The sequence below is a fragment of the Bradyrhizobium sp. LA6.1 genome, assembly GCF_040547805.1.
Taxonomy (GTDB): domain Bacteria; phylum Pseudomonadota; class Alphaproteobacteria; order Rhizobiales; family Xanthobacteraceae; genus Bradyrhizobium; species Bradyrhizobium barranii.
This window is the reverse complement of record NZ_JBEPQK010000012.1, coordinates 55,676-168,771: the sequence shown is the minus strand read 5'-3', so window position 1 is coordinate 168,771 and position 113,096 is coordinate 55,676. Positions and strand designations below refer to the sequence as shown.

At 64.8% G+C, this 113,096-nt stretch carries 100 protein-coding genes and 1 other RNA gene (2 of these 101 running past the window's edge); 47 read left to right on the top strand and 54 right to left on the bottom strand.

The window, feature by feature from the left end; translation table 11 throughout:
- From ABIB99_RS27220 to ABIB99_RS27190, 7 genes are all read right to left on the bottom strand, one after another.
- On the bottom strand, positions 1-432 hold the 5' portion of the coding sequence (locus ABIB99_RS27220; RefSeq protein WP_063981618.1) for a GNAT family N-acetyltransferase. The gene continues 54 nt to the left of window position 1, outside the view; only the first 432 of its 486 coding nucleotides appear in the window; it begins with the start codon at positions 430-432; the stop codon falls past the left edge of the window.
- Between the two features lie 5 nt (positions 433-437).
- Positions 438-1,232, bottom strand: coding sequence for a thymidylate synthase (locus tag ABIB99_RS27215; RefSeq protein ID WP_063981617.1), 795 nt, complete (start codon positions 1,230-1,232; stop codon positions 438-440).
- A 170-nt stretch (positions 1,233-1,402) separates the two neighbouring features.
- Complete coding sequence (locus ABIB99_RS27210) at positions 1,403-2,383, bottom strand: tripartite tricarboxylate transporter substrate binding protein BugD (protein ID WP_063981616.1); 981 nt, start codon at positions 2,381-2,383, stop codon at positions 1,403-1,405.
- Positions 2,384-2,518: 135 nt separating this feature from the next.
- A complete protein-coding gene (locus ABIB99_RS27205; RefSeq protein WP_028147708.1) occupies positions 2,519-4,033 on the bottom strand; it encodes a tripartite tricarboxylate transporter permease in 1,515 nt (504 codons plus the stop codon).
- A gap of 7 nt (positions 4,034-4,040) precedes the next feature.
- Entirely contained in the window at positions 4,041-4,802 is a 762-nt protein-coding gene (locus ABIB99_RS27200) for a tripartite tricarboxylate transporter TctB family protein (RefSeq protein ID WP_063981615.1), read from the bottom strand.
- A 94-nt stretch (positions 4,803-4,896) separates the two neighbouring features.
- Positions 4,897-5,427: a chromate transporter gene (locus ABIB99_RS27195; protein ID WP_063981614.1), complete on the bottom strand. Its 531-nt coding sequence runs from the start codon at positions 5,425-5,427 to the stop codon at positions 4,897-4,899.
- Entirely contained in the window at positions 5,424-6,029 is a 606-nt protein-coding gene (locus ABIB99_RS27190) for a chromate transporter (protein WP_063981613.1), read from the bottom strand. Before ABIB99_RS27190 ends, ABIB99_RS27195 begins: the two co-directional genes overlap by 4 nt.
- A gap of 96 nt (positions 6,030-6,125) precedes the next feature.
- On the opposite strand from ABIB99_RS27190, the gene ssrA reads away from it, so the two are divergent.
- The 9 genes from ssrA (at position 6,126) to ABIB99_RS27145 (ending at position 14,404) form a co-directional block, all read left to right on the top strand.
- Positions 6,126-6,491, top strand: a transfer-messenger RNA (tmRNA) gene (gene ssrA / locus ABIB99_RS27185).
- A 120-nt stretch (positions 6,492-6,611) separates the two neighbouring features.
- Positions 6,612-7,130, top strand: coding sequence for an SspB family protein (locus tag ABIB99_RS27180; protein WP_063981612.1), 519 nt, complete (start codon positions 6,612-6,614; stop codon positions 7,128-7,130).
- Between the two features lie 89 nt (positions 7,131-7,219).
- A complete protein-coding gene (gene fumC / locus ABIB99_RS27175; RefSeq protein WP_028156440.1) occupies positions 7,220-8,668 on the top strand; it encodes a class II fumarate hydratase in 1,449 nt (482 codons plus the stop codon).
- A 278-nt stretch (positions 8,669-8,946) separates the two neighbouring features.
- The gene (locus tag ABIB99_RS27170; RefSeq protein WP_354178297.1) at positions 8,947-9,135 is read left to right on the top strand and encodes a DUF4169 family protein; all 189 of its coding nucleotides are present in this window, start codon (positions 8,947-8,949) and stop codon (positions 9,133-9,135) included.
- On the top strand, positions 9,132-9,386 hold the full coding sequence (locus ABIB99_RS27165) for a ribbon-helix-helix domain-containing protein (protein WP_014493044.1): 255 nt from the start codon (positions 9,132-9,134) through the stop codon (positions 9,384-9,386). The genes ABIB99_RS27170 and ABIB99_RS27165 overlap by 4 nt, the downstream gene beginning before the upstream one ends.
- A gap of 116 nt (positions 9,387-9,502) precedes the next feature.
- Entirely contained in the window at positions 9,503-9,778 is a 276-nt protein-coding gene (locus tag ABIB99_RS27160; protein ID WP_014493043.1) for a FeoA family protein, read from the top strand.
- Positions 9,779-9,801: 23 nt separating this feature from the next.
- Positions 9,802-11,673, top strand: coding sequence for a ferrous iron transporter B (feoB, locus tag ABIB99_RS27155; protein WP_354178294.1), 1,872 nt, complete (start codon positions 9,802-9,804; stop codon positions 11,671-11,673).
- 432 nt (positions 11,674-12,105) lie between these two features.
- Entirely contained in the window at positions 12,106-14,088 is a 1,983-nt protein-coding gene (locus ABIB99_RS27150) for a hypothetical protein (RefSeq protein ID WP_354178292.1), read from the top strand.
- Positions 14,089-14,191: 103 nt separating this feature from the next.
- Positions 14,192-14,404, top strand: a complete 213-nt coding sequence (locus ABIB99_RS27145) for a hypothetical protein (RefSeq protein ID WP_354178290.1) — start codon at positions 14,192-14,194, stop codon at positions 14,402-14,404.
- A gap of 87 nt (positions 14,405-14,491) precedes the next feature.
- Here ABIB99_RS27145 and ABIB99_RS27140 read toward each other — a convergent pair whose 3' ends face one another.
- Both ABIB99_RS27140 and ABIB99_RS27135 read right to left on the bottom strand, forming a co-directional pair.
- Entirely contained in the window at positions 14,492-15,238 is a 747-nt protein-coding gene (locus tag ABIB99_RS27140) for an outer membrane protein (RefSeq protein ID WP_354178288.1), read from the bottom strand.
- Positions 15,239-15,400: 162 nt separating this feature from the next.
- Positions 15,401-15,667 (bottom strand): hypothetical protein, encoded by a 267-nt coding sequence (locus ABIB99_RS27135; RefSeq protein ID WP_063981607.1) that lies wholly within the window; start codon positions 15,665-15,667, stop codon positions 15,401-15,403.
- 398 nt (positions 15,668-16,065) lie between these two features.
- On the opposite strand from ABIB99_RS27135, the gene ABIB99_RS27130 reads away from it, so the two are divergent.
- From ABIB99_RS27130 to ABIB99_RS27120, 3 genes are all read left to right on the top strand, one after another.
- Positions 16,066-17,580 (top strand): ATPase domain-containing protein, encoded by a 1,515-nt coding sequence (locus tag ABIB99_RS27130; protein ID WP_247303963.1) that lies wholly within the window; start codon positions 16,066-16,068, stop codon positions 17,578-17,580.
- The gene (locus ABIB99_RS27125) at positions 17,577-19,283 is read left to right on the top strand and encodes an ATP-binding protein (protein ID WP_354178285.1); all 1,707 of its coding nucleotides are present in this window, start codon (positions 17,577-17,579) and stop codon (positions 19,281-19,283) included. Before ABIB99_RS27130 ends, ABIB99_RS27125 begins: the two co-directional genes overlap by 4 nt.
- A gap of 65 nt (positions 19,284-19,348) precedes the next feature.
- Entirely contained in the window at positions 19,349-19,846 is a 498-nt protein-coding gene (locus ABIB99_RS27120) for a GNAT family N-acetyltransferase (protein WP_085399738.1), read from the top strand.
- Positions 19,847-19,962: 116 nt separating this feature from the next.
- Here the strand turns inward: ABIB99_RS27120 and ABIB99_RS27115 are convergent, their stop codons facing one another.
- From ABIB99_RS27115 to ABIB99_RS27105, 3 genes are all read right to left on the bottom strand, one after another.
- The gene (locus ABIB99_RS27115; protein ID WP_354178282.1) at positions 19,963-20,454 is read right to left on the bottom strand and encodes a YkgB family protein; all 492 of its coding nucleotides are present in this window, start codon (positions 20,452-20,454) and stop codon (positions 19,963-19,965) included.
- 399 nt (positions 20,455-20,853) lie between these two features.
- Positions 20,854-21,282: a universal stress protein gene (locus ABIB99_RS27110; RefSeq protein WP_071910488.1), complete on the bottom strand. Its 429-nt coding sequence runs from the start codon at positions 21,280-21,282 to the stop codon at positions 20,854-20,856.
- A 191-nt stretch (positions 21,283-21,473) separates the two neighbouring features.
- The gene (locus tag ABIB99_RS27105) at positions 21,474-22,016 is read right to left on the bottom strand and encodes a TetR/AcrR family transcriptional regulator (protein ID WP_248577196.1); all 543 of its coding nucleotides are present in this window, start codon (positions 22,014-22,016) and stop codon (positions 21,474-21,476) included.
- Positions 22,017-22,166: 150 nt separating this feature from the next.
- Between ABIB99_RS27105 and ABIB99_RS27100 the strand changes: the two genes are divergently transcribed.
- Together ABIB99_RS27100 and ABIB99_RS27095 are read left to right on the top strand one after the other, a co-directional pair.
- Positions 22,167-22,904 carry a 3-oxoacyl-ACP reductase family protein gene (locus tag ABIB99_RS27100; RefSeq protein ID WP_354178279.1) on the top strand — a complete coding sequence of 246 codons (738 nt, stop codon included), beginning with the start codon at positions 22,167-22,169 and terminating at the stop codon, positions 22,902-22,904.
- 381 nt (positions 22,905-23,285) lie between these two features.
- Complete coding sequence (locus ABIB99_RS27095; protein ID WP_063981599.1) at positions 23,286-24,611, top strand: MFS transporter; 1,326 nt, start codon at positions 23,286-23,288, stop codon at positions 24,609-24,611.
- Between the two features lie 16 nt (positions 24,612-24,627).
- On the opposite strand, the gene ABIB99_RS27090 is transcribed toward ABIB99_RS27095, so the two are convergent.
- From ABIB99_RS27090 to ABIB99_RS27075, 4 genes are all read right to left on the bottom strand, one after another.
- Entirely contained in the window at positions 24,628-24,861 is a 234-nt protein-coding gene (locus ABIB99_RS27090) for a hypothetical protein (RefSeq protein ID WP_063981598.1), read from the bottom strand.
- Between the two features lie 20 nt (positions 24,862-24,881).
- On the bottom strand, positions 24,882-26,000 hold the full coding sequence (locus ABIB99_RS27085) for a DUF2336 domain-containing protein (protein WP_354178276.1): 1,119 nt from the start codon (positions 25,998-26,000) through the stop codon (positions 24,882-24,884).
- 199 nt (positions 26,001-26,199) lie between these two features.
- Positions 26,200-29,844 carry an AsmA family protein gene (locus ABIB99_RS27080; protein WP_354178274.1) on the bottom strand — a complete coding sequence of 1,215 codons (3,645 nt, stop codon included), beginning with the start codon at positions 29,842-29,844 and terminating at the stop codon, positions 26,200-26,202.
- 132 nt (positions 29,845-29,976) lie between these two features.
- Positions 29,977-31,206: a cytochrome P450 gene (locus ABIB99_RS27075; RefSeq protein ID WP_166343639.1), complete on the bottom strand. Its 1,230-nt coding sequence runs from the start codon at positions 31,204-31,206 to the stop codon at positions 29,977-29,979.
- 130 nt (positions 31,207-31,336) lie between these two features.
- Between ABIB99_RS27075 and ABIB99_RS27070 the strand changes: the two genes are divergently transcribed.
- From ABIB99_RS27070 to ABIB99_RS27055, 4 genes are all read left to right on the top strand, one after another.
- Positions 31,337-31,948, top strand: a complete 612-nt coding sequence (locus tag ABIB99_RS27070) for a TetR/AcrR family transcriptional regulator (RefSeq protein WP_028156424.1) — start codon at positions 31,337-31,339, stop codon at positions 31,946-31,948.
- Positions 31,949-32,260: 312 nt separating this feature from the next.
- Complete coding sequence (locus ABIB99_RS27065; RefSeq protein ID WP_354178272.1) at positions 32,261-32,551, top strand: hypothetical protein; 291 nt, start codon at positions 32,261-32,263, stop codon at positions 32,549-32,551.
- Between the two features lie 129 nt (positions 32,552-32,680).
- Positions 32,681-33,886: an NAD(P)/FAD-dependent oxidoreductase gene (locus tag ABIB99_RS27060; RefSeq protein ID WP_354178270.1), complete on the top strand. Its 1,206-nt coding sequence runs from the start codon at positions 32,681-32,683 to the stop codon at positions 33,884-33,886.
- A 92-nt stretch (positions 33,887-33,978) separates the two neighbouring features.
- A complete protein-coding gene (locus tag ABIB99_RS27055; protein ID WP_354178268.1) occupies positions 33,979-34,896 on the top strand; it encodes an MBL fold metallo-hydrolase in 918 nt (305 codons plus the stop codon).
- A 94-nt stretch (positions 34,897-34,990) separates the two neighbouring features.
- Here ABIB99_RS27055 and ABIB99_RS27050 read toward each other — a convergent pair whose 3' ends face one another.
- From ABIB99_RS27050 to ABIB99_RS27035, 4 genes are all read right to left on the bottom strand, one after another.
- Positions 34,991-35,740, bottom strand: a complete 750-nt coding sequence (locus tag ABIB99_RS27050) for a hypothetical protein (protein WP_354178266.1) — start codon at positions 35,738-35,740, stop codon at positions 34,991-34,993.
- An 88-nt stretch (positions 35,741-35,828) separates the two neighbouring features.
- Entirely contained in the window at positions 35,829-38,414 is a 2,586-nt protein-coding gene (locus ABIB99_RS27045) for an EAL domain-containing protein (RefSeq protein WP_354178264.1), read from the bottom strand.
- A gap of 156 nt (positions 38,415-38,570) precedes the next feature.
- Positions 38,571-39,872 carry an MFS transporter gene (locus tag ABIB99_RS27040; RefSeq protein ID WP_208088148.1) on the bottom strand — a complete coding sequence of 434 codons (1,302 nt, stop codon included), beginning with the start codon at positions 39,870-39,872 and terminating at the stop codon, positions 38,571-38,573.
- A gap of 230 nt (positions 39,873-40,102) precedes the next feature.
- Complete coding sequence (locus ABIB99_RS27035; protein WP_354178261.1) at positions 40,103-42,532, bottom strand: bifunctional diguanylate cyclase/phosphodiesterase; 2,430 nt, start codon at positions 42,530-42,532, stop codon at positions 40,103-40,105.
- A 287-nt stretch (positions 42,533-42,819) separates the two neighbouring features.
- Between ABIB99_RS27035 and ABIB99_RS27030 the strand changes: the two genes are divergently transcribed.
- Positions 42,820-43,986 (top strand): ABC transporter substrate-binding protein, encoded by a 1,167-nt coding sequence (locus ABIB99_RS27030; protein WP_354178259.1) that lies wholly within the window; start codon positions 42,820-42,822, stop codon positions 43,984-43,986.
- Positions 43,987-44,141: 155 nt separating this feature from the next.
- On the opposite strand, the gene ABIB99_RS27025 is transcribed toward ABIB99_RS27030, so the two are convergent.
- The 3 genes from ABIB99_RS27025 to ABIB99_RS27015 are packed head-to-tail and all read right to left on the bottom strand — an operon-like array spanning position 44,142 to position 48,039.
- A complete protein-coding gene (locus ABIB99_RS27025) occupies positions 44,142-45,119 on the bottom strand; it encodes a hydroxyacid dehydrogenase (RefSeq protein ID WP_354178257.1) in 978 nt (325 codons plus the stop codon).
- A 12-nt stretch (positions 45,120-45,131) separates the two neighbouring features.
- Positions 45,132-47,006 carry a TRAP transporter large permease gene (locus ABIB99_RS27020; protein WP_354178255.1) on the bottom strand — a complete coding sequence of 625 codons (1,875 nt, stop codon included), beginning with the start codon at positions 47,004-47,006 and terminating at the stop codon, positions 45,132-45,134.
- A gap of 1 nt (position 47,007) precedes the next feature.
- Positions 47,008-48,039 carry a TRAP transporter substrate-binding protein gene (locus ABIB99_RS27015; protein WP_028147675.1) on the bottom strand — a complete coding sequence of 344 codons (1,032 nt, stop codon included), beginning with the start codon at positions 48,037-48,039 and terminating at the stop codon, positions 47,008-47,010.
- A gap of 428 nt (positions 48,040-48,467) precedes the next feature.
- Here ABIB99_RS27015 and ABIB99_RS27010 point away from each other — a divergent pair, with 428 nt between their 5' ends.
- Entirely contained in the window at positions 48,468-49,958 is a 1,491-nt protein-coding gene (locus ABIB99_RS27010) for a caspase family protein (RefSeq protein ID WP_354178252.1), read from the top strand.
- 302 nt (positions 49,959-50,260) lie between these two features.
- Positions 50,261-51,928 (top strand): SulP family inorganic anion transporter, encoded by a 1,668-nt coding sequence (locus tag ABIB99_RS27005; RefSeq protein ID WP_354178250.1) that lies wholly within the window; start codon positions 50,261-50,263, stop codon positions 51,926-51,928.
- A 234-nt stretch (positions 51,929-52,162) separates the two neighbouring features.
- Here ABIB99_RS27005 and ABIB99_RS27000 read toward each other — a convergent pair whose 3' ends face one another.
- Complete coding sequence (locus ABIB99_RS27000; RefSeq protein ID WP_354178248.1) at positions 52,163-52,336, bottom strand: hypothetical protein; 174 nt, start codon at positions 52,334-52,336, stop codon at positions 52,163-52,165.
- A 120-nt stretch (positions 52,337-52,456) separates the two neighbouring features.
- Here ABIB99_RS27000 and ABIB99_RS26995 point away from each other — a divergent pair, with 120 nt between their 5' ends.
- From ABIB99_RS26995 to ABIB99_RS26980, 4 genes are all read left to right on the top strand, one after another.
- A complete protein-coding gene (locus ABIB99_RS26995; protein ID WP_354178246.1) occupies positions 52,457-53,770 on the top strand; it encodes an ABC transporter substrate-binding protein in 1,314 nt (437 codons plus the stop codon).
- Between the two features lie 149 nt (positions 53,771-53,919).
- On the top strand, positions 53,920-54,849 hold the full coding sequence (locus ABIB99_RS26990; protein ID WP_063981581.1) for a carbohydrate ABC transporter permease: 930 nt from the start codon (positions 53,920-53,922) through the stop codon (positions 54,847-54,849).
- Positions 54,850-54,852: 3 nt separating this feature from the next.
- Positions 54,853-55,704, top strand: coding sequence for a carbohydrate ABC transporter permease (locus ABIB99_RS26985; protein ID WP_085399493.1), 852 nt, complete (start codon positions 54,853-54,855; stop codon positions 55,702-55,704).
- 51 nt (positions 55,705-55,755) lie between these two features.
- The gene (locus tag ABIB99_RS26980; RefSeq protein ID WP_063981580.1) at positions 55,756-56,847 is read left to right on the top strand and encodes an ABC transporter ATP-binding protein; all 1,092 of its coding nucleotides are present in this window, start codon (positions 55,756-55,758) and stop codon (positions 56,845-56,847) included.
- A 128-nt stretch (positions 56,848-56,975) separates the two neighbouring features.
- Here ABIB99_RS26980 and ABIB99_RS26975 read toward each other — a convergent pair whose 3' ends face one another.
- From ABIB99_RS26975 to ABIB99_RS26965, 3 genes are all read right to left on the bottom strand, one after another.
- On the bottom strand, positions 56,976-57,335 hold the full coding sequence (locus ABIB99_RS26975) for a hypothetical protein (RefSeq protein ID WP_354178391.1): 360 nt from the start codon (positions 57,333-57,335) through the stop codon (positions 56,976-56,978).
- A 118-nt stretch (positions 57,336-57,453) separates the two neighbouring features.
- Positions 57,454-58,788 (bottom strand): Spy/CpxP family protein refolding chaperone, encoded by a 1,335-nt coding sequence (locus ABIB99_RS26970; protein ID WP_354178243.1) that lies wholly within the window; start codon positions 58,786-58,788, stop codon positions 57,454-57,456.
- Positions 58,789-58,892: 104 nt separating this feature from the next.
- Entirely contained in the window at positions 58,893-60,317 is a 1,425-nt protein-coding gene (locus ABIB99_RS26965; RefSeq protein ID WP_085399524.1) for an FAD-binding oxidoreductase, read from the bottom strand.
- An 84-nt stretch (positions 60,318-60,401) separates the two neighbouring features.
- Here ABIB99_RS26965 and ABIB99_RS26960 point away from each other — a divergent pair, with 84 nt between their 5' ends.
- Positions 60,402-60,896: a thioesterase family protein gene (locus ABIB99_RS26960; protein ID WP_063981578.1), complete on the top strand. Its 495-nt coding sequence runs from the start codon at positions 60,402-60,404 to the stop codon at positions 60,894-60,896.
- Positions 60,897-61,025: 129 nt separating this feature from the next.
- Here ABIB99_RS26960 and ABIB99_RS26955 read toward each other — a convergent pair whose 3' ends face one another.
- A complete protein-coding gene (locus tag ABIB99_RS26955; RefSeq protein ID WP_014493008.1) occupies positions 61,026-61,196 on the bottom strand; it encodes a DUF1328 domain-containing protein in 171 nt (56 codons plus the stop codon).
- 237 nt (positions 61,197-61,433) lie between these two features.
- Between ABIB99_RS26955 and ABIB99_RS26950 the strand changes: the two genes are divergently transcribed.
- Complete coding sequence (locus ABIB99_RS26950; RefSeq protein ID WP_071910453.1) at positions 61,434-64,046, top strand: ATP-dependent helicase; 2,613 nt, start codon at positions 61,434-61,436, stop codon at positions 64,044-64,046.
- A 13-nt stretch (positions 64,047-64,059) separates the two neighbouring features.
- Here ABIB99_RS26950 and ABIB99_RS26945 read toward each other — a convergent pair whose 3' ends face one another.
- Positions 64,060-64,884, bottom strand: a complete 825-nt coding sequence (locus tag ABIB99_RS26945; protein ID WP_354178239.1) for a hypothetical protein — start codon at positions 64,882-64,884, stop codon at positions 64,060-64,062.
- Positions 64,885-64,961: 77 nt separating this feature from the next.
- Here ABIB99_RS26945 and ABIB99_RS26940 point away from each other — a divergent pair, with 77 nt between their 5' ends.
- The 6 genes from ABIB99_RS26940 to ABIB99_RS26915 all read left to right on the top strand — a co-directional run bounded on the left by ABIB99_RS26940 (position 64,962) and on the right by ABIB99_RS26915 (position 68,829).
- Entirely contained in the window at positions 64,962-65,252 is a 291-nt protein-coding gene (locus tag ABIB99_RS26940; protein WP_354178237.1) for a type II toxin-antitoxin system HicB family antitoxin, read from the top strand.
- Between the two features lie 88 nt (positions 65,253-65,340).
- Positions 65,341-65,757, top strand: coding sequence for a hypothetical protein (locus ABIB99_RS26935; protein WP_085399497.1), 417 nt, complete (start codon positions 65,341-65,343; stop codon positions 65,755-65,757).
- Entirely contained in the window at positions 65,757-66,425 is a 669-nt protein-coding gene (locus ABIB99_RS26930) for an OmpA family protein (RefSeq protein ID WP_354178235.1), read from the top strand. Before ABIB99_RS26935 ends, ABIB99_RS26930 begins: the two co-directional genes overlap by 1 nt.
- Positions 66,426-66,576: 151 nt before the next feature.
- Complete coding sequence (locus tag ABIB99_RS26925) at positions 66,577-67,113, top strand: Mpo1 family 2-hydroxy fatty acid dioxygenase (RefSeq protein WP_354178233.1); 537 nt, start codon at positions 66,577-66,579, stop codon at positions 67,111-67,113.
- A 29-nt stretch (positions 67,114-67,142) separates the two neighbouring features.
- A complete protein-coding gene (locus tag ABIB99_RS26920) occupies positions 67,143-68,174 on the top strand; it encodes an NAD-dependent epimerase/dehydratase family protein (RefSeq protein WP_085399500.1) in 1,032 nt (343 codons plus the stop codon).
- 28 nt (positions 68,175-68,202) lie between these two features.
- A complete protein-coding gene (locus ABIB99_RS26915; RefSeq protein ID WP_354178230.1) occupies positions 68,203-68,829 on the top strand; it encodes a methyltransferase family protein in 627 nt (208 codons plus the stop codon).
- A 1,127-nt stretch (positions 68,830-69,956) separates the two neighbouring features.
- Here ABIB99_RS26915 and ABIB99_RS26910 read toward each other — a convergent pair.
- The 3 genes from ABIB99_RS26910 to ABIB99_RS26900 all read right to left on the bottom strand — a co-directional run bounded on the left by ABIB99_RS26910 (position 69,957) and on the right by ABIB99_RS26900 (position 71,551).
- Positions 69,957-70,163, bottom strand: coding sequence for a DUF2934 domain-containing protein (locus tag ABIB99_RS26910; protein WP_071910441.1), 207 nt, complete (start codon positions 70,161-70,163; stop codon positions 69,957-69,959).
- Positions 70,164-70,457: 294 nt separating this feature from the next.
- Positions 70,458-70,664, bottom strand: a complete 207-nt coding sequence (locus ABIB99_RS26905; RefSeq protein ID WP_063981569.1) for a hypothetical protein — start codon at positions 70,662-70,664, stop codon at positions 70,458-70,460.
- A gap of 323 nt (positions 70,665-70,987) precedes the next feature.
- Positions 70,988-71,551 carry a hypothetical protein gene (locus ABIB99_RS26900; RefSeq protein WP_245328559.1) on the bottom strand — a complete coding sequence of 188 codons (564 nt, stop codon included), beginning with the start codon at positions 71,549-71,551 and terminating at the stop codon, positions 70,988-70,990.
- Positions 71,552-71,900: 349 nt separating this feature from the next.
- On the opposite strand from ABIB99_RS26900, the gene ABIB99_RS26895 reads away from it, so the two are divergent.
- Entirely contained in the window at positions 71,901-73,205 is a 1,305-nt protein-coding gene (locus tag ABIB99_RS26895; RefSeq protein ID WP_063981567.1) for a PQQ-dependent sugar dehydrogenase, read from the top strand.
- 3 nt (positions 73,206-73,208) lie between these two features.
- Here the strand turns inward: ABIB99_RS26895 and ABIB99_RS26890 are convergent, their stop codons facing one another.
- Entirely contained in the window at positions 73,209-74,033 is an 825-nt protein-coding gene (locus ABIB99_RS26890) for an aspartate dehydrogenase (protein ID WP_063981566.1), read from the bottom strand.
- 38 nt (positions 74,034-74,071) lie between these two features.
- A complete protein-coding gene (locus ABIB99_RS26885; RefSeq protein ID WP_063981565.1) occupies positions 74,072-74,989 on the bottom strand; it encodes a LysR family transcriptional regulator in 918 nt (305 codons plus the stop codon).
- A 156-nt stretch (positions 74,990-75,145) separates the two neighbouring features.
- Here ABIB99_RS26885 and ABIB99_RS26880 point away from each other — a divergent pair, with 156 nt between their 5' ends.
- Both ABIB99_RS26880 and ABIB99_RS26875 read left to right on the top strand, forming a co-directional pair.
- The gene (locus ABIB99_RS26880; RefSeq protein ID WP_063986148.1) at positions 75,146-76,444 is read left to right on the top strand and encodes an MFS transporter; all 1,299 of its coding nucleotides are present in this window, start codon (positions 75,146-75,148) and stop codon (positions 76,442-76,444) included.
- A gap of 21 nt (positions 76,445-76,465) precedes the next feature.
- Entirely contained in the window at positions 76,466-77,539 is a 1,074-nt protein-coding gene (locus ABIB99_RS26875; RefSeq protein ID WP_063981564.1) for a tartrate dehydrogenase, read from the top strand.
- A gap of 55 nt (positions 77,540-77,594) precedes the next feature.
- On the opposite strand, the gene ABIB99_RS26870 is transcribed toward ABIB99_RS26875, so the two are convergent.
- From ABIB99_RS26870 to ABIB99_RS26855, 4 genes are all read right to left on the bottom strand, one after another.
- On the bottom strand, positions 77,595-78,542 hold the full coding sequence (locus ABIB99_RS26870; RefSeq protein WP_063981563.1) for a LysM peptidoglycan-binding domain-containing protein: 948 nt from the start codon (positions 78,540-78,542) through the stop codon (positions 77,595-77,597).
- Between the two features lie 141 nt (positions 78,543-78,683).
- Complete coding sequence (locus tag ABIB99_RS26865) at positions 78,684-78,971, bottom strand: hypothetical protein (protein ID WP_063986147.1); 288 nt, start codon at positions 78,969-78,971, stop codon at positions 78,684-78,686.
- Positions 78,972-79,127: 156 nt separating this feature from the next.
- Positions 79,128-79,382: a hypothetical protein gene (locus tag ABIB99_RS26860; RefSeq protein WP_063981562.1), complete on the bottom strand. Its 255-nt coding sequence runs from the start codon at positions 79,380-79,382 to the stop codon at positions 79,128-79,130.
- Between the two features lie 62 nt (positions 79,383-79,444).
- A complete protein-coding gene (locus ABIB99_RS26855; RefSeq protein ID WP_354178390.1) occupies positions 79,445-80,308 on the bottom strand; it encodes a DUF3313 domain-containing protein in 864 nt (287 codons plus the stop codon).
- A gap of 172 nt (positions 80,309-80,480) precedes the next feature.
- Here ABIB99_RS26855 and ABIB99_RS26850 point away from each other — a divergent pair, with 172 nt between their 5' ends.
- On the top strand, positions 80,481-81,158 hold the full coding sequence (locus ABIB99_RS26850; RefSeq protein WP_063981560.1) for a TetR/AcrR family transcriptional regulator: 678 nt from the start codon (positions 80,481-80,483) through the stop codon (positions 81,156-81,158).
- 9 nt (positions 81,159-81,167) lie between these two features.
- Here ABIB99_RS26850 and ABIB99_RS26845 read toward each other — a convergent pair whose 3' ends face one another.
- Positions 81,168-81,647 (bottom strand): MarR family winged helix-turn-helix transcriptional regulator, encoded by a 480-nt coding sequence (locus tag ABIB99_RS26845; protein ID WP_063986146.1) that lies wholly within the window; start codon positions 81,645-81,647, stop codon positions 81,168-81,170.
- Positions 81,648-81,750: 103 nt separating this feature from the next.
- Between ABIB99_RS26845 and ABIB99_RS26840 the strand changes: the two genes are divergently transcribed.
- Positions 81,751-82,959, top strand: a complete 1,209-nt coding sequence (locus ABIB99_RS26840; protein WP_354178223.1) for an ABC transporter substrate-binding protein — start codon at positions 81,751-81,753, stop codon at positions 82,957-82,959.
- Positions 82,960-82,975: 16 nt separating this feature from the next.
- Positions 82,976-84,154 (top strand): cytochrome P450, encoded by a 1,179-nt coding sequence (locus tag ABIB99_RS26835; RefSeq protein ID WP_354178221.1) that lies wholly within the window; start codon positions 82,976-82,978, stop codon positions 84,152-84,154.
- A 35-nt stretch (positions 84,155-84,189) separates the two neighbouring features.
- On the opposite strand, the gene ABIB99_RS26830 is transcribed toward ABIB99_RS26835, so the two are convergent.
- Positions 84,190-84,918 (bottom strand): hypothetical protein, encoded by a 729-nt coding sequence (locus tag ABIB99_RS26830; RefSeq protein ID WP_166101856.1) that lies wholly within the window; start codon positions 84,916-84,918, stop codon positions 84,190-84,192.
- Positions 84,919-85,208: 290 nt separating this feature from the next.
- Between ABIB99_RS26830 and ABIB99_RS26825 the strand changes: the two genes are divergently transcribed.
- Positions 85,209-86,132, top strand: coding sequence for an ABC transporter ATP-binding protein (locus tag ABIB99_RS26825; protein ID WP_028147643.1), 924 nt, complete (start codon positions 85,209-85,211; stop codon positions 86,130-86,132).
- Positions 86,129-86,890 carry an ABC transporter permease gene (locus ABIB99_RS26820; protein ID WP_028147642.1) on the top strand — a complete coding sequence of 254 codons (762 nt, stop codon included), beginning with the start codon at positions 86,129-86,131 and terminating at the stop codon, positions 86,888-86,890. The genes ABIB99_RS26825 and ABIB99_RS26820 overlap by 4 nt, the downstream gene beginning before the upstream one ends.
- Before the next feature lie 116 nt (positions 86,891-87,006).
- Here ABIB99_RS26820 and ABIB99_RS26815 read toward each other — a convergent pair whose 3' ends face one another.
- Positions 87,007-87,330, bottom strand: a complete 324-nt coding sequence (locus ABIB99_RS26815; RefSeq protein ID WP_063981556.1) for a hypothetical protein — start codon at positions 87,328-87,330, stop codon at positions 87,007-87,009.
- A gap of 327 nt (positions 87,331-87,657) precedes the next feature.
- Between ABIB99_RS26815 and ABIB99_RS26810 the strand changes: the two genes are divergently transcribed.
- Positions 87,658-88,440, top strand: a complete 783-nt coding sequence (locus ABIB99_RS26810) for a L,D-transpeptidase (RefSeq protein ID WP_063981555.1) — start codon at positions 87,658-87,660, stop codon at positions 88,438-88,440.
- Positions 88,441-88,442: 2 nt separating this feature from the next.
- Here ABIB99_RS26810 and ABIB99_RS26805 read toward each other — a convergent pair whose 3' ends face one another.
- Entirely contained in the window at positions 88,443-89,705 is a 1,263-nt protein-coding gene (locus ABIB99_RS26805; RefSeq protein WP_063981554.1) for a hypothetical protein, read from the bottom strand.
- A 142-nt stretch (positions 89,706-89,847) separates the two neighbouring features.
- On the opposite strand from ABIB99_RS26805, the gene ABIB99_RS26800 reads away from it, so the two are divergent.
- Positions 89,848-90,831, top strand: a complete 984-nt coding sequence (locus ABIB99_RS26800; protein ID WP_063986145.1) for a glycerophosphodiester phosphodiesterase — start codon at positions 89,848-89,850, stop codon at positions 90,829-90,831.
- Positions 90,832-90,972: 141 nt separating this feature from the next.
- On the opposite strand, the gene ABIB99_RS26795 is transcribed toward ABIB99_RS26800, so the two are convergent.
- Positions 90,973-93,252: a fused MFS/spermidine synthase gene (locus ABIB99_RS26795; RefSeq protein WP_063981553.1), complete on the bottom strand. Its 2,280-nt coding sequence runs from the start codon at positions 93,250-93,252 to the stop codon at positions 90,973-90,975.
- Positions 93,253-93,429: 177 nt separating this feature from the next.
- Here ABIB99_RS26795 and ABIB99_RS26790 point away from each other — a divergent pair, with 177 nt between their 5' ends.
- On the top strand, positions 93,430-95,040 hold the full coding sequence (locus ABIB99_RS26790) for a phytoene desaturase family protein (protein WP_063981552.1): 1,611 nt from the start codon (positions 93,430-93,432) through the stop codon (positions 95,038-95,040).
- Positions 95,041-95,324: 284 nt separating this feature from the next.
- Here the strand turns inward: ABIB99_RS26790 and ABIB99_RS26785 are convergent, their stop codons facing one another.
- Positions 95,325-95,480: a Flp family type IVb pilin gene (locus tag ABIB99_RS26785; RefSeq protein WP_094183922.1), complete on the bottom strand. Its 156-nt coding sequence runs from the start codon at positions 95,478-95,480 to the stop codon at positions 95,325-95,327.
- Between the two features lie 163 nt (positions 95,481-95,643).
- Between ABIB99_RS26785 and ABIB99_RS26780 the strand changes: the two genes are divergently transcribed.
- Entirely contained in the window at positions 95,644-96,531 is an 888-nt protein-coding gene (locus ABIB99_RS26780; protein WP_354178214.1) for a 50S ribosomal protein L11 methyltransferase, read from the top strand.
- A gap of 84 nt (positions 96,532-96,615) precedes the next feature.
- On the opposite strand, the gene ABIB99_RS26775 is transcribed toward ABIB99_RS26780, so the two are convergent.
- Positions 96,616-96,795: a hypothetical protein gene (locus ABIB99_RS26775; RefSeq protein ID WP_028147633.1), complete on the bottom strand. Its 180-nt coding sequence runs from the start codon at positions 96,793-96,795 to the stop codon at positions 96,616-96,618.
- A gap of 185 nt (positions 96,796-96,980) precedes the next feature.
- Between ABIB99_RS26775 and ABIB99_RS26770 the strand changes: the two genes are divergently transcribed.
- Together ABIB99_RS26770 and ABIB99_RS26765 are read left to right on the top strand one after the other, a co-directional pair.
- Positions 96,981-98,810, top strand: coding sequence for an aminopeptidase P family protein (locus ABIB99_RS26770; protein WP_063981549.1), 1,830 nt, complete (start codon positions 96,981-96,983; stop codon positions 98,808-98,810).
- A 335-nt stretch (positions 98,811-99,145) separates the two neighbouring features.
- Positions 99,146-100,426 carry a multidrug effflux MFS transporter gene (locus tag ABIB99_RS26765; protein WP_063981548.1) on the top strand — a complete coding sequence of 427 codons (1,281 nt, stop codon included), beginning with the start codon at positions 99,146-99,148 and terminating at the stop codon, positions 100,424-100,426.
- Positions 100,427-100,588: 162 nt separating this feature from the next.
- Here the strand turns inward: ABIB99_RS26765 and ligA are convergent, their stop codons facing one another.
- The 9 genes from ligA to murB all read right to left on the bottom strand — a co-directional run.
- Complete coding sequence (ligA, locus tag ABIB99_RS26760) at positions 100,589-102,742, bottom strand: NAD-dependent DNA ligase LigA (RefSeq protein ID WP_354178210.1); 2,154 nt, start codon at positions 102,740-102,742, stop codon at positions 100,589-100,591.
- A gap of 154 nt (positions 102,743-102,896) precedes the next feature.
- On the bottom strand, positions 102,897-104,567 hold the full coding sequence (recN, locus tag ABIB99_RS26755; RefSeq protein WP_247304062.1) for a DNA repair protein RecN: 1,671 nt from the start codon (positions 104,565-104,567) through the stop codon (positions 102,897-102,899).
- A gap of 23 nt (positions 104,568-104,590) precedes the next feature.
- Complete coding sequence (locus ABIB99_RS26750; protein WP_028147628.1) at positions 104,591-105,478, bottom strand: outer membrane protein assembly factor BamD; 888 nt, start codon at positions 105,476-105,478, stop codon at positions 104,591-104,593.
- Positions 105,479-105,740: 262 nt separating this feature from the next.
- Complete coding sequence (lpxC, locus tag ABIB99_RS26745) at positions 105,741-106,703, bottom strand: UDP-3-O-acyl-N-acetylglucosamine deacetylase (RefSeq protein WP_208088185.1); 963 nt, start codon at positions 106,701-106,703, stop codon at positions 105,741-105,743.
- A 364-nt stretch (positions 106,704-107,067) separates the two neighbouring features.
- The gene (gene ftsZ / locus ABIB99_RS26740) at positions 107,068-108,864 is read right to left on the bottom strand and encodes a cell division protein FtsZ (protein WP_071910402.1); all 1,797 of its coding nucleotides are present in this window, start codon (positions 108,862-108,864) and stop codon (positions 107,068-107,070) included.
- A gap of 87 nt (positions 108,865-108,951) precedes the next feature.
- Entirely contained in the window at positions 108,952-110,274 is a 1,323-nt protein-coding gene (gene ftsA, locus ABIB99_RS26735) for a cell division protein FtsA (protein WP_071910400.1), read from the bottom strand.
- Positions 110,271-111,299: a cell division protein FtsQ/DivIB gene (locus tag ABIB99_RS26730; RefSeq protein ID WP_354178206.1), complete on the bottom strand. Its 1,029-nt coding sequence runs from the start codon at positions 111,297-111,299 to the stop codon at positions 110,271-110,273. The genes ftsA and ABIB99_RS26730 overlap by 4 nt, the downstream gene beginning before the upstream one ends.
- A gap of 350 nt (positions 111,300-111,649) precedes the next feature.
- Complete coding sequence (locus ABIB99_RS26725; protein WP_354178389.1) at positions 111,650-112,636, bottom strand: D-alanine--D-alanine ligase family protein; 987 nt, start codon at positions 112,634-112,636, stop codon at positions 111,650-111,652.
- A gap of 132 nt (positions 112,637-112,768) precedes the next feature.
- Positions 112,769-113,096, bottom strand: the final stretch of a protein-coding gene (murB, locus tag ABIB99_RS26720; RefSeq protein ID WP_354178204.1) for a UDP-N-acetylmuramate dehydrogenase. Its footprint extends 590 nt past the window's final position; only the last 328 of its 918 coding nucleotides appear in the window; its start codon lies beyond the right edge, outside the window; it ends in the stop codon at positions 112,769-112,771.

Here is a 113,096-nt window from a genome sequence, read left to right as displayed (position 1 = left end):
CGTCCAGTCGTCCATCATGACGGCGCCGAGCGATTTGTAGAACGCGATCGACGGCGCGTTCCAGTCGAGCACCGCCCATTGCAGCCGCGACCAGCCGTTGTCGACGCACTCCCTGGCGAGATAGACCAGCAGCGCCTTGCCGAGGCCCTTGCCCCGATGCGACGGCCGCACATAGAGATCTTCGAGATAGATGCCGTGACGGCCGCTGAAAGTAGAGAAATTGACGAACCAGACCGCAAAGCCGACGGGCTCGCCGTTCCACTCGGCAATGGCGCAATAGAGCTGCGGACGCTCGCCGAACAGCGCTTCCGCAATCATCGCCTCGGTCGCCTCGACTTCGTGCGAAAGCTTTTCGTATTCGGCAAGCTCGCGGATGAGAGCAAGAACCAGCCCGGCTTCACCGGCGCGCACGCGGCGGATGGTCAACGACATCTGCGTTAGACCGCGACTTCCGCCTTGATGTGCGGATGCGGGTCGTAGCCGACGAGCTCGAAATCCTCGTAGCGGAAGGAGAAGATGTCCTTCACATCGGGATTGATCCGCATCACCGGCAGCGTCCGCGGCGCGCGCGTGAGCTGGAGCCGCGCCTGCTCCAGGTGATTGGAATAGAGATGGGTGTCGCCGAGCGAGTGGACGAAGTCGCCGGGCTTCAATCCCGTGACCTGCGCCACCATCATGGTGAGCAGCGCGTAGGAAGCGATGTTGAAGGGCACGCCGAGGAAGACGTCGGCCGAGCGCTGATAGAGCTGGCACGACAATTTGCCGTTGGCGACATAGAACTGGAACAGCAGGTGGCAGGGCGGCAGCGCCATCTTCTCGACGTCGGCGGGATTCCAGGCGGTGACGATCAGCCGGCGCGAGTCCGGGGTGCGCTTGATCATGTCGATGACATTGGCGATCTGGTCGATGCTGCGCCCGTCGGCCGTGGGCCAGGAACGCCATTGACGGCCGTAGACCGGCCCGAGATCGCCATTGGCATCGGCCCACTCGTCCCAGATGGTGACGCCGTTGTCGCGCAGATATTTGATGTTGGTGTCGCCCTTCAGGAACCACAACAGCTCATGCACGATCGCCTTCAGCGGCAGCCGCTTGGTGGTCAGCATCGGGAAGCCGGCAGACAGGTTGAAGCGCATCTGATGGCCGAACACCGACAGCGTGCCGGTGCCGGTCCGGTCGGTCTTCTCGGCGCCGTCTGAAAGAATCCGCTCGAGCAGGTCCTGATACTGGTGCATGTGCCATTGAGCCTTTGGGGAGGCGGCGAACTTAACGGCGCGCCCCGCGCTACGACAGCAGCGATTCGCTGTTTAAGCCCATTATACCCCGAAAAGTGACTGTTCCCGGTGCAAACAACAAGAGGCGGAACTTGCGTCCCGCCCCTCGCCTATCGGCTTGAAAGTGCTCGTTAAGTTGCCGGCTTGAGCACCGGGGTCCACTTCGCGATCTCGTTCTTGACGAGGGTCGCCAGCGCCTCCGGCGTCCGGTCCTTGGGCCCCGGAATGACGCTGCCGAGCTCGAGCAGGCGCTTCTTCACCGTCTCGTCGTCGAGCGCCTTGATGGCGGCGGCATTCAGGCTCGCGATGATCGCGGGCGAGGTTCCCTTCGGCGCGAACATCGCGTTCCAGGCCTGGGCCTGGAAGGCAGGCAGGCCAGCCTCCGCCGTCGTCGGCACGTTCGGCAGCGACGGATTGCGCTCGGCCGTCGCGATCGCATAGGCCTTGATGGTGCCGGCATTGATCTGCGGCACCGCATTGACGATCTGGTCGCACATGTAATCGACCTGTCCGGCCACCAGCGCATTCATCGCGGGGCCCGTGCCGTTGAAGGGCACGCCGACCGGCTTGACGTCGAGGATCGAGTGCAGGAGCTCGCAGGAGACGTGCGAGACCGAGCCGACGCCGGCATGCGCGGCGTTGACCTTCTCGGCGTTCGCTTTCAAGTAGGCGACGAACTCCTTGAGGTCTTTCGGCGGAAAGTCCTTGCGCGCCAGGATCAGGATCGGCGTGCCCGCGAGCAGCGCGACCGGCTCAAAATCCTTTTCCGGGTGGTAGGCGAGTTTCGGATAGAGCGGCACGGAGGCGGCATGCGTGCCCATATGCCCGGTAATGAGCGTATAGCCGTCATTGGCCGCGCGCGCAGCGCGCGTGGTCGCGGTGGTGCCGCCGGCGCCGACCACGTTCTCGATGATGATGCTCTGTCCGAGCGTCTGCGCCATGTGCCCGGTGACGATGCGCGAAATCACGTCGGTCGGTCCGCCGGCCGCGAACGGCACGATCATGGTGATGCTGCGCGTCGGATAGGTCTGCGCCTCCGCCGGTGCGACAAAGCCGCACAACGATGCGAACGCCGCAGCACATGCGCCCGCAAGCGCGCGAATGGAAGTCATCTCGATCCCCTCGGACGTAAAACAAAAATGCCGGCCACAGGGCCGGCATTTTCATTTCACGAAGCGGTCACACAAGTCGATTGGACTTCCGAATGCGGCGTGCGGACGCAGGGCGCCGCGACGACGCAGGCGCGGTCAGTTCTCGGATTCGGTGAACACCTCATCGCGCTTGGCGCGCAGCACGGGCAGGACCGTGAGGATCAGCAGAAACGCCGCGATCGCCAGCAGCACCGCCGACAACGGACGCGTCAGGAACACGCTCCAGTCGCCGCGCGAGATCAGCAGCGCACGACGCAGGTTCTCTTCCATCAGCGGTCCGAGCACCATGCCGAGCAGCAGCGGCGCCGGCTCGAAATCGTGCTTGATCAGCCAGTAGCCGACCAGACCGAAGACGCCCGCGAGGATGACGTCGACCGGTGCGTTGTTCACCGAGTAGATGCCGATCGCGCAGAAGATCACGATCGAGGGGAACATCAGCCGGTAAGGCACGCGCAGCAGCCGCACCCAGATTCCGACGAGCGGCAGGTTGATGATGATCAGCATCAGATTGCCGATCCACATCGAGGCGATCATGCCCCAGACCAGATCCGGCTGCTTCTGCATGACCTGCGGGCCCGGCACGATGCCATGGATGGTCATCGCGCCGACCATCAACGCCATCACCGCGTTCGGCGGGATGCCGAGCGTCAGCAGCGGAATGAACGATGTCTGCGCCGCAGCGTTGTTGGCGCTTTCCGGCCCCGCCACGCCCTCGATCGCGCCGCGGCCGAACCGCGACGGGTTCTTGGCGAGCTTCTTCTCGAGTGTATAGGCGGCAAACGACGCGATGACCGCGCCGCCGCCCGGCAGAATGCCGAGGATCGAGCCGAGCACCGTGCCGCGCAGGATCGCAGGCGCCGAGTCGGTCAGGTCTTTCCTTGTCGGCATCAGGCCGGTGATCTTCTGCTGCACGAGATCGCGATTCATCTCGGCGCCGGCGTCGAGATTGCGGATGATCTCGGCGAAGCCGAATACACCCATCGCCACCGTCGCGAAGCCGAGGCCGTCGGCGAGCTCCGGAATGTTGAAGGCCATGCGCGAGGCGCCGGTCTCGATGTCCGAGCCGACGATCGAGAGCAGCAGGCCGAACACGATCATCGCGATCGCCTTCAGCACCGAGCCTTTGGCCAGCACCACCGCGAAGATCAGGCCGAGCACCATCAGCGAGAAATACTCGGCCGGACCGAACGCCAGCGCGAGCTTCGTGAGCGGCGCGCCGAGGACGGCGATCAAGACGGTCGCAACGCAGCCGGCGAAGAACGAGCCGATCGCGGCGATCGCCAGCGCCGGGCCGGCGCGGCCCTGCTTGGCCATCTGGTGGCCGTCGATGGCGGTGACGACCGAGGTCGCCTCACCGGGTATGTTGACCAGGATCGACGTGGTCGAGCCGCCATACTGGGCGCCGTAATAGATGCCGGCGAGCATGATCAGCGCGCCGACCGGCGGCAGGCCGAAAGTGATCGGCAGCAGCATCGCGACCGTCGCGATGGTGCCGATGCCCGGCAACACGCCGACCAGCGTGCCCACGAGGGCGCCGATCAGGCACATCAGCAGGTTGATCGGAGAGAACGCGACGGCAAAACCGTGAGCGAGGTTGGCAAAGAGCTCCATTACACCCTCACTGAACCAGGAAACGCGGGAACATCGGCATCGGCAACCCGAGCACGTACGGGAACAGGATTGCGCAGCCGAGCGTCAGGCAGGCGCCGACGATGGCGGCCTCCAGCCAGCGCGTCTCATGCGAGCCCAGCGCTGCAATCATGAAGCTCACGAAGGCCGTGACCACGAGGCCGAGCGGCCGGATCGCCAGCGCGAAAAACAGGATCGCGACCATCACGAACAGCGGCCCGCGCCAGGAATAATGGGCCATCGCCGGCCCATCGGTCAGAAGGCCGGTCAAGGCGATGCCGGCCGACAAGGCCACCAGCAATCCACCGAACATCCGCGGTGCCGTGCCGGCGCCGAAGGAGAAGCCGCGCATGCCCTGCAGATCGCTCGACGCCCACAGCGCGAACAGGGCGAGCGCCATCAGGATGACGCCGCCGACATAATCCTGCGCCGACCGGATCGTCATGAACAGCGTGAGGATCGCCACTGCAAACAGTGGATAGGAATAGATCAGGGCCAGCAGCACATCGGATGATGCCTTCTTGGTGCCGGCACCGAACGATCCGAATATTGCACTGGGCGCGCCGGCGAGCAGCGCCGTCGCATGGCCGGTTACGACCTGCAGTGGGCCGCGCCCGGCACCCCAGCCGAAGATCGTCCCGATCGACCAGATGAATTCGAAAATCTGCGGCGCGATCGCCAGCAGGCAGAAGCCGATCGCCACCGAGGTGTTTCGGGTGGCAGTCGCCGAGTGGCCCATCGTGTCGGCCATGCTTGTCTCCTCCGCGACTCCTAAGTCACGAGCACTGTTGTTCTAATCGGCTGGAAAAGGATCCCCCGCCCGGATCACTGCCTAGCGATTTTCATTACACAATGCCAGCAAAACCAATCAGGCCTCCGGCGAGCAGAAGCCAGAGTGGATTGATGCGCGAGACGGACGCGAGCACTGCAACCGCCGCGGTCAGAAGCAGCGCAGCAAAGGTGCGATCGGTCGACTGGGCCAGGATCAGGGCGCTGGCTGCCATCAATCCAATCGATAGCGGAACCAGTGCAGTCTGAATCAAGGCGGGCCAGCGGGATTGGCTGGGCCGGCTCAGCAGACGGCTGACATAATAGGCAAGCAGCGCCGTTGGCAGGCACATCGCCAGCGTCGCCGCCAGCGCGCCGGGGATGCCGGCGACGGCATAGCCGATTAACGTGACGATAAGCACGTTCGGACCTGGCGAGAGCTGTGCGATCGCATAGGCGTCGGCGAACTGCTTCTCGGTCATCCAGTGATGCACGTCGACCGCGATGCGGTGCATCTCCGGTACCGCCGCCGCAGCGCCGCCGACTGCGAACAGCGACATTAGACCAAAGGTGGAGATCAGCGCCCAGATCGGGTTTTCGCTGTTCATGCTGCTACCTTCCGCCGCACCCAATATGTGACGCCGATACTGATTGGAATCGCGACCAGCAGCACCGCCTGGAGCGGCAGGCGAAGCACGCCGATCGCAACGAACACGCCGAGCATGAGAATGAGCACGACGACGTCCATCCGCTTGAGCAGGGGCATCATCATGCGAAAGACCACCGCGATCAGCAGCCCGACCGCCGCGCAGGAGATGCCCGCGAGGATCCGGCGCAGCACCTCCACATCGCCGAACCGGGCGTAGATGATCGCAAGCACGGTCATGATCACCGTCGGCGGCAGCAACAGCCCGGTAAAGGCGGCAACGCCGCCGGCGATGCCGCGCAGCCGCGACCCGAACACCATCGACAGGTTGACGATGTTGGGCCCGGGCAGGAAATGGCAGAGCGCAAAGGTCTCGTTGAACTCGTCCGCCGTCATCCAGCGGTGCTGATCGACGATGGCGTGGCGGGCAAACACCAGGACCCCGCCGAAGCCGGCCAGCGACATCCGGGCGAAGGCCAGGAACAGCGCGACGAGGCCGGGCGGAGGAGCGTGGGCGGCTGGATGGTCCGGCTCTTGGGCGGCCGGTGCTGAATCCGTGGACATGTCAGGAGCTTAGAACGCTGGCCGTCCCAGGGCCAAGATCATACCGAGGCCCGGCCGGAACCTATCCAAAGGGAACCGTGGGATCGCCGCTCGAAACACCTGTCATTTGAAACCTTTGCCCCCTATATTGGGGGTGCCGGTTCGCCGGCTATGGAAATAAACGGTCGTCGCAATAAACCATTCGGACCCGGGGGCGGTACCCGGCGCCTCCACCAAAGCCCACCAGCGGGCTCACCCAGAGCGGGTTTTGGCGGGGGCGAAATAGGATCGACGAGGGCGTAAAGGGCGTGCTTTTTCCCGGTATTGTTCCGCCGTTATCGGGCTACTGCAATAGTTGCCAACGACAACTTTGCTCCGGTTGCTCAGGCTGCGTAACGCAGTTTGAAAGACCATCTTAAAGTCCTAACGGGTTAAGCTCCGTTAGGCGGGGTTCGGAGGCACCTGGCAACAGAAGCCTCCACTTACCTCTTATTTTTATTTCCTTCCCGGCGGGGACTCCTGCTGACCCGTCAGGCGCGGTACTATTGCGGCTTGGCGAGTCGGGCCGGCAGGGCCCAACTCCTGGAATGCAACAGGACCACCATGGCGACCGATCATATCCGATACGATGTGCTGGCCCGCGACGCGCTGCGCGGCGTGCTGCGGAAGGTGCTGACCGATGCCGCGTCCCATGGACTGCCGGGCGAGCACCATTTCTTCATCACCTTCGTGTCGAAGGCCGAGGGCGTGAAGCTGTCGTCGCGGCTCCTGGCGCAATACCCGGAAGAGATGACGATCATCCTCCAGCACCAGTTCTGGGATCTGACCGTGCTCGAGGACCGTTTCGAGGTCGGCCTGTCCTTCGGCGGCATTCCGGAGCGGCTGATCGTGCCGTTCAGCGCGATCAAGAGCTTCCTCGATCCGTCCGTGAAGTTCGGCCTCCAGTTCGACACCTCCGATGTCGCCGAGGTCTCATCCGAGACATTGCCGGCCGCTCCCGCGCCGTCGGCCGTCGCAGTGCCCGCGCCTGCCAGTGAGCCGGCCGAAAGTGCCGAGGAGCCGACCGCCCCGAACCAGGGCGGCGCCGAGGTGGTGCGGCTCGATCGTTTCCGCAAGAAATGATCTAGGTTGGGCGCGAAACGGTCGCGCCCGGCCAAACTGCCGATATAGAAGAGCACATGAAGAGGCTGCACGGCATTCCGTGCCGCAGAATGGATGTGCTCATGGCCAAGACTGCTCGCTCGAAGACTGCTCGCTCGAAGACTGCCCGCCCCGCCAGCCGCACCGAGACCGACAGTTTCGGTCCCATCGAGGTCCCCGCCGATCGCTATTGGGGGGCGCAGACCGAACGCTCGCGCCAGAATTTCCGCATCGGCATCGACCGCATGCCGATCGAGCTCGTGCATGCGCTCGGCATCGTCAAGCTCGCCGCCGCACAATCCAACCTCGCGCTCGGCCTGCTCGACCAGCGCCGGGCCAACGCCATCATCCGCGCCGCGCGCGAGGTGATCGAGGGCAAGCTGGACGATCATTTCCCGCTTGTCGTGTGGCAGACCGGCTCGGGCACGCAGAGCAACATGAATCTCAACGAGGTCATCGCCAACCGCGCCAATGAGCTGCTCGGTGGCGAGCTCGGCGCCAAGAAGCCGGTGCATCCCAACGATCACGTCAACATGAGCCAGTCGTCGAACGACTCGTTCCCGACCGCGATGCACATCGCGGCCGCAAGCCGCATCAATGCCGATCTCGTCCCTGCCCTCGGCGAGCTGCTGCGCGCGCTCCGCAAGAAGGAGAAGGAGTTCGCAAAAATCGTCAAGATCGGGCGGACACACACCCAGGACGCCACGCCGCTGACGCTCGGCCAGGAATTTTCCGGCTACGCCGCGCAGGTCGAAAGCGGCATCGCCCGCCTCAAGGTCGCGGTGAAGGACCTCTATCCGCTGGCCCAGGGCGGCACCGCCGTCGGCACCGGCCTCAACTCCAAGCCGCGCTTCGCAAGACTGTTCGCAAAGCACGTTACTGGGATTACGAAGCTGCCCTTCACCAGCGCCGCCAACAAATTCGAGGCGCTGGCCTCGAACGACGCCTATGTGCTGGCGCACGGCGCCATCAATTCCGTCGCGACAGGCCTGTTCAAGATCGCCAACGACATCCGCCTGCTCGGATCGGGCCCGCGCTCGGGCCTCGGCGAGCTGATCCTGCCGGAGAACGAGCCGGGCTCCTCGATCATGCCCGGCAAGGTCAACCCGACGCAGTGCGAGGCGATGACGATGGTGTGCTGCCAGGTGTTCGGCAATCACACTGCGATCACAGTCGCCGGCAGCCAGGGCCATTTCGAGCTCAACGTCTACAAGCCCGTACTCGCCTACAACATGCTGCACTCGATCCGGCTGATGGCGGACGCCGCGCGCTCCTTCACCGAACATTGCGTCAGCGGCATCCGCGCCGACGAAAAGCGCATCAGGGAGCTGATGCAGCGCTCGCTCATGCTGGTGACCGCGCTCGCCCCGAAGATCGGCTATGACAACGCCGCCAAGGTGGCGAAGACCGCGCATGCCAACGGCACCACGCTGAAGGAGGAGGCGCTGCGGCTCGGCTTCGTCTCGGCCGACGAGTTCGACCGGCTGGTGCAGCCGGAGAAAATGACGCGGCCTGGATGAATTCCGAATTCCGATAGTCATCCGTAATGATACGGTGCCCTGGGGCTCATAAATATAAGGCCTAAGGGCCGGGATTTGATTACCGTCAATGTTGTGGCGAGGCGGCGTGCTACGCAGGCCTCTCTGCCCTTTGACGGGGCTAATTCATCGTTTGATGGCCCGAGGGGCCAATTGACGAGGACGAGCGAATGGCGATCAAGTCTCATAGGGCGCAACACGGCACCCAGTTTCTGAATGTTTCATCCTGCCAGAAGAGGAGCGGATGATGGAGACGCGGCATGGGGAACGTCATCAACCTGAATCGTTTCAGGAAGCGCGCCGAGCGGGAAGCCACGGCGAAGCAGGCGGACGTCAACCGGGCGAAGTTCGGCCGCACGAAGGCGGAGCGGTCGGCGGAGGAGACGCGCGCGGACAAGGCGAAGGCGCGTCTGGACCAGCATCAGATCGATCGCGAGGATCAGTCATGAAGTCGCCCGTGGTGAAACGGTCGATCGTGGTCGCCGGCCACAAGACCAGCGTCAGCCTGGAAGAGGCGTTCTGGAACGGCATGAAGGAGATCTCGGGCCTGCGCAACATGACGCTGTCCGAGCTGGTCGGCGAGATCGACGGCAACCGCCAGCAGGGCAATCTGTCCTCGGCGATCCGCCTGTTCGTCCTCGACTACTTCAAGAGCCGCGCCATGGCCGCCATCCAGCCGGAAAAGGTCCCGGCCCAGTAGGCGTTGGGCGCCCCTCCAACGGCGCCTCCCGGTTCTGCACTTTAAAATCACTCTAAGGTGCAGTTTCAGCCGACCCGCGCGCTTGACCTCACTGCCCTGCGTTGAAAATACAGGGCATGACCGACACCAATGACACGCGTTCGCGGATGCCGCTGGGCCTGGCCCAGCGCGGCTATATCGGCGTCATCCAACACCTTTCCGCCGGAGATGCGGGCTCCGCGCTCTCGGACATCGAGCTCGAGAGCCGCCTGATCGAACTCGGCTTCGTCGAGGGCGCCCGGGTCGAGGTCCTGCATGAGGGCCTGGTTGGGCGCGACCCGATCGCCGTCCGTGTCGACAACATCACGATCGCGGTCCGCCGTCGTGAAGCCATGGCCATCATTGTCGCCTAGATAGCGACCGGAAATCTGATCCCATGGAAGCTCCTCTGCTGCATCTCGCCCTGGTGGGCACGCCGAACAGCGGCAAGACGTCGCTGTTCAACGCGCTGACCGGCAGCCGACAGAAGGTCGCGAACTATCCCGGCGTCACCGTCGAGCGCAAGGAGGGCTTCTTCGTCACGCCCCTGGGACGCCAGGTCTCGGTGGTCGACCTGCCCGGCACCTACTCGCTGCGCGGCCGCAGCCCGGACGAGGAGATCACCCGCGACTTCGTGCTCGGCAAGGCGTCCGGCGAAACCGTGCCCGACCTCGTGCTGTGCGTGGCCGACTCGACCAATCTGCGCCTGACCATCCGCCTGCTGCTGGAGCTGAAGCGCACCGGCCGGCCGATGATCCTCGTGCTCAACATGTTCGACATCGCGAGCCGTCGCGGCATCACCGTCGACGTGGAGCGGCTCGCCAAGGAGCTCGGCGTGCCCGTGGTCACCTCGATCGCGGTGCGCAAGAGCGGCACGGCCGACCTGTTGGCGCTGACCGACGAGATCTCGGCGAAACTCGCCGCGGAGCCGCGGGAGAACAGCTGGAGCGCGCTCAGCGTCGCCGAGCTGCGCGCCACCCAGCGCGAGGCCGACCGCATCATCGCCGACTGCGTCAGCCTGCCTGCTAGACCCGACACCTGGACCGCGCGGATCGATGCGGTCGTGCTGCATCCGGTCGGCGGCCTGATCGTGCTCGCGGCGATCCTGTTCGTGATGTTCCAGGCGGTGTTCGCCTGGGCACAGCCGCTGATGGACCTGCTCAACAACGGCTTCGACGCGCTCGGCGAATTCGTGCACGCCACCCTGCCCGCCGGCCTGCTGCAGAGCTTCCTTCAGAACGGCGTGATATCAGGCGTCGGCAGCGTCATCGTGTTCCTGCCGCAGATCATCATCATCTTCCTGTTCATCCTGTTGCTGGAAGACTTCGGCTACATGGCGCGCGCCGCATTCCTGATGGACCGCATCATGGGCGGCGCCGGCCTGCACGGCCGCGCCTTCATTCCGCTGCTGTCGAGCTTTGCCTGCGCCATTCCCGGCATCATGGCGACGCGCGTGATCGACAACAAGCGCGACCGGCTGACCACGATCCTGATCGCGCCGCTGATGACCTGCTCGGCGCGCATTCCCGTCTACACGCTGATCATCTCTGCCTTCATTCCGGCCAGGGACGTCTGGGGCTTCATCAACCTCCAGGGCCTCGTGATGTTCGGCCTCTACGCCGCCGGCATCACCAGCGCGCTGTTCGTCTCGTTCCTGATCAAATTCTTCATGCTGCGCGACTATGCGCCGGCGCCGTTCATGCTGGAGCTGCCGGACTACAAGATGCCGCGGCTGAAATCGATCGCGATCGGCGTCTACACGCGGGCGAAAATGTTCCTGCACCGCGCCGGCACCACGATCTTCTCGATGATGGTGCTGATCTGGTTTCTGGCCTCGTTCCCGCAGCCGCCCGCTGGCGCCACCGAGCCGGCGATCGACTTCAGCCTCGCCGCGATCATCGGCAAGGCGCTCGAGCCGCTGCTCGCCCCCGTCGGCTTCAACTGGCAGATCGCGGTCGCGCTGATCCCGGGCATGGCGGCGCGCGAGGTCGCGGTCGCAGCGCTCGGCACCGTCTACGCGATCGAAGGCGGCAAGGAAGCGGCCGAGCAGATCGGCCAGGTGCTGGCGACGAAATGGTCGCTCGCCACCGCGCTGTCGATGCTGGCCTGGTACATCTTCGCTCCGCAATGCGCATCCACGCTCGCCGTGATCCGGCGCGAGACCGGAAGCTGGACCTGGATGGCCGTGACCTTCTTCTACATGCTGGTGCTGGCTTATGCCGCGAGCCTTCTGACCTACAACGTCGCGGTCGCACTCGGCGCGGGCTAGCGCCCTCTCCAAACTAAAATTGCGAAAACAACCCCATGCACAGTAGACGGAAGCTGTGAGATCAATGGGTTACGCATATGCGAAATCATCTGACCATAGCCCGGATGGACCGAAGCGAGATCCGGGGGTCTTGCGCGACGCTTCACCGGCCCCCGGATTATGCTTCGCTCCATCCGGGCTACGAACTGCCGGTTGACCCGTCGGGCAAAACAGGAGCATGATGGCAACTTCGGAAAATCACCATATTGTCGCACCATCCGACATTGGGGCTCGGTGGATCGTCACATAAAATATAACTTTCAGCAGCATATCTAACGTGAATTGAACGCAATCGATGTCGTCGCGCCAGGGTTGACGCGCCCAAATCATTGCCGGTGCGGCTTCTTTCGCGCCTCGCGCGTGGAGACCTGTTGGGACTTTTCCTCGATGCGAATGAAGCGGCTTGCGAGCAGTTTTGTTGGACTGTTCACGACACTGATCGGCACCGCCAATGTGATCGCAGAGCCGGCCGTCAGCGCCGCCTATTCGCAGGAGCAAACCACATATCAAACCAAGGGTGCGCCTTTCGACAGCAGGGAGCTGCGCCGTTGGGCTGGCGCGAGTTACTGGGAGCAAAAGATCGGGGAAGCCTTCGAAATGGGCTTCGATCCCCGCGTGCAAGCCAACGCAGAGGAACGTGACGCCGTGCTTGCAACGGTCTGGCAAGTCAAGCCTGAGACCGTCAACGCCGAAACAAAGATCGTTGCGATCATTCCCAAGCGGCCGGCGAAACCACGATCGACCGACCTCGCATATCAGATCGTCTTCATCCCGCGAATGAGCGCCCGCGATAAGGACAGGGTTGAAACCCGGTTCATCGCGGAAGGGCTCAGCGCCAAACCGGCCGTGGCAACCGCGGCTGGAGCAATTCCGCGGCTGCCGTCGACCTACGCATACGCAGGCTTTCCCCAGAACAACAACATCGTCAGTTACTGGGCCGGGCATCCCGGCGAGCTGAGGAGCATTTTGGCCTGGATTGCCGCCAGCCCCAATCCGGGTTTCGATCAGGTTCTGACGACCGGCCCCGCTGAAGGTGCCGCCGGTCGCCAGGCCAGCTTCCTCGTCGCGGGAACGAAGGTCCCTTCGGGCCCTATCCTGACGTTGCGTATCACGTTCCTCAGCGACACGGCACCCGTGAGTGCGGGCGTGCCAGCGTGGTACGACGCCAGGGATTTTGCGGACTTGCAGATTGAAAAAGCGCAGAATCAAGCCGCGGAACAGAGTAGGCTCGGCGACATCACGGGACTGGCCGGACTTGCTGCCGAGGAGCAGCTTCCAGCCAAATTTGTGATCTTGCAGTACTTCGGCAACGGGACACGCGACGCAGAAATCGATGCCATCGTTCCCATTCCAAACGTCGAAAAGCGGGTCCTGCTGACCATCCGGTTCGGGCCAAACAACAGCGTCAGCATCCAGCGGATCGGCGAAGACCGGAAGGGTTCGACACTCGAACGTCCTGGTGAATTGCGCCGGGTGAACGGTTTCAGCGCCAATTCAGGCGACGCTGCCGCATTGATGGCGTGGCTGAAAAAGCGATACCCCGGCGTGAAGCCGCGAGGGACGACCGTTGCCGAGTTGGAGAACAGTGTCACCGCCGAAATCCAGACGAGGGGCGGCACGCCGGCCTGGTTTAGGGAGAACTATGGAATTGAAATACTCGCCGCCTCGGAGGCACAAAGCCAGCTCGCCCGGCTGTTCCAATACAGCGCGCAACAGCTCACGGGCTTGCAGGAATTCACGCCGAACGAGCTGCAAATGCTTGAGGTCACCTTGGAGCGGATGAGCGATCAACTCGCAGCGAAATTCAAGGGGCTGCGAATCGCCCGCCAGAAAATCGCAGTCGAACTGATTGGCGTCACCGCAACCAAATTCGCGATCAACAACCGATTGGAGGCAGGACTGGCGCTTCTGCGCGGTAACGACCGGATGGTCATCGTCTTCGATTCCTCGAACATGAACTCTGACGCGCTTTTCATCGGAGGATCCGGTGTCGGCGGCCAGCCCGAGATCGCGGGCGAAACATTCGTGACTTTTGCGCACGAACTCGGTCATGTCGTAGCGGCGACGCCGGGTCTGAAGGATTCCTTCCAGGCACTCGTCAAAGCAAAAAAGATCAAGCCGGTGACCTGGTATGCAGCCTCGAAGCCGGCAGACGAATTCTTTCCGGAAGCGTTTACGCTTTACATCGGCGACCCCGAATGGGCTGAGGGCCAATCGACCGGACCTGTTCAGATGGTTCGAGACGATCGCGAGCGGAGAGCAAAGAACCGGGATGCGGTGATGCGGGACGCCGCACATGCTGCCGGGATAACGACCGATGGATGCAGTGAAACCATTAATGCTTCCAAGGAAATGGACGTAGCCCGGATGGAGTGAAGCGAGGTCCGGGATTCTTGCGCAACGTATCACTGGGCCCGGATTGCGCTGCGCTCCATCCGGACTACGGCGTAACGGTTGCGCCGTCGGGCAAAACAGGAGCATGATGGCATCCTCCCGGGATTGCCATCTCGACTGCGCCACCACAAGAGTGGACGCGTTCGGTCCGAACCAAATCAACAAATCAAATGGAGGCGGCGCGAGGCCGCCTCCGGTTTCGAACAAGCTCGGCATCTTCGGCTTCATCGACAACAACCAGCGTCACGTCGTCCTGCTCGACACGAAGCAGCTCTCCGCGCTCGACCGCAGGAATTGATGCCGGACATCCGCGCGTTTGCTTTCGCTCCCCATGAAAAAGGCCCCGGTCGATGCCGGGGCCTGAGTTCACTGGGAGGACTTTGGATCAATAGCGCGGCGCGCCGTAACCGCCGAAGCGATAGTTCACGCGAACCGTGACCATGTCGATATCCTGGGTGACTCCGCTGCCGGTGAGGGTGAACCCACCGGGTGTGACCACGCCTGCGAAGGAGGTGTTGTCACGCCCCATCCAGAGGTGGTCGTATTCGACACCGACCGTCCAGTTCGGGGTGAAGCCATACTCCCAGCCGACACCCAGAGCACCGCCCCAGCGCGTGTGACCCGCCGAGGCGAGGCCGACGCCGGTGACATTGTTGAAGATATCAAAGCGATTGCGCGTCACGGCGGCGCCGCCCTTCACGTAGAGCAGTGAGGCGTTCCATGCCCAACCGAGCTGAGCCGTGAACAGCCCGATCGCATCGGTCTTGCCCGTGGTCGAGATCAACGGATCGATCAAACTGACGCGCGTGTTCTTGATCTCGGCCCAATCACCCTGGGCTTCCAGGCCGAGCACGAACTGATTGGTCTGCCAGCGATACCCGATCTGTCCACCGACGAGGCCTCCGGAGCGATCGGCGCAACCACTTGCGACGTTGCCTGCGGGCGTTATCAAATCGACGCAACCGTGGCTCTGTCCCCAGCCTCCGTTGGCGCCGATGTAAAATCCGGTCCAATTGTAAACCGCCATCACCGGTGCCGGCGGCGGCGCCTTGACGGCCATATCGGCCGCCATGGCCGGAGCCGCCATGCTCAGCGCCGCGAAGCCGATCGCCGCGATCGAAAGCTTTTTCATCGTTTCGTCCCCTTTGCTCAAATTTCTTTCGTCAGAAGCGAGCCCTAATGCAGGCTGGCGTGCATAAAGCTTGCGAACATCCTGAAGTTTACGCGCGAGGGGATTTTGGGCTCGTATCAAAATGGCAACACCCAAGCGCCATCGCTGTGCACAGAAGAGTGCTTAGTCAGTCTTTGAAGTGCCGTGCGCTCCAGCACCGTCCTGTTCGTCAGCAAGCCACGCGCCGATGCCGGAGGATGGGATCACCCGCTTCGGCAGGTGCGGGTTGATCGTGCCTGCAAAGACGGAAAGTCCCTCATCGCGCTTAGCGCGCGCAAACAGCTTGGCTTCATGTTCAGTCGCGAAGGTCTTCGTCTCGCGCGGACTTCGTTGTCTCGGCAGAACGCCTCGCCGTTGCACTTCGAAGGTGACGTACCAGGTCGGACTCATTGCGCACACCAACATGTCACCAGTCCCTGGAGTCGCGTTATGGTGCGGCTGTCATCCGCCTGTTTGATTCAGATCAAGCAGCGACTTGACTGCGAACGCTTGACGCGCCGGGCTGCGAACTGAGGATCGGTTGACCCGTCGGGCAACGCAGGAGCACGATGGCATCGTCGGCTTCAGTGACATCCGGCTCGCGACCTTCTCCGTCCTGCGAGTGGCGGTGCGGTACCGTCTTCGGGCTGGATCGGCGTCGTGATCAGGGCCGACCGCCACCCCATCAGCAGGGAACCCGGCGCCGATCTGAGAGTTCGTTCCAAGGCCGTTCGGCCTTAACCGAGTGCGAGCCCCGGAGCTCGTGCAGGGGCGGTGGCGCCCTTCTCTCGAAGCGTCAAGGGAAACCAATGAGCAGTCCATCCAGCACTGTTGCGGACAGTGCGCCCCGAGAGCTGTCCAGAATATCGACCGGCAGCGCCGGCCTGGACGACATCCTGGGAGGCGGCTTCGACGCCAACCGGATGTATCTCTACGAGGGGCAGCCCGGCACGGGCAAAACCACCATCGCGCTTCAGTTCCTGCTGAGGGGGGTGCGGGACGGAGAGCGCGTGCTCTACATTTCGCTGTCCGAAACCAAGCGCGAGCTGGACGTCGTGGCACAGCGGCACGGCTGGACGCTGGACGGCATCGACATCTTCGAACTGGTTCCGCCGGAGACGACGCTCGATCCGGAGCGCGAGCTCACGGTGTTTCATCCCGCCGAAATGGAGCTGAGCGAGACGACCGGCCTGATCTTTAGGGAAGTCGAGCGGGTCAATCCCAACCGCGTCGTGCTCGACAGCCTGTCCGAACTGCGCCTGCTTGCCCAGAACCCGCTTCGTTACAGGCGCCAAGTGCTGGCCCTGAAACATTTTTTCACCAACCGCAATTGCACAGTGGTCCTGCTCGACGATCTTTCGTCATCTCAGGACGATTTGCAGCTCCATTCCATTGCGCACGGCGTGGTGATGCTCGAACAGGTCGCGATCGATTACGGCGCCGAGCGGCGCCGGCTCCGCGTGATCAAGATGCGCGGCATCCGGTTTCGCGGCGGGTTTCACGATTTCACGATCGAGCGAGGCGGCCTGCAGATATTCCCCCGCCTGGTGGCGGCCGAACATCACAAGACCTTCGTCGGCGACTTCACCCCGAGCGGCAACGCCGAGCTCGACCAGCTCCTGGGAGGCGGCCTCGAGCGCGGCACCAATGCGCTGCTCATCGGCGCCGCCGGCGTGGGCAAATCATCGGTTGCGCTCACCTACGCGATCGCGGCGGCCGAACGTGGCGAGCACGCGGTGTTCTTCGCGTTCGATGAAGGCCGCGGCACGGTCGAAGCGCGCGCCCGGACACTTGGCCTGCACCTGCAAGAACACGTCGATTCGGGGCTTGTCCGGTTTCAGCAGATCGATCCCGCCGAGCTGTCGCCGGGTGAGTTCGCCGCAAACGTGCGAAAGAGCGTCGAGGCCGACAATGCCCGCCTCGTCATCATCGACAGTCTGAACGGCTATCTGGCCGCGATGCCCGACGAGCGATTTCTCATCCTGCAGATGCACGAACTCTTGAGCTACCTGGGGCAGCAGGGTGTGCTGACCATCCTGGTCCTCGCCCAGCATGGCCTCGTCGGTCCGATGGATACGCCTCTCGACATCAGCTATCTCAGCGATTCCGTGGTCATGCTGCGCTATTTCGAGGTCGGCGGAACGGTGCGGCGCGCTCTGTCTGTCGTCAAGAAGCGCAGCGGCCGACACGAGCATACCATCCGGGAATTTCGGCTTAGCAGCGCCGGCATCACGCTCGGCCCGCCCCTGAGGGAGTTCAGCGGCATCTTTTCCGGCAATCCGCATTATACCGGGGCACCTAAGCCCGAAGGGTCGGTTGAATGAGCGTTGAGCGAGATCACCATGTTCTCGTCTTTGCTCCGATCGGGCGCGACGGGCTTGCCTCCGTCGAGCTGTTCCGGAGTTCGCACCTGGAAGCGACCAGCTGCCGCAGTCTGCCCGAACTCGTCAGCGAGATGGCAGCCGGCGTCGGCGCCGTTTTCGTTGCCGAGGAAGCTCTGTTCGGGAAAGACACCTCGCCGCTGGCACAATGGATCGAAAGCCAGCCGCCCTGGTCCGACCTGCCCTTCGTCGTCCTGACCAGCGATCGCGAGCAGCCGGCCGTCCTTGCCTGGCGCCGCAGCATTGTCGCGCTTCTCCGTAACGTCTCGCTGCTCGAGCGGCCGGTTCAGCCAATGACGCTGACCAGCGCCGTTCAATCGGCACTGCGCGCGCGGCGGCGCCAATACGAAATCCGGGCTCTGTTCGCGGCGCGCGAACAGGCGGCTCAGGAGCTCGAGACGCTGGTGGTCGAGCGCACGCGGGCCCTTGCGGAAGCCGTCGAGCAATTGCGCGTCGAGATGGACGAGCGTGCCCGGGTCGAGGAGACGCTTCGGCAAGCCCAGAAGATCGAAGCCATCGGACAGCTGACCGGCGGGGTGGCGCACGACTTCAACAATCTGCTGATGGTGATCTCCGGCGGCCTCGACATGCTCGACCGCCAGACCGATCCGGACCGTCGCCGCCGGCTCATGGACGGGATGGTCCAGGCCGCCCAGCGCGGGGCCAGCCTGACCAGACAGCTTCTCGCGTTCTCCCGCCGGCAGACGCTCCGGCCGGAGCCCGTCGACGTCGCCTCGCAGATGGGCGGCATGCGCGAACTGCTCGATCGAAGCCTGAGAGGCGACGTCCATGTCGAGTTCGATTTCCCGGACACGCTCTGGCCGGTGGAGGTCGATCCCGGCGAGCTCGAACTCGTGATCCTCAACCTCGCCGTCAACGCCCGCGACGCCATGCCCAATGGCGGCACGATTCTCGTGCGCGGGGAAAATCTGCCCGATCTGAATGACGAGCAGATCGCCGGAGACTACGTGCGCCTGTCCGTCGTCGATACCGGTGTCGGCATGAGTCCGGAGATCCTGTCACGCGTTTTCGAGCCGTTCTTCACGACCAAGGAGGTCGGAAAGGGCTCGGGGCTCGGGCTTGCCCAGGTCCATGGATTCGCGACGCAGTCACGGGGTACGGTCCGCATTCGATCGGAAGTCGGCCGAGGCACCAGCATCGAACTCTATTTGCCGCGATCGCTCAGCATTCCTTCCAGGGAGCGACACCTGATCGATCTCAACATGGTGCGGCCGAAGAGGAACAATCATGGCCGCATCCTCCTGGTCGAGGACGATGACGAGGTTGCCGCACTGGTGAGCGAGATGCTGGGCCAGCTCGGTTACGAGGTCACGCACGCGGCGAGTGGCGCGGCCGCGCTCGGTGCCCTGGCCGACGGCCGCGCCGTCGACCTCGTCTTTTCCGATGTCATGATGCCCGGTGGCATGAATGGGGTCGAGCTGGCGCGGGAAATCAAACGAAGGCGAAGCGACATCCCCGTGCTCCTGACCAGCGGATACTCCGAAGCCGCGGTTCACGACGCCGAATTGGCGGGTCTTCAGATTCTGCCGAAACCCTACCATATCGACGAGCTGGCCGCGGCGCTCAGCGCGGCAAAGGCAGAAACCGGGCGCGACATGGAGTCCAAGCGGTCCAGCCGCAGCTGATGGCGTGCGGTGTCGCATCGCGAAAAGCGATCGACGACCGGCCGCCAAAGCGGCTATCAGTCTCCATGGACCGCTTCAGCACCGACAGATTGACCGCCGAGAGGCTTCGCGAAGACCACCTCGACGACCTCGTCACGCTGCATCTCGATGCCGAGGTGTCCCGCTATCTCGGCGGCGTGCGTGCACCCGAGGTCACCAAGACCTATCTCGCGACCAACATGGCGCATTGGGACCAGCACGGTTTTGGGCTGTGGGTGCTGCGAACGAAGGACGGCGCCTTCGCCGGGCGAGCGGGCATCCGGCACATCCTCGTGGACGACATCGACGAGATCGAGATTGCCTACGCATTCAAGCGCGAGTTCTGGGGCCGCGGATTTGCGAGCGAGGTCGCAATCGCGCTGACGGACATTGGGCTGTCGCACCACGAACTGCCGTCTCTCATCGGCCTTGTCTATGTCAGCAACGGCGCATCCCGCCGCGTGCTGGAGAAGGCCAATTACATCCTCGAGAAGAGCACGACGCGTCATGGCAATGATGTCGTGATTTACCGCGCTCGGCGGTGAGATGCGTCTCGCAGGATGGGTAGAGCGAAGCGAAACCCATCCTTGCTTCCGGGCGCGTTGAAACGTGATGGGTTTCGCTGTGCTCTACCCATCCTACGGGCTATCGCAAAGCCGCTTTAGGCTCCGCCGGTGCGGAGCCGGACAACCGATTGCGGCAACGAGGCGAGAAACAACACCGCGCAAACACACAGCAGGACGATGTCCTTGAACAGGAACTCGCCGGCCAGATTCCACGCCATCGGATCGGTTGACAGGCTCCATGTGACGACGCCCGGCGTCGTAAAGAAGAACGACCACGTGATCGCGAAGGTCACCATGCCCATGAACGAACCCAGTGCCGACAAGACCGGACTGAAGCTGCCTGCCATGAGCAGCGCCGCGATCACGAATTCGGCGACACCGAGAACATAGGCCTCTCCCCTCAGGCCGAATACCGACAGCCAGGAGATGAACGGGCTGTGGCTGATGAACTGCGCGATACCCTGTGCGGATTGCAGTGTGAATTTCTGCATTCCAAACGATACGAATATGACCACCATGACCCAGCGCAGAATGGCGAGCGGACGATAAGAGCCTCCACCATTCTCCGCGACGTTGAATCCCATCATGCGACGATTTCTCCCCGGATTGCGCATCCATCTATTGGCGAACGAAGCGTCCGCTACGGGCTATTCGGAGGGGAGCGTCTGTCGTTACATCCGCGGCGGGGTTCCACGATCACAGCTGCGTGCAACGCGCGTGTTCGCGCCGCGGTCGAGACTCGCGCATTTCGGATCGACAGGCTCTAGCCGTCGCCGCAATTGCGGTGACAGTGCATTCAATTGATGCGCACGGGGTCCCCTGCTTCGAGTTAAGTGCACTGTCACCGGCTACCCGGGTGCCGGGCCGACAAGGCCTGACCGGCAGGTAAGGCCCGCAGATGACGAAAGCAGACAAGGCGGTTTATGCGGCCGTTGAGTTTTCTAGTCCTCGCGGCGAGCGAGAACTCTGTCAGCAGATCCGCACATTCACGGACAAATCAGTACGGGAGTTTTCGCCTGCGCCAGCACCTTGTTTGTCACGCTACCGATGAGAAGCATGGAGAGTCCGCTGCGGCCATGGGATGACATCACGATGAGATCGCAACCTTTATTCTCGGCTGCTGCGATGATGGCTTGATGGGGTTGCCCGTTCTCCACTTGAATCGGTTCGCAGGAAACGCCGGCCTCCTTGGCCGCATTTGCCGCGCGATCCAACGTGCTCGTGGCCTGTTCCTTGCGCAGCTCGGCATATGTTGCGACTGCTTCACGGAACCGCCCTGTCATTTCTGAAAACGGCTCCACAACGAAGATTAGAGATACCTTGGCTCCAAGGGATTTCGCCAGCGCCAACCCATGCGCCACGCCGTGCTCCGCTAGCTCCGACCCATCTGTCGGAATGAGAATATGCCGGTACATGCTTCACCTCCCGTCTGTCTGGACGTATCGCTGCCTTCCGAATGTAAGCTGGGCCCGCGTTTCGGATACGGTCTTGAGATAGATCAATCTCTCGGCCTAACTCGCAGGATGGGTAGAGCGGAGCGAAACCCATCACGCCTCAACACGCTTGGAGGGAGCGATGGGTTTCGCTGCGCTCTACGGGCCGCGAGCTACCGCTCGCCCGGCCACATCGCCATGGCCGCCTTCGCTACGCCTCTCAACTCCTCAGGCGTCGCGTCGTCCTTGGCCTGGATCGCCATGCCTTCGAAGACGCTGAGGTAGAACCGGCTCAGCGCATCGATGTCGGTTGCGGCAGGCAGTTCGCCGCTCGCGACCGCGGCCTCCAGCCGCCCGCGCAAATTGCCGAGCATGTCGAGCCGGGCCTTCTTGATCTCGCGGGCAATCGTTGCCGGCCATTCGTCGCTGACGGCGCCCAGCACGGCCATGCAGCCGGCCGGCGCTCTCCGGGATTTCGGCAGGGTCTCGGCCGCGCCGATCAGCAGATTCTCGATGCCGGCGCGCGCGGTCGCGCCTTCCGCAAGCCGGTCCCAGACCGGCTGGCCCTGGGTCTCGACGTAGTGCTCGATCGCGGCAAGGTAGAGTGCCTCCTTGCTTTCGAAGGCCGCATAGAGGCTGGGCGAGCTGACGCCCATGGCGTCGCAAAGGTCGTGCATCGAGGCTGCCGCAAAGCCCTTGCGCCAAAACAGCAGCATGGCGGCCTCCAACGCCGCGTCGCGATCAAATTCCCGTGGCCGACCTGCCATCGCCCGCCTTTCTGTAATGATCAACACATAATTCACTTGACCGCGGCAATCAAGACTCCACATATTCTGTGTCGATCATTACAGAATTGGAGAGATCACATGACGCTGGCAGGAAAACGGGCCCTGGTGACGGGCGCAAGCAGGGGTATCGGTGCGGCCATCGCGAAGGCGCTCGCCGCGGAAGGTGCCGATGTCGCGGTTACTTACGAGAAGTCGGCGGAGAGCGCCGCCAAGGTCGTGGACGCGATCAAGGCGACGGGCCGGAAAGCCGTAGCGATCCAGGCCGACAGCGCCGATGTCGCTGCCGTTCAGGCTTCGGTCGACAAGACCGTCAAGGAGCTGGGCGGGCTCGACATCCTGGTCAACAATGCCGGCATTCTGCGATTGGGCGGCCTCAACGACATCTCGCTCGCCGACATCGACGCGATGCTGAACGTCAACGTGCGTTCGCCGATCGCCGCGAGCAAGGCGGCGCTGCCGCACCTTGGCAAGGGCGGCCGCATCATCACCATCGGCAGCTATTTCGCGGACCGCGTGCCCTCGCCGGCGCTCGGCGTGTACGCGGCGTCGAAGTCGGCGCTAACCGCATTCACGAAGGCGCTGGCGCGGGAGCTTGGCCCGAGGGACGTCACGGTCAACCTCGTGGCACCGGGCTCGATCGACACCGACATGAATCCCGCGCACGGCCCGACCGCGGAGACGCTGAAACAGTTCATGGCGCTCGGCCGGTACGGCGCGACGGATGACATCGCGAATGCCGTGGCATTCCTGGCGAGCGCGAAGGCAAAATACATCACCGGCTCGACCTTGACCGTCGACGGCGGCGCGAACGCCTAGACATTCTGGCGCTTCGCGTTCGTCCAACAGGAGGTTGAGAAGCTGGCCATGACTGCGATCGAGCTTCCGCCGACGCGGAAAGGCGCGAGCTTCAAACGCGATGCCGCCAAGGCGAGGATCAAGTCGGCCACGACGGCGATGGCAAAATAAGATGATGTTCGCGATCATCATGGCGGGCGGCCGATGCCTCGGCCGCCCCCGAGCGTTAGATGGGGCGTGTCGCGTGCTTCGTCTCTCGTCCAGCTTCGAGCATGACAGCACGACTGTCACTTTGGCTTGAACGTCAAAATGCCGTTTGCACTCATCGTTCGCACCCGTCATTGTTTCGCAACGCCGCCCGGATATTGAGCGGGTTCCGGTGATCAAACGGGAGGCCTTGCCATGCAAGACGTCGAGAAGCGTGTCATTGGCAAGGTTATGTGGCGGCTTATACCGTTCCTGATCGTCTGCTATTTCGTGGCCTATCTTGACCGCGTCAATGTCGGCTTTGCCAAGCTGCACATGAACCAGGCGCTGGGTTTAAGTGAAGCAGCGTTCGGACTGGGCGCGGGCTTGTTCTTCGTCGGGTATTTCCTGTTTGAAGTCCCCTCCAACATCTTCCTGGAACGAGTCGGCGCGCGCGTCTGGATCGCCCGCATCATGATTACATGGGGAATCGTCTCGGCGGCCTTCGCATTCATCCCATCGATATCGGCAGCAACGGGAATACCGACGACGGGCGTCTTCTACTCTCTTCGGTTGCTACTCGGCGCCTGCGAGGCGGGATTCTTTCCGGGCATCATCTTCTATCTGACCCTGTGGTTCCCGGCGGTTTACCGGGCTCGGGTCATCAGCCTGTTCATGCTGGCGATCCCGATTTCGTCCATCATCGGGTCGCCCATCTCCGGGCTTCTGCTCGGCGTGACCGGTTGGGGATTGGAAGGCTGGCAGTGGCTGTTCATTCTCGAGGCGCTGCCGTCGGTCGTGGTAGGCATCTGCGTCCTGCTCTATCTGACCGATTTTCCGCGCCAGGCCCGCTGGCTGCAACAAGACGAGATTGCCTGGCTGGAAGACGTGCAGGCCACCGAGAAGCGAAACAAGGAGAAAGTCGAACACCTGTCATTGGGTCAGGCGCTCACCGATTACCGCATTTTGTTGTGCGCTCTGGTGTACTTCTGCCTGAATGCTGCAAGTTACGGCGTGGCGTTCTTCCTGCCGACCATCATCAAGGGTTTTGGCGTCAGTGATACCCAGACCGGCTTGCTCGCAGCGCTGCCCTTTATTTTCGGGGCCGCGGGCATGGTGCTGCTTGGTCGTCATTCCGATCGGACCATGGAGCGAAAGGGTCACGTTGCCGCGGCACTGTTGATGGCGGCGGTGGGAATCGGAGTGGCAGGTCTCGTTTCCAACTCCGTCCTTGTCATGGCATTGCTTTGCTTCGCGCAGATCGGCGTCTCCGCGGTCCCCCCGATGTTTTGGCCGCTGCCGGCGAGCTTTCTAACGGGAGCATCGGCTGCCGCCGGCATCGCCGCGATCAACTCGCTTGGAAATCTTTCCGGTTTCGCCGGTCCTTACGCAATGGGCTACCTGAAGGATTTAACCGGCAGTTTTACCGCAGGTCTTCTGTTGCTGGCGGGTTGCGCGCTGGTGGGCGCAGTCGTAGTCGTGCTGCTACGCATCGATGCAAGGCGCGAGCAAGTGTCCGGCGAAATCGCGATGGCGCACTAGACGCGGGTGATCGTCGCTACCTGAAATAACCGAGCACGAGATCGATATCCGCGCTGCCGGCAACCGTGCCGTTGAGCTCGGCGTCGATGACGCGGCGGCAGGCCGCGATCGCGGCGTGATCGCCGAGATCGTTGGCGGCTTCGAGCACGAGCCAGGCGGCGTCGACGGAAGCCTTCTCGGGAGCCGAACCGCCGGCATCGACGGGCAGGCTCTTGTTCTTGCGAATTGCGGTGCCGAATTGAGGCAACATTGCAAATACTCCCCTCTGGCTCAGTGCACCTGGAGTTCGGGCTGACGGCCCGTATCGGCACCCGCGCCGGTCTTGCGCGACTGGTAGAACTTCAGAATGCTGCGCGACGTCTCGATCTTGAGCTTGCCGAACTCGCGCTCGCTGTCATGGAGCTCGCGCGCCGTGATCAGATGATCCTTGGCGCCGAGGAACAGCAGCGACATGGTCGTGTCCCACGAGAAGTCGAGCGCCTTGCACAGCACCAGAAGTATCTCGCGATTGCGGTCCATCATCGCGCGCTCGATCACGTCGACCGGAAGCGACGACAACAGCGACAGGCCGATCTGCACCTCGTCGAAACGGTGCTGGCGCGCATAGTTCGAGATCGAGTCCTGGTTGAGGTTGCCCTGGCGGTACTGCGTCGTCACCACGCGCTTGGCGACGAAATAGCTGCGCGAGGACGGACCGAACTTGGACTGCAGATCGCCGGTGACGTCGGTCACCGAGCTCTGGATCTGCGCCATCATCTCGGGCCGCTCGTGCTCGAGGCGGCGGCGGACGTCTTCCGACGCCTTGGAAATGAGCTGCTGGAAGATGTGGCGCGGCACGTCCTTGCGCAGGCCGAGCTGCTCGGCGAGGATCGAGTCGCCCTCCGCGCGCCGGACCATGTGCAGCAGGCCCGAGCCCGAGAAGCGCGCGCCCTCGTTCCTTGCGACGGAGGTCACGACCGCCTGGTCGCCGCGCTTGACCAGCACGTCGGTGACGGCTTCGCCGATCGACTTGCGCTGGGCGATCGCAAGCAGATGCGCCTGGCCCTTGGTCATGGCGCTCTGGACCAGCATCTTCTCGTCGATACGGCTGGAGTCGCGCAGCACGGGACCGGCCACGTCGATCTCGTCGTCGAGGGCGAGCTTTTCGATGACATTGAGCGGAGCGTGGTCGCAGGCCGACATCAGCTCGGAGAGCTGCGCCCGCGCGGCGACCTCGATCTCGTCGGCGAGCCGCCCGATGACCTCGCCGAACATGCTGATCTCGTCGTCGCTGTAGCGGCCGGTGATCAGGATGTCGGTCGCATGCCACAACGCCTTCGCCCGGCTCTCGTCGGTGCCGCGCGCGATCGCGTCGTCCAGATCCTGCAGAAGCGATTTCGCCCCGTTCATCTCGTTACCCCAGTTCTTGGTTAGCCATCCTGCTTGTGCTGGCAGGACGCCGAATTCCTCTGGGAACCGACACTAGAGATCAAACGCGAGAATCCAGTAAAGTCGGCAGATCAGTTTTGCCGAGCAAAATTCGTTAAAATGCGCGGGAATGGGTTTACCGGCGGGCAAGGGCCAGCGCTTGCCGAACAGGCTGCCGCGTTCACGGATTCGACGGCGTCAGCACCAGCGGTGGCTTCGGCTTGGGTTTTGCGGGCGGCGGGCCCGGCGCCGGCCTCACCTCGATCGGCGGCGGCAGCGGGGCGATCTGCTGGCTCGCGAGCGGCGGGCTTGTGAGTGGAGGACTTGGCGCTGCAGGGGCGGCCAGCGGCGCCTTCGGCGTCGGCGCGGCCTTTGGCTTCGGCGGCGCGCGGCGCGGATCGCGGCCGGGCAACGGCACGTCGGTCAGCGACGGCTCGGGCACCGGATCGGGCGAGACCAGCGTCGGCAGCGCCGCAGTCGCCGGCGGCGGCTCGCCACGCTCGATCGCGTCCAGCCGGCGCGTCTCGCGATCGATCGTGCGCACCGCGAGCCAGGACGACAGCGGCGCGAGATCGACGGTGCGGTTGAGCCTGTCGGGGGGACCCGCCGCGAACAACTGGATCTCCGGCGGCGCGCCCGAAAGTCCGGTCATGATCGGCGTCAGGCTGGCGCGGATGTCGGCCTGGTCGGCGGGAATATCGTAGCCGCCGGAGACGATGGCCCGCGCGTTCTTGGCTTCCAGCGGTGTCGCGCCGACGCGCAGGCGCCCGTCGCGGATCGTGAACGGGATCTGCGCCGAGGCGACCGCGATCGGACCTGCCGACAGCGCGGGTTCGACGAGCTGCCGCAGCCTGTTGTCGTCGGCAACCTGGCCGCCGTCGCTGGCACGAATGGCGATCTCGAAGGCACGCGGATTGAGGCCGCTGATTTCCGCGGCCTCGAGCGTCACCGTGCCATTGCCGGCGAGCGCACCGGTCAACGCCGCAACGCTGCGGCCCTGGCTGGTCAGGGCCATCTGCACCGAGGCGCGTCCCTTGGGCAGTGCGAGATCGCGGTAGCGCAGCGCCGCCGCATCGACATTGCGCAGCTCGATACGTGCATTCAGCGCAACGCCATTGGCGCCATTGCGCGCATCGAAGCTCGCCGACATCTCACCGCCGCCCACACCGCCCTTGAGCGCGTCGAGCGCGAGCGACTGGCCGTCGCTCCGGATCGTGCCGCCGACGGGGCGCAGCTCGATGCCGTCAGGCAAGGTGCCGCGCAAGGCCTGGAAGGCAATGCGGCCGCGCCAGCCGCCGAGCAGCCCCGCACTCAGGGGATCGCCGGCATCATGTCCGGCGGCGCCGATGGCCATTGCGAACGCGGGCGCAAGATCGAGCGCGTCGAGGCCGATTTCGCCATCGACGCTCTTCTCCTGATCCAGCGTCACCGCGAGATGCCCGCGCAGATGCGAGCCGGCCGCGCTGCTGTCGAGATCGTCGAAGGTCAGGCGGTTGCCGGAGAGGCCGACGCGCGAGGACAGGTTGACGCTCTGCACCGATCTGTCGGTTGGACTGGTCCCGAACAGCGGCGCCAGATTGGCATTACGCACGCGCAAATTCACGCTGGCCTTCGGCTGAGACGAATTGGGGTCCGACAATTCGATGCTGCCTTGCGCATCCGCATCCAGCCCGCCGCCACTGAGCTTTGCGTTCAACTGCAACGGCCGGCGCCACGCGCCGCTCAACCGGCCTTCGAACTGCGAGGCGCCCTCGCCCGCGGCGGCGACGCGATCGAGGCCCAGCAGCGCCAGCAATGCGCCGGCCTTCGGCGTCGAGATTTTCGAGTCCAGCGTGAAGTCGCTGTTGCGCAAGCGGTCGATGTCGATGCCGTTGACCGCCGCCACCGGCGTCTGCCCGGCCAGCGTCGCGGTGGCCTTGAGCTGCGGCGCATCGAGATCGAGCACGGCGCGCGCGTCGTTGCGATCGGCATGGTCGGCGTTCTTGTCGAGGCTGAGGTCGAGCTTCAGCCGCGTCGCGCCGGGCAATGACGGGATGGCGTCGAACCGCGCGCGCACCGAAGGCGCAATCGGCTCGAGCAGCGCGGTGAGCTCACGCAGCGAATTGGCCGAGGATTTCAGCGCGAGCTTGCCGGTGGCATGAACGCGGTCGAAGCTGCCGCTCGCTTCGGTGGTCACCCCGCTCGCCTGACCGAACCGCAACTGCTCCAGCGACAGCGCCGCGGGGCCGTAGCCGAGTTTTGCCGTGAACGGCCGCAGCTCCTGTCCGGCCGACATCGCGCGGCCGACGTCGAGCGCGAGCTTGGCTTCCTCCGGCCATTCGCCCTGCGGCCCCGCGAGCGCGCGCACGAAGCTTGCGGCGGCATCGAGGTCGAGACGGTCGGCCTTGAGCTCGGCGTCGATCCGCGAGCCCTTGCTCGCGCCGGTCTGGACGAAGGCGATGCGGCCCTCCACCGCGCCGCCCTCGATCTCGGCCTTCAGCCTGTCGACGGCGAGATGATTGGCGGCGATGGTCACGTCGCCGGCAAGACGCAGCGGCCGCGTGCTGCGGCGGTTGATCTCGCTGCGGCCCTGGAGCCACGCCACCAGCGTATCGGGATCGGACGACTCGACGCTGAGCCGGCCGCTAAAGCTGTCGGCGCCGGGCGTTGCGCCGTTGAGCGAGAGCTGCGTCATGCCGGGTGCGCGCAGCTCGAGCCGCTGGAAAGTCCAGGACCTTCCGTCGGTCTGAAGCTCCGCCGTGATGTTCTGGAGCGGACGCCCGCCCAGCATGATCTGGTCGGAGTTGAACTCGATCTGCGCCGGTATCGGCGCCTGCGGGATCGCCGCAAGGCCCGCGCGTAGGGCCGGCAGGACGCGCTGCGGCTCGGCATCGTCCTTGCCCGCCAGCTTGTCGGCATCGACCTGGCGCGCCGACAGCACCGCGCGCAGCAGCGGCGAGGCGCCGAACCTGACATCGCCGACACCACCAAACTTGAGCGCATTGTCCTCGGCGCCGAAGCTCGCGTCGATCTGATCGAATTTGGCGCCGGCCGGATCGGCCTTGAGCTTTGCCGTGAGCTTCCAGGGTGTCGGCCCCGCCGTGCCCGCCTTCTTGACAGGGGGCACAGCGAGCGTCAGTGCGCCGTCGAATTTCGGCAGGCGGTTGTCGAAGGCGAGCACGCCTTCGAGATCGGCCAAGATCGCGCGCTCGCCGGGATCGATGTTGAGGTGGAGACGGGTGGCGCTGCCGTCGGCGCTCGGGCCGGAGGAGACGCGGAACGGATAGCGCACCCCGGTGGCGGTGAAACTGCCGTCGCCGCGGACCGAGCCGGCCAGCGAGCGCACGTCGCCCGAAAAGGTGATGTCGTTCAATTCCAGCGTCGAGCGGCTGGCGGCATCGTGCAGGGCGATGCGGCCGGTGAGGTTCAGCCGTTCGATCGCAAGCGAGGCCAGATTGAAGGTGCCGCTCGCGGTGGACGGCAAATCGACCCGTCCCTTGGCATCCAGGCCGAGATCCACCGCCATGCCGTTGACGGTCAGCTCGGTGGCGCGCCATTCGCCGCGCATCAGCGAGCTCAGGCTGAACTCGACGTCGAGCTTGTCGGCGCGCAGGCGGCCGAGATCGTTGTTGCCGCCGAAGGTCACCGAGCGCAGCCGCAGCGTCGGCGCCGGCAGCAGCCGTGCATCCAGCTCGCCCGCCACCCGCACCGGCACGCCCATGATCGTGCCCGCCTCCGCCTCGAACTGGGGCCTGAACTGGTTCCAGTCGATGAAGTAAGGCCCGATCAGCGCGGTCAGCAGCGCAATGATGAAGGCAATCGCCAATCCGAGCAGCGTCGTCTGCACGGGTCTCCCCTCGGCCAAACCGGCCCGGGCCGAACCTGAGGGCCTCAGGCGCGCCGGAACAGCCCCTTATATAAAGGGAAGTGTGGCGAAGTCACAGCGACTGTTGCGCGCGGAGGTTAACGGCGCCGGCCATCACCAGCTTGCCGGCAGGCGTTTCAGGCCGCGCAGCACGAAGGTCGGGCGCCATTCCGGGTTCTCGACGTCGTCGATGCGCAGATCCGGCAGCCGCCGCAACAGCGTCGCAATGGCGATTTCGGCCTCGATACGCGCCAATTGGGCGCCCAGGCAGAAATGGATGCCGCCGCCGAACGACAGCGGCTTGACGTTGGGCCGGGTGACGTCGAGCCGGTCGGGGCGATCAGGGTAGACCGCCGGATCGCGGTTGGCCGAGCCGAGCAGGCACAGCACGGTCTCTCCCTTCGGGATGCTCTTGCCGCCGAGATCGGCGATGTCCTCCAGCGCCACGCGTCCGGTCATCTGCACCGAGGAATCGTAGCGCAGGAATTCCTCGATCGCGTTGACCATCAACTCGGGCCGCGCCTTCAGGAGCGCGAGCTGATCCGGATTGCGATGCAGCGCGAGCAGGCCGTTTCCGATCAGATTGACGGTGGTCTCGTGGCCGGCGCCGAACAGCAGGATGATGTTGGCGGTCAATTCCTCGTTGGTGAGCTTGTGGCCGTCTTCCTCGGCCTGCACCAGCTGGGTGGTGAGATCGTCGCCGGGATTGCGGCGGCGCAGCTCGAACAGCTGCTGGAAATACATCTGCGCCATCATGTTGCCGGCGTTGCCCTTCGCGATCTCTTCCGGCGTGAGCGGCACGGGGTCAAGCAGCCGCCCGCCATCGCGCGAGCTGTTGTAGAAGGTCTCGCGATGATCCTCGGGGATTCCGAGCATGTCGCAGATGATGGTGACCGGCAGGCGGAAGGCGAAATCCTCGATCAGGTCCATGTGGCCGCGCTCGATCACGGCATCGATGGCCTGGTCGACGATCGCCTGGATCCGCGGCCGCATGTCCTCGACGCGGCGGGCGGTGAAGGCCTTCACGACGAGGCCGCGCAGGCGGGTGTGGTCGGGCGGATCGGATTGCAGCATCCAGTGGCTCATGCTGCGGAACACCGGCTCGTCCATGATGGCAGGGCTATAGCGGCGCTTGGAGCGCTCGACAAAGTCCTTGCCGAAGCGCTTGTCGCGCATCACGAAGCTGACGTCGGCATGGCGGCTGGCGACGAACTGGCCGAACGGCGTCACATGGATCGGCTCGATCGTGCGCAGCCGGTCATAGTGCGGGTAGGGATCGCGGATGAAGTCCGGCGACAGCGGGTTGAACAGCGGTCCGCCTGCGGGTTGCACTTGCTCGTTCATGGTGACCTCAATCGGTTGCCGCATGACACGAATACGCCGGCAGCCCCTTGTGCGCGCGGCGTAACCATCCCCAAGATTATAAACTCGATACATTGTTGTATCGAGTTGCATTCTGCCCTAACCTGCGCCGATGTCAAGGGTGAGAACCAGGCCGACCAGGGACGACACGCGCGACAAACTGTTCGAGGCGGCCGCGCGCGTGTTCGAGGCGGACGGCATCGGCGGCGCCAGCATCGAGGCGATCGCGGCCGCCGCGGGCTTCACCCGCGGCGCGTTCTATTCCAACTTCAAGAGCAAGGACGAATTGATCATCGCCATGCTTGAGGATCATGTCGAGCAGTCGATCCGGCGCAACCTCGACATCCTCGCGCAGCACGACAATCTCGACGATTTCATCGCGGCGCTGAAGACGATGGATCGCAGCCGGCAAGACCCGCTCGGCCGCTCGCCCCTTCTGCACATGGAGATGATCCTGTTCGTCGCGCGCGCCGAGAAGCGCCGCCCGGAGCTTGCCAAGCGGCTACGCGCGCGCCGCAAGCTGGTCGCCGACATCGTCGAGGCCACGTTGAAGAGCAACGGCAGGAACGACACGCTGAATCCGCCGTGGATGGCCTCCGTCGTGCTGGCGCTGGAAGACGGCTTTCGCCTGCACCGCCTGATCGATCCGGAGACAACGCCGGCCGACAGTTTTCTGCGCGCGATCACGGATCTCAGGCGCAGGACGGGATTGTCGTCGAACTAGCCTGGACCGCCGATATCAATCGCACGACCGGACCGTCATCCGACCGGCGCTCGATTCCTCGACAACTCGTCGTCCGCCGCCCATCGTGCGTTTGTGAAAACGCACGCCTGCTTGCAGCAGAATCGGACAAGGCACGGCCGCTTCGGGAAATACGCCGGGCCTCCGCGCCGCTAACCGGCTAGGCGCCGGGCGATTGGCGCAGGCGCGTGGGTTAGCAGCAATCTCTCGACAGGGACGGCAATCGCTCTGGCGCAGTCGACGATCCGGTTGGCTAAACATCGCAACGTCACATCATGGGGACGGAGACAAACGATGGACAGGAAACGGCTTGCAATCGCGCCACGACGGAAGGCCGTCTCGACGGCGGTCATGTACGGGCTTTCACTGACCGTGCGTTTCACCTCGCCGACGGCCGATGAGGCGCCGCCACAGATCGCACAAGACGCCAAGGTCTCGACGTCGATCCTGATCGATCGGGGCTGGACCAACAAACCTGCGCTGCCGGTCGCCCTGCGCGGCTGGCCATCGGGCGCGCGAAGCTGCCGCGCAGGATGTGAAGGCCCTGCGCTGCTGTCCTCGCTGCCCAACTGCACCGCGCCGTAAGGACCAGGCGGTCTCCGTCTCACCTCTTCGCGTCATCATCGCTCGCAACAGGCACTGCTCGCATCGAGCGGCGGCGATGGCGCGCGTTTCGAACCAACAGACCCAGAACCAAATCAAGGAGTCAACCACATGCGACTGCTCATCATTGGCGCCGGCTTCGCCGGCATGTACGCCGCCCTCTCCGCCGCCCGCCTGCGCGACATTCAGGGCGTCTCGCCGGAAGAGCTCGAGATCGCGCTCATCGCACCCGAGCCGACGCTGGTGGTCCGCCCTCGGCTCTATGAGCCGAGGCCGGAAACCCTGACGGCACCGCTGCTCGATGTCCTCAAGGCGATCGACGTCGACTACATCCAGGGGAGCGCCGAGACTGTCAACACCGAGGCGCTGACGGTGCAGATCTCGACTCCCAAAGGCACGCGCAAGACCCTGTCCTATGACCGCCTGGTGATCGCCACCGGCAGCCGCCTCTTCCGACCCAATATTCCCGGCCTTGCCGAGCACGGCTTCAGCGTCGACTCGCTCGACGATGCGGTTGCCCTCGACAAGCATCTGCATGGCCTCGCCGACCGGCCAGCCGTCAATGGACGTGACACGGTCGTGGTCGCCGGCGGCGGCTTCACCGGCATCGAGGCGGCGACCGAGCTGCCCGCGCGCCTGCGCGCCATCTTCGGCCAAAACGCCAGAACGCGCGTGATCATCGTCGAGCGTAACGGAGCAATCGCTCCCGACATGGGCGAAGGCTCCCGCCCGGTCATCGAGCAAGCGCTGCGCAAGCTCGGCGTGGAGACAAGGCTCGGCACCGGCGTTGCCTCGCTCGACAAATCCGGCGTGACGCTGTCGACCGGCGAACACATCGAAACCGAGACGGTGGTCTGGGCAGCCGGCATTCGCGCTGCGCCGTTGACAGCGCAGATTCCCGCCGAGCGCGACAATTTCGGCCGGCTGCTGGTGGACCGCGATCTGCGCGTGCCCGGCATCGCCGGTGTCTTCGCCACCGGCGATGCCGCGCGAGCCGCATGCGACGACGAGGGCAATTACGCGCTGATGTCTTGCCAGCACGCCACGCGGATGGGCGCCTTTGCTGGCAACAATGCCGCCGCTGAACTCCTGCGCGTCCCGACCAGGCCGTATCACCAGAAGGCCTACGTCACCTGCCTCGATCTCGGCGAAGCCGGCGCGCTGTTCACGCGCGGCTGGGAGCGCAAGGTCGAGATGGTCGGCGACGTCGCCAAGAAGACCAAGCAGGAGATCAACACGGTCTGGATCTACCCGCCCCGCGCCGAGCGTGCCGCAGCGCTCGCCTCGGCCGATCCGGAGCGTGTGACGAGCCTCTAGAAGCACGAAACGATCACGGCCGCACCTCCCTGGCTGCGCGGCCTGTTCAACCAAGACCAGCTGGGAGCCCTACCTTGAAACAGGAGACCAACATGAACCTGCACAACACCTCATACCCCGCGACATCGAAGCCGGAAGAGCTCGTTCCATCGCGCTACGCGCTGAAGGTCGGCGAGATCGACGTCCTGGTGGTCAGCGACGGCGTGCTGCCGCTGCCAACCACGATGCTGGCGCACAATGCCGACCCGGCCGTCCGGGCGACCTGGCTGCACGACATGTTCCTGCCGCAGGACGCTTTCGACTGGGCGCTGAATGCGGTCGTGGTCCGCAGCGGCGGCAAGACCATCCTGATCGATGCTGGACTGGGGTCAGACCCGGATCTGCACTTGCCGCGCGCCGGCCAGTTGATCAAGCGACTGGAAGCCGCCGGCATCGATCTTTCGTCCGTGACCGATCTGGTGCTGACCCACTTGCACATGGATCACATTGGCGGACTGCTCGTCGACGGGGTGAAGGAGCGGCTGCGTAAAGACCTGCGGATCCACGTGGCGGCCGCCGAGGTCAAATTCTGGGAGGCGCCCGATTTCTCCCACACCGCCATGCCGCCGGGCTTCCCGGACGCGCTTCGGGCGACCGCCAAGCGGTTCGTCAAGGAGTACGGAAGTCAATTGCGGAAGTTCGATGAGCAGCACGAGGTTGCGCCGGGCGTCGTCGTTCGTCGCACCGGCGGTCACACCCCCGGACACAGCGTGGTTCGCGTAGCATCCGGCGGCGACGGGCTGACGTTCGCCGGCGACGCCGTGTTTGCTGTCGGGTTCGATCAACCCGACTGGCACAACGGTTTCGAACACGACCCCGAGGAGGCGGCGCGCGTTCGGGTCGGTCTGTTGCGAGAGATTGCCGCGAGCGGCGAGATGCTGGTGGCGACGCACATGCCGTTCCCGTCCGTCGGCCATGTGGCGGTCACCGGCGACGCCTTCCGCTGGGTGCCGGTGTTCTGGGACTACTGATCGCTCGCTGAGCCAACGTGAGACCAGGGCGCGCATTCATGGCGGGCCCTGGTTTTGATGCGGCAAACCGAGTCAGCGCGGCGCGCCGCCGATATCAGATCCGATCGTTGATCAGGACGCCGGACAACGACGGATCGTTCGCATTGGTCGTATCGCCTGCTTTCGTCGCGCTATAGGTCGAGTCCGCAAGCGAGCTTTTCAGCTGCTGGAGAAACTGTTGCAGCAGCTCCGCCGTCGAATTGCCGCTTGACGAGTCGTCCGTGCCGTTGACCGAGGGAGGCTCGCCGGATGGCGGTGGCCCGTCCGGCGGCGGTCCACCCGCTCCGTGCGGTCCGTGCGAGAGCGCCGCCTTGAAAATTCCTTGCAGCTCGGTGGCCTGCTCGTCCGTCAACTTGCCGGCCGACACTTGCTGCTGGATGAGGCCATTAATCTTCGACGCGAAGGCGTCGGGCGAAGATGTCCCGCCGCCGGATTGATCGCTGGCGCCGGTTGACTGCAACGCGGAGCCGATGCTGCTGAGCGCGGCCGACAGCGCCGACTGATCCGACGCATCGATCGCGCCGGAACCGACTTCCGCTTGCAGCTCGTCTTGTAATTGTTGCAACGGTGATGAGCGGTGGTGATTGGAGGAGAGCGCAGAAATCGAGGTCATGGTGGCTTTCCGTGCTTTTGGCGGACCCGAGGTGACATTGCCCCGAGTCCCATCCAGTCCTGAGTTCGCCCTGGCAGTTGGATTTGCCCGGTTGCGCGGTGGTAGGAACGGGAGCTGGCGCGGAGCATTTGGCAGAGCGCCGCTCCGGTTGCTCGATATTGCCGATCGGCAATTGGAAATATCCAGAAACAAAAATCCGACCAGCCGATCATCAGCTGGGGCTGGGGCTACCCGTTGAAAGGGATGACTGCCGGGTTGTGTGCGAACGCCCTGGAGCCGACTATGCCGACCGCTTCACCACGTCGCGACCGGCCGGCGTAACATCGAGCCGCCCCAGCATTGCGCTCGCCTGCTCGGCGCAGTGCTCGATCAGCCAGCGTTCGAATGCGACCGGCGGCAGCGCGGGCGCGTAGAGGAAGCCCTGGACGACGTCGCAGCCGAGCTCGGCCAGCGTCCTGCGCTGGCCTTCGGTCTCGACGCCTTCGGCGACGACGGTCATGCCGAGGCCCTGTCCGACGCGCACCACGGCGGTAGCGACCGCGAGCGCGCCCGCGTCTCTCTCGATGTCGCGCATGAAACTGCGGTCGATCTTCAGCTCGCGGATCGGCAGATGCGCGAGCCGGCTGAGGCTGGAATAGCCGGTGCCGAAATCGTCTACGGAAAGCCCGACGCCGAGCTCGCGGATCGCGTTCATCGTCTCCAGCGCGGCGACGCTGTCCCGCATGAACGTGCCCTCGGTGATCTCGAGCATCAGCGCATCCGGCGGCAGATCGTATTCGGCGAGGATGTCCTTGAGCCGCGCCGCCAGCGTGACGTTGCGGAAATTGATCGGCGACAGGTTCACCGACACGCTGGGAATGCTGAGCCCGGCGCGGCGCCAGTCCGCCATCTGCCGGCAGGCCTCACGCACCGACCACAGGCCGATCTGCTCGATCAGGCCGCACTCCTCGGCGAGCGGGATGAATTTCGCCGGCGAGACGTCGCCGAGCACGGCATCATGCCAGCGCGCCAATGCCTCGACGCCGTGGACGGCACCGTCGCAACTGCGGATCTGCGGCTGGTAGCTGAGGGTCAGCGCGCCCTCGGCGATGGCGCGGCGCAGCGCTGCAATCAGCGCCAGGCGCTGCTCGGTGAGCCCGTTCATTTCGGCGCTGAAGATGCGATGGGTGGAGCGGCCGGCCTGCTTGGCCATGTACATGGCCGCGTCCGCCTGCTGCATCAAGGTGTCGATGTCGGTCGCATGGTCGGGATAGAGGCTGATGCCGATGCTCGCCGACATCTGCAGCTGCCTGGAGCCAAGCCGCAGCGGCGCGGCGAGCGCCTCCATGACCCCGGCGGCGACGCGCTCGGCGCTCTCGGCGTTGCGCTGCGGCAGCAGGATGACGAACTCATCGCCGCCGAGCCGTCCCAGCATGTCCTCGGAGCCAATCTGCTCGCGCAGGCGTTGCGCGAGCTGGATCAGCAGCTCATCGCCGGCGGCGTGGCCGAACGTGTCGTTGACGTCCTTGAAATGATCGACGTCGAGGAAAGCCAGCGCGACGTGGCTGCCGGTCGGGCAGGCATCGATGGCCGTGGTGATCAGGTGCCGCAGCTGCGCGCGATTCGGCAGCCCGGTGAGAATGTCGTGATAGGCGAGCCGCGCGATCTCGGCCCGCGCTTCCTTGCGCTCGATCGCGAAGGCGCCGAGATCGACGCAGGCGTTGACGATGCGACGGTGCCAGTTGCTGGGCGCGCGCGGTTCACGGAAATAGAAGGCGAAGGTGGCGATGACCCGGCCGTCCTTGGCCTTGATCGGTGTCGACCAGCAGGCGCGCAGGCCCACTTCGAGCGGACGCGACTTGTAGGGCTGCCAGCGCGGATCGGTGTCGAGATCTTCGGCCAGCACCGGCTCACCGTAGAAGGCCGCGGTGCCGCAGGATCCGACATTCGGACCGATCGCGATGCCGTCCAGCGCACGCGAATAGTCCTCGGGCAGGCTGGGGCCGCCGAGCGGATGGACGAGGCCTGCGGCATCGACGTGAAGCAGCGAGCAAACCACGTCGGGCGCGATCTCCTCGACCCGGCGGCACAGCCTGTCGGCGATATCGGTGATCGGAACCTCGTCGGCCAGCGCACTCATGATGAGCTGCTGGAGCGAGCGCAGTTGCCTGGTCTCGGTGATGTCCTCGAGCAGCGCGAAGATATGCCTGGCACGGCCCTTCTTGTCGCGGAAGACGTCGATACGGGCGCAGACCCAGATCTCCTCGCCGTCCTTGTTGTAGACCAGCGTCTCGATTTCGCCGCGGCGGCCGCCGGTCATCAGGCGCTTGACGAGCTTCGCGACGGCCTTCCGATCGGTGTGGCGGCCGGCGATCAGCGCGCCTGCGCGGCGGCCCTCGGCCTCCTCGCTGGTGTAGCCAAACAGCGTCGCGAAGGTCGAATTGACGTAGACGATGTTCTGCTCGGTGTCGGTGATGAGCACCGCGCGGTTGGTCTGGTCGGAGACGGCGTGGAGAAGCCCGATTCTGACGCGGCGCTCGGCCTCCGCGGTGACATCACGCGCGAACACGACGTGATGGTTGACGCCGCCACGCGTGACGGATGACAGCGAGATGGCCGCCCGGATCCGGGTGCCGTCGCGCCGCACGAGGCTGATCTCGTCGCGGAACTCCGCGACCGGATCGGCCTGAAGGCATTTGAGCGTGAGAAGTTCGGCGTCGCGGCCGAGCGCCTCGGCGCGCGCGAGTTTCCAGATCCGCTCTGCACCGGCATTGAAATGCGTGATGCGACGCGCGCTGTCGACGATGACGATGCCGCCGTCGGCGCATTCGAGCGCAGCCAGCAGCACGTCCGGAATTTCTGTCATGGGACAATCGGCGGCAGACATCGTTGGACCCGGATGCATCGGGAAGATGGCAAGGGGGGCCGAGGCTAGCGCCGCGATGGTGTCCAAGACGTTTTTGCAACCGGGTCGCGTCCGGCCAAGACGCGACATGATTAACGGCTCGCGAAAGCTGCGAAGACAATCCGATGCATTCGGAACCTATTCGGCCGCGCTTGTGGGCTTGAGCTTGTGCAGCCGGCCGGCCACCGCCCGCACCTTGCGGGGAGCGGCCTGCCAGACCGAGAGCGCCGACAGTCCACTCACGACCATGGCGATGGCGAAGGCGAGCGTGTAGTCGCCGGTGCGATCATAGAGAAAACCCGTGAGCCAGGGACCCGCCGCGCCGCCGGCCAGGGCCGCCAGCATGATCGTTCCAAAAATGCTGCCCTGGTGCCTGCCCTGGAAGATCTCGAACACCACCGCGCCCATGATCGAGGTGAGGCCGTAGCCGAGCGCGCCTTGCGCGAACACCATGACATAGACCAGCCACAGCGACGGCTGGAATTTCAGCGCCATCAGCGCCGCGAAACAGATCGCAAAGCCTGCGCAGCTGATCGCCCACACCCATTCCCGCCCGATCCGGTCGGAGACGTGGCCGAGCAGGATCTGGCCGGGAATGCCGAGCAGGCTGACGATGCCGAGCGCCCATACCGCGACACCGGGGCTGAAGCCGATGTCGAGCAGGAATTTGGTCTGGTGCACCTGCACCGCGTACCAGATGTACAAGCCGCTGAAATAGCCGAGCGCGATCCACCAGAAGCGCGCGGTCGCAACCGCCCGCTTGAGCGTCCAGTCGGTGCCGACCCAGACGGGATCGACGATGTTGGAGACCGGTGTCGCCGCACCCGCCGCCGGCGTGGCATCGCCGTCCGGCTGGAGGCCGATGTCTTCGGGCCGCTTGTGCAGGAACAGATTGATCGGCGCCAGCACGACGAGGATGAGCAGTCCCATCGCGGTACAGGCGGTGCGCCAGCCGGTCTCTTCGATCATGTGCTGCACCCAGGGCAGCAGCGTCACCGAGCCGATGCCGACGCCGGCAAAGGCAACCCCGATGGCGAAGCCGCGCTTGCGGATGAACCAGTTCGGCAGGAACAGCGATTGGCCGGAATAGCCGAGACACACCGAGCCGGCGCCGACCATGACGCCGATGGTCACGTAGAGATGCCAGGGCGTGCTGGTGAGCGGCGCGAGCAGCAGTCCGCCGCCCATCAGCACGACACCGAGCTCCATCACCGCGCGCGGGCCGGCGCGATCCATCAGGCGGCCGATCAGCGGGCTGACGATGCCCGACACGACGAAGCCGAAGGAGAACGCGCCGGCAGTGACGCCGCGTTCCCAGCCGAATTCCGAGATGATGGGAGGAAAGAACAGCGAAAACGCGGTGCGCGCGTTGACGCCGATCGCCATGGTCACGAAGGTCACCGCGACCACGACCCAGCCGTAGAAGAACGGAAGCCGCATGGTGTGCTTATTTCATCCCTAGATGGTGCTACCGACCATCCAGGGCCGTCCGGGTCAAGCGATTTTCGCGAATGTGTTTCTTGGCGGGTCGCAGAAGTTGCCACATCGTCATGGCCGGGCTTGTCCCGGCCATCCACGTCTTCGCTACGCGGAACAAAGAACGTGGATGCTCGGGACAAGCCCGGGCATGACGACCTCTCGTATATGTTCAAATGTTGCGAGGCCCGCGCTCAGGCCGCGTCGCGCTGCGAAGCCCGGACGGGCGCGTCGAACTCGATCTGGTCGACCGGCTGCGGGCGTCCGAACAGATAGCCTTGCGCAAAATTTACGCCGAGCGCCGTCAGCCGCTCGAACTCTTCGCGTGTCTCGACGCCTTCGGCCGTAACCGACATATCGAGGCCGCGTGCGAGCGTCACGATCGAGGCGATGATCGCGGAGCTGCGCGGCTGATGCGTGAGGTTGCGGATGAAGGACTTGTCGATCTTGATCTTGTCGAACGGGAACGTGGTTAGATAGCTCAGCGAGGAATAGCCGGTGCCGAAATCGTCGAGCGCCAGCTCGATGCCGATGTGCTTCAGCCGCTCCATGAAGGCAAGGTTCTCGACGCCGCGTTCCAGCAGCACGGATTCGGTGATCTCGATTTCCAGCCGCTGCGGCGCCAGGCCGGAATCTGCCAGCGCCGCGCAGATCGTCTCGAACAGCTCGGCTTCCTTGAACTGGATCGGCGACAGGTTCACCGCAACCATGAGATCGCATGGCCAGGCGGCGGCGTCCGCACAGGCGCGCCGCAGCACGAATTCGCCGAGCGGCACGATCAGCCCGGTTTCCTCGGCAAGCCCGATGAACTGGTCCGGCGGGATCAGGCCGCGGCTCGGATGCCGCCAGCGCACCAGCGCCTCGAAGCCGCGACGGCCACCGCTGGCGACGTCCATAAAGGGCTGATAGTGCACTTCGAGCTGGCACTGCGCGATGGCATCGCGCAAATCGCCTTCCAGCGTATTGCGAGCCTCGAGCTCGGCCGACATCGCCTCGTCGTAGACGGTGAAGCAGTTGCGGCCGGCCGATTTCGAGCGGTAGAGCGCGAGGTCCGCCTTCTTCAGCAGCTGCTCCTGGTCGCTGCCGTGGTCCGGTGCGATCGCGATGCCGATGCTGGTGCCGATCTCGACGCGATGGCCGGGCAGCAGGAACGGTTCGGCGACCAGCTTCGCGATCCGCGCGGCGAGCTCGGTCGCGCAGGTCCGCTGATCGTCGCAAGCCTCCTGGATGATGGCGAACTCGTCGCCGCCGAGCCGCGCCAGCACGTCGGTGGCGCGCAGCGCAGATCTCAGCCGCAGCGCCACCTGGCGCAGCAGCGCATCGCCCGCACCGTGGCCGAGCGAGTCGTTGACGTTCTTGAAGCGGTCGAGATCGAGCATCAGGATCGCGAACGGCAGGCCCCGCACGCTCAACTGGCTGTTCATCATGTCGAGCCGGGTCAGGAAGAAGGCGCGGTTCGGCAGCCCGGTCAGGATGTCGGTCTGGGCGAGCTCCAGCACCCGCCGGTTCGCCAGCGACAGCCGCCGCGAGTTGCGGCTTGCGAGCATGAGATAGGTTGCGAGCGACAGCGTCAGCAGCATGCCGACGACGATGACGGCAACCGCGCGGTCGTAGGCCGTCTCCAGCGAACCTCCGGCCGTCGGCATGGCGCGCACCTGCCAGTCGGTATCCCCGATCTTGAGGCTGCCCGACCAGTACAGCGCCCGGGCGACGTCCCGCATCGACTGCGGCGACGTGGCGGCCGACGAATAGTCCGGCAGGGTTTGTTCGAGGCTGACGATCTGCCCTGTGAAGGGCGGATAGACGTTCACGCTGACCGCGGGGCTTGCTCCCGTGGTCACGCGAATGGACTGGATCAGCAGCGGCAGGTCGAAGACGCCGACGACGAAGCCCGCCAGATTGCGGCGCCGGTCCGCCACCGCCTCGCGCGAGGTTCCCTTGGCGTAGACGGGAATGGCAACGAGCACGTCGGGCTGCCGGCCACCCTCCTTCGGCTCGTAGAGCCGCGTGCGAATGGCGGCGACGCGATCGTTGTCGCGCGCGCGCTCGAGGGCTGCGCGGCGCTCTGGAACGGTCGCGTAATCCATGCCGTAGACCGACGACGTCTTCGGCTGGGTCGAGTAGAACACCGGGAAATATTCATCGGCTTGCGGCGCGGTCGCGAAGGTCTCGCCCTGGAGCGACTTGATGCGATAGCCGGACACGCCGTCCGTGGCCGCGGCGGCCTCGTATTCGGCGCGCTCCTTGCGGTTGACGCGCGGCAGCCAGGAGATGCGCAGCATGCCGGGATGACGTTCGAACAGCCGGGAGCTGAAGGTCTCGAATTCGCTGCGGGTGATTTCCTCGTTGGTCGATTCGAACAGCGTACGCAGCGCGACGAGCCTGGAGATGTACTCGCTCATGCCGTTCTGCATGACGATGGCTTCGGTTTCGGCGGCGTTCTCGAACTCGATCTTGTTGACGCGGTTTTCCCATCGCGCCACGGCGGCGGCGCCCACGAGCGAGAACAGGAGACCGACGCCGACTGCGACGAGCGCAGGACGATAGAGTCCGAGCAGCGGCGCCGCGCGCCACCATCCGGTCCTACGTCCCCGATCCTGATCGTTCTGACCCCGACCGCCCATCTTGATCCCGCAAGTCCCCCTCGGCGCGGCAGCCCACTTCTGGTTGAGCTGCCGGAACTGCTATCGGACAAGGATCGGGGTTAAGAACCGCACAATTTCAGAACCGGGTCGTCGCAGATTGCGCGGCTTAGTTAACGATTGGCCTGCAAGCAGGGCCCATTGTGGAAGTAATTTGCCGCTTTTCCCCGGACTCTTACGGAGCACCGTTACATCGGGGGTTAGCGAGCTGTTCAGGGCGACGGGACTATCGTTTCCGGCAGGTATTCCCTTATCCGGCAAACATCCTCATGACACGATCGCGATCAGCGGCCTGCGTCGCTCTGGCCGTCGCGCTACTCGCCGCGGCCAATCCTGCAGCGAAAGGCGACGAGGTCGGCGTCAGCGACGAAACAATCCTGTTCGGCCAGGCCGCCGCGCTCGAAGGCCCCTCCTCCGCGCTCGGACAGCGGATGCGGCAAGGCATCGTCGCGGCATTCACCGAGATCAACGAAAAGGGCGGCGTCCACGGCCGCAGGCTCCAGCTCATCAGCCGCGATGACGGCTACGATCCCGACCGCTCGGTGGCGCAGACGCTGCGGCTGATCGAGGACGACAAGGTGTTCGCGCTGATCGGCGCGGTGGGCACGCCGACCGCGGTGGCGACGATACCGATCACTAGTACCAGGAACATCCCCTTCATCGGCCCCTTCACCGGCGCTGAATTCCTGCGCGACCTCGAGCTTGCGAACGTCGTCAACATTCGCGCAAGCTATGGCGCTGAAGCGGAGGCCTGGGTCAAGCACCTCACCGAGGATCGCCACTTCACCCGCATCGGCATCTTCTACCAGGACGATTCCTTCGGCCGCGACGGTCTCGCCGGCGTAAAGCGCGCACTCGCCAGGCGCGGCCTCGAGCTCGCCGCCGAAGGCACCTTCGAGCGCAACACCCGCGCGGTCGGCGCGGCCTGGCGCATGATCAAGCGCGCCGAGCCCGAAGCCGTCGTCATGGTCGGGACCTACGGCCCTTGCGCGGAGTTCATTAAGCTCGCGCATCGCAGCGGCTTCCATCCGACCTTCGTCAACATCTCCTTCGTCGGCGCCAATGCGCTCGCCAGAGAGCTCGGCCCCGACGGCGAAGGCGTCATCGTCTCGCAGGTCGTGCCGTTTCCCTGGGATCGCTCGCAAAAGCTCGTCGCCGACTACCAGGCGGCGCAGAACGCGTTCGACCCGACGCTGACACCGGACTTCGTGTCGCTCGAAGGCTATCTCTCCGGCCGCCTCGCGGCCGCGGCGCTGGAGAAGGCGGGGCCGCAACCGACCCGCGCGAGCCTCCTGCGCACCATCAACGACGTCGGACGCTTCGACATCAGCGGCAGCATCGTCACCGTCGGCGCGCGCATGACCGACGCGCCGCCGAAGGTGTTTTTGACCGTGATCCAGAAGGACGGGACGTTCAGGGCGGTGGATCGGCTGTAGCTGCAGCAGGAGGTCGTCATGCCCGGGCTCGTCCCGGGCATCCACATTCTTGGCATCGCAGGCAAAGGCGTGGATGGCCGGGTCAAGCCCGGCCATGACGATGCGGAAGCTTTGGTGCGCGCAGCGACTGTATAACTTGCGTTAGCTCCGCAGCCTCAAGGCCGCCGCGTCCAGCGCTCGGCGTTGACGGCGCCTTGCGGGACCTCGCCTTTGACGATCGCCTCGACCTGCCGCACCGTTTCGAGCGACTGGTATTCGATCGCCTGTGGTGTCAGCCCGCCGACATGTGGCGTCGCGATAACGTTGGGAAGAATCGCCAGCTCCGGGCTTGGCATCTGGTCGGGCGCGCGGCCGACGTCCATCGCCGCGCCGGCGATGCGGTTCTCGCGCAGCGCGCGTGCCAGTGCGGCCTCATCGACGAGATTGCCGCGCGAGAGATTGATGAAGACAGCATGCTTCTGCATGCGCGCCAGCGCCGCCTCGCCGATCAGATTCTCGGTCTGCTCGTTGGCGATCGCGAGGCAGACGACGTAGTCGGAGGCACCAAGAAGCTCGTCGAGACTGACCTGCCGGACGGCACCGTCGCTGACGGTCGCGAAGGGATCGGAGACCAGCACCTCCATGCGCATCACCTTGGCGATTTCGGCGAGATAGCGCCCGATGCTGCCATAACCGATGATGCCGATCCGGCTGCCGGCGAGCTGGCGGCCCATCCGCGCCTCGACCTTGCGACCGGCCTGGTAATCCGCCGTCGCCCGCGACACGCCGCGGGAGAGATCGACCATGTAGCCGAGCGCGAGCTCGGCCACCGCCTGCACGAAGCCGGGACCGGCCCGCGTCACGAGCACGCCGGCGTTCGAGGCCGCATCGACATTGACGTTGCGGATGTCGACGGCACAGCGGACGAAGGCACGCAAGCGCGGCAGTCGCGCAAAGATCTCGCCGCGCCCTTCGGTCATGCGATCGGCGACGATGATGTCGGCATCTTTCGCCGCACGCACGAGGGTAACCGCGTCCAGCGCATCGTCGCTCTCGTGCAGGATGACCTCGGCGGCTGCCCGCAGGCCGTTCAGGCTGCGGTCGCCGTAGTAATTGCGGCGCATCTCCGGCGTATGGGCGAGCAGGACTTTCACGAGAGAACTCCGTCAGTAGCCGAATGCCCGCGGCAGCGCGGTCGAGAGCCATGGCACGAAGGCGATGACGAGCAGGCAGAGGAACAACAGGCCGAGATAGCCCATGATCGGCTTCACCGTCTGCTCAATTGGCACGTTGCCGATCAGGCAGGCGCCGTAGAGTCCGAGCCCGAGCGGCGGCGCGAACAGGCCGATGCCCATCGCGATGACCAGCACGACGCCGAAATGCAGGGGATCGACACCGAGCTGCACGGCCACCGGCAGCAGCAGCGGCCCGAAGATGATGAGCGCGGCCGCGCCTTCCAGCACCGAGCCCATCACGATCAGCACGCCGATCGCGAGCAGGATGAACAGCCACGTCCCTGATGTCTTGGACAATCCCAACATGAAGTCGCCGACCGCGTGCGGAACCTGCTGCAGGGTCAGCGTGAACGCCAGCGACTGCGCGGCGGCGACAATGAACAGCACGAGCCCCGCACGCGTCGCGCCCTGCACGAAGCTGTGTGCGGCCGACTTAAACGTGAGCTCGCGGAACACGACGCTGCCGACGACGAGCGCATAGGCCACGGCAAACGCGGAGATCTCCGTCGCCGTCGCAAATCCGCTCTTGAAGCCGAAGAAGATCATGAAGATCAGGCCGAACGAGGCGATCGCGCCGCTCCAAAGGCCAGACACCGGCATCTGCGGCGCAACGTCCTCGGTATCCGCCGGCCGCTTGCCGAAGATGATGGACACCGCGATCAGGACCAGCGCCATCAGCGCCGCCGGCAGGAGGCCAGCGACGAACAGGCCGCCGATCGACAGGTTCGCGACGAAACCCAGGATGATCAAATTGATGCAGGGCGGAATGGTTTCCGCCATCACCGCGGATGCGGCAAGCAACGCCACCGCGCCGCCCGGATTCTGCTTCGAGCGGCGTGCGGCCGGGATCAGCACCGAGCCGACCGCGGCGACGTCGGCCATCTTCGAACCGGATATGCCTGAGAACAGCACCATCGACGCCACCATCACGACGTTGAGCCCGCCGCGCATACGGCCGACACCGCGCTGTAGCAACTCTATCAGCCGCACCGACATGCCGTTGGCTTCCATGAGGTAGCCGACGAGGATGAAGAAGGGAATCGCAAGCAGCACGAAATTGTCGATGCCGCGCGCCATCTGCTGGGCGAAGATCACGCCGGGCAGCGCGCCCTCGACCCAGATGAAGATCAGCGCGGCCAGCGCCAGCGCAAAGCCGATCGGCAATCCGCCGAACAGGGTTGCGAAGAAGCCGATAAACATCAGCGTGCCCGCCGACGGCACGGTGGACGGCGACAGATAATCCCAGGCGAGATAGAGGCCGCTGACGATGACGACCGCAACGAGGCCCCTGACGATGTCAGGCAGCGGCCGCGCGCAGAGCTGGTCGATCGCGAACACCGTCATGAACAGCGCGCCGATGCCCATCGGGTAGAAGGTCAGCTCCAGCGGCAGGCCGGATCCGGTGGTCTGCCCTGAAGTCAACGATCCCAGCTTGATCGCGTTGTAGGCGACATAGCCGGAGATCAGCACGATCAGAAGCGCACTCGCGGCATCGACCAGCGTGCGCAGCCGCACCGGCAGCAGATCGCGGAAGAAGGACACGCCGACATTCTCGCCACGCGCCAGCGCGCTCGCCGCGCCGAAGAAGGCCGAGCCGACCATCAGGCCGCGCGCGACGTCATCAGACCATTCGACCGGCGCATTGAAGCAGAAGCGCAACAGCACCGACGCGCAGACGACCACGAGATCGGCAGCCAGGAGGATGGCCGCAATCGCGTCGCTGAGGCGAAGCAGCAGCGTAATGCTCCCGTGGCGGCCGCCCGAGAGAGGCACGGCGGCTGTCAACGCCATCTCAGACTTGGTCATCTCAAGCTTGCGTCGCGCGGATGATGTCGATGACCGGCTTGGACTCCGGCCGCGCCTTGATGAAGTTCTCGTGCTGCGGCGCGACGCGCTTCTTGAAGGCTTCGCGGTCGCATTCGGCCACGGTCACGCCCTTCTCGGTCAAAGCCGTCAGCGCCTCCTTCTCGACCGCAAGCCCGTGGGCGCGCGTGTCGGCCGCGGCCTTCTTGGCGGCATCGAGGAAACCCTCGCGCAGCTTCGGATCCATGCGGTTGTAGGTCACGTCGCTGAAGTAGATCGCAAGCGGCGAGAAATTGTGCTGCGTCAGCGAGTAGAATTTTGCCGTTTCGAAGAACTTGCTGGCCAGGATCGTCGGCGGATCGTGCTCCAGCCCGTCGAGCACGCCGGCCTGGAGCGCCGTGTAGATCTCGCCGAAGGCCAGGGGCGTCGCGGCGGCGCCCATCAGGCGCAGGCATTCCGTGATCACCGGATTCGGCAGCGTCCTGATCTTGAGGCCGGCGAGATCCTCCGGCGTCTTCACCGGCTTCCTCGCGAGCACGCTGCGTGAGCCGAAATTATAGGCCCAGGCGATGATGCGGATGTTGCCACTCTTGAGCAGCGCGTCCTCGATCGGCTTGGCGGCGCCGGAATCGAACGCCTTGGTCTGCTGCGGGAAGCTCGAGAACAGAAAGCCGAGGTCGAAGGTGCCGACCAGCGGCACCAGGTTGGCGGAGATCGACGAGCCCGACACCATGAGGTCGATGACGCCGAGCTTCACCGAATTGATGACATCGATCTCCTGCCCGAGCTGGTTGTCCGGGAAGAAGGCGACCTCGACCTGCTCGCCGAGCCCGTTGCCCTTCAGGTTCTTGACGAGGTTGTCGTAGTAGACGCGGCCGTTGGCGTATTTCGGATCGTTCGGCAGCGAGGAGGAGCATTTCAGCTTCAGCGTCGCCGCTTCGGCGCGACCGATGATGGCGGGAGAAAGAACGAGGCCGGCGGTAACCGCCGTCGACGACTTGATGAACGTGCGACGGCTCACGGGCACGATGGTCATGGCGCGGTCTCTCCCCGAATATTCTTGTTTACGGCCGAGATCGCTGCCGCGGCCTGTTGCGCGGACTGTATGGCCAAAGCGACGGGGCAGGCAAGGGTTGCAGCCGGCCGTCGCAAAGCGGCGGGTTGCGAACATCGACGGCATCGGCGCCGTCAAAACAACCATGTTTGTCCGGGATTCTCGATCGGATCGGCCTCGGGGCCGATGTGCGACAGGACGCTTCGCGCAGCAGCACGGATCAATCCAATTGGTGCATGGATCAATGCGCAATTCACATGGATGCCGCCCGAGCGATGCCCCGGCGGCTCCGGCAGACGCCCTGCCCCATTTTGCCGCAGCTTGCAGCGTGATCCAGTGCACAGACAGACGCGTGGCTGCGACCTAGAAAAGGTGACATCATCGTGCGCATTGCCGATGGAGGTGACACCATGCGCCGTCCAGTCCTTCGCAATTTGTTTCTTGCCTCCAGCCTTGTCGCGCTCACGCAATTGATGACGCCGACCGACGCCGACGCCGAGGCGCGGCTCGCACTCGTGATCGGTCAATCCGCCTATCGCACCGTGCCGGAGCTGCCCAACGCCGCCAACGACGCCAATGGCATGACGGAGCTGCTCGGCAATGCCGGCTTCACCGTCACCACGGCGGCCAATTTGGCGCAGAACGAGATGCGCGCTGCGATCTCCGATTTCGCCGGCAAGGTCAGCGCCAGCGGCGCCGACACCGTCGCACTGGTGTTCTATGCCGGCCACGGCCTCCAGATCGACGGCGAGAACTATCTGGTGCCGGTCGATCTCGATCCCAAGCGCGAGGCCGACATTCCGCTCCAGGGCGTGCGGCTAAACGATCTGCTCAACACGCTCGGCGCGCTGCCGACGCGGGCACGCATCTTCATGCTCGACGCCTGCCGCAACAATCCGTTCCCTGCGCTCAGCGGCGCCGGCCACGGGCTTGCAATCGTCGACACCAAGGCCGGTGCACCCGGCTCCTTCATCTCCTATTCGACCTCGCCCGGCGCCGAAGCCGAGGACGGCTCCGGCATCGACAGCCCCTACACCACGGCCGCGCTGACCGTCGCCAAGCAGCCAAACCTGCCGATCGAGGAAGTTTTCAAGCGCATCCGCATCGCCGTGGCGCAATCGACCGACGGGCGTCAGATCCCCTGGGAGAGCTCGTCGCTGACGACCGACTTCAAGTTCTTCGGCGGCGAGAGCAGCGGTCAGCAACCGTCCCTTCCGGGCGCATCGTCGATGGCGCTCGCCAGCGGCACGCGCAGTGTCGAGGACTGGCGCAGGGATTTGCAGGGCAAGGACGCCAGGGCCGCCTATGAGCTCGTGATCGCGGACGACACCGTGCCCGCGTATCAGGCCTATGTCGAATTGTACGCGCAGGCGTCCTTCACGCCGCGCCTGCGCACGATCCTGGAGCGTCGGCGCCAGATGCTGGCCTGGGAGCGCGCGACCGCGATCAACACCCGCGCCTCGTTCGAGGCCTATCTGGCGAATTGGGACAACAGCGACCTCGCCGCAACCGCGCGCCGGCTGCTGCTCCGCGTGCAGAACCGCAACTATGCCTTGCCGGTCGCGGCCGCAGCGGCCCCTGCTCCGGTCGCGGTCGCAATGGCCCCGACCTGCCCGTGCTCGGCGCCGTCGACACCGGCAACGCCGGTCAATCCGGCGGTGGCGCCCGTCATCAAGAAGCGCGTCGACGACACCCCGCCGAAGCGAAAGGTGGTCGAGACGCCACCGAAGCCGCGCCGGCCGCCGCCCGACGAAGTGATCTACGAGCGCGCGCCGCCACCTGGCCCGCCACCTGAAGCCGTTGGCGTCGGAATCGGTGTCGGGATTGGTCTCGGCATGGGCATGGGCGGCCGTGGCGGAGGCGGCTACGGACGCGGCGACTACAACCGCGGCAGGTACTGAGCCCCAGTTCACCAAGCGAATGGATGTCCGCAGGCCCTGCCTGCGGACATTTCTGTTGATGGTGGGCGGCCAGCAACTCTCGTGCCCCGGACGCAGCGTAGCGCTCCCGGCGATGCGAAGCATCGTCCGGTGCGGTGCGCTGCAGAGCCGGGGCCCACGCGGCAGCAATCGGCGTAGCACGATGGGTCCCGGCTCTGCGGCGCAGCACTGCGTGCTGCGCCGCGTCCGAGACACGCAGATCGTGGACATTCGCGAAATGCTGTAGTCTGAGCGACGCCAGCCTTTCCGGGGATTCCATATCGATGCCGCACGACGCGCCCGCCAAGAACTCATGGCCGCTGTTCCGGTCACTCGCGTCCTATTCCCTGCCCGGCGACCTCATGGCGGGCCTGACGCTGGCGGCGATTGCGATCCCCGAGCAGATGGCCACGGCGCGGCTCGGCGGTTTTGCGCCGCAGATCGGCTTCTTCGCGTTCATGGCCGGCTCGTTCGGCTTCGCATTGCTCGGCGGCAATCGCTTCCTGTCCTGCGGCGCGGATTCCACGATCACGCCGATCTTCGCCGGCGGACTTGCCGCGCTCGCGGCCACCGGCTCGCCTGAGTATCAGGGGCTTGCGATCGCGCTGGCGCTGATGGTCGGCGCGATGATGCTGGCCAGCGGCGCTTTCCGCCTCGGCGGCATCGCCAATCTTTTGTCCGTGCCGGTGATGGTCGGCTTCCTCGCCGGCATCTCCGTCCACATCATCGTCTCGCAACTGCCGGGCGTGCTCGGGCTTCGATCACCAAGCGGGCCGACACTCGAACGCATCGGCGTGCTCGCGACCGAACTTGGCCGCACCAACCCATTTACGCTCTGCATCGGGCTCGGTGTGCTCGCCGTGGTCTTCATCGCCGAGAGGGTCAGCGCGAAAATTCCGGGTGCGCTGATCGGGCTCGTCGCCGCGACATTGGCCACAATCGCGCTCGGCCTCGAAAGCAAGGGCGTCAGCGTCGTCGGCGCGGTGCCGGGCACGCTGCCACGGCCGACCTTGCCTGACCTGGCGCCGGAGCTGTGGGTGCGCCTAGTGCCGCTCGCCTTCGTCATCACCGTCGTCGTAATGGTGCAGACCGCGGCGACGACGCGGTCGTTCCCGTCCGATCCCGACAAGCCTGCCGATGTCGACCGCGACTTCCTCGGTGCGGGCGCCGGCAGCGTGCTGTCCGGCCTGTTCGGCGCGTTTCCGGTCAATGCCAGCCCGCCGCGAACCGGGATCGTTGCCGAGACCGGCGGACAATCGCAGCTCGCGGGCCTTGCGGCCGCGGCAATCGTGCTGGCGTTGCTCGCATTCGGAACGGGGCTGCTGCAGCACGTTCCGGACGCCGCGCTCGGCGGCATCCTGCTGTTCGTGGCGCTGCGGATCATCCGGGTGAAGCAGATCGCCACGATCTACCGGCAATCGTTCAGCGAGTTCCTGCTGATCGTCGCCACTGCCGCGCTGATCATCGTGCTGCCGATCCAGCAGGGCGCTTTCCTCGGCATCGTGCTGTCGCTGCTGCACGGCATCTGGAGCACCACGCGCGCGCGGCTCGTCGAGTTCGAGCGCGTGCCGGGCACCACGATCTGGTGGCCGGCGCATCCGCACATCACCGGCGAGCGCATCGCCGGCGTCGCCGTGATCGGGCTCCAGGCGCCGCTGTCCTTCCTCAACGCGCCGGGTTTTCGCAGCGACGTGGCCAAAGTGCTCGGCACCTCGACGCCGCAACTGCTGGTGCTGGAGGCGAGCGGCATGGTCGAGATCGACTTCACCGCCGCGCAGATACTGCTCGACGTCTTCAAGGCGTGCAGCGAACAGGGCGTCACCGTCGCACTGGCGCGGCTGGAATCGGTGCGCGCGCAGAACGCGTTCGAACGTTTCAGACTGTTCGACGCCCTGCCCCGCGAACACGTCTTCCACAGCGTCGATGAAGCCGTGCGCAAGCTGGCGAAATAACCACCGCCTTCACTCGGTCCGCCGCCCCAAAGGGAGCGATACTTTTGGTCGCCGGCCAGTTCGCGGAGTAAGACCATGGCCGCCGCGTCAAAGCTAGCACTTGATTTCCTGCTGCGACGGGCGACAATGATGTCGCGCCAGCTTCCGGTACCGAACTTCATATAAGACGGGGAAAACCCGCTTGGCCGCGGCTATACCGTCGCTGCGCGGGAGGGATCGTTATGACGGTAGGGTTCAAGCGCTGGCTGCAGCGCCGACATGATCCAGGCCGCCGATCGTACCGCCGTTACGATTGGGTGCGATGCAATCGCGCCGCTGCTCCGCGAAGAACGCCCCCTGGTTCGCGGCGAACTCGCCACCCCGGCGCTGCAAGTGGAACGCCACCAAATGATCATCGAGCCAATACATTGCGCACGTTGTCGCGTGCGCATGCGTTGAGCCACGGAGGCGCGATAGACTGAAAGGCACTCCAGGCCGGCGTTAGACTGGCCAAAGGATATTAGCTCAGACACACCGAGGGAGGAATGCATGACGACGGTAACCCGACGTAACATCCTCAAGGGCGGCACGGCGCTTGTGGGCGGCATGGCCGGCATCCTGGCCACTGGCAGGGCTCCCGTTTTTGCACAGGGCACCACGGTACACTGGCTGCGTTGGAATGACTTCGTGCCAGCTTCCGATCAGCTATTGCGCAAGGAGCTGCTGCCTGCTGCCGAGAAGGCGCTGGGAATCAAGATCAATCTTGAGACTGTGAATGGCAACGACCTGCAGCCGCGCATCACCTCGGCGATCCAGTCGGGCTCAGGTCCCGACATCATCATGCTCTTCAATAACCACCCGCAGATCTATTCGGAGAGCGTCATCGACCTGTCCGACATCGCAGGTCGTGTGAGCGAGGCCGAAGATGGCTATTATGATCTGTGCAAGTCCAACTCCGCCGACGGCCAAAAATGGATCTCTTTGCCGTGGACCATCGTCGGCGCCATGATCGCCTACCGAAAATCCTGGTTCGATGAGATCGGCTCATCGACCTTCCCGGACACTTGGGAGAAGTATCGCGAGGTTGGCAAGAAGCTCAAGGCCCAGGGCCGGCCGATCGGTCAGACGCTCGGCCACACGTTCGGTGACGCGCCGACGTTCAGTTACCCGTACATGTGGTCGTGGGGCGGCACCGAGGTCGAGAAGGACGGCAAGACTGTCAACATCAACAAGAAAGAGGTCATCGAGTCCGTCAAATTCATGACGGCTTTCTGGAAGGAAGCCCACGACGAGGGCGGGCTTGCCTGGGATGACACCAACAACAACCGTGCGTTCCTGTCGCAAACCATCTGCGCCACCCTCAACGGCGCTTCGATCTACATCGAATCGCTGCGCAACCCCGACAAATATATTACTGAAAAAAGCGCACAGCTGAAGACCGACATCCAGCACTCGCCGTTGCCCAAAGGCCCGGCCGGCCAATTCGCCATGCACACCTATTTCTCTCACGTCATTCCGAACTATTCGAAGAATCAGGACGGTGCGAAGGCGTTGTTGAAGTGGGTCCATACCAAGGCGAACTACGAGCCGTGGTTCGTCTCCCAGAAAGGTTTCGCGACACCGCCGACCCACGAATGGGAGAAACACAAGTTGTGGGAAGAGGACAAGGTCATGGCGCCCTTCAAGATCGCCGGCCTCCTGGGTCAGACGCCCGGGTACCCTCTGCCCTCATCAGGCAAGAAGGCTGCCGAAGTGCTCACCAAATACATCATCACAGATATGTACGCCAAAGCGATCCAGGGCGCTCCGGCGGAGGATTCCGTGAAATGGGCGGAAGTCGAACTCAAGAAGGTCTATTCTTGAAAGTACGTGCGCAGCACGTCGCACGGCTGCGAAGTGGCTGCCGCGCGCCCCGCGTCTCGGACTTGTACGGTGCGCCGTCTCTCTGTGAGGCGGCGCGATCAAAGTTTCGCATGACGCGTCTGTTGGCGTGCGCTTAGAGGTGAAGCGAGATGGCGATCGCCGAGACCCAAGTCTACATGCCGCAGGCGCCGCGGCCCAGAATCCGGCTGCTTGAGGACGAGCGTTGGCTCGCATTCGTGCTGCTGGTGCCGACCCTGGCGCTGCTCGGTACGTTCATCGCCTATCCGTTCTTGCGCGGCATCTTGTTGTCGGTGACCAACTCGCGCGTCGGCGTTCCAGGCGAGTTCGTCGGCCTCGCCAACTTCTACAAGATCTTCAATGACGGGATCTTTCGCACCTCCGTCTACAACACGTTTCTTTATACGGGCGTAACCACCGTCTTCAAGCTGGCGCTCGGGCTGTGGCTGGCCATGCTGCTCAACCGGAATTTCCGCGGCAAGGCTTTCACCCGTGCTTTCATCCTGCTGCCCTTCATCATCCCGACCGTGCTCTCGACTTTCGCCTGGAAGTGGATGTTCGACCCGACATTTAGCGTCCTCAATTGGCTCCTCTACCATCTCGGTTTGATCAGCGGTCGGATCAACTGGCTGGGCGATCCAGACCTCGCCATGATCTCGATCATCATCGTCAACATCTGGCGCGGAGTGCCATTCTTCGCCATCAGCCTGCTCGCCGGCCTGCAGACCATCAGTCCCGAACTTAGCGAGGCCGCCGCCATAGACGGTGCCAGGCCGTGGCAGCGGTTCTGGCACATCACCTGGCCCCTGCTGCTGCCCGTGACCATGGTCGTGGTGCTGTTCTCGGTGATTCAGACGTTCGCCGACTTCCAGATCGTCTATGTGATGACAGGCGGCGGACCAGCCAATGCAACGCACCTGTTCGCCACCTACGCCTATCAGATCGGCATCGGCACCGGCCTCCTAAGCGAGGGCGCTGCCATCTCGCTCGCCATGTTTCCGGTCCTGTTTCTGGTCGTTATCATCCAACTTCTCTACATCCGCCGCGTGGAGGTCCGCTGAGCCATGATCGAGGGCGCAAGGTGGCGAAAGTGGGCGTTCTTCTACGTCCCCATGGCGATGTTCCTGCTTTTCCTGCTGTTCCCGTTCTACTGGATGGTGATCACTTCGGTCCGGCCGGACGGCGAGCTTTACCGACCCTGGAATTCGATCAACTACAATCCGTTCTGGACCTGGAACCCGACCTGGGACCATGTCAGGTACCTGTTCGAGGAGACGCTGTTTGCATCGTGGCTGTGGAACACGACGTTCATCGCGCTCGCGTCAACCGCCATCTCGCTCGTGTGCGGCGTGTTCGCCGGCTATGCTCTGTCGCGGCTGAACTTTCCATTTGCAGGCAGCCTGGGCACCGGCATCTTCATCACCTATCTGGTGCCTCAAACGCTGCTCTTCATTCCGCTGGCAGAGATCATCCGCAACTATCGGCTGGGTGACACGCCCTGGTCATTGATCCTGACCTATCCGACCTTTCTCATTCCGTTCTGCACCTGGCTCATGATGGGCTACTTCAAGGCGGTGCCCAAGGAGCTCGAGGAATGCGCGCGCATTGACGGCGCCTCGCGCTGGCAGGCGATGCTCTACATCGTCATCCCGGTGGCGATCCCGGGCATCCTCTCGGCCGGCATCTTCGCTTTCACCCTGTCGTGGAACGAGTTCATCTACGCACTTGTCTTCCTGTCCTCGCCTGGACAGAAGACCGTGCCGGTCGGCGTCACATCGGAGCTGATCCGCGGCGATGTATTCTTCTGGGGACCGCTGATGGCTGGCGCCCTGCTCGGATCGATCCCGGTTGCTATCGCCTATTCGTTTTTCGTCGAGCACTACGTCGCAGGACTGACTGGATCGGTGAAGGGCTGACAGCACCCCGGATCATCAGGAAAGTGGGCATGCGGAAGGCGGGTGGAGCGAATGGGCCAGGTCGTCCTCAAGGGGATCAACAAGTTCTACGACAGCGTGCACGCTGTCAAAGACGTCAATCTGCAGATCCGCGACAAGGAGTTCGTGGTGTTCGTCGGACCGTCCGGCTGCGGCAAGACCACGACGCTGAGAATGATCGCCGGGCTTGAAGCGATCAGTTCCGGCGACATTTCCATCGACGGAAACGTGGTCAATGAATTGGCGCCGATGGACCGCGACATCGCCATGGTGTTCCAGAACTACGCCCTGTACCCGCACATGAGCGTGCACGACAACATGGCGTTTGGCCTGAAGATGCGCAAATTCGAAAAGCCCGAGATTGACAAGCGCGTGCGGGAGGCGGCCGACATCCTCGGCATCGGTGAATTGCTAACGCGCAAGCCGCGCCAGCTGTCCGGCGGCCAGCGCCAGCGCGTGGCGTTGGGTCGTGCCATTGTGCGTCACCCCCGCGTGTTCCTGTTCGACGAGCCGCTGTCGAACCTCGATGCCAAGCTGCGGGTACAGATGCGCGTTGAACTCAAGAAACTGCATCTCCGTCTCGGCACCACCGCCATTTACGTTACCCACGATCAGGTCGAGGCCATGACGCTGGGTGACCGGGTCGTCGTCATGAAAGACGGCGTGGTCCAGCAAGTGGGGGAGCCGCTCGAACTGTACAATCAGCCCGCCAACAAGTTCGTCGCCGGCTTCATCGGCTCCCCGGCCATGAATTTCGCCGCCGTTACGGTGACCGAGGCGAACGGATCGCTGATTGCCGAGAACTCCGGCCTGCGCATCAAGCTGCCGGACGAGACCGCGCAGCGGCTGCGCGGCCATATCGGACGCGAGGTCATGCTCGGCGTGCGGCCGGAGGACCTTACCGTGGCGGGTAGCGCTGATCTCGGCCACTCATGCTTCGATGCTGTGATTGAGGTGGTCGAGCAACTCGGCTCGGAAATCCTGCTCGATATGAAGGTCGGCGAGAGTATCATGGTGGCGAGCGTCGAGCCGACCGCGAGGGTGAGGGTGGGCGACAGGCTGCGCGTTGCCATGCGGCCTTCCAGGCTTCATGTTTTCGACGCGCAGACCGAGGCGGCCATCTAACGCCGGCAGAGGATCAATTCCACCGGTGAGCGGGAATTCGCCTTCTTGTCACCAGCTTCGATGACGCCCGGAGAGCGCGATGGCACTTGGCTCGTTGCCGGGCACACCGGATTTACGAGTACACGCCTCTAGGCCAGGGTCGGATGATCCCGCTGCACCGTCTCCCGGATCCAGCTGGCATGGATCGCGCGAAACAGGATTTGCGCGGTCTTGAGGTCGTTCGCCTTCATGCAGAGATCGACGATGCGATGGACTGCGTCATCGCGCATCAGCCCGTCGGAGATCTTCATCGCGATTTCCATCGCCACCTTGGCCGCGCGTTCATAGCGCTCACCTTCTCGCGTGTCGTTGCGCGCCGAACCGGCCGCGCTCGCGGCTGCGGCGTCACAGATCGCGCGGATGCGCTCGGCGGCCTCGATATCGCCGAGCGGTCCTTCGATCGTCTCGTCCCAGATGTCCGCCGGGTTTTGCTTCGCGAACCACTTCATCGCCCCGTCACCAATGGTCTTCCAGCCGCCGTAGTTCCGCGCTCCCGCCTCGCCCAGCATAGAGAGGCCGATCGAGATCGGCGAGGCGATTTTTCCGCCACGCATTATCGATATGCAGTCAGGACGTCCGACGTGGTCCGATGGCCTCGAACTGCGCCTTCTGCTCGTCATTCAGCGTGGCGTAGAAATCCTCCAGCGCCGCGCGAACCGACTTGACGCCGTCGAGCATCGTGTCGAGCCGCTTGCGAACCGCCGCCATTCGCGCCGGCGGCGTCATCACGTCGCTGGGCTCGCAGGCCGCCTTGAGCGATGCGCTGACCTTGGCGCTCGTATCCTGGAGCACCTGTAGCGCAGCACGCTGGGTGTCGTTGGGATGAAGCCTCGCCTCGATGTCAGTGCTGGGCCAATCGAGCGCAGCAGGCGTCGCGCAATTCTGGACCAGCGATGCCCCGGTGTTGCTGGAAGCCGTCGCACGACGCTGATCCTCGGCCAGCGCATTGAAGCGCGCCTTCTGCTCGTCGGTGAGCGCGCCGTAGAATCTATCGAGGGCGGGCTGAACGAGATCGACGGCTTTCTCCATCGCCTCGATGCGCTGCTGCATCGCCGTCAGCCGACCTGGCGCTGTCGCCGCGACCTGCGACGGGCAGGACGCGCGGATCATCTCGGACGCCTGGATCGAGGCATTGCCGAGTTCGTCGAGGCTTGCGCCTTGCGCCTCGGTCGGCTGCACAGCGGCGGCGATCTGGTCGATCGGCAGACCGACGATTTCGCGGCGGTCGCTGCCGCAAAGCCGATCCAGCGGGACGCCCCGCGCCTGGCGCCGTCCCTGCGGCCGCTGCGGCAGATAGGCCGAGAGACCGTCATAGCCGTAGGGCCCGAAGATGCCGGCATAGATGTCCGGATAGCCGTAGCCCCAGAAGCCGAGACCATCGCCCCAGATCGTGTAATCGTAGAGATCGTTGTAGGCGAACGGCCAGAACAGCGGTCCGACCCAGCCATAACCGCCGCCCGCATGTTGCCACCACCCGCTGCTGGCGCCGTGCCAGCCGGCCAGTGCGGCCGCCGCTGCGATCTGGGCTCGCGCGGCCGGATTGCTGATCAGACGGCCGTTGCGGAAGGCGCTGGAATGCACGTTGAGGGCGTTGCGAAAATTCGCAGGACGGACGGCCGCATTGCGGATCTGGCCGAAGTTCGGGCCGCGATGTCGCGCGCCAGTTGCGAAGCGGGGCCCGCCATGATGCCCGCCGCCATGCGCGTGCCCGAAGCCATGACCACCAAAATGGCCGCCTCCATGATGACCACCACCATGATGACCGCCGCCGTGATGGCCACCGCCATGCCCGCCTCCGTGCCCACCACCATGGCCGCCACCGTGCCCGCCCTTGCCCAGAGCCGTGCCCGCCAGCATGCAGGCAAGCGCCATCACGGCAATTCCAATGACAGGTCGCAACATCGCATCCTCCCGCAGAGCCGCGCCATCGAGGCATCGGAAATTGACGGGATTGGAACCGGCCTGACTGCCGAAAGTTCCGCGACCGCGTCGCAGCCGGCCGCGCGCTATGCCTCCGGCACGATCTTGCCGGGATTGAAGATATTCAGCGGATCGAGCGCCTTTTTCAGCGCCCGCATCGCGTCGAGCGCTTCGGGGCCGAGTTCCGCCTTGAGATATTTCTGCTTGCCCTGGCCGATGCCGTGCTCACCGGTGCAGGTGCCGTCCATCGCCTGCGCGCGCTCGACCAGGCGATGCATGAACTCCTCGCCGCGCGCCATCTCGTCGGCATCGTTGGTGTCGCAGACCAGCGAGCAGTGGAAATTGCCGTCACCGACATGGCCGACGATCGGCGACAGCAGGTTGAGCCGCTTGAGATCTTCTTCGGTCTCGCCGACGCAATCGGCAAGCCGCGAGATCGGCACGCAGACGTCGGTTGCAACCACGCCGATGCTGTCGCCGGGACGCAGCGCCTTCACCGACCAATAGGCGTCGTGCCGCGCCTGCCACAGTTTTGTGCGATCTTCCGGCTTGGTGGTCCAGGAGAAATCGCCACCGCCGCAATCCTTTGCGATCTCACCGAAAGCCTTGGACTGCTCGCCGACCTCGACCTCGCTGCCGTGGAATTCCATCAGCAGCAGCGGCGTTTCCGGCAGCGTCAGCTTCGAATAGGCATTGCAGGCCTTCACCTGCGCGGCGTTGAGCAGCTCGATGCGCGCCACGGGAATGCCGGTCTGGATCGCCAGGATCACCGCCTGACAGGCCCCGTGCACGGTCTCGAACGACACCGCGCCGGCCGCGATCGTGTCAGGGATGCCGCGCAGGCGAATGGTCAGCTCGGAGATGATGCCGAGCGTGCCTTCGGCGCCGACGAACAGATGCGTCAGGTCGTAGCCGGCGGAGGATTTCTTGGCGCGCGTGCCTGTCGTGATGATCTCGCCGTCGCCGCGCACGACCTTCAAAGCGAGCACGCTGTCCCGCATGGTGCCGTAGCGCACCGCGTTGGTGCCGGAGGCGCGGGTCGAGGCCATGCCGCCGAGCGAAGCATCCGCGCCGGGGTCGATGGGGAAGAACAGGCCCTGGTCGCGCAGATGCTCGTTCAACGCCTTACGGGTGACGCCGGGCTGGATCACGCAGTCGAGGTCCTCGGCATGCACCGCGAGCACCTTGTTCATGTCGCGCAGGTCGATCGAGATGCCGCCGGCGGGCGCGTTGACCTGGCCCTCGAGCGAGGTGCCGGTGCCGAAGGCGATGACGGGCACGCGGTTCCTGGCGCAGATCCGCACCACGTCCTGGATGTCGGCGGTCTCCTGCGCCATCACCACGCCGTCCGGCGGCTGGTTGACGATCCACGTGGTGGTATGGCCGTGCTGCTCGCGAACGGCCTGCGAGGTGATGAGGCGGTTGCCGAACCGCGCGGCAAGCTGCTCCAGGGCGCTTGCGAGGGCTTTCGGCTCGACCCGCGGCGGATTATTGGTGATGGTCGTACCCACGGACATTCCTCCCGACAGAAGAACCGTGGCAAAGGACATCTGACCGGTCAAGTCAAGCGACCGCGCGCATAGCAGGAAAGACACATGCCGGAGACCGCCGCTGCCGAGCCGTTCCGCTCGTCGATCATGCAGATCGAGCCGCAATGGATCGACTATAACGGCCATCTCAACATGGCCTATTACAACGTGATGTTCGACCGCGCGATCGACCAGATGTGGTTACAGCTCGGGATCGGGCCAGGCTACATGAAGGAGCGAGGCGGCTCGACCTTCACTGCCGAATGCCATGTGCGGTATCTGCGCGAAATCCATCTCGGCGATCCCGTGCAGGTGTCGGTCTGGCTGCTCGAAGCCGACGACAAGCGGCTGCATACGTTCCAGGAGTTGCGGCACGCGACCGAAGGCTGGCTGTCGGCGACCTCCGAAAACATGTCGCTCCACATCGACATGGGCTCGCGAAAGGTGGCGGCCTTTCCGCCCGATATCCGGCAGCGCATCGCAGCCGTCGTCGGCGCCCACGGCGCCCTGCCGCGGCCCGAGGGCATCGGCCGGAACGTGGCGATGCCCTCGAAGCGGTAGCTGAACAGCTCGCTCTAACCCCTCATCCTGAGGAGCCCGCGAAGCGGGCGTCTCGAAGGATGCAAGGCCACAGTCGGGCCTTCATGGTTCGAGACGCGCGTTCCGCGCTCCTCACCATGAGGATCACACCTATATCCTTCGTCCGCGCGCTAGTCCCACCACGGCCGAGACCAGGAACAGCACGACCGCGATGAAGAAGATGATCTTGGCGATCTCGATCGAGGCGCCGGCGATGCCGCCGAAGCCCAGGATGCCGGCGATCAGTGCGATAACCAGAAACGTCACAACCCAGCCTAGCATGGTCAAACCCTCGTCTTGATGTCTCTCTGCGTCGGCGCGGCTGGCCGCGCCACCTGTCCAGACAATCTCGACGCGGGAACGATGGTTCCGGCCCACGCAAGCTGGAAATTCGCCCTCGCCGAGGGAACAAATCGGCCCGCCGCGCACGTGGAAAACCTCGCCCCGGCGCCCCATATAGGGACCAATCCCTGTTAAGAAGGCTCCCTTCCACCACCCCGCGGTGCCATCGTGGGGCCAATGATTCGCATGACCGAGCCGAGCAAGATCACCAGCGTACCCGACCACCAGCCCGCAGCCGGCGGCATCGCCGCGCGTGCGCGCGCCTCTGTGGGCCCGAAATATCTGTCCGGGCTCAACCCTGAGCAGCGCGACGCCGTGGAGACGCTGGACGGCCCGGTCCTGGTGCTGGCCGGCGCCGGCACCGGCAAGACGCGCGTGCTGACCACGCGCATCGCCCACATCCTCAGTCAGGGCCGCGCCCGCCCCGCCGAGATCCTGTCGGTGACCTTCACCAACAAGGCCGCGCGCGAGATGAAGCATCGGCTCGGCCAGATGCTCGGCCATGCGGTCGAAGGCATGCCGTGGCTCGGCACCTTCCACTCCATCGGCGGCCGCATCCTGCGCACCCATGCCGAGCTGGCGCAGCTCAAGTCGAACTTCACCGTGCTCGACACCGATGACCAGGTGCGGCTGCTCAAGCAGTTGCTGCAGGCCGACAATATCGACGACAAGCGCTGGCCCGCACGCATGCTGGCCGGCCTGATCGACGGCTGGAAGAACCGCGGCCTGACGCCGTCGCAGGTGCCGTCAGGCGAAGCCGCCGTGTTCGCCAACGGCAAGGGCGGCAAGCTCTATGCGAGCTACCAGGAGCGGCTGAAGATCTTGAACGCCGCCGATTTCGGCGATCTGCTGCTCGAAGACATCCGCATCTTCCGCGAGCACCCGGATATCCTCCGGCAGTACCAGCAGCGCTTCAAATTCATCCTGGTCGACGAATATCAGGACACCAACGTCGCGCAATATCTGTGGCTGCGGCTGCTGTCGCAGGCGCCGACGTCTCCCTCCTTCACCTCTCCCCGCGTGCGGGGAGAGGTCGCATCGCAAAGCGATGCGGGTGAGGGGGACTCTCCGCAGACTGAACTCGTGGAGACAGCCCCTCACCCCGACGCTCTCAGCGCGAGCGAAGCTCGTCGCGACCCCGCAAGCGGGGCGAGGGAGCAGACGCCCCACGTCAAAAACATCTGCTGCGTCGGCGACGACGACCAGTCGATCTATGGCTGGCGCGGCGCCGAGGTCGACAACATCCTGCGCTTCGACCACGATTTCCCCGGCGCCAAGGTCATTCGCCTCGAGCGCAATTACCGCTCGACCGGCCACATCCTCGCCGCCGCCTCGCACCTGATCGCGCACAACGAAGGCCGGCTCGGCAAGACGCTGCGCACCGAGGACCATGACGGCGAGAAGGTCACGGTGACGGGCTCGTGGGATTCCGAAGAGGAAGCCCGCGGCATCGGCGAGGAGATCGAGCAGATCCAGCGCCAGGGCGAGAAGCTCAACGAGATAGCGATCCTAGTGCGCGCCTCGTACCAGATGCGCGAATTCGAAGACCGTTTCGTCACGCTCGGCCTGCCCTACCGCGTGATTGGCGGCCCGCGCTTCTACGAGCGCGCCGAAATCCGCGACGCGCTGGCTTATCTGCGCGTCATCAACTCGCCCGCCGACGATCTCGCCTTCGAGCGCATCGTCAACGTGCCCAAGCGCGGCCTCGGCGACGCCACCGTGCAGATGCTGCACGACCACGCCCGCAAGCGCCGCATCCCGCTGTTCGAGGCGGCGCGCGCGGTGGTCGAGACCGACGAGCTGAAGCCGAAGGCGCGCGGAAGCTTGCGCGACGTCGTCGCCCAGTTCGACCGCTGGCGCGCCCAGCGCGAGGTCACCGCGCATACCGATCTCGCCCAGATCGTGCTCGACGAGAGCGGCTATACCGAGATGTGGCAGAAGGATCGTTCGGCGGACGCTGCGGGCCGGCTGGAGAACCTGAAAGAGCTGGTGCGCTCGATGGAGGAGTTCGAGAACCTGCAAGGGTTTTTGGAGCACATCTCGCTGGTGATGGACCGCGACGGCGGCGCCGAGGAAGACGCGGTGTCGCTGATGACGCTGCATTCGGCCAAGGGTCTCGAATTCGACAACGTGTTCCTGCCCGGCTGGGAGGAAGGCCTGTTCCCGAGCCAGCGCACGCTGGACGAACAGGGCCGTGCCGGCCTCGAGGAAGAGCGCCGGCTCGGCCATGTCGGCCTGACCCGCGCGAGGCGCCGCGCAAAGATCTACTTTGCGACCAACCGCCGGATCCATGGCACCTGGTCGACCACGATCCCGTCGCGCTTCCTCGACGAATTGCCGTCCGCCAATGTCGAGATCACGGAATCCAAGGGCGGCTCGGCCTGGGGCGGCACCGGCGGCTACGGCGCCTCGCGTTTCGACGACATGGAGGCGTTCGGTTCCACCTATTCGACCCCGGGCTGGCAGCGCGCCCAGGCCAACCGGAACCGGGGCGGTGGACGCAGTGGCGGCGGCCAAGGCGGCTTCGAGGAACAAGCCTCGTCGTTCTCCTCCTCATCCGGCCCGGATTTCGGCAGCTTCTCCTCACGCCGCCGCGGGCCGATGACGATCGAGGGCGAGCTGGTCGCCAAATCCACCGGCACCACCTCGGAATTTTCCCTCTCCGACCGCGTCTTCCACCAGAAATTCGGCTACGGCCGCGTCACCAAGATCGACGGCAACAAGCTCACCATCGCCTTCGACAAGGCCGGCGAGAAGAAGGTCGTGGACAGTTTTGTGCAGCGGGCGTGACCTTCACCTCTGCTCAGCCGTTCAGGATGTTCGCTCCCTGGTCGTAGATCAACTGGTCGACATGCCCGGCTCCGGGCGCAATTTCGAGTCGCCAGCCTAGTTCCACGTCAAGGTTTTTGGCTAGCTCCGTACAATGTTCGAAGTGCCAGAGACCGCGCGCAAGGCGGTGGGGACCTTGTGCCATTGCCTCGTCCCAGCGAGGCAGGTCGGGGGCGTCCGGATCGTTGTCGGCATCGCCAAGCAAGATGACGAGGGAACGCCCCAGATATCTCCGCAAATGATCTGCGTTGAGGCCAATCCCTCCCATGCCGTCTGGATAGTCCTTGGCGAGATTCGGCAGCATGTAGCAGCCGCAATTGGCGGCAACTGCGAGATCAACGGAAGCGGCCTCGTTGAGCGCGACATAGCGCAGGACGAATTGGGCGCCCGCGGAGTTGCCGAACAGGCCGAAGCTGTCCCGGCTGGATCCGCTCGCATCTCGAACATGATGAAACAGCCGGTCGATGACCCCGAAACTCCAATGGTCGCGCGGCAAGACCATGTCGTCGGGCGGCGGCCGTCGCACGCCGCCGAAATTGTACGCGTGGACGCCCGGGAACTGATCCGGATCGAACTCCGGTACCAGCACGATCTGCCCATTGCGTTCGGCTTGCGGCGCGAGAAGATCGCGAAACTCCGCAGCGGCACGATCGACACCATGCATCGCGATGATGATGCGCGTGTGCCGCGTGCTCGACCTCGGACGAAACGAGAAGACCCGCATCGAACGTGGCGCGGGGGCCCCCTCATCGCGAAACACGAACGAGCCGGCGCCCTCGGCCAGAATCACTTTTCCCAATTGCGGACCTCCAACAGTGGGGTATTCATAATTGAAGGAACCCCGGCGCCACAATCTTCGAGACCACCAATCCAGTCATGCCTCACTACATCGCCATCATCGAGGACGTAGGCCCGGACGACGCCGTCGGCTTGTGGTTTCCCGACCTGCCGGGCTGCATTTCCGGCGGCGACGACGTCGACGAGGCCCTGGAGAACGCGCCTGACGCTCTCGAATTCTACGCCCAGGAGTTGGCCGAGGACGGTCGCCAGCTTCCCGTGCCCCGGACGCTGGACGAGCTCAAGGCCGACCCTGCTGTGGCCGACGACCTCAGGAAACACACGGTCGCCCTGATCGAATGGCCTCCCCCCACCGACGACGCCGAGTGAGGACTGTTCGCCGCACTGGCCGGACGTTCGACGGTTCTCACCCGAACAGCCCTTGACCATCGCGAACTTCCCCGTATCAGATGCGCCCATGGTCCGGGGCTCCATCACACTGATCTTGCTGGCATTGGTTATGCCGTCGCTAGCGGCGGCGGAGACCATGAGCTTTGGCGATTCGATCGGGCTCCTGGCCAAGAGCTGCGGCGCGGAAATCGTCGCCAATTGCCGCGGCGTCAACCCGGACTCGACCCGGCTGAAAGAGTGCCTGTCCCGCAACCGCGACGTGCTCTCGCAGCAATGCCAGAGCGACTATCTCGGCGCCTTCGATGCCATCCAGAAGCGCGTCGCCGCGCGCGTCACGGTGGCGAACGCCTGCCAGCGCGAGATCGTCAAGGTCTGCGGCGGCTCGACCAAGGAGACCAGCAAGTCGATCCCCTGCCTGGTCACGACGCCCAAGGGCATCAGCAACAACTGCCTGAAGGCCGTCGACGACGCGGGGTATCGGTGATGCGCGCGAACGGAATCGCCATCACGCTGGTCGTGGTCCAGATCCTGGCCCTGCTCGCGGGCGCAGCAAGCGCGCAGACGGCGGCGCCGACCCGTGACGACATCGTCGGCAAGCTGAACCATTTCGAACAGGCCGCCGAGGTCGACCTTCCCGCGCTGAAGCAGCAGGTGATGGAGCGCGCCAAGGCCAGGATCAAGAACGATCCGGGTCCGGTGAACCGGCCGCTGATCGCGCCTGACCTCGCCAACCTGCCCGCCTTCAACGCGCAGATCCAGTTCGACGCCGACACGCCGATCATCCAGCCGGCGTCCTATCAGACCGTCGGCCGCATCGCGGACGCGCTGGTTAACTCCTCGCTGCTGCCGTACACGTTCCTGATCGTCGGCCATGTCGAATCCAATGCGAAGACGCGCGAGGCCAATGCGATCCTTAGCCAGCGACGCGCCGATGCGATCCGTGACGTCCTGGTGAACACCTTCAAGATCTCGACCAAGCGGCTGCATCCGATCGGCCTCGGCGAGGAGCAGTTTCTCGACCGGGCCAAGCCGACCTCGACGGTCAACGGTCAGTTGCAAATCCTGACCTATGCCAAGGTGCCGGAGGAGGCGCCTGCGCATCCGGCTGCGGCGCCCGGGCCTGCGGCGAAAAAGCCCGCCAAGAAGCGCTGAGCGAGATCGCTTCCCCTGACGGAACTCTTTGAAGTTCCGACCGTTTTGCGGCCTGTCGAAAGCGCAACAGCCATGCTTTGCGCGACACGCGAGCCGGTTTGTGCACTGCCCTATCAGGTGCTATAGCCTGTTCTCGCCCTTCCCAGACCCCATGCTGCACGAGACCGAGATGGCTGGTTATTTTCAACGCCAACTGGCCGATTACGTCGAATATCATCGCGATCCCTGGAACTGCGCGATGCACGTGGTCGGAATCCTCCTGCTCTTCACCGGCGCCGTGCTGCCACTCACTCTCGTGCGTTTTCCCATCTTCGGGATCGAGGTGAGCCTGGCCGTGGTTGCGGCCCTGCCGGTGCTGGTTTACTGGCTGATGCTGGACGCCGGGATTGGGCTCGGCATCCTCGCCGCGATGACCGTGCTGCTTTCGGTCGCAACCGCAATCGGCAATCAGGCCTCGATCGTCATGATGTGGTCGATTTTTGCGCTGCTGATCGGATTTGGCGTCGCAGCGCAGATCGTGGGCCACAGGGTTTTCGAGGAACGGCAGCCGTCGATGGTCGACCACCCCGCGCATTTCCTGCTTGGACCGATGTTTGTCATGGCGAAATTATTCATTGCACTGGGCTTCCGTCGCGACCTTGCCGCGATTTTGGCGCCTGTTCCGACCAATTCCCTTTCAACCCGATAGCTCTAGAAGCGAAACAGTAAACCTTCTGCATGGCTCTCGTACTGGTTACCGGTGGCAGCGGCTTCATCGGACATCATCTCGTAGAAGCGCTCCGCGCCCGTGGGCAGCGGGTACGCGTTCTCGATGTCCGTGCGCCGGCCGCGGCGAACGCGGACGTTGAACACATCCACGGCTCGGTGCTGGACGGTACCGCGGTGGACGCGGCGATCGCTGGTGTCGATCAGGTCTATCACCTCGCCGGCCTGCCCGGCATGTGGGTCGCCAACAAGCAGGACTTCCACGACGTCAATTGCCGCGGCACCGAAATCGTGCTTGCCGCGGCGATGAAGCGCGGCGTGTCGCGCTTCCTGCACTGCTCGACGGAATCGATCCTGTTCCCCTATTCCGACCTCAACGGCGTTGCCGCCGAAGAGGCGCTGCAGCCGGCCGATGCGATGCCCGGCGCCTATACGCGGTCGAAGTCGCTCGCCGAGCACCACGCCGCGAAGGCGGCGGCCGCGGGCTTTCCGCTCGTGATCGGCACGCCGACCATGCCGATCGGTGCGGCCGACCACAATCTGACGCCGCCGACGGCGATGCTGTGGTACTTCCTCCAGAAGAAGGTGCAGCCGCATCTCAACTTCCTGGTCAATCTCGTCGATGTCCGCGACGTCGCCATGGGCCTCGTGCTGACCATGGAGCGCGGCCGCATCGGTCAGCGCTACATCCTCGGCGGCGACTGCGTCCCGCTCGGCAACATCCTACGGATGATGTCGGCGATGAGCGGCCGCCGGCAGTTCCCGGTCGTCGTGCCCGGCAAGATCGCCGAGCTCTCCGCGATCATGCTCGAATCCATCTCCGATCGCATCACGCGCCGGCCGCCCAACGGCACCGCCGAGGGCGTGCGCATCGCGCTTGCCGCGAGCGACCTCTCGATCGGCAAGGCGCGCACCGAGCTCGGCTACGCGCCGCGCCCGATCGAACCGGTCTTGCGCGAAACCATCACCCATCTGCTCGCCCGCAACGGCCAGCGGCCCTCCGGCGCCATCGAGCATCACGCGCTTTCCTCGCGCGCGAGCTAAGGCCTCCGCCCAAACGCAAAGAACCTTCATGTCCTTCGATTTCAGCAAGCTTCTCTCCGTGGCCTGGGGTGGCTGGACCACGACCTGGCCGACCGAACTCCTGGCCTTGATCTGGCTCGCCTTTCTCGCCAGCTGGGTCGGCGCCTCGTTCTGGCAGGGCCGCACCCAGAAGCAGGTCATGACGCTGGAGTCGCAGCGCTATCGCCTGCCGATCCTGGTCGGCGGAATCCTGTACACGCCGTGGGTTGCACAGGTCCTGGGCTGGAAGCCGCTCTGGGTGCTCGGCAACACCGGCATCTACATCGCCGCGGTCCTCTCGGCCGCCGGCATCGCCTTCGCCTGGTGGGGCCGGCTGCATCTCGGAAAATTCTGGTCCAACACCATCACCCACAAGGAAGACCACCGCGTTATCGACACTGGCCCCTACGGCATCGTGCGTCACCCGATCTACACGGGACTGATTGCAGGCATGCTCGTCACCGGCATCGCGATCGGCCTCGTAACGACGATCCTCGGCGCCATCCTGATCTCGCTCGGCATGTGGCAGAAGGGCCGGATGGAAGAGGTGTTTCTGTCCAAGGAGCTCGGCGAAGACGCCTACGGCGCCTATTGCCGTCGCGTGCCGATGATCATTCCGTTCCTGTCGCTGCGGTGAAGCGTCCTGAAGGCGCGGTCGCTGCGTTCCGCTTTCTCTGCACGACGTTACTGCTAGTGTCGGACTTGCGCTCGATCCAAGCTTTACCATCAGTCGCTTGCTTGTCAGCCAAGCAAGCGACGATACGAAATATCTCGCAGGACGAGAGCGGGTCTGCGAGGGCATGCGGCCTAGCCCTAGCCGGGGTGCCAGAGGAGTGATGTCCGTAAACTGACAACGCTACGGAGAAGCCTATTATGCAGTTGTCAAAGGTCGCCGCGTTGGCGCTCATCGCTAGCTGTCCAAGCCTACTGTCTGTATCTCGGGCGGCGGCCGTTTCTGAATGCTCAATCTCTGGCACACTAGCGGATTGGGGCGAGAACTCGACGGCCGACATTGACCTCACGTCCGGAGGAAGTTGCCAATTTCCAATCCAGATGCGCGGCACGGTGAGTGGCTCGGACATCTCTCAAAAGCTGTCACACGGCAAGCTGAGAAGGCTCAACCTGTCTACGTTCGAAGGCTAAATATAAGGGTAGCGATACCTTTGCCATCAAAGCGACGGGGCAGGGACCGACAGCTTCTGGCATGTCGGTAATCACTGTGCACGCGACGATCAAATAGCGTTCCTCGCTCGATTGCATGGTGAACGCGGAAGCAACAGCCGCCCGATGTCTCGCGCCAATGGCACCACAATGAAAAGGGACCATCGGAGTAACCGATGGTCCCAAAAGCCTCAAAGGCTCTTCGCTGGCAAAGGCCTTGCCGTGTCTTGCCAAGTTGGGCTGCGAGCAGACTTGGCGGGCTGCTTGCAGGGTTGATGCTCGCTCTACGCTGGCCTTCTGGACCCTGGCCTCTTTGACGCTGGCCTTATGGACGCTGGTCCCGTCGGACACTGGTTGCCATGGGCTCTGGTCACGTCGGCGCTCGTCGCTCTCGGCGCTGGATGGTGCGAGAAACCGACTCGATCAACCAATGCCAATTGAACTGCCGACCCGACGAATAGTCTAGGTGTTGTTGTCTGTTCCTCTCGAAGAAATTTGGGTTAGCGAGGCTGCCAATTCCCGCATCGTTGGATGTCATTTCTAACGACGACCGGCAGCCCGCCGACCGAATTGCGAATGGCGCACGTCCTCGCGCTGGACCCGTCAGCGCGAGTTTTGCTTTTTCGGGGATCGCACCCTTCTGGCGGGCTTTGTCACTGCGATGTCAGCCACAGCAGGGTTTGCGACTGACGCCTCGAGAATTTCGTATTGAGCATGCATCCAATGGACTTCCGCCTTTCCGTCGGGTTGCCCATCGGCGACCCAGAGGTGGTAGGCGCGCTCGCGAATTGCCTCTTCCAGATTTGGCATGGGATTTTCCTTGCGAATGATCCGCCCGGCCCCAGCCAAAAGACTTGCTCTCGTAGGGTTAATGAAATCTTAACGGGGCAGCGGAAGCCAAGCGTCGCGCGGGTGCCGCTCAGGGGCGGTCGGCGCTCATTGCGAGAGATCTCGGCAGCGCTCGCGGACGCAGGTCGCAACGAACGGTAATCCGCATGCGGCGACCGGCATCAAACTCATGCTTACCGAGGGTCGACGAGGCCGTGCACGGGCCGCCTCTTTTGGGGGCTCGGGGCTCGATTGACACCAGCACAGCGAAACTAGTCAGTCGATTGGCGCGAGCCGTGCGTTCCACCGCGCCGCAAGGTTTTTGATCTGCTCGAAATGCAGGATCGCCGGTTCACCCTCGCGGACGATTGTCGTCCGCTTGCGTTCCTTGGGTGGCAACGTCATCGCGCGCGATACTGCCGCGCGCAGTTTCATCGAGCCGTGATCTGTCAGGGTGACGAGTTCTTCCGGGTCAAGGGCCATGGGTCCACGCCTACGCTACCGGCTGGCCCGCAAGCCAGCACACGCGCCCCGAATGCCCAATTCTCCAGATAGCCCAACATGGTTAATAGTTCGTTATCGTTTGGCTCTGTCATTTGGATTGGCGCGCGGGTCACGCGGCGTCTTGTCCCGCAAGTAAAATGAGCCTCTCAGGCTGCACCAGCCCCTGTTTGGATCGAACCCAATCCCAGCCGATTTCAAATGCTAAAGGAGGTGGCTACCGCCAGGCTTGCAGCAGGGGTAGTTCGCCCGCTCCGCGCCTGCCCGCGCGGTAGCCCCCAGTGAGTCATTGCAGTCGCAATCGATCAGGCTACCGCTGCCAACCTGCCATCGGCATGCGGGTTTGCGCAAAGCAGACGCTTGCGAATGGCCTCTTCAACGAGCGCGAGCGCTTCCTTGGCTTGTCGCGCTTCGGCTTCCGCAACTTCGGCGCGAAGCTCTACGGCCGTCAACTTATCCTTTTGAGCTTCAATGCAGCACTGGGCTTGCTCCAGCGCTCGGCAAGCATCTTGCAGCTTAGTTTGGGTGGCTACGGTGAGTTCACGCTGTGCCCGCTCGGCGGCCTCCGCTCGCCCTTCGGCCAGCCGCAATCTTTCTATGGCGCTCGTGCAAAGTGATTGGGCACGGGCTTCGGTCTCGCGGGCGTGCTTCTCCATATCGCGGAAGACATCGGCCGCTTGATATACCAGATCGAGAGCTGTTGCTCCCTTGTCTGGTGCCAGCGGTGAGGGAAAGCTCAGGATGCCCTCATCCCCTCCAACTGGCGCTCTGGAACCACGCTGCGCCATGCAGTTCAAGCTCGTCGCGAACACATATACACGGGCAGTATCATGAATAGCTATGGTTAACGGATGGTTAAACAGTTGCATGCCTGGAGATGTCGTCACGGCGCGCGGCGGGCAATGGCACCGAAAATTAGTCAGTTCTTTGGGCGTGCCTAGCGTAGCAGCAGAGGCTCGCGCCGGCGGCTGGACCGGCACATCGGCCGCTGACTTTCCTCTCCATGCAAATTTGGTCGGCTGCCATTCCTCGGGAATAGGCGCTGATCGAGTTCCGTAGCGGTTGACCTTTTTGCCGCTACCCAGTTGGATGCGCGCGCAAAAAGGCACGACGACATCCCATCGTGGATCTGGAGAGGTCGACGATAAGGTCTGAGCCCGCGCGGGGCTTTGGGCGATCCGTCGTTGGACTGTGCCGTACGTTCAACAGGGGATTTCCATGACCTTTTCCAGCATCTTCGCGCAGTTCGTCGCGCTGATCGGCGGTGCCGCGCTGCAATGGCGGCGGCTGTCGGGCACCGCGCCCGCGCCGGCCTGGGGCCAGGCGCCGGCGATTCCCGAAGCGAAGCCGCAGGGGGCGCTGCCGACCTTGAAGATGCCGACGGCCAGGGGCTGGAGCGAGGGCCAGAAGCCGACGGTCGCCCCCGGGCTCAAGGTCAATGCGTTCGCAACCGGGCTCGACCATCCGCGCTGGATCGAGGTGCTGCCGAATGGCGACGTGCTGATCGCGGAGGCGACGCAGATTGCGGGCGCGCCGAGGTCGGTGTTTCACTATGCGATGCAGGCGACGATGCGGCGCGCCGCAGCGCTCGGAGTCAGCGCCAACCGCATCACGCTCCTGCGCGACAAGGACGGCGACGGCGTCGCCGAAGTGCGCGGCGCCTTCATGGAGAACCTCAGCCAGCCCTTCGGCATGGCGCTGGTCGGCAACACATTCTATGTCGGCAACACCGACGGCGTGATGGCCTTCCCCTATGTCGCCAATGCCGACCGCATCACCGCGCCGGGCAAGCGGCTCACGACGTTCAAGCCGAGCGGCCATTGGACGCGCAGCCTGCTCGCAAGCCCCGACGGCAAGAAGCTCTATGCCGGTGTCGGCTCGCTCAGCAACATCGCCGAGATGGGCATGGAGGTCGAGGAAGGCCGCGCCGCGGTCTATGAGCTCGATCTCGCCGCCGGCACGCATCGCATTTTTGGTGCGGGACTGCGCAACCCGGTTGGACTCGCGTGGGAGCCCAATACGAACGTGCTCTGGACCGTCGTCAACGAGCGCGACGGTCTCGGCGACGAGACGCCGCCGGACTATCTCACCTCGGTGCGCGACGGCGGCTTCTACGGCTGGCCCTATTGCTACTGGGGCAAGACGGTCGACGATCGCGTGCCGCAGGATCCCGCGATGGTCGCCAAAGCGCTTCAACCGGACTACGCACTCGGCGGCCACACCGCTTCGCTCGGCCTGTGCTGGATGCCCGCAGGGACCCTGCCCGGCTTCCCCGACGGCATGGTGATCGGCCAGCACGGCTCGTGGAATCGCAGCACTCTCTCGGGCTACAAACTGGTGTTCATCCCGTTCGAAAACGGCAAGCCCTCCGGCCCCAGTCGCGACATCCTGTCGGGCTTCCTGTCCCCGGACGAGAAGGAATCCTACGGCCGTCCGGTTGGCGTCGTGATCGGACCCGACAAGAAGTCGCTGCTGATGGCCGACGACGTCGGCAACGTGATCTGGCGCGTCACGGGCGCGTAGAGGTTACGTCCCGACACAAAGCGTGGCGCGCTGCTTGCGTAGCAGCGCGATCACGGAGAGCGCCGTGATCAGGCCCGTCTTGGGATTCTCCGACGGGATGTTCTCGATCGACATCGAGAAGCGCGCCGAATCCGCCTCGACTTCGATGCGGTGAACGTTGCGCGTCACGGTCGGATCGGCCCAGATCTGCACGGAGGTGCGGTCCGGCCCGACGCCCGCGAGCGACAGCGCGACCGCGACGTTGAGATTGGCTGGAAAGCCCTTTGCGGCCTCGCGCGCGGTGCCCTCGAACAGTTTGAGCGGCTCGCGTAGATTGTCGATATCGATGTTGTTTTCGACGATGAAGGGCGCGCCCTTCAGACCGTCGATCGGCTTGCGCGTCACCATCTTCACCGAGTTGATGGTGCCGATTGCGGCGGCGTTGACGGCGTCCAGCCCGATCAGCGCTCCGGTCGGCACGATGATGCGGCCGCCATTGGCGCGGGCGAGATCGACCAGATCAAAATTGTCGAGCAGTCCGCCGACGCTGACGACGACGGCGGCCTTGCCGCGCTTCACCGCGGGCTCGACGATCGCGCGCAACTGGCCGCTCGGCGCGCATTCGACCACGATATCCGCGGCGTCACCGAGCTGATCGATCGGCAGCACGGATGGCGCACGACGCAGGCCGCCCAGAAACGCCTGATGCTTGGCGGGATCACGCACGGCGACAGCGGACAGCGTCAGCCCCTCGATGCCCTGATCGAGTGCGGTCGCGATCTTGGTGCCGATCGAGCCCAGGCCTGCGATGGCAACCCGCAATTCGTTCGAAGCTTTCTGTGCAGTCATCGCGTCCCACCTTCTCGCCAGGCCAATGTCATAGCCGCTCACGCCTCCCGCGCATAGCTGCGCAGGCGCGCCTCCAGCACCGCCAGCATGGCATCGCGGGCCGGGTCGCGCGAACCGCGCAGCCATGCGGCGGCAAGCGGCAGCCGGCCGATGGGGCCGCTCTGCTTCGGCCGCAGCGGCACGAAGCGCACGCCTGATACCGCCATCCGCGTGGTCCAGCGCGGCACGATCGCAACGCCGAGCTTCGTTGCCACCAGATGGATGATGGTCTGCTTCTCGTCGGCGACCTGCACGATGCGCGGCGTCAGCCCGGCCTGCTCGAACAGCTTGATCGTGAGGTCATGGCTGTGTGGCCGCGAGCGGCGGTCCGGCACCAGCATCGCCTCGTCGGCGATCTGCGCCAGCGTGATCGACTTGCGCTCGGCGAGCGGGTGGCGTTGCGGAAACGCCACGATCGCGGTCTCCTGGAGCAGATCGCGGAATTCGAGCCGCTTGTCCGCACTGTCGGGCGGGCGGACGAAGGCGAGATCCAGCGCGCCGGTCAAAATCTTCGGCAGCAGCCGGACGGTCTTGTCTTCGAGCAGCTGCACCGCGATCTCAGGATGCTTGTCGCGGAAATCGCGCAAGAGCGGCGGCAGCAATCCCGCTGCCGCGCTGTCGATGGCGCCGACCCGCAGCCGCCGCGCGGCGCCGGCACGCGAGCGGTTGCGCAGATTGCTCTCAACCGCCTCGACCTTGGCGAGGATGGCGCGGGCATCGCGCAGCAGCGTCGAACCGTCTTCCGTCAGCGACACCGCGCGCGTGGTCCGTGCGAACAGCCGCGTTCCCAGATCTTCTTCCAACAGCCTGATCTGCCGGCCGAGCGCGGAGGGCAGCATCTGGAGCTGCTGCGCCGCATGGCCGAAATGCAGCCGCTCGGCCGCCGCCACGAAGCATCGCAACTGATGCAATTCCATCCAAGGTCCTCTCGTCTCGCCAGGCGAGGATTATATCATTTTTTTGTATAAACCAGCGCCAATTGAGTATGCCTCCTTCCCCCGCCTAGGCTCGTTGCCGGCGTGGACCTCCGGGTCCGCCGATACAACAACAAACCGGAACTCGAGGAGGCCAGGGTGGCGAGCGAGATTCAGACGCGCGTGCTGCGCAAGATCACCTGGCGCATCGTTCCCTTCATCATGCTGCTGTACTTCGTGGCCTTCATCGACCGCGTCAATATCGGCTTCGCCTCGCTGACGATGAACAAGGACATCGGCCTGTCGCCCACCGTCTACGGCTTCGGCGCCGGCATCTTCTTCTGGGGCTATTTCCTGTTCGAGGTGCCCTCCAACATCATCCTGCACAAGGTCGGCGCGCGGATATGGATCGCGCGGGTGATGATCACCTGGGGCCTCGTGTCGGCCGCGATGGCCTTCGTGCAGGGCCCGACCAGCTTCTATGTGCTGCGCTTCCTGCTCGGCGTCGCCGAAGCCGGCTTCTTCCCCGGCATCATCCTCTATCTCTCCTACTGGTTCCCGGCGCGCCAGCGCGCCGCGGTGACCGCGCTATTCATGGCGGCGGCGCCGCTGTCGACCGTACTGGGATCGCCCGTCTCCGGCGCGCTGCTGGAAATGGATGGCCTGTTCGGCTTCAAGGGCTGGCAATGGCTGTTCGTGCTGGAGGCGCTGCCGGCCGTGCTGCTTGGCTTCGTTGTGCTGGCATTCCTCACCGACCGCCCGGAAAAGGCAAAATGGCTCGCGGACGACGAGCGGCGATGGCTGGTCGATGTCATGAATGCGGAAACCACCAGCAAGGCCGCGACCGCGAGCCACAGCATCTGGCGCGGGCTCGCCGATCCGCGCGTGCTGGCGCTCGCGCTCATCTATTTCGGCACCTCGGCAGGCCTCTACACGCTCGGCGTCTGGGCGCCGCAGATCATCAAGCAGTTCGGCCTGTCCACGCTCCAGGTCGGCTTCCTCAATGCGCTGCCGGCAACCGCCGCCGTCGTCGCCATGGTGCTGTGGGCGCGGCATTCGGACCGCACCGGCGAGCGCACCTGGCACGTCGTGCTCGCCTGCCTGCTCGCGGCCGTGGGGCTCGCCTTTGCCGGGCTTGCAACCGGCGTGGTCACCGTGCTGGTGGCGCTGGCGCTGGTGAACATCGGCATCTCCTCGGCCAAGCCGCCGCTGTGGAGCATGCCGACGCTGTTCCTGTCCGGCCCCGCGGCCGCAGCAGGGATCGCCACCATCAACTCGATCGGCAATCTCGGCGGCTTCGTCGGACCCGCCATGATCGGCTGGATCAAGGAGCAGACCGGCAGTTTTGTCGGCGGACTCTATTTCGTCAGCGGCCTGCTCGTTCTCTCCGCGGTCCTGACCCTGCTATTGTCGCGCGCGCAGACCGCGCCCGTCGAACCCGTCCCGCAATCCCACTGACATCTCAAACGGAGCATCTTCATGCGCACCCATTCGATCGCAGCAATTCCCGCCGACGGCATCGGCCCCGAGGTCATCTCGGCCGGAATCCGCGTGCTGGAGGCTCTGGCAAAACGCAGCGGCGACCTCGCCTTCAACGTCAAGACGTTCGACTGGGGCTCGGACTATTACAAGAAGCACGGCGTGATGATGCCGGCCGAGGGCCTTGCCGAGCTGAAGAAATTCGACGCGATCTATTTCGGCGCGGTCGGCGCGCCTGATGTGCCCGACCACATCACGCTGTGGGGCCTGCGCCTGCCGATCTGCCAGGGCTTTGACCAATACGCCAATGTGCGCCCGACCAAGATCCTGCCGGGCGTCGCCTCGCCGCTGCGCAATGTCGGCGTCGGCGATCTCGACTGGGTGATCGTGCGCGAGAACTCGGAAGGCGAATATGCCGGCATGGGCGGCCGTGCGCACAGGGGCCTGCCGGAAGAAGTCGGCACCGAGGTCGCGGTGTTCACCCGCGTCGGCGTCACCCGCATCATGCGCTACGCCTTCCAGCTCGCGCAGTCACGCCCGCGCAAATTCCTGACCGTCGTGACCAAGTCGAACGCGCAGCGCCATGGCATGGTGATGTGGGACGAGATCGCAGCCGAAGTTGCGGCCGAATTCCCCGACGTCACCTGGGACAAGATGCTGGTCGACGCCATGACCGTGCGCATGACACTGCATCCAAAGAGCCTCGACACGATCGTCGCGACCAACCTCCACGCCGACATCCTCTCCGATCTTGCCGGCGCGCTCGCCGGCAGCCTCGGGGTGGCGCCGACCGGCAACATCGATCCGCAGCGCCGCTTCCCCTCGATGTTCGAGCCGATCCACGGCTCGGCGTTCGACATCACCGGCAAGGGCATCGCCAACCCGGTCGCGACCTTCTGGACCGGCGTCCAGATGCTCGAGCATCTCGGCGAGAAGGACGCGGCAATGCGGCTGATGTCGGCGGTCGAGCGCGTCTGCGCGGCCGGCGTGCTGACGCCCGATGTCGGCGGCAAGGCGACGACGAAGGAAGTCACGGACGCCGTGATCGACGCGATCCACGGGACGAACGTGTAATCGCTACTCGACGTCATGGCCGGGCTTGTCCCGGCCATGACGAGTTGTGGATCAACTACTTCCGCCCTTGCGGCGGCGGCGCCGGCGCCGCCATCGCGGCCACAGGCTCCGGCGGCGTCAGGTGGCGCGGGACGATGATGGACTGGCCGGGAGTGAGCGGCGCGTTCTCCGCCAGCGAGTTGCTCTGCGCCAGCGTCCACAGCGGCACGCGGCGGGCGGCGGCGATGCTCTCCAGGGTGTCGCCGGTGCGCACCGGCACCCGCACGCCGCTGTCCCACAATTCCACCGGCGTGTTCGGCGGCACGAGATAGCGCAGCGGCACGGCATCGGCCTGGCTCTGCGCGGGGATGCGTGGCAGCTGCGTCACCATCTCGATGATCTGGCGATGGATGTCGTCCGACTTCTCGATGTTGATGTGCGAGACGCGGCTGTTCTCCTTGAGGTCGTAGCTCGCGTAATGGCCCCGATAGCCGGGCACGGCCACGACGTCGCCGCCGCCGAGCACGCTGTCGGAGAGGAAGATGTTGATGAAGCGCTCGACATTGAGCGGCACGTCGCCGGTCGCATGCGCGGAATCGATGGCGATGACGAGGCTGATCCGGATGTTCTCCTTGGCCGCCATCTCGGAGATCACGACCGAGCACAGCCCGCCCATGGAGTGGCCGATCAGCACGATCGGCGCCGGGCTCTCCTTGTAGCTGGAGATGACACGATCGCCGATCCATCGGCAGATGGTGAATTCATAGACGTCGGCCGAGAAGCCGGCCTTCGTCAGCTTTTCGCTGAGCCGGTCCATGCCGGTCGAGAAGATCGGCCCCATGGCGCCGCGGAACAGGTAGATCTTTGGCGGCGGCAGCGGCTCGACCGGCGGAGCGGGAGGCGGCGGCGCAGCGGTCGCGACCGCGGGGCGCTTCGGCTTCGCAGGTGAGGCAACGGCCATGCCGGTGCCTAGGGCGAGCAGCGCAACCGCTGCCAGCACGACTAGCCGCCTCAAATCGATCATCCGTCCAGCAGTCCCGCCATGGGAGGCAAAGGCCTCCTCCGCGGGCTTAGTGACCACCGATTGGGTGGATTTTGGGGCACGGAACCGGGCCCGTGACGCCCGTCGGTCGAGGTTCTCATTCTGCCCCTTACATCCCCGGCATCAGTTGAAGGGAACCCATGGCTGGGCTTCGCAGGCGTCGAGGATCACCGAGCTCTGGATTCCCTTGTAGGCGTCATCGTCGAAAAAGACCGAATAGGCCGGGTGTCTATCGGACGGACCACCGCGCTGCCTCAGGCAGACGAAATACGACGCCGGCCCGTGGTCGGTAGGACGGACGGCGGATGTCTCGAGTCCCCCGGTCAGCTTGACTTCGGCGGCTGCCTTCCTGACGCCCTCCTGCACCGCCTTGGCACCAGGCGGACGCGGAGGATGATAGACAGGAGGCAAATTCCCGCTCGATGCGCATCCCGCCAGCAAAAGCGTCAAGACGGCGGACAAGGCCGCCAGAGATCTGCGGCGGCCGAAGACGGACCTTCGCTGGCAGCACGCCAACTCATATCGTGAATGCATCGCTTGTCCCCGGTGCCGCGCTCGCTGCGCGCCTCATCCCTGGGTCAGGACGAGATAGAGGCAGCCGGCGACCGTGGGCAGGACCGCGACCAGGGCCGTCATCCAGAAGCCGGGCTCGAGCATCGAGTCCTGGTCATCCCTCTCGTCGACTGCATGCCGATCTGCGTTGGTCCGGCTCCACGCCTCATCGGCCGTGAACAGGGGAACGCTGCTCGCGCGCGCATCGTCACGCGCTGCGCTTTGGCGCAAAGCGCGTTGGGAAGGGCGAGTTATTCCGGATGTCAGCATGTCATCAACTCTGATCGGCTACCAATATGTCGAGCTCGGATGTTGCGGGGCGCGCAGCCGCATCACTGTGTCAGCGCCTGCTCTGAATTCGCTCCGGGCACAGGCGGCGGGGCCGGATTGTTGGCCGGGCTCTCCTTGGCGCCGGAATCGGTCCAGGCCGGCGGCAGGCCGAGCCCCTGCCCCGCGATGCCGGTGATGCCGGGAAACCGTCCGAACGCTTCGCAGGCGACATATTTGGGCGCACCGCCGAGCCGCACGGGAATGCTGTCCATCGGCGGCAGCGCGGGGATGCCGCCGAACGGCGACTCTCCGGTCGTAACCAGTTTTGCGAAGTCCGTGCCGAAATCGGCGGCGAGATCGTAGGCATCGCCCTCATTGGCGACCCGCGGAGAGTTCGTAATCGAGTTGGCGCCGCGCGCCCAGACCATGGCCGCCTTCTGAAATCCTGCAAAATCGCGCGCTTCCGCCTCGACCGACAGGCTGCCGAGCCCGACCGGAAGCCTCGGCACCGGTACGGGCACGCCGGGAAGCGCAACGGTCTTGGCTATCGACAGGGCTTTCGATGCGCCGGAGGCGGTCGGGCTGGTCGGCGCGGCATGCGTCACCGTCGCCTGCACCGTGAGATCGGCGTCGTCATCGGATGAGACGATACGGAAGCGCTCGCTCAAGCGGAGACACAGCTCGCGGCTGATGGCGTTCGCAACCAGGCGACGTTCCTTTTCGTTCAACACGACATCGGTGCGCGCGGGAAAGACGGTCGATGCGATCCGGATCGTCTTCGCCGCCAGCACTACCTGCTTGTTCACGCGGATCTTCGATCGCGTCACCAGCCCGTTCGCTTCCGACATCCGGTCGTAGCTCCTGAGCGAGCCGGCCTGTTCGAGCGGCGCGGTCGCACACCCTCCGAGCGCAAGCGCGGCACCCATCAGGGCCGTCCGTGGAAAGCGCATAGTCCCATTCCCGCATCGGCAGCTTATTAGAGAGATCGCTCTAATAATCACTTCTCACGCCTCGCAACATCCGTCAACATAAATAGATGGAACTCTCTAATTTTGATTTTCTCGTGGCGGATCGTCGTGCTAAACGGGGCGAGTGTGAATGGAGATGTCCGGTTTGAGGAAAGTCGACCCCGTCAAGCATGAGCAGAAGCGCGGGGAAATCCTCGGCGCGGCGATCCGCTGCTTCATCAGGGACGGCTTCCGCGGCGCTAGCACGACAGATATCTGCACCGAAGCCGGCATCAGTCCGGGCCACCTCTATCACTACTTCGCGAGCAAGGAGGCGATCATCGAGGCGATGATCGACCTCGGTCTCGCGCGGTCGGCCGAAAAGTTCGAAAAAATTCTGGCCGCCCCGGACGTGATCGAGGCGCTGCTCGTCGACATCGAGGAATCCAGCCTGCGATTTCGTCCCGCCCAGATCCTCAATCTGGATGGCCTCGCGGAGGCCGCCCGCAATCCCGAATTCGCTGAGATCATCGAACGCCACACCGGGGCGGTCCGCCGCATGTGGAGCGATTTCCTGCGCCAGGCGCAAGACCGGGGACGGGTGGATCCGGGACTCGATCCGGACGCGACGGCAAACATCCTGATCGCCCTCGTCGACGGATCACGCGCCATGCCGATCCGCAATCCGAAGCTGGATATCAAGCAGAGCGTAGAGCATCTGAGAACGATGCTCGTCCGCTTCCTGAACCCGCCCGACGCGCAGAGCGTTGCGATCAAGCCCCGCATTCAGAAGACCGGTCGTCCCCTGAAGCTGGTCAGGAAGCGATAGAGCCCGCCCCTAGAGCGGCAGGAGCCGGTTCAGCAATTCCAGCAGCATGCGCTGCTCGGCCGCGCTGAGCGGGGCCAGCATCTTTTCGTTGTAGGGCTCCGTCAGCCTTGCCCCCTCGGCAATGAGCTTTGCGCCCTTCGGCGTCAGCATCAGCTCGACGGCACGGCGGTCCGCCTTCGAGCGGTTGCGCTTGATGAAGCCGGACGATTCAAGCTCATTCAGGATCTTGATCAGGTTCGGCAGGCGCAGCCGAAGCAGGCTGGCGAGGCTGCTCGGCGGCACGCCGGGATTGTCACGAATGACGGCGAAGATCGCATAGGTCGCCGGGGTCAGGCCCAACGCGGCGAACTCCTCGTAAAAGCCTTCGAAAAACTTCAATTGCGCGAGGCGCAGCATGAAGCCGGGCGTCCGCCGGAGCGCGCGCAGGTCCAGCGATTTCTCCGGCTGCTGATCGGACTTCAACCCGGGTCTTACGGTTCTCGAACTCATGATCCTCATCCGCGGCGGCCACAGCCGAATTGACACTCTCAAAAATAGCTATAAAATATAACTATTATTTAGCGGCACCAAGACCGCATATGGGAGGGACACAATGAACAGCAAATTCCTGCACAAATTGTGCATTTTGGCTTCGATGCTGGTTGCCGCGCCGGGCTTTGCCCAGGATGCCGTGAAGATCGGCATCCTGAACGACCAATCCGGTCCGTTCGCGAGCTATCAGGGTATCGGCTCGGTCGTCGCCGCAAAAATGGCGGTCGAGGATTATGGCAGCAAGGCCGCCGGCAAACCTGTCGAGGTCGTCGCGGCCGACCATCAGAACAAGACGGACATCGGGATCGGCATCGCCAGGCGCTGGTACGAGAATGACGGCGTCGACGCGATCTTCGATATCCCCAACTCGTCGATCGCGCTCGCCGTCGCCGGCATGAGTGCCGAGAAGAACAAGGTCTTCGTCGGATCGGGGGCCGGCACGGTGCTGCTCACCGGCGAGAAATGCACGCCGAATACCGTGCACTGGACCTACGACACCTATGCCTATGGGCGCGGCCTCGGCAAGGCGATCGTGCAGCAAGGCGGCAAGAAGTGGTTCTTCATCACCGCCGACTACGCGTTCGGTCACGATCTGGAGAGGCAGGCCGCGGAGGCCGTGAAAGCGTCCGGCGGCGAGGTGCTCGGCAGAGTGCGGCATCCGCTGGGAACGGCCGACTACGCCTCCTTCCTGCTCCAGGCCCAGGCTTCGGGCGCGAACGTCGTCGGCTTCGCCAATGCCGGCGACGATACCATCACCTCGATGAAGCAGGCCGCCGAGTTCGGGCTGACCAAGGACCACAAGCTGGTCGGATTGATCCTGGGGATGAACGGCCTTCCCTCACTCGGACTGAAGTTTGCGCAGGGCGCGCAGATCATGAACCCGTTCTACTGGGATCTGAACGACGGCACGCGGGCTTTCGCCAAACGCTTCGCCGAGCGCATCCCCTCGAAGGCTTATCCCAACGACATGCAGGCCGGCGTCTATGCCTCGGTCATTCACTACCTCAAGGCGGTCGACAAGGTCGGCGGCGCCAAGGACGGCAAGGCCGTCGTCGCGGCGATGAAGGAGATGCCGACCGATGATCCGCTGTTCGGCAAGGGCTACATCCGCAAGGACGGACGCAATATCCACCCGCTCTATTTGCTCCAGGTCAAGGCGCCCGAGGAGTCGAATTCGGCCTGGGACCTGCTGAAGGTCGTCGCCACGATCAAGGGCGAGGACGCATTCCGCTCGGAGAGCGAAGGCAAGTGTCCGCTGACCACGCAATAACGGCCGGGAGCTGACCATGAGCGGCATTGCATCCAGTCCGGTCGACCCGTTCGCGCCTGACTTCCTGATGGACCCCTATCCCGCCTATGAAGCGCTGCGCGCGCTCGGGCCTGCGTTCGCGCTGGAGCGGTATGGCGTGTGGGCCATGGCAGGCTATGCCGAAGTCGAGCCGGCCCTGAAGGACTGGAAGACGTTCATCAGCGGCGAGGGTGTCGGGCTTCACGGGATGAATCCTGCCCTGCCGAAACCGCTGACACTCCAGATCGATCCTCCCGATCATGACAAGGGCCGCCGCGTCCTCGGCCGCACCCTGTCCCCGGGCGTCGCAAGGAAGCTGCGCGAGACGTTTCAGCAGGAGGCGGAGAGGAAGGTCTCGGAGCTGATCGACAAAGGCACCTTCGATGCCGTGGCCGATCTTGCGGAAGCCTATCCCATGAAAGTGTTTCCGGATGCGATCGGCATCCGGCCGGATGGCCGCGAGAAGCTGCTCGCCTGGAGCACCTTCGTGTTCGACAGCTTTGGCCCGGAGAACGAAATGCTGGCCACATCGCGCAAGGCGGGCCTCGCCGCACAGAGCTGGATCATGGAATGCTGCGCCCGGGACGCGTTGCAGCCCGACGGGCTCGGCATGATGATCTACCAGGCGGCCGACGACGGCGAGATCACCGAGCACGAAGCAACGCATCTGGTGCGGCCGTTCCTCACCGCCGGGATCGACACCACCGTCAACGGCATCGGCAACACCCTGCTGGCACTCGCCACGCACCCGGATGAATATCGCAAGCTGCACCACAAGCCGGAGCTGGCGCGCAACGCTTTCGAGGAGGGATTGCGCTACGACTCACCGGTGCAGACATTCTTTCGCACCACCTCGCGCGATGTCGAGATCGGCGGCGGCGTGATCCCCGCGCACCGCAAGGTGCTGCTGTTCATGGCCTCCGCCAACCGCGATCCGGCGCGGTGGGACAAACCCGACCGCTTCGATGTCGAACGAAGTGCGACCGGACATGTCGGCTTCGGCGCCGGCATTCACGCCTGCGTCGGCCAGATGATCGCGCGTCTGGAAGGCGAATTGATCTTCGGCGAGCTCGCAAGACGCGTGAAGACCATCGAGCTCACGGCAGAGCCGAAACGCAGGCTCAACAATTCCCTGCGCGGGCTGGAGAGCATGCCGGTCCGCGTGACCGCCGCTTAGGCGGCATCACGCGGTGCTGCGGGCGCGACGCGCCCTCAGTTCCTGGCCGGCGCCGTCGCCGCCGCCGAGCGCGCCTGCCGCGGGGCCCTGGGTGCGCCGGGTTCGGCGACCGGACCTGCCGGGGCGCGCGAGCGCAAGATGGCGGCGTCGATCTCGCCGATGACGCGGCGCTGGATCGCCTCGTTCTTGTCGATCGAGATGTGGCCGACGCCGGTGCCGCGGACGTCGACATTGTCGAGCTTGCCGCGGAGGCCAGCCGCGGCGCGCACCGGCTCACCGGGACCATCGCCGATATAGATGTTGATGTAGCGCTCGGCGCCGGTCGACAGCCTGGTCTTGAATACGGAATCGAGGCCGATCGCGAGCTTCACGGGCACCCCGAGCTGGTTGAGCTTGGCGATCATGTCCGGCAGCGCGGTCGCGCCGGAGGAATGGCCGACCAGGACAATGGTCTTGACGCGACCGGCCCTGTAGTTGGCCGCGGCCTCATCAGCGAGCGAGGACCAGGACACGAAGTTCGCGACGGTCACCTGGACGCCCTGCGCCTGGAGGCGGGAGCCGATCGTATCGAGCCCGAGCGAGAAGATGTTGAGCACGCCGCGGAGCAGGTAGACATGGGTGGTCGCGGCCGCGGACTGGCTCGGCGCCGCCCTGGCGGTGGTCGGGCTAATGGCAACAGCTGACAGCAGGAGCAGGCAGATCGCCCACACACGGAGGGCGGGCAACTGGCTGGCGCCGGCGGTGTGACGGCCGTTCGGTCTCATCTCGATGTTTTCCCTGGGGACGATACGCTTTGCGATTGGCCGGAATCGTAGCCACGGCCTGCTCGCAGACGCAACAAAGAGGCGCGTGAGCGGCAATCTTAGCCGCAAGTCGTGACCCTCGCGCAACACTTGCCCGGAACCTGCCACCGAAGGGGCTGTTTTGAGACCATTTTTCTCCGGCCAATTGCGGCCGGGCAAGTGCATTCCTATTTCAGGGCTCCGCTGACCTCCTCCCCGGACGGTTCCAGCCTCCCCCTCCCCAGTCTTTACCTTTCAGCCCTGCGGCCATCATGTCCTCCATCATTTCCGTCGCCAATTTGTCGAAGACCTACGGGTCCGGCTTCAAGGCGCTCAAGAACGTCAATCTCGACATCAAGCGCGGCGAGATTTTTGCGCTGCTCGGCCCCAACGGCGCCGGCAAGACCACGCTGATCTCGATCATCTGCGGCATCGCCAACCCAAGCGAAGGCACGGTCCTCGTCGGCGGCGAGAACATCCAGACGTCGTACCGCAAGGCCCGCTCGCTGATCGGCCTCGTGCCCCAGGAATTGCACACCGACGCCTTCGAGAGCGTGTGGGCGACGGTGAGCTTCTCCCGCGGCCTGTTCGGCAAGCCGAAGAACCCCGCCCATATCGAGAAGGTGCTGAAGGACCTCTCGCTCTGGGACAAGAAGGACAACAAGATCATCACGCTCTCCGGCGGCATGAAGCGCCGCGTGATGATCGCGAAGGCGCTGTCGCACGAGCCGCAGATCCTGTTCCTGGACGAGCCGACCGCCGGCGTCGACGTCGAGCTGCGCAAGGGCATGTGGGAGGTGGTGCGCACCCTGCAGCAATCCGGCGTCACCATCATCCTGACCACGCACTACATCGAGGAAGCCGAGGAGATGGCCGACCGCATCGGCGTCATCAACAAGGGCGAGATCGTGCTGGTCGAGGACAAGGCGACGTTGATGGAGAAGCTCGGCAAGAAGCGGTTGACGCTGCATCTGCAGGGCAAGGTCACGACGCTGCCGGACAGCCTCAGCCATTACGAGCTCGACGTCTGCGACGGCGGCGCGACGCTCGTCTACGACTACGACACCAAGGGCGAGCGCACCGGCATCACCAGCCTGCTCAGCGACCTCCGCAACGCCGGCATCCGCTTCAACGATCTCGACACGACGCAATCGTCGCTCGAGGACATCTTCGTCGACCTCGTGAGGACGTCATGAACCATCGCGCCATCCGCGCCATCTATCTGTTCGAAATGGCGCGCACCTGGCGTACGCTGCTGCAAAGCATCGTCTCGCCTGTCGTCTCGACCTCGCTCTATTTCGTGGTGTTCGGTGCCGCGATCGGCTCGCGCATCAGCCAGGTCGAGGGCGTCAGCTACGGCACCTTCATCGTGCCGGGCCTGATCATGCTCTCGGTGCTGACGCAGAGCATCGCCAACGCTTCCTTCGGCATCTACTTTCCGAAATTCACCGGCACGATCTACGAAATCCTGTCGGCGCCAATTTCCTATGGCGAGATCGTGCTCGGCTATGTCGGCGCCGCCGCGACGAAGTCGATCATTCTCGGCCTGATCATTCTCGCCACCGCCGGCCTGTTCGTGCCGCTGCACATCCATCATCCGGTCTGGATGCTGACCTTCCTGGTGCTGACGGCGGTGACGTTCAGCCTGTTCGGCTTCATCATCGGCATCTGGGCCGACGGCTTCGAAAAACTCCAGATGATCCCGATGCTGGTGGTGACGCCGCTGACCTTCCTCGGCGGCAGCTTCTATTCCATCGACATGCTGCCGGCAGGCTGGCGCACGGTGGCGCTGCTGAACCCGGTCGTCTATCTGATCTCGGGCTTCCGCTGGAGTTTCTACGAGATTGCGGATGTCAGCGTGTCCGTCAGCATCTGCATGACGACGGCGTTCCTGGTGATCTGCCTCGCCGTGATCTGGTGGATTTTCCGCACCGGGTACCGGCTGAAGAACTGAGCTGTCATTCCGGGGCGCGACGAAGTCGCGAGCCCGGAATCCATCGGGCGGCAGAGTTGGTGGATGAATGGATTCCGGGCTCGCCCTTCGGGCGCCCCGGAATGACGATGGTGGACTTACCTGTAGCAGTGGAAGCGATGGTAGCCGTCATAGTAGCCGCGGCAGCGGTAGTGGCGGTGATGCGGAATACCGAACACGCCCTCCACCGCACCGACGGCCCCTCCAACACCGGCGCCCACCGCGCCGCCAACCACGCCACCGACAGGCCCGGCGATCCGGTTGCCTTCATAGGAGCCTTCCTGGGCGCCGCGCACGATGCCCTGGGCGTGGCCGGGTTGCGGCAGCGACAACAGCGCGAGCAGGATGGCGGTGGCTGCGAACAGCAGGCGGATGGGCAAACCGGCCGGCAATTGCGCGGCGGCGATACGGGCTTTGTTCATCTTCGGTCCCAAGGGAATTAAAGGGGAAAGGGCAGCGGAAGCCGCCCGTCGAGGGCAGCCACGATCAACGCCTGAAGCGGCCGAATGGTTGCGCCTTTGTGACGAATTGTCGGCGTTGTGACTGCTCGGCACGCTCGCGAAAATGTCAGCGCCGCCGCCAGCCACGCGGCACAAAGCGGCCTTGCTTACGCCCGGCATCGCGTTAACGATGGAGGGGCAGCCCGCTGGAACGAAAGCCGGATTGCAGGCATATTGCACGCCGGGGGACGGAGAGCCGCGGCGCCTAGCGTGAACAGGCCGGAGGCCAGAACTCAAATGCGTTTCCAGATGCGTTCTTTTTTCATCGCTTTTTCCTCATTGATGTTTTTGAGCGCGGGCGCCGCCCAGGCCAAGGTCGAGATCACCGTCGACAAGGACAATCAGCAGATGACCGTCGCCGTTGACGGCGTCGCGCGCTATCGCTGGCCGGTGTCAACCGGCATCCCCTCGCGCGAAACGCCGGGCGGCGCCTTCCGCGCCTTTCGCATGGAAGAGGATCACTACTCCAAGGAATTCGACGACGCGCCGATGCCGCACGCGATCTTCTTCACCAAGGTCGGGCACGCCATCCACGGCACCGACTCGGTCAGCCGCCTCGGCTCGCCGGCGTCGCACGGCTGCGTGCGACTGTCGCGTCAGAATGCCTCGACGCTCTATGCGCTGGTGCAGCAGCAGGGCGTGCTCAACACCACGGTGACGCTGACCGGCTCGGCCCAGGTGGCTCTGGCCCGCAACCCGCGCGGCCGCAACCCCACAGCAGTGGCCCGCGCGCCGCAGCCGGCCGAAGAGCAGTACGCCACCTCAGGCGATCCCGTGAATCTCGCACCGCCGGCGCAGCCCGCCCGCCGCTACATGCCGCAGGACGACAATTACATCTACCCGGCCGACGGCAGCGACACCGGCACGCGCTATCCCGCGCCGCGCTCGGCTAGCCGCCCGCTGTATGACGCACAGGTCTATCAGCAGCAGCAGCAGCCGCAGCAGTACTACAATCAAGGCTACGGCCAGCAGGGCTACTATCAGCCACAGCCCCGGCAATACTATCAGCCGCGCGGTTACTATCAGAACTGACGCTACCGAAACGCGGCGTTGCCGCGTTCGACGATCTTTCGCACAGCATCGACGAAGGCACGCGCGACCGGCTCGAGGATCTCGGGCCCGGTCGCGGCGAGATCGTCCGACGGCGTATGAAACGTCCGATGGCGCCCAGCCATGCCGAGGAAATTGGCGTAGCCCGCCGCGTGCACATCGCGCAGCTCACCGACCGCCTGCTTCTCCGTCACCAGGCGCTTGGCCTCGACATTCGCAAAAGCCTCGTCGGTCAGTGCGACGGCGGATTTGCTCAGCACGAGATAACGCTCTTGCTCGGGCCGATCGGTGCGGGCGCCTTCCGCGAAGGCATAGCAGGCGTTCGACGAACCGAAATGAATCCACGCCAGCGTGTCCTTCGGTGCCGGCGCTCCGTGCTTCAAAAACAGTTCCATGCCGCCATGGCCGATCTCGTGGCCGGCGGTGGCGATGAAAACAAGATGCGCCGGCCATTTCTCGGCGGCGACGGTGCGCGCCAGCGCGAGAAAGTTGGCGATGCCGGGGCCGCGCTCGCAGACGCACGAGTACCAGCCGGTCATCGGCGTCGAGACGACGATGACCGGCCCACGGCCGGCCCCGATCTCGGCGATGACGTTGCGGCCAACAACATCGCGCTCGTAATGGCCCTTGACGTCGAAGGTGACGCGCGCGCCTGAGGCGAGCGCGCGCTCGAACACCGCTCGCGACGCCGCGCCGACCACGATCACCGGCACCGGCCAGGGCGCATCCTCCTGCGTGACGTTATAGGCGAAGCGGTCATCGGCGGGGTTGCCGATCATCAGCAGGATGGCCGCCGGCTTCCTTGCCGCGGCTTCCGCGATCGCCGTACGATGGGTCGGCCCCAGATAGGCGCCGCGATCGAACGGCAGATCGAGCAGAAGGATCTTGCCGGTGACATCGCCATCGCGCGCGAGCGGCGCGGCGAGATGGAAGCTGGCCTTGTCCTCCGGCGGCCACCAGAATGGCGTCGCCTCGACAGAGATGCCGGCAGCTTCAGCGCTGGCCCGCTCGACGACATATTGCCGCCCGAGCACGACGGGCTGGAAGCTGATTTCGAAACCCGCCTGCTTCATCTCGCCGGCGATCCAGTCGGCCGTCGCGCGATCGCCCGCCGAGCCGAAGCGGTGCAGACCGAAGGACGCATAGCGCGCCACATCTTCGTAGAGGCTCGCACCCGAGAGCACATCCTTGGCTAGCGCCTGTCCGACCATGAGAATCGCCATCGTTGCGATGAAGATAAGCCGCATATGAATGGCTCCCTGAACCGTTGTTTTTTGAGAGCCAGTTTCCGCCTTCCCCGGCCGCCGTCAAGCACCTGTCGACCACGAGGCTGGACGAACCGGGCGAAGATTTCATAAGCTCCTCTTTTCACCTGGGCTGCGAACCTTGATGCCGTCACGTGCCGCGACAATCCTGATCGTGCTCTCGGTTCTCACTGCGGGACAAGCCATGGCCTTTGATCTCGAGGCGCATCGCGGCGGGCGCGCGCTGTTGCCGGAAAACACCCTGCCGGCCTTCGCCAACGCGCTGTCGATGGGCGTGGACACGCTGGAGCTCGACGCCGGCGTGACCGCGGATGGCGAGGTCGTCGTGTCGCATGAACGCGGGCTCAATCCCGACCTCGCGCGCGATGCAGGCGGCGCTTATGTCGCCGCGCCCGGTACACCGTTCGTGAAGCTGCGGTTGGCCGACGTCAGGACCTATGACGTCGGCCAGATCCGGCCCGACAGTTCCTACGCGAAGCAATTCCCCGACCAGCGGGCCGTGCCAGGGACACGCATTCCCACCCTGGGCGAGCTGTTCGCGCTGGTGCGCAAGGCCGGCAACACGCGCGTGCGTTTCAACATCGAGACCAAGATCGATCCAAACCATCCGGACGAGTCGCTCGATCCGCGAGGCTTTGTCGCAAAGCTGCTCCAGCTGATCGAGGCCGAAGGATTTTCCGATCGCGTCATGATCCAGTCGTTCGACTGGCGGACCCTGTTGCTCGTCCAGCAGCAGGCGCCCACGATTCCGACGGTCTACCTGACGCTCCAGCGCGGCTCGGGCCAGACGGTGGCGTTGGACAAGGCGACGAACTGGACGGCGGGTTTCAGCCCGGCCGATCACGGCGGCTCGCTGCCGCGGACGATCAAGGCTGCGGGCGGCACGGTCTGGTCGCCCTATTTCGGCGATGTAACCGAGGCGGTCGTCTCGGAGGCACACACGCTCGGACTGCGTATCGTGGTCTGGACCGTCAACAAGCGCGAGGACATGGCGCGCATGATCGAGCTCGGCGTCGACGGCATCATCTCGGACAGGCCGGACCTGCTGCGGCAAGTCGCGGGCGAGAAGGGAATTGCATTGCCGGCGGGAACGCCGGTCGTGCCGTAGCGCTCGATCTCGTGTCCCGGACGCGGCGCGGCATGAAATAACGCGACGCAGAGCCGGGACCCAGAAACGTAGGCCCCGGCTCTGCAGCGCACCGCTACGCGCTGCGCAGCGTCCGCGGCGCGCGATGGTGTCGTAGCAGCCCTACTCCCCATCCCGCAGACGCCGGTACAGCGCGCCCAAAATATTGGAATAGTCGTCGGTCCAGACCCGCACCCGGTCGTCGGCTTCGGTCTGCTCCCATGACTTGGAGGAGGCGAGCCGGCCGACGTCGGCCTCCTCGCGCGCGGAGATGACGACGTCGGTCGAGAAGATGTAGTCCCCGTCGCGTCCGGAATCCTCGTTGAAGACCCAGCTCTTCAGATCGTTGGCATCGGCGATGCCGACCACGACGGTCTCGAGATCGAGGTGCCGGTTGGAGACGTGCATCACCACGGCGCCGTGCGGCGCCAGCTTGTCCTTGTAGATACCCATCGCCTCTTCGGTGGCGAGATGAATCGGGATCGCATCCGACGAATAGGCGTCGACGATGATCAGGTCATAAGCGCCGTCGGGCTCTTTCGCGAAGGTGAGGCGAGCATCGCCGATCACCGGCTTCAGGCCCGGCATGCAGCTCGATATGTAGCGAAAGTTCTTCGGATCGCTCGCCGCGTCGACCATGGACTGGTCGATCTCGAAGAAGGTCCAGCTTTCGCCGGGCTCGGCGGCACAGGCGAGCGTGCCCGATCCGACGCCGATTGCCGCAACCTTCAGCGGCGCGCCCTTGCGCTCGCGGATCGCGGTGATGGCCTGACCGATACCGCCGTCCTTGTGGTAATAGGTGATCGGCTCGGGCCGGCCGACGACCGGCGTGCCGTCATTGTTGCGGAAGCGCTCGGCGCCGTGGATCGTGGTGCCGTGCATCAGCACATGGAAGTAGCCGCCGGGCGTCACCACGATCTTGTGCACGCCGAAGAAGCTGCGCACCGTCGTGACGCGGCCTTCGTCCGCCGGATAGACGCGGATCAACGCCAGCGCGAGCGCGGCGGTGGCGAAGATCTTCCAGCGGCTGGCGTTGAGCGCGAGCGCCAGAAGTGCCGCGAGCACGCCGACGGCCCCCGCGACCCAGACGCGATGATCCTCGAACCAGGTCGAGAGATCGCCGGTCATGTAAGACGGCGCGACCAGCGCCACCGCGAGCACGGCGAGTGCCAGCCAGTACCATCTAACGATGCCCGCCAGCCGCTCGTTCGCCGGCGGCCGGCACAGCGCGGCGAGCGCGACCAGGATCGGGTATTCGGCGATCCAGGAGAAGGTGAATGGAGCAACGAGGCCGGCAAAGAGGCCGCCGACCATGCCGCCGAACGACAGCGCGACATAGAAGCCCGTGAGATATTTGGCGGCCGGCCGTGTCCGCGCCAGCTCGCCATGGCAGGCCATGGCGATGACGAAGAAGCACAGTTGGTGGCCGCCGAGGGTCAGCAGCAGATTCTGTTCGCCGCCGAACGCCAGCAGGACGATGACGCCCGCGATCGCGACCGGCTGGAGCATCAGCATCCATTTGTGCGGCAGCAGCGGCCGCGACTGGAACACCACCACCCAGGTGAGCAGATACAGCGACAGCGGCAGCACCCAGAGCAACGGCGCCGCCGCGACGTCGGTCGAGATGTGTGCCGTGACGGCGATCAGCAGGCCGGACGGCACTGCGGCGAGGAAGATCCAGCGCAGCCGCGTCACGATGCCTGGCGCCGGCGCATTGACGTCCTCGGTCTTTGCGTCGACCACGGCCAGCTTCGGCGAACGCAGCAGCAGCACGCCGCAGGCGGCGATCAGGAGGATCAGGAGGCCATAGCCAAGGGTCCAGAACCGGTTCTGCGTGTGCAGCGTGAAAATCGGCTCCAGCAGGAACGGATAGGACAACAGCGCGAGGAAGCTGCCGATGTTGGAGGATGCATAGAGGAAATAGGGATCGTGTCCGGCAGGATGGCCGGTGCGGACGAACCAGGCCTGCAGCAGCGGATTGTTGGCTGCGAGCGCGAAGAACGGCAGGCCGATCGAGACCACGAACAGGCCGAGCAGCCAGAACGCATAGCCGGAGGCCGGTGGATCGCCGTAGGCCGTGGCGACGCCGAGCGGCAGCGTGGCGAAGGCTGCGATCAGCAAAACCAGATGCACCGCGACCGGAACGATGCGATTCCTGATCTGCATCAAGAGATGCGCATAGGCATAGCCCGCCAGCAGCAGCGACTGGAAGAACACCATCGCCACCGACCACACTGCCGGCGAGCCGCCGAGCCGCGGCAGCACCATCTTGGCGAACAGCGGCTGCACCGAGAACAGCAGCAGCGCGCTGACGAAGATCGCGGCGGTGTAGACCGTCAGCAGCAGCCGGTTGCGCGACGAGGACGGCTGCTCCGTGGCGGCGGGTTGCACGATCGAATCCATGGAAGCTCCGGCTCAAACCCCGGCGGGCGCCGGACGCGCGCAATGGAGCACAGGGCGCATGAACGGGCAATAAAGGGTCTCGTGATGTTGCAGCGACGATTGCTTGATATACAGATGTCATTCCGGGTCTGGTCCTTCGGACCATCCCGGAAAGACCGCGGAACATTTGAATCCTTCATGAGCGAAACCGACGTCATCATCATCGGCGCTGGCCATAACGGCCTCACCTGCGCGGCCTATCTCGCGATGGCGGGCCTGCGCGTGCGCGTCGTCGAGCGCCGCAAGGTGGTCGGCGGGGCCGCGGTCACGGAGGAGTTTCACCCCGGATTCCGCAACTCGGTCGCGGCCTACACGGTGAGCCTGCTCAATCCGCAGGTGATCCGCGACTTGGGCCTCACTGAACAGGGCCTGCGGATCGTCGAGCGGCGCGCCCAGAATTTTCTGCCCGCGCCCGACGGCAGCTATCTGCTCACCGGCGAGGGGCGGACGAAGGAGTCCGTCGCGCGGCTGAGCACGCGCGACGCGAGCGCGCTCGACGGGTTCTCGCGCGAACTGGAAGACATCGCCGACGTGCTGCGGCAGTTCGTGCTGCGTGCGCCGCCGAACCTGCTCGACGGTTTTGGCACGAACGCGATCCGCGAAGTGGTGAACGCGATCCAGAGTGCCAACATCCTGCGTGGGTTGACGCTGGAGCAAAGCCGCAGCCTGCTCGATCTCTTCACCCGCTCGGCCGGCGAGATGCTGGACGAGCGCTTCGAGCACGATCTGGTCAAGGCGCTGTTCGGCTTCGATGCCATCGTCGGCAATTATGCCAGTCCGTACGCGGCGGGCTCGGCCTATGTGATGCTGCACCACGCCTTCGGCGAGGTGAACGGCAAGAAGGGCGTTTGGGGCCACGCCATCGGCGGCATGGGCGCGATCACGCAGGCGATGGCGCGCGCCGCGCAGGGCCGCGGCGTCACGATCGACACGGATGCGGGTGTGCGCGAGATCATCGTCGAGCGCGACCGCGCCGTCGGCGTGGTGCTGGACAACGGCGAGACGATCCGCGCGAAATATGTCGCGGCCAACGTCAATCCAAAGCTGCTCTATACGCGGCTGATTGCGGCCGACGCCCTGCCCCCGGACTTCCTCGCGCGCATCCGGCACTGGAAGAACGGCTCCGGCACCTTCCGCATGAACGTGGCGCTGGACCGCCTGCCCTCCTTCACCACGCTCCCGGGCGACGGCGATCACCTCACCTCCGGCATCATCCTGGCGCCAAGCCTCGGCTACATGGACCGCGCCTATCTCGACGCGCGCGCGCTAGGCTGGAGCCGGGAGCCTGTCGTCGAAATGCTGATCCCCTCCACGCTCGACGACACGCTCGCACCGACGGGCAAACACGTCGCGAGCCTGTTCTGCCAACACGTCGCGCCCGAACTGCCCGACGGAAAGTCCTGGGACGACCATCGCGAGGAGGTCGCCGATCTCATGATCGCGACGGTGGACAAATACGCACCCGGCTTTGCGGCAAGCGTGCTCGGCCGCCAGATCCTCTCCCCGCTCGACCTCGAACGGCAATTCGGCCTGCTGGGAGGCGACATCTTCCACGGCGCTCTGACGCTGAACCAGCTGTTCTCGGCGCGGCCGATGCTGGGCCATGCCGACTATCGCGGTCCCCTGAAGGGCCTCTATCATTGCGGCTCCGGCGCTCACCCCGGCGGCGGCGTCACCGGCGCCCCAGGCCACAACGCCGCACAGGCGATCTTGAGGGATCACCGCTCGCTGTTCGGAAGCCGTGGATAGGTCTGTGGAAAGGGCTGTGGACAGGCTGTTGGCAAGGCTGTGAGAAAGCAGTGGGTCGCCTGCGCGCGGCAGGCCCGGCGCGCCCCGTACAAGGCGGTGCAAAAGCTGCGGATGAGTGGCGGGATAAAGCCGTGGACAACTTTGGGGAAACGGGTGGAGGGCCTGTGGGCATTCCGGTGCCCCCAAAACGACCTCGCCCGCCGGGGGCAACTCCCCGTGCGGGCGATCGTCAGGTAACAGCCTCTAAAGAAAAACAGCCCCCGCCAGGAAATGGGAGGCGGAAATTACTTCAAGGAACTGCTAATCGAACCGAACTTGTCGTTCAAGCTGGTGCCCAGGCTGTTCACCACGGTGATGATCGCCAGCGCGATGCCCGCTGCGATCAGGCCGTATTCGATCGCGGTTGCACCGGATTCGTCCGACCAGAACTTCAAAACCATGCTCTTCAAGACTCGCCTCCGTTTCAATTCCAAGATGCGTTGGCTGAATCCAACACCCGGAAATGTACGGGGTACAACCTGCAGTCAGGTTAAATCGGAACCTGCAAGTTATGCGGAAAATTGGGAACAAAAGTCCCAAAAATTGAACTGACGGAACCCTAGAATGCAGCTTTCTCCCACTCATCGCGCCTGCTTTTCGATCGGCACCGAGGCCGCGGCCAAGCGCGTCGTCGACGTGCTCACGGAGGTCTTTTTTGACGGCGACGCGGCGGTCGCCGCCTTTGAGCGGCCGGACGGACAGTGGGACGTCACGCTCCATTTCGCCGAGACGCCCGATCAGGCATGGCTGCGGGAACTCATTGTAACTTCGGCAGGAAACGAGATCGCCGAAACGCTCATCTTCGACATTGTCGAAGCCAAGGATTGGGTCAAGGCGAGCCTCGAAGATCTCATCCCGGTGCCGGCCGGGCGCTTCGTCGTGCACGGCAGCCACGACCGCGACCGCGTCGCGCCGAACAAGCTTGCCATCGAGATCGAGGCAGCGCTCGCCTTCGGCACCGGCCACCACGGCACCACCCGCGGCTGTTTACTGTTGCTTGACCACGTCCTGAAGAGTTCCCGGCCGAGGAATCTGCTCGACCTCGGCACCGGCACCGGCGTGCTGGGCATCGCCGCCGCGAAGGCGCTGCATCGCGCGGTGCTCGCCTCCGACATCGACCCGCCATCGGTGCGGGTGGCGGCCGAGAACGCGACGCTGAACCACGTCGGCAACCAGGTGCGGGTGATCCGCGCGACCGGATTTGCCGCACCGGACTTTGCCAGATGCGGCCCGTTCGACCTGGTCCTGGCCAACATCCTTGCCAATCCGTTAAGGCAATTGGCCGGCCCGATGGCGCGGCACCTCGTGCCCGGCGCGCGCGTCATCCTCTCGGGCCTCTTGACCCACCAGGCCCCCGCCGTGATCGCCGCCTACCGCGCACGCGGCCTCGTGCCGCTGCGGCACGTGCGGATCGAGGGGTGGAGCAGTTTGTTGCTGCGGAAGATGGGGTAAGGCAGCGTAGGCGCCGTAGGGTGGGCAAAGCGGCTTGTCCGCCATAGCTCGAAGAGCGACGGCGGTGCCCCCTACGACACCGCCCTACTCCGCCGGCTTCTCGTCCCGACGTGTCGCGCGCTTACCCTGCAAGGCACGCCTGGCGCGGCGCTCGGCGAAACGGTCGATCATCTGGCTGATGAGGCCGCGCGGCTTCTTCGGTGTCGTTGCAGCCGGGGCGCGGTGGGCCGGCGGCGAAATCTTCTCAAACATGAACGCTGGCATCGTGTGTCCCCTCGCCGTTGAGATGAACCACCCGCTCGAATTTCCCTGTTATCCGGACGAAGCGCAACTGCTGCATCCTCCACTCCACTCAATTCGAATGGACCATTTTCAAGCACGGTCCGTGCCAGATGCGACCCCAAATGCGTCTACATTGCGGACTGATCGGCATGATCCTAAACTGAGCCATGTTCGAAGCACACTTCCAGACATTCGAGGAGCCCGAGGCCGGCGTCGCATTGACGGCGCGCCTGGCCGCGCTCCGTGAAGAACTCGCCCGCCGCAAGCTGACCGGCTTCGTCGTTCCGCGCGCCGATCAGCAGCAGAACGAATATGTGCCCCCCTCGGAAGAGCGGCTGGCCTGGCTGACCGGCTTTACCGGTTCCGCAGGATTGGCGGTGGTGCTGACGCATGAGGCCGCGATCTTCGTCGACGGCCGCTACACGATCCAGGCGGCCAAGCAGGTCGACGCAAAGGCCTGGGCGGTGGAATCGCTGATCGATCCGCCGCCGGAGAGCTGGGTATCGACGCACCTGAAAGCCGGCGACCGCCTCGGATTTGATCCGTGGCTGCACACTTCTTCGGCAGCCGAGCGCCTCGCCGCCGCCTGCGCCAAGGCCGGCGCCGAGCTGGTCGCGGTCGACAGCAACCCGGTCGACGCGATCTGGCAGGACCGGCCGCAGCCGCCGCTGGCCCCGGTCGCCGTGCACAGCCTGCAAAATGCCGGGGTCGCCGAGGCCGAGAAGATCACGCAAATCAAAAGCGAGATCGCCAAGCTCGGCGTCGACGCGCTGGTGCTCTCCGACAGCCACGCCGTGGCTTGGACCTTCAACATCCGCGGCGCCGACGTCGCCCATACTCCTTTGCCGCTGTCCTACGCGCTGGTGCCGAAGGACGGCCGGCCGACCGTATTCATCGACCACCGAAAACTCTCCAATTTGACCCGCGACCATCTGGAGCAGTCCGCCGACGTGCGCGAGCCCGATGCGATGGCACCGACGCTGATGGCGCTCGCCAAGAGCGGCGCCGCGATCGCACTCGACAATGCCACCGCGGCCGACGCGCTCAGCCGGCTGATCGCAAGCGCCGGCGGCAAGCCGGTGCGCGGCAGCGATCCGATTGCGCTGCTCAAGGCCGTCAAGAACGCGACCGAGATCAAGGGCACACGGACGGCGCACCGCCGCGATGCCGTGGCGCTGGCGCGCTTCCTCGCCTTCGTCGATCGCGAGGCATCAAGCGGCAAGCTGACCGAGATCGACGCGGTCGAGGCGCTCGAGACGTTCCGCCGCGACACCGGCGCGCTGAAGGACGTCTCGTTCCCGACCATATCAGGCACCGGTCCGAACGGCGCCATCGTGCACTACCGCGTCACCCGCAAGAGCAACCGGCGCATCGCGCCGGGCGATCTGCTGCTGATCGATTCCGGTGCGCAATATGAAGACGGCACCACCGACGTCACCCGCACGATGGCCGTGGGCGAGCCGACCGGCGAGATGCGCGACCGCTTCACCCGCGTGCTCCGCGGCCACATCGCGATCGCGCGCGCGGTGTTTCCCGACGGCACCACCGGCGCGCAGCTCGACACGCTGGCGCGGCAATATCTCTGGGCCGCCGGCGTCGATTTCGAGCACGGCACCGGCCACGGCGTCGGCAGCTATCTCAGTGTGCACGAAGGACCCGCGCGGATCTCGAAGCTCGGCACGACGCCGCTGAAGCGCGGCATGATCCTCTCCAACGAGCCCGGCTATTACAAGACCGACGGCTTCGGCATCCGCATCGAGAACCTCGAGCTGGTGGTCGCCGCCGACATCGAGGGCGCGGAAAAACCGATGAACGCGTTCGAGACGCTGACCCTGGCACCGATCGACCGCCGGCTGATCGATGTCGCGATGCTGGGCAAGGACGAGCTCGACTGGCTCAATGCCTACCACGCGCGCGTCCGCGCCGAGGTGCGGCCGGCACTGGACGAAGCGACGAAGGCCTGGCTCGATCAGGCGACGGCCGAGCTGAAGGCGTAAGCTCGCGCCGGAGATGCATGGCGCTACGCGATTTGCGCAACGCTCTCACCTCACACTCGCTGTCATGCCCCGCGAAGGCGGGGCATCCAGTACGCCGCAGCCTCTCGATTCAATCACTACGGCCTCTGGAATACTGGATTCCCCGCCTTCGCGGGGAATGACACCGAAGATGTGGCACGACCGCACAACATCTCAGCACACGCACCCGTAGGATAACGGTCTCCACACGCTGTTATCACAACCGTCCCGAAATCCGAATAGCCGCATTCCGAAACGCCGATATCCGTCTTGCGTGAGCACGCTACAGTCGATTCGACTTCGAAAGACGGACGACTATGCACGGCATGATCAGCAGGCCGCCGGACGCGGCGACGAAAAACATCGCGACCTCGCGCGTGGTGTTGCTGCTGCTGGTCGTCATGACCGGGATCGCGCCGATCTCGCTCTATATCCTGGTTCCGGCGCTGCCCGTGCTGGCGACGACGTTCGGCCGCGACATCTCGATCGCGCAGATGACGGTGTCCCTGTACATGGTCGGCATCGCACTGTCGCAGCTCATCATGGGACCGCTGTCGGACAGGTTCGGCCGGCGTCCGGTGCTGCTTGGCGGCCTCGCGCTGATGGTCGCGGCGAGCATCGCCTGCATCTTCGCCGAAACCCTGCCGCAACTGATCGCAGCGCGCTTCTTCCAGGCGCTCGGCGGCGCCTCCGGCATGGTGGTGAGCCGCGCCATCATCCGCGATATCTACGAGCGCGACCGCGTCGCCTCCATGATCAGCCTCGTAATCGCAGCGCTCATGATCGGCCAGATGGTCTCACCGCTCACCGGCGGCCTGATCGAGACCGCATTCGGCTGGCGGGCCATTTTCTACGCCGTCACCTTCGCCGCGATCGCGGTCGCAATCGGCATCGCGATCGCGTTGCCCGAGACCCGCCGCGATCGCGCGGTCGGCAGCGGCGGCTTTCGCAGCGACGTCGGCACCCTGATCAAGAGCCGCGCCTTCATCGGCTACGTGATGTGCCAGGTGCTGGCGTCCCAGATTATCTTCACCTTCGCCGGCGGCGGCCCCTACATCGTGGTGACGCAGATGGGCCGGACCAGCGCCGAATATGGCGCCTGGTTCGCGACAACAGGTTTTGCATATCTCGTCGGCAATCTGCTCTGCGTGCGCTTCGCGCCGCGACACTCGCTGGAAAAGCTGATCTGGTTCGGGCTCGGCCTGCAACTCTGCGGCAGCCTGTTGAACCTGCTCTGGAGCTTCACCGGCTGGAACGAGGCTCCGAGCTGGCTATTCGGCACGCAGATGATCGTGATGGTCGGCAATGCCTTCGTGATGGCGAACTCCGCCGCCGGCGCCATCAGCATCCGCCCTGAAGCCGCCGGCACCGCATCAGGCGCGATGGGCTTCCTCCAGCAGGGCATCGGCGCGCTGATGTCGCAATTCGGCGCCTATCTCGGCGGCCACTCCGCCACCACGCTGCCGCTGACCTCCGCGGTGCTGGCGATCTCGCTGCTCTGCGCCTGCATGATGATCTTCGTCGTTCCTCGCCGCGAGGTGGTGGTGAGCGAGGAGTTGATCGAGCAGGCGGAAGAGGAAGAGACGGGGATGATGTGAGAGGGGCGATTGGCCTCGCACCAATCTCGGTGTCATTCCCCGCGATAGCGGGGAATCCAGTACACCGCGGCCCATCGGTTCTATCACAGCCGTCTCGGAGTACTGGATCGCCCGGTCAAGCCGGGCGACGACAGCGGAGTGAGTGGCACGAGCGCGCCCCAATCACTCCCCGATCAGCGTCAGCCACTCGTCCTCGGTCAACACCTTGACGCCGTGCTTGTTGGCTTCCGCGAGCTTGGAGCCCGCGCCGGGGCCGGCGACGACGAGGTCGGTCTTCTTCGACACCGAGCCCGACACCTTGGCCCCCAGACGCTCCGCGGTGGCCTTGGCCTCGTCGCGCGTCATCTTCTCCAGCGATCCCGTGAACACCACCGTCTTGCCGGCGACGGCGGAATTGCTCTTCGGCTTCTCGGCGTCGATGATCTCGACTTCCTTGGTCAGCCGCTCGACGATGCCGCGATTGTGGCTCTCGCCGAAATAATCGGCGATGCTCTTGATCACGGTGTCGCCGATCTGGTCCAGCGCGTCCATCTCGGCCATCGCCTCCTCGTCGCCCTTGGCGACCTTGAGACAGGCGTCGTGGAAAGCGTCCCACGAGCCATAGCCGCGTGCGAGCGCCAGCGCGGTGGTCTCGCCGACATGACGCATCCCGAGCGCAAAGACGAAGCGCTCCAGCGCGATTCTGCGCCGGCTCTCGATGGCGCCGAACAGGTTGCGCACCGACGTTTCGCCGTAGCCCTCGATCTCCTCGAGCTTCAGCTTCGCATTGCGCTTCTCCAGCGTGAAAATATCGGCGGGCTCCTTCACCCATCCCTCGTCGAAGAAATACTGGAGCTGCTTCTCGCCAAGACCGTCGATGTCGAAGGCGCGCCGCGACACGAACAGCTTGAGGTGCTCGATCTTCTGATAGGGACAGGCGAACTCGCCGGTGCAGCGGGCGCGCGAGCCCTCTTCACCGGCCGCCGTCTCCTCGCGCGTGACGTCGGTGTGCAGCGGGCACGGGCACTTCGTCGGGAACTGGAATTCCTTGGCGGTCTTCGGCCGCTTGTCGAGGACGACGTCGACCACCTGCGGGATGACGTCGCCGGCACGCTGGATCACGACGGTGTCGCCGATCCTGATATCGCGCCCCTCGCGCAGAACCTCACCCTTGTTGCCGATTCCCTTGATGTAGTCCTCGTTGTGCAGGGTGACGTTCTGCACGATCACGCCGCCGACGCCGACCGGTTCGAGCTTGCCGACCGGCGTGAACGAGCCGGTGCGGCCGACCTGGATCTCGATGTCGCGCAGCACCGTCACGGCGCGCTCGGCCGGGAATTTGTGCGCGATGCCCCAGCGCGGCGTGCGTGAGACGAAGCCGAGCCGTTCCTGCCAATCGATGCGGTCGACCTTGTAGACGACGCCGTCGATGTCGTAATCGAGTTTTGCGCGCTGCTCCTCGATCGACTGATGGAACGCGAGCAGCTCCTCGACGGAATGACAGAGCCTGGTCAACGGATTGGTCTTGAAGCCGCAGCGCTCGAACCAGCCGATCATGCCGCTCTGCGTCCCCTCCGGCATCGCGCTCATCTCGCCCCAGGCATAGGCGAAGAAGCCCAGGGGGCGCGAGGCGGTGATGGTCGGGTCCTTCTGCCGGAGCGAGCCCGCGGCCGAATTGCGCGGATTGGCGAAGATGGTACTGCCTTCCGCCTTCTGCCGCTCGTTGAGCGCGAGGAACGCCTTCTTGGTCATGTAGACTTCGCCGCGCACCTCGCAGACGTCGGGGACGTTGCGGCCTTTCAGCTTCTGCGGCACGTCTTCGAGCGTACGGATGTTGGCGGTGACGTCCTCGCCTTCAGCGCCATCACCGCGAGTCGCCGCGGTGACGAGCTCGCCGCCCTCGTAGCGCAGCGACATCGAGAGGCCGTCGATCTTCGGCTCGGCCGAGAAATCGACCTTGTCGTCGTCGAGCTTCAGGAAGCGCACGATGCGGCCGACGAAGTCGCGGACGTCCTCTTCGGCAAACGCGTTGTCGAGCGACAGCATCGGAACGGAATGCCGGACTTTCCTGAAGCGACCCGACGGTGCCGCGCCGACTTTCTGGGACGGCGACTCCGCGCTGACGAAATCCGGAAAGCGCTTTTCGATCGCGTTGAAGCGCTGGCGCAACGCGTCGTACTCGGCGTCGGTCACGGTGGGCGCGTCCTCTTGATAGTAGCGCCTGTCGTGCTCTTCGAGTTCGAGTGCGAGCCGCATGTGCTCGACCTTGGCCTGCGCCTTGGTGAGGTCGGCGACGTCGCGAAGCGGCCTTGCTTTGGATTTTGCTGCTCTTGCCATGGTGCTTGGATACGACGGAGCGGGCGGGAGGGTAAAGGCGGTTGGTCTCGTGCCCCGGACGCTGCGCAGCGCGGAGCAGTGCGCTGCAGAGCCGGGGCCTATGTGGCGGCATTCCGGGTCCCGGCTCGTGCTACGCGCATCCGGGACACAAAGTCTAACTCGCCGCCTTGAGCAGCCGATCGGCAGCCGCCCTCGCCTCGGCCGTGATCTCGGCGCCGGCGAGCATGCGGGCGATCTCCTCGCGGCGGTGGTCGGCGGCCAGCGCATTGACGCGGGTGGCGACGCGTTTGCCCTTGTCGAGGGCGTCCTTGGAGATCAGCAGATGCTGGCCGGCACGGGCGGCGACCTGCGGGGCGTGGGTCACGGCCATCACCTGCACCTTGCCGGCAAGCCGCGCGAGCCGCCCACCGATGGCGTCCGCGACCGCACCGCCGACCCCGGTGTCGATTTCGTCGAACACCAGCGTCGGCGCCGAGCCGCGGTCGGACAGCACGACCTTGAGCGCCAGCAGGAAGCGCGAGAGCTCGCCGCCGGAAGCGACCTTCATCATCGGACCCGGCTTGGTGCCGGGATTGGTCTGCACCCAGAACTCGACGCGGTCGAAACCTTGCGGGCCCGGCGCGGCCTCATCGGTCTCGACTTGCGTCATGAACTTGGCGCGTTCGAGCTTGAGCGGCGCGAGCTCGGCGTTGACCGCCTTGTTGAGCTTGTCCGCCGACTTCTGCCGCGCCATCGACAGTTTCTTGGCGGCAGCGGCATAGCGCGCGTCAGCCTCGATCGCCGCCTGCTCCAGCTTCTTCAACCGCGAAGCACCGGCATCGATCAGGACGACGTCGGCAGCATATTTGGCGGCAAGCGCGGCGAGGCCATCGACCGGCGTCGAATATTTACGCGAGGCGGCGCGCAGCGCGAACAGCCGCTCCTCGATGCGCTCGAGCTCGCCCGGATCGAAGTCGGTCGCGGCGAGCGCGGCCAGGAGATGCTGGTCGGCTTCCTCCAGCGCGTTGATCGCGACGTCGATCGCCTTCACGGCGGGCTCGACCAGCGCCGGCGAGTTGACACCGCGCCGCTCCAGCCGGCGCACCGCGGCCGACAGCGAGGCGACCGGCGAATGATTGCCGCCGACGGCTTCCTGCGCCTCGCGCAAATCGGAGGCGATCTTCTCGCCCTGCATCATGGTGGTGCGGCGACCGGCGAGCGAGGTCTCCTCGCCTTCCTTGGGCGCGAGCTGCTTCAACTCGTCGGAGGCGTGGCGCAGATAGTCCGCCTCGCGCGCGGCGCGCTCCATGGCGGTGCGGTGCTCTTCCAGCGCGGCGCTGGCCGTGCGGCGCGCGTCCCAGAGCGCTTCGACCGCGGTGACGTCCTTTTCGAGCCCGGCAAAGGCGTCGAGCAGGCGGCGGTGGGTGGCGGCATCGACCAGCGCGCGCTCGTCATGCTGGCCGTGGATCTCGACCAGGGCGCCACCGACCGCCTTCAGCGTCTGCACGCTGATCGACTGGTCGTTGATGAAGGCGCGGGTGCGGCCGTCGGCGAGCTGCACCCGGCGGAGAATCATCTCGCCGGTATCATCCAGGCCGTTCTCGGCCAGAATCCTCGTCGCGGGGTGATTTTTGGGGATATCGAAGACGGCGGTGACCTGCCCCTGCTCCGCGCCATGGCGCACGAGCCCGGCGTCGCCGCGGCCGCCGAGCGCCAGTGCAAAGGCATCGAGCAGGATGGATTTGCCCGCACCGGTCTCACCGGTCAAAACCGCAAGTCCGGTGGCGAATTCGATATCGAGCCGCTCGATCAGGACGATGTCACGGATCGACAGACGCGCCAGCATGGAATCAAATTTCCTAGCCGAGACTATAGGCCTATCTTCTTGAAGGCCCTGCTCATCCAGGAACCCTGATTCTCGCTCGGCTCGAGACCCCCGGATTTTACAAGATTATAGGCGTCCTTGTACCAGCGGCTGTCAGGAAAATTGTGGCCAAGCACCGCAGCTGCGGTCTGCGCCTCGGCGACGATGCCGATCGTCATATAGGCCTCGGTGAGCCGGAACAGAGCCTCCTCGACATGGCGGGTGGTCTGGTACTGCGTGACGACGGCCTTGTAGCGGTTGATCGCCGCCGTGTAGTCGCGCTTCTGCATGTAATAGCGGCCGACATTCATTTCCTTGCCGGCGAGCTGGTCGCGCGCACCCTCGATCTTGGCCTTGGCCGAGGTCGCATATTCCGAGTTCGGATATTTGCGGTTCACCTCTTCCAGCGCGGCGATCGCCTTCTCGGTGCGGGCCTGGTCGCGGCTGATGTCCGGGATCTGATCGTAATGGGAGGCGGCGATCAGGTATTGCGCATAGGCCGCGTCCGGGCTGCCGGGATGCAGCGTGACGTAGCGGGTCGCGGCGCCGATGCAGCCGTCATAGTCGCCGCCCTGGTAGGAGGCATAGGCCGACATCAACAGCGATTTGCGGGCCCAGTCGGAATAAGGATGCTGGCGGTCGACCTCTTCGAACTTCTTGTTCGCCCCCTTCATGTCCTTCTTCTCGTTCATGAGGTACAGGCCCTCATTATAGATCTTGTCGGCGGGCTCCTCGGTGAAGGTGTCGTCCTTGGCGGTGAACTTGTCCCAGAGCGCGCCGGTGCCGCAGCCGGCCAGCGGCAGCGCGAGCACCACGAAGGTGGCGGCTTGAAGCAGCCCGCGGACTCCAGGCGAGACCGAGAGATATCCGCGCGTCATACGCTGTGCCGACATGAATTTAAGCCCTGACGCCCTGTGATGCGGTGTCCGCCAGCCCATGAACCCCGTCATGGGCGCGAAATGTAGCCGTGGTGCCTGCCATGCGACCACGCCGTGTAACCGAAAAACGATCTCGAACCAACCGGATAGGCAGGCATTTCGCCCGGATTAAGGCGAACGCGCCGCAATCCTAGCCGATCATCGTTACCAGGAGTTTCCCGGGGAAAGCTGCCGCCAAACGCAGGCGGCAACAGAACGCCAGTGGCGACAGGTCCCTTCAGGACACGTCCGGCCCGTAGGCCGCGGCGATCCGGCCGCCGACGATGCCGCGACCGACTTCGCCCACGGGACGCGTGGTGCGGCGGACCGCCTCGCCCTCGACCACCCGCCAGGCGGTACGGTCGGCGAGCAGCGCGGTCAGGACAGCGTGGTTGAGCTTGTGACCGCCACGCACCGAGCGGTAGGCGCCAAGCAGCGGCAGGCCGGCCAGCGCGAGATCGCCGATCACGTCCAGCACCTTGTGGCGGGCGCATTCGTCGGCGTAGCGCAGGCCCTCGGTGTTGAGCAGCCGCTCGTCGTCGAACACGACGGTATTGTCGAAGGAAGCGCCGAGTGCGTAACCCGCGCTCCAGAGCCGGGCGACGTCGCACATCAGGCCGAAAGTCCGGGCACGGCCGACTTCGCGGCGGAAGCGCTCCGGGCTCAGGTCGAAGCCGTAGCTCTGCTGGCCGATGACGGGATTGGTGAAGTCGATCTCGATATCAACGCGGAATCCGTTGGCGTGGGGCCGGATCTCGCCGAAGGAGTCACCGACCTTGGCCGAGATCGGCTTCAAGATCTGAATGAAGCGGCGCTGTGCCGGCTGGCTGACGATGCCGGCCTGGTCGATCGCGGCAATGAAGGCCGCGGCGCTGCCGTCCATGATCGGCACTTCCGGTCCGTCGATCTCGATGGTGGCGTTGTCGACGCCCATGCCCCGCAGCGCAGCGAGCACGTGCTCGGCGGTCGAAACCAACGGGCCGTCACGATCGCCGAGGACGGTGGCGAAGTCGGTCGCGATCACCTGGTCGGCGGTCGCCTGAATCTCACGGTCACTTCCCTCGAGGCCGGTGCGGACAAAAACAAACCCCGCATCGACGGGCGCAGGCCCCAGCGTGAGAGTGACGGGAAGCCCGGAATGAACGCCAACGCCGGCCACGGTGGCTTGCGCACGAAGCGTTGTTTGCCGGCTAAATTTCATCAGGAATCCGCCCCACTACGACCCACTGCGACTTATACTAGGCCCGCTTGGCCGGCCAGTGCCGACGGTTGCGAATCTCCGTATCCCCAAGTCACGGCAAACCATAGTCACAGCCTCAAACAGCGCCAACTCACGCTTTTTTACCGATTGTTACCCCAAACCTGCCGTATTCGCGCCAAGGCTTAACCAAATTGCGCCGGAGTTTGGGACCGTTATCGGCAGTTTTACTGAACCACCAAATGCGTAATTAATGATTTAAAATCAGTTGTTTGATGCCGCAATCCGGACATGCACGGGACCAAAGGAAAGGTCCCGGCAAGCTTCCCGCCGGGACCTTTTTTCGTCAGCCTTATTGTAACAATCCTCAGGTCGCCTGACGCCTCAGGAAGGCCGGGATATCAAGATGGTCGTCACCCTGTGGCGCCGGCGCAACAGGCGCCGGGCGGCCATGCATGTCCAGGCCCTGAGGCGCAGGACGGCGGGCATACTCCGATACCGGCTCGCTCGCCGCGATCTGCTGCGCCACGCTCTTCTGGGGCCGGCGATCGGGCAGCGGCGGCATCGCGGGACCGGCGGTGCGGGCTGCGACCGGCGCCTCACTCTCCTCGTCGCGGCGGCCGAGGCCGACATTGGCGAGGCGCTGGAGCAGCGACAGGCGGGTCTTCTGCGGGGTCTCTTCTTCAACCTCGCCGCGGGCTTGGCGAAGCTCGGCCTGGGCCGGCATCGGCAGTTCGTCGATACGCGGCATCCGCGGTGCACGGACCGGCCCACGCTCGGCCTGCGGCGGGATGAAAGTTTCCGGCGTCATCGGCTCCTGCATCGCGACCGGGGCCATGTCAGGCTCCGGAAACAGCGTCGGCTTCTGCGCGATCGGGCGTACCGTGACGTCGCCATAGGTCTGCATCGGCGCGGGCGCCTGCGGGACCTCGGCAACGGCAGCCGCGATGGCGGCAAGCGCGGCGCGCTCGACATTCGGACGCGGCGCGGTCGGGGCGGCGGCCGGGATCTGGGCTTCCAGCTTCTGGGCGCGCTCGGCCATGCGCTGATTGTCGGCGCGCAGACGCGCGGTCAGATCGGCGAGACGGCTCTCGGCAGCGGCGGCCGGAGCAGCGGGAGCCTGCTGCACCTGTTGAATCTGCTGCGGCGCCGCGTTCGCGACCGGGGCGCTGGTGGCCTGGGTGTTGCGGGCGATCGTTGCCTGCTCGATGCCGGTGGCGACGACCGAGACGCGGATCAGGCCGTCGAGCGCTTCGTCGAAGGTCGCGCCGACGATGATGTTGGCGTCCTGATCGACTTCCTCGCGGATGCGGGTCGCGGCTTCGTCAACCTCGAACAAGGTGAGGTCCTTGCCGCCGGTGATCGAAATGAGGAGGCCCTTGGCGCCCTTCATCGAGCTATCGTCGATCAGCGGGTTGGCGATCGCGGCTTCAGCGGCGGTCAACGCGCGCTTGTCACCGGAAGCTTCGCCCGTACCCATCATCGCCTTGCCCATCTCGCGCATGACGGCGCGAACGTCGGCGAAGTCGAGGTTGATCAGACCTTCCTTGACCATCAGGTCGGTGATGCAGGCAACGCCGGAATAGAGCACCTGGTCGGCCATCGCGAAGGCGTCGGCGAAGGTGGTCTTCTCGTTGGCGACCCGGAACAGGTTCTGGTTCGGGATGATCAGGAGCGTGTCGACGACCTTGTGCAGCTCGTTGATGCCGGCCTCGGCGGTGCGCATGCGGCGGCCGCCCTCGAAGTGGAACGGCTTGGTCACGACGCCGACGGTGAGGATGCCCATGTCGCGCGCGGTCTTGGCGATGACGGGAGCAGCACCGGTGCCGGTGCCGCCGCCCATGCCGGCGGTGACGAACACCATGTTGGCGCCCGAGAGATGGTCGCGCAGTTCGTCGATCACCTCTTCCGCCGCCGCCGCGCCGACGTTCGGCTGCGAACCCGCGCCGAGGCCTTGCGTGACCGCGGTGCCCATCTGCACGATGCGCTGCGCCTTCGACATCGTCAGCGCCTGCGCGTCGGTGTTGGCGACCACGAAGTCGACGCCCTGGAGGCCCGCCGTGATCATGTTGTTGACGGCGTTGCCACCGGCGCCACCGACGCCGAACACGGTGATCCGGGGCTTCAATTCGTGAATATCAGGAACATTGATGCTGATGGTCATGTTTGCCTCTCGATCACGCGCGCGTGGGTTCGCCCCGGCCGGCGGCCGCGGGAGTTGGTGAAATGCGAAGGTTGCGGAACCGGTTCATCAGAAGCCCTCGCGTAGCCATCGTCCGACCTTTCCAAAATAACCGCCCGTCCCTGTCTTGACCTGCTGCCGCGTATGCCGCGGTTCGACATGCTCGTGATGAACATATTGCGGGTAGACGAGGAGCCCGGCCGGCACCGCAAACGCGGCGTTCTTCGCCTCGTTGGGCAGCCGGCCGAAACCGAGCGGACGTCCGACCCGCACGGGCCGGCCGAGAATCTGCGTGCCGAGTTCGACGAGGCCGGTGAGCTGCGAGGCGCCGCCGGAGAGCACGACGCGTCCGTTGGGCTCTGAGGCGAAGGGCGAATCCTTCAGCTTGTCCCGAACCATTTCGAAGACTTCCTCGGCACGGTGCTTGACGATGTTGGCGATGGTCGCGCGGGAGACGATCTGCGGCAGATCCTGCTCGTCACCGGCTGTCGGTACAGACATCAGCTCACGCGAGTCCGATCCACCGGTGATGACGGTCCCATATAACGTCTTGATTCGCTCGGCATCGGCAATGGTCGCGGAGAGTCCGCGCGCGAGATCCATCGTGATGTGTTGCCCGCCGACCGCAAAGCCCGCCGCATGCACGAAGCGGCCGCCGGAATAGACCGCGATAGTGGTGGTGCCCGCGCCCATCTCGACGACGGCCGCACCGAGATCGGCCTCGTCGTCGGTCAGCACCGACAGGCCGGCCACATACGGGCTCGCCGCCATGGCTTCGACATTGATGTGGCAGCGCTCCACCGCCAGCATCAGGTTACGGGCAACGGTGGCCTCGCAGGTGACGACGTTCATGTCGACGCCGAACTGATGCGCGACCATGCCGCGCGGATCGCGGATGCCCTTGACGCCGTCGAGCGTGTAGCCGACCGGCAGCGCGTGCAGCACGGTGCGGCCCTCGCCGGTGGCGTGGCGCATGCCGGTCGAGGTGACGCGGCTGACATCGGCCGGCGTCACGGCGCCGCCGCGGATGTCGGCCGCAGCTTCGACCAGCTGGCCGGAGAGCCGGCCGCCGGAGACCGACAGCAGCACGGACTCGACCCGCACCTTGGCCATCTTCTCCGCCAGCCCGACGGCCTGGCGTACCGCCTGCTCGCATTCGGCAAGATCGATCACCGCGCCGGCCTTCATGCCGCGCGACTGGATCTGGCTGTAACCGATCAGCTCCACCGCGTGGGTACGGTCGCGCAGGGCTTCGCTCGGCGCCGACGGCCTCAGCCGCGCAATCATGCAGGCGATCTTGCTGGTGCCGATATCGAGGCAGGCGACGATGCCGCCGCGCTTGTGCGGCATCGGGCGCGTCTTCGGGGTCTGGGTGCGATCAAGACCGGTCATGCGGCGTCCCCGGCCTTCTTTTTCTTCTTGTCCTTGAACAGGTCCTCGCGCGCCTTGGCGGCGTCGTCGGACAGCTGCACCACCAGACGATCGGGCAGGCGCATGTCGACGGCGACGATGTCGCGGGAGAACAGCTTGTCCTCCTTGTCGAGCCTGGACAGCATAGCGAGGGCGTTGCCGACGTCCTGCTCGGGCAGACGGATGTCGAGGCCATCCTTGAGCCTCAGGTTCCAGCGCCGCTCGCCGACATAGATCGCGGCCTTGGTCACCGAATTGATCTGCGGATAGCGCGCCAGCAGCGCCAGGAAATCGCGCGCCTGGGTGTCGGCGCCCTTGCCGACCACGAGCGGCAGCGACAGGAACCGGCGCGAGACGTAAGGCTCGAGCACCGCACCATCATCGGCGATGACGGAGAGCCGGCCGGCCTCCTGCCACAGCGCGAAGGCCTGGCGCTCGGTGATGTCGATCATGAGCCGGCCCGGATAGAGCTTCAGCACGGTCGCATCCGCAATCCAGGGATTGGCCTTGAGCTTGTCGCGCACGACGTCGGCGTCGAGGAACAGCAGCGAGGAGCGGCCGCTGACCCCGCCGACCGCGAGGATCTCGTCCTGGCTGAGCTGCTTGCGGCCGTTGATCACGACAGAGGTGATGCGGAAGCCCGCAGAATTGGCCAGCGCGTTGCGGGTGTCGCTGACCGCGGCGATGAAATCCTGGAGGTGGCCGCCCCTGACGATGCCGAAGCCGCAGCTTCCGACCAGCAGCAGAACGGTCATGGTGATCCCGACCCGGCGCGGCGCATAGCGCTCGACCAGCGCGACCATGCGCGGCGGCGGCTCGCGCTCGACGACGGGCTTGGCTTTGGTCTTGGACCTGATCTTGTTCTGGGCGGCAGCGCGCTTCTGGTCGCGCTTGTCCTGCACCCACTCGCGCAGAAGCACGACCGCTCCGATAGCGGCCGCCTTCAGGTCAGCTTGGGGCCTCAGCGATCTCAGAAACGACCGGGTGAGGCTTCCTGCACCATCCATTGCACGAGCTCGTCAACAGTTAGCCCGCGACATCGCGCGGGTCCTGGCGAACATGACGTCTCGGACTTGCCGGGCCGGGTGCTGGTCTTCAGAAGAAGAAAACCTCTCCCCTTCAAAGCGTTCGCTGGAGGTGACATCACCCGCAACAGCCCACGCGCCGGCAGCCAAAGCGTCATATGCGCCGCCAGCGTTAACCTTCGGACGTCCTGGTAAACAAAAGGTAAACTTCGTTAACGCGGGATGCGTTTTGCCCAGGCATGTGAGGCATTTATGCCGCGATGTCCGGCATTTTACCGGTTTTGGGTTCCAAAACCGGGCATTTCGGCCGTTCGGCCGTTAACCAGTCCTAATTATTTTCTGACGCCCCGCCCGGCGAGCTCGACCAGGCCGCGCAGGAAGTCGACGAACGCGATGCCTTCGGCTTTCAGCGCCTTTGGGTAGAGCGAGGACTTGGTCAATCCGGGCAGCGTGTTGGTCTCGAGATAGATCAGGCCCCTGTCGGAGACGATGAAGTCCGAGCGGGAATAGCCGGTGCAGGACATGGCGCGATGCGCCAGCATCGCCTGCTCCTTCAGCGCAGCGGTGATCTCGGGCGCAAAACGGCCGGGGCAGATCTCCTGGGTCGACTTCAGCAGATATTTTGCGGCGTAATCGAAACTGCCCTCGCCCGGGATGATCTCGATCGGCGGCAGCGAGATGATCGAGCCGTCGGGGCGCTCCAGCACGCCGCAGGTCGCCTCGACGCCGGCGATGTAGGGCTCGATCACATAGTCTTCGTGCTTCGCCGCATTGCGGACGGCGACGAGATCCTGCCTGGCGTTGACGAAGATCAGGCCATAGCTCGAGCCGTCGCGCGCCGGCTTTGCGATCAGCCGGCCGTATTCGGCGAAGGCCTCGTCGATCTTGTCCAGCGCAACGTTGGCCGGCGGCGTCACGCCGCCGAGCGCGGCGAAATGCTTGGCCGCGATCTTGTCGAAGGCGAGATGCGAGGAGGCCGAGCCCGATCCGGTGAAAGGCACGCCGCGCGCCTCGCACATCACCTGCAATTCGCCGTTCTCGGCGCGCCCGCCATGCAGGCCGAGCACCAGCACGCGGCCCTCCGCCTTGGCCTGGTCGAGCGCCTGCCCCAGCGGAATGCCCGATGTGCCGGGCTTGAACTCGTCCTCGAACGGACGGGCGTGTTCGAGCAGTTGCTTCGACTGCACGACATGCACCTTGTCCTCGACGTCCCACCACCAGAGATCGGCCTCGGGCAGCGCCTGATGTAGCGCCTGGGCTGAGGCGACCGAAACCAGACGCTCCCGGTTGGAGCCGCCGAAGAGGATGGTGATGCGCATGTTCATCGTCCGCAATCTCTCCATTTCGTCATTCCGGGGCGCGACGAAGTCGCGAGCCCGGAATCCATAACCACAGCCTGGGGTTATGGATTCCGGGCCTGCGCCTGACGGCGCATCCCGGAATGACGGGAATCATGAAACCCCAATCCGCTTGATTTCCCAATGTAGCTCAATTCCGGAGTTTGCCTTCACCCGTTCGCGCACGGTCTCGCCCAGCGTCTCGATGTCGTGCGCGGTGGCATCGCCCGTGTTGATCAGGAAATTGCAGTGCATCTCCGAGACCTGCGCGCCGCCGACGCGCAGGCCACGGCAGCCGGCGGCGTCGACCAGCTTCCAGGCGGAATGGCCGGGCGGGTTCTTGAAGGTCGAGCCGCCGGTCTTTTCGCGGATCGGCTGCGCGGTCTCGCGGTGGTTCTGCACCTCCGCCATGCGCGCGCGGATCGCATCAGTATCCCTGATC

What these genes read in the sequence shown, in the direction of transcription:
- ABIB99_RS27100 (WP_354178279.1), top strand. Translation starts at nt 22,167, where the DNA reads ATGACGCTGGCAGGAAAACGGGCCCTGGTGACGGGCGCAAGCAGGGGT.
- ABIB99_RS26840 (WP_354178223.1), top strand. Translation starts at nt 81,751, where the DNA reads ATGAACAGCAAATTCCTGCACAAATTGTGCATTTTGGCTTCGATGCTG.
- ABIB99_RS27085 (WP_354178276.1), bottom strand. Translation starts at nt 26,000, where the DNA reads ATGAACGGGGCGAAATCGCTTCTGCAGGATCTGGACGACGCGATCGCG.
- ABIB99_RS27115 (WP_354178282.1), bottom strand. Translation starts at nt 20,454, where the DNA reads ATGATGGGATTCAACGTCGCGGAGAATGGTGGAGGCTCTTATCGTCCG.
- ABIB99_RS27020 (WP_354178255.1), bottom strand. Translation starts at nt 47,006, where the DNA reads ATGACCAAGTCTGAGATGGCGTTGACAGCCGCCGTGCCTCTCTCGGGC.
- ABIB99_RS27145 (WP_354178290.1), top strand. Translation starts at nt 14,192, where the DNA reads ATGATGGCATCCTCCCGGGATTGCCATCTCGACTGCGCCACCACAAGA.
- ABIB99_RS26830 (WP_166101856.1), bottom strand. Translation starts at nt 84,918, where the DNA reads ATGAGACCGAACGGCCGTCACACCGCCGGCGCCAGCCAGTTGCCCGCC.
- ABIB99_RS27000 (WP_354178248.1), bottom strand. Translation starts at nt 52,336, where the DNA reads ATGTATTGGCTCGATGATCATTTGGTGGCGTTCCACTTGCAGCGCCGG.
- feoB (WP_354178294.1), top strand. Translation starts at nt 9,802, where the DNA reads ATGGAAGCTCCTCTGCTGCATCTCGCCCTGGTGGGCACGCCGAACAGC.
- ABIB99_RS27125 (WP_354178285.1), top strand. Translation starts at nt 17,577, where the DNA reads ATGAGCGTTGAGCGAGATCACCATGTTCTCGTCTTTGCTCCGATCGGG.
- ABIB99_RS26850 (WP_063981560.1), top strand. Translation starts at nt 80,481, where the DNA reads ATGGAGATGTCCGGTTTGAGGAAAGTCGACCCCGTCAAGCATGAGCAG.
- ABIB99_RS26885 (WP_063981565.1), bottom strand. Translation starts at nt 74,989, where the DNA reads ATGGAATTGCATCAGTTGCGATGCTTCGTGGCGGCGGCCGAGCGGCTG.
- ABIB99_RS27070 (WP_028156424.1), top strand. Translation starts at nt 31,337, where the DNA reads ATGTCAAGGGTGAGAACCAGGCCGACCAGGGACGACACGCGCGACAAA.
- ABIB99_RS26970 (WP_354178243.1), bottom strand. Translation starts at nt 58,788, where the DNA reads ATGTTGCGACCTGTCATTGGAATTGCCGTGATGGCGCTTGCCTGCATG.
- ABIB99_RS26795 (WP_063981553.1), bottom strand. Translation starts at nt 93,252, where the DNA reads ATGGATTCGATCGTGCAACCCGCCGCCACGGAGCAGCCGTCCTCGTCG.
- ABIB99_RS27035 (WP_354178261.1), bottom strand. Translation starts at nt 42,532, where the DNA reads ATGGGCGGTCGGGGTCAGAACGATCAGGATCGGGGACGTAGGACCGGA.
- ABIB99_RS26855 (WP_354178390.1), bottom strand. Translation starts at nt 80,308, where the DNA reads ATGGGTGCCGCGCTTGCGCTCGGAGGGTGTGCGACCGCGCCGCTCGAA.
- ABIB99_RS26960 (WP_063981578.1), top strand. Translation starts at nt 60,402, where the DNA reads ATGCCGGAGACCGCCGCTGCCGAGCCGTTCCGCTCGTCGATCATGCAG.
- ABIB99_RS26925 (WP_354178233.1), top strand. Translation starts at nt 66,577, where the DNA reads ATGCTGCACGAGACCGAGATGGCTGGTTATTTTCAACGCCAACTGGCC.
- lpxC (WP_208088185.1), bottom strand. Translation starts at nt 106,703, where the DNA reads ATGAAATTTAGCCGGCAAACAACGCTTCGTGCGCAAGCCACCGTGGCC.
- ABIB99_RS26725 (WP_354178389.1), bottom strand. Translation starts at nt 112,636, where the DNA reads ATGCGCATCACCATCCTCTTCGGCGGCTCCAACCGGGAGCGTCTGGTT.
- ABIB99_RS26955 (WP_014493008.1), bottom strand. Translation starts at nt 61,196, where the DNA reads ATGCTAGGCTGGGTTGTGACGTTTCTGGTTATCGCACTGATCGCCGGC.
- ABIB99_RS26785 (WP_094183922.1), bottom strand. Translation starts at nt 95,480, where the DNA reads ATGGTTTTGAAGTTCTGGTCGGACGAATCCGGTGCAACCGCGATCGAA.
- ABIB99_RS27055 (WP_354178268.1), top strand. Translation starts at nt 33,979, where the DNA reads ATGAACCTGCACAACACCTCATACCCCGCGACATCGAAGCCGGAAGAG.
- ABIB99_RS26870 (WP_063981563.1), bottom strand. Translation starts at nt 78,542, where the DNA reads ATGATCGATTTGAGGCGGCTAGTCGTGCTGGCAGCGGTTGCGCTGCTC.
- ABIB99_RS26730 (WP_354178206.1), bottom strand. Translation starts at nt 111,299, where the DNA reads ATGGATGGTGCAGGAAGCCTCACCCGGTCGTTTCTGAGATCGCTGAGG.
- ABIB99_RS26815 (WP_063981556.1), bottom strand. Translation starts at nt 87,330, where the DNA reads ATGAACAAAGCCCGTATCGCCGCCGCGCAATTGCCGGCCGGTTTGCCC.
- ABIB99_RS27030 (WP_354178259.1), top strand. Translation starts at nt 42,820, where the DNA reads ATGACACGATCGCGATCAGCGGCCTGCGTCGCTCTGGCCGTCGCGCTA.
- ABIB99_RS26975 (WP_354178391.1), bottom strand. Translation starts at nt 57,335, where the DNA reads ATGAAGTGGTTCGCGAAGCAAAACCCGGCGGACATCTGGGACGAGACG.
- ABIB99_RS27005 (WP_354178250.1), top strand. Translation starts at nt 50,261, where the DNA reads ATGCCGCACGACGCGCCCGCCAAGAACTCATGGCCGCTGTTCCGGTCA.
- ABIB99_RS26845 (WP_063986146.1), bottom strand. Translation starts at nt 81,647, where the DNA reads ATGAGTTCGAGAACCGTAAGACCCGGGTTGAAGTCCGATCAGCAGCCG.
- ABIB99_RS26890 (WP_063981566.1), bottom strand. Translation starts at nt 74,033, where the DNA reads ATGACTGCACAGAAAGCTTCGAACGAATTGCGGGTTGCCATCGCAGGC.
- ligA (WP_354178210.1), bottom strand. Translation starts at nt 102,742, where the DNA reads ATGGCAAGAGCAGCAAAATCCAAAGCAAGGCCGCTTCGCGACGTCGCC.
- ABIB99_RS26820 (WP_028147642.1), top strand. Translation starts at nt 86,129, where the DNA reads ATGAACCATCGCGCCATCCGCGCCATCTATCTGTTCGAAATGGCGCGC.
- ABIB99_RS27090 (WP_063981598.1), bottom strand. Translation starts at nt 24,861, where the DNA reads ATGTTGCCTCAATTCGGCACCGCAATTCGCAAGAACAAGAGCCTGCCC.
- ABIB99_RS27105 (WP_248577196.1), bottom strand. Translation starts at nt 22,016, where the DNA reads ATGCTGCTGTTTTGGCGCAAGGGCTTTGCGGCAGCCTCGATGCACGAC.
- ABIB99_RS27160 (WP_014493043.1), top strand. Translation starts at nt 9,503, where the DNA reads ATGACCGACACCAATGACACGCGTTCGCGGATGCCGCTGGGCCTGGCC.
- ABIB99_RS26810 (WP_063981555.1), top strand. Translation starts at nt 87,658, where the DNA reads ATGCGTTCTTTTTTCATCGCTTTTTCCTCATTGATGTTTTTGAGCGCG.
- ABIB99_RS26920 (WP_085399500.1), top strand. Translation starts at nt 67,143, where the DNA reads ATGGCTCTCGTACTGGTTACCGGTGGCAGCGGCTTCATCGGACATCAT.
- ABIB99_RS26860 (WP_063981562.1), bottom strand. Translation starts at nt 79,382, where the DNA reads ATGCTGACATCCGGAATAACTCGCCCTTCCCAACGCGCTTTGCGCCAA.
- ABIB99_RS27195 (WP_063981614.1), bottom strand. Translation starts at nt 5,427, where the DNA reads ATGAACAGCGAAAACCCGATCTGGGCGCTGATCTCCACCTTTGGTCTA.
- ABIB99_RS27065 (WP_354178272.1), top strand. Translation starts at nt 32,261, where the DNA reads ATGGACAGGAAACGGCTTGCAATCGCGCCACGACGGAAGGCCGTCTCG.
- ABIB99_RS26775 (WP_028147633.1), bottom strand. Translation starts at nt 96,795, where the DNA reads ATGCCAGCGTTCATGTTTGAGAAGATTTCGCCGCCGGCCCACCGCGCC.
- ABIB99_RS27150 (WP_354178292.1), top strand. Translation starts at nt 12,106, where the DNA reads ATGAAGCGGCTTGCGAGCAGTTTTGTTGGACTGTTCACGACACTGATC.
- ABIB99_RS27120 (WP_085399738.1), top strand. Translation starts at nt 19,349, where the DNA reads ATGGACCGCTTCAGCACCGACAGATTGACCGCCGAGAGGCTTCGCGAA.
- ABIB99_RS26905 (WP_063981569.1), bottom strand. Translation starts at nt 70,664, where the DNA reads ATGGCCCTTGACCCGGAAGAACTCGTCACCCTGACAGATCACGGCTCG.
- ABIB99_RS27095 (WP_063981599.1), top strand. Translation starts at nt 23,286, where the DNA reads ATGCAAGACGTCGAGAAGCGTGTCATTGGCAAGGTTATGTGGCGGCTT.
- ABIB99_RS27130 (WP_247303963.1), top strand. Translation starts at nt 16,066, where the DNA reads ATGAGCAGTCCATCCAGCACTGTTGCGGACAGTGCGCCCCGAGAGCTG.
- ABIB99_RS26835 (WP_354178221.1), top strand. Translation starts at nt 82,976, where the DNA reads ATGAGCGGCATTGCATCCAGTCCGGTCGACCCGTTCGCGCCTGACTTC.
- ABIB99_RS27060 (WP_354178270.1), top strand. Translation starts at nt 32,681, where the DNA reads ATGCGACTGCTCATCATTGGCGCCGGCTTCGCCGGCATGTACGCCGCC.
- ABIB99_RS27210 (WP_063981616.1), bottom strand. Translation starts at nt 2,383, where the DNA reads ATGACTTCCATTCGCGCGCTTGCGGGCGCATGTGCTGCGGCGTTCGCA.
- ABIB99_RS26765 (WP_063981548.1), top strand. Translation starts at nt 99,146, where the DNA reads ATGCACGGCATGATCAGCAGGCCGCCGGACGCGGCGACGAAAAACATC.
- ABIB99_RS27040 (WP_208088148.1), bottom strand. Translation starts at nt 39,872, where the DNA reads ATGCGGCTTCCGTTCTTCTACGGCTGGGTCGTGGTCGCGGTGACCTTC.
- ABIB99_RS26825 (WP_028147643.1), top strand. Translation starts at nt 85,209, where the DNA reads ATGTCCTCCATCATTTCCGTCGCCAATTTGTCGAAGACCTACGGGTCC.
- ABIB99_RS26995 (WP_354178246.1), top strand. Translation starts at nt 52,457, where the DNA reads ATGACGACGGTAACCCGACGTAACATCCTCAAGGGCGGCACGGCGCTT.
- ABIB99_RS27135 (WP_063981607.1), bottom strand. Translation starts at nt 15,667, where the DNA reads ATGAGTCCGACCTGGTACGTCACCTTCGAAGTGCAACGGCGAGGCGTT.
- ABIB99_RS26950 (WP_071910453.1), top strand. Translation starts at nt 61,434, where the DNA reads ATGATTCGCATGACCGAGCCGAGCAAGATCACCAGCGTACCCGACCAC.
- ABIB99_RS26915 (WP_354178230.1), top strand. Translation starts at nt 68,203, where the DNA reads ATGTCCTTCGATTTCAGCAAGCTTCTCTCCGTGGCCTGGGGTGGCTGG.
- ftsA (WP_071910400.1), bottom strand. Translation starts at nt 110,274, where the DNA reads ATGACCGGTCTTGATCGCACCCAGACCCCGAAGACGCGCCCGATGCCG.
- ABIB99_RS27045 (WP_354178264.1), bottom strand. Translation starts at nt 38,414, where the DNA reads ATGTCTGCCGCCGATTGTCCCATGACAGAAATTCCGGACGTGCTGCTG.
- ABIB99_RS27165 (WP_014493044.1), top strand. Translation starts at nt 9,132, where the DNA reads ATGAAGTCGCCCGTGGTGAAACGGTCGATCGTGGTCGCCGGCCACAAG.
- ABIB99_RS27170 (WP_354178297.1), top strand. Translation starts at nt 8,947, where the DNA reads ATGGGGAACGTCATCAACCTGAATCGTTTCAGGAAGCGCGCCGAGCGG.
- ABIB99_RS27075 (WP_166343639.1), bottom strand. Translation starts at nt 31,206, where the DNA reads ATGAACGAGCAAGTGCAACCCGCAGGCGGACCGCTGTTCAACCCGCTG.
- ABIB99_RS26900 (WP_245328559.1), bottom strand. Translation starts at nt 71,551, where the DNA reads ATGCAACTGTTTAACCATCCGTTAACCATAGCTATTCATGATACTGCC.
- ABIB99_RS26805 (WP_063981554.1), bottom strand. Translation starts at nt 89,705, where the DNA reads ATGCGGCTTATCTTCATCGCAACGATGGCGATTCTCATGGTCGGACAG.
- ABIB99_RS26770 (WP_063981549.1), top strand. Translation starts at nt 96,981, where the DNA reads ATGTTCGAAGCACACTTCCAGACATTCGAGGAGCCCGAGGCCGGCGTC.
- ABIB99_RS27200 (WP_063981615.1), bottom strand. Translation starts at nt 4,802, where the DNA reads ATGGCCGACACGATGGGCCACTCGGCGACTGCCACCCGAAACACCTCG.
- ABIB99_RS26980 (WP_063981580.1), top strand. Translation starts at nt 55,756, where the DNA reads ATGGGCCAGGTCGTCCTCAAGGGGATCAACAAGTTCTACGACAGCGTG.
- ABIB99_RS27215 (WP_063981617.1), bottom strand. Translation starts at nt 1,232, where the DNA reads ATGCACCAGTATCAGGACCTGCTCGAGCGGATTCTTTCAGACGGCGCC.
- ABIB99_RS26895 (WP_063981567.1), top strand. Translation starts at nt 71,901, where the DNA reads ATGACCTTTTCCAGCATCTTCGCGCAGTTCGTCGCGCTGATCGGCGGT.
- ABIB99_RS27180 (WP_063981612.1), top strand. Translation starts at nt 6,612, where the DNA reads ATGGCGACCGATCATATCCGATACGATGTGCTGGCCCGCGACGCGCTG.
- ABIB99_RS26800 (WP_063986145.1), top strand. Translation starts at nt 89,848, where the DNA reads ATGCCGTCACGTGCCGCGACAATCCTGATCGTGCTCTCGGTTCTCACT.
- ABIB99_RS27140 (WP_354178288.1), bottom strand. Translation starts at nt 15,238, where the DNA reads ATGAAAAAGCTTTCGATCGCGGCGATCGGCTTCGCGGCGCTGAGCATG.
- ABIB99_RS26780 (WP_354178214.1), top strand. Translation starts at nt 95,644, where the DNA reads ATGCAGCTTTCTCCCACTCATCGCGCCTGCTTTTCGATCGGCACCGAG.
- recN (WP_247304062.1), bottom strand. Translation starts at nt 104,567, where the DNA reads ATGCTGGCGCGTCTGTCGATCCGTGACATCGTCCTGATCGAGCGGCTC.
- ABIB99_RS26930 (WP_354178235.1), top strand. Translation starts at nt 65,757, where the DNA reads ATGCGCGCGAACGGAATCGCCATCACGCTGGTCGTGGTCCAGATCCTG.
- ABIB99_RS27010 (WP_354178252.1), top strand. Translation starts at nt 48,468, where the DNA reads ATGCGCCGTCCAGTCCTTCGCAATTTGTTTCTTGCCTCCAGCCTTGTC.
- ABIB99_RS26990 (WP_063981581.1), top strand. Translation starts at nt 53,920, where the DNA reads ATGGCGATCGCCGAGACCCAAGTCTACATGCCGCAGGCGCCGCGGCCC.
- ABIB99_RS27110 (WP_071910488.1), bottom strand. Translation starts at nt 21,282, where the DNA reads ATGTACCGGCATATTCTCATTCCGACAGATGGGTCGGAGCTAGCGGAG.
- ABIB99_RS26985 (WP_085399493.1), top strand. Translation starts at nt 54,853, where the DNA reads ATGATCGAGGGCGCAAGGTGGCGAAAGTGGGCGTTCTTCTACGTCCCC.
- ABIB99_RS26940 (WP_354178237.1), top strand. Translation starts at nt 64,962, where the DNA reads ATGCCTCACTACATCGCCATCATCGAGGACGTAGGCCCGGACGACGCC.
- ABIB99_RS26910 (WP_071910441.1), bottom strand. Translation starts at nt 70,163, where the DNA reads ATGCCAAATCTGGAAGAGGCAATTCGCGAGCGCGCCTACCACCTCTGG.
- ABIB99_RS27205 (WP_028147708.1), bottom strand. Translation starts at nt 4,033, where the DNA reads ATGGAGCTCTTTGCCAACCTCGCTCACGGTTTTGCCGTCGCGTTCTCT.
- ABIB99_RS26875 (WP_063981564.1), top strand. Translation starts at nt 76,466, where the DNA reads ATGCGCACCCATTCGATCGCAGCAATTCCCGCCGACGGCATCGGCCCC.
- ABIB99_RS27190 (WP_063981613.1), bottom strand. Translation starts at nt 6,029, where the DNA reads ATGTCCACGGATTCAGCACCGGCCGCCCAAGAGCCGGACCATCCAGCC.
- ABIB99_RS26935 (WP_085399497.1), top strand. Translation starts at nt 65,341, where the DNA reads ATGGTCCGGGGCTCCATCACACTGATCTTGCTGGCATTGGTTATGCCG.
- ABIB99_RS26750 (WP_028147628.1), bottom strand. Translation starts at nt 105,478, where the DNA reads ATGTCGGCACAGCGTATGACGCGCGGATATCTCTCGGTCTCGCCTGGA.
- ABIB99_RS27015 (WP_028147675.1), bottom strand. Translation starts at nt 48,039, where the DNA reads ATGACCATCGTGCCCGTGAGCCGTCGCACGTTCATCAAGTCGTCGACG.
- fumC (WP_028156440.1), top strand. Translation starts at nt 7,220, where the DNA reads ATGGATGTGCTCATGGCCAAGACTGCTCGCTCGAAGACTGCTCGCTCG.
- ABIB99_RS26790 (WP_063981552.1), top strand. Translation starts at nt 93,430, where the DNA reads ATGAGCGAAACCGACGTCATCATCATCGGCGCTGGCCATAACGGCCTC.
- ftsZ (WP_071910402.1), bottom strand. Translation starts at nt 108,864, where the DNA reads ATGACCATCAGCATCAATGTTCCTGATATTCACGAATTGAAGCCCCGG.